The organism is Mesorhizobium sp. C395A (assembly GCF_030323205.1).
Lineage (GTDB): Bacteria > Pseudomonadota > Alphaproteobacteria > Rhizobiales > Rhizobiaceae > Mesorhizobium.
In genome coordinates, this window is record NZ_CP100473.1 from 792163 (window position 1) to 905693 (window position 113531).

Below are 113531 nucleotides of genomic sequence, written 5' to 3' on the forward strand. Positions count from 1 at the left end.
GTTGGGACGATGACAATGAATATAGCAGCGGTCGCTTCAGCTAATCACGCATCGTGAATCCTTCAGGACTCGCACCAATTTCGCGGAGGGATTTTCCCAGGATGGTGTTGACTGTTTCCCTCGTGTCGGCGTCGAACAGGTTCAGGCCGCGCCGGATCGTCTCGCGCCAGTTTTCGCCCTTGTCCCACGCTTCCATGAAGGCGAAGGCAAGGTCGTCCTGGCGACGTGTGGCTTCGAGCGCTTGGGTCAGCAGGCGCGCTTGATGGAGATCCTTCTCCCGCTTGGCGCCAGCGCTCGGCCCGCGTCGCGAGGCGACGATCAGCTTGTGGATGGCGTAGCGCTGGGGCGAGGGGACCAGCACAGGCAAGCCCCAGCGATGCAGCAGCACAGTTCGGATGGGGTCGCGGATAAGGAAATCCAGAAACCGTAAGGGCTGCGCGGAGGCTCTGCCGTTTTCTTATAATTACGTTTATCAGCTTGAATTTCAACGCAGTTATAAGAAATTCGTGGAAATCTTATAACGCAACGAACTGACGAGTCGCTCTGAACGCCCGGGCGCCCGGCCCGTCTGGCCCAAAACACTTTGCCGCAGTGCCTTCAACAAACGGCTTCCCCACTGTCGCGAACAATGCTTTAACCCGCTCATCCACAGGGGTGCTCCGTATGGTCGGGGCTGAGATGAGGGCGGCAAGCCTTCGGACCCTAAAGCTGATCTGGATAATACCAGCGGAGCGAGGCGGGCGATGTTTTCAGGCGCACAGATTTCCCTTTATCCCATGACCGACGATTTCGTCGGCGTCATCCTCGGCGCGCTCGGCGCGCTCGATCCCTGGCGCGACCGGCTGCGGATCGAAACCGATGACATCTCGACCCTTATGGTCGGGCCGCCCGAGGTGCTGTTTCCCGCCATGCGCGACCTGTTCGTCGCGGCGGCCAAAAGCGGCAAGCACTGCGTGCTTTCGGCGGCGGTCTCGCGCGGCTGTCCGGGCGAGCCCGACGATCCGATCTGCCGCTCCGACGAGACCGGCGGCCCCGCCATTCCGCTGGACGAGCGCAAGATCGCCGCGATCCGCGCTGTCCAGGCCACGCCGTCGACCGGCCAGCCGGTGGCGGCGCAGTTCTCGCTCTACGTTATGGGCACGGGCGACCATATGGACGAGATCTACGGCTGCATCGATTTCCTGAAACAGTCCGGCGTCTTTGAGCGCCCAAAGAACTTCTGCACCAAATTGCGTGGCGATGCCGGTGCGGTGTTTGCCACGCTCAACGAGGCCTTCTGCCGCTTCGGCCCCGGCGCCGGCCACGTCACCCTCGACATCACGATCTCGGCGAACAGCCCGAGCGCCGTCTGAGCCGCGGCTCAAGCGTCGTTCCTCGAGGATATTGCCGTGGCTGGTTTATCTGACCCATTGCGTGGAGGAGATGCCTCTGACACCTCAGCACAAAGAGGAGGGGAGCCATTGGCGATTGGCGAAGACCGCGATGCCCACGAATCTCCCCCCTCGAGCAGGAGATGGCCGGCAGGCCAGAGGGGGTCCCAGCGCGTGGAGCGCCGACGTCCTTTTCGCATCGGCAAGGCGTGGGCGCTCCATGCGAGACGACCCCCTCTGTCGCCTTCGGCGACATCTCCCCCTCGAGGGGGGAGATTAGCCGCAGCCATCGCCAAGACCATCCCCGCCGCCTGCGCCTCCGCCCTGCTCCTCGCGGCGTGGGAGCTCTACGCCCGCTATGGTGGCGCTGCGCCCACCATGCTGCCGGCGCCGTCGCGCGTGCTGCAGCAGGCCTGGGAGCATCGCGCCGCCCTTGCCGACAACACGCTGCCCACCATCCGCGCCACATCAGCCGGCTTCGCCTGCTCGTTGGTCGCTGCCTTCGTGCTTTCGGCGCTGGTCGATTTCTTGGCCCCGCTGCGCCGCGCGCTGTTTCCGCTGCTGATCGTCAGCCAGACCTTGCCGCTGGTCGCGATCGCGCCGCTCATCGTGCTGTGGTTCGGCTTCGGGCTGATGCCAAAAATCCTGCTTGTGGCGCTCGTCACCTTCTTCCCGATGATGGTCGCGCTGGTCGAAGGTTTTGCTGCGACCAGCAAGGAGATTTCGCAGATGCTCGCCGCCATGGGGGCAGGGCGCTGGCGTATCTTCTGGCTGGCGCGCCTGCCTTCGGCGCTGCCCTATTTCTTCGCCGGGCTGCGCATCTCCATCACCTACGCCGTCGTCGGCGCGATCTTCGCCGAATATGCGGGGGCGGCGAAGGGGCTGGGCATCTACATGCTGAATGCCAAAAATAATTTCCGCCCCGATCTGGTGCTCGCCGCGGTCGCCGTCAGCGCCGCGCTCACGCTTGTCTTGTTCGCCATTTCGGTGCTCGTCCAGCGCTTCGCCATGCCTTGGGAGAATGCAGGGAGCGAAAGCCGCGACGGCAAGGTTGAAGCTGCAGAAGAGAACCGTCAATGACGCGGCTCGAACTCCGGGACATCAGGAAGAACTTCGGCGCGCTTGAGGTGCTCGCCGGCATTTCGCTTCATGTCGCGGCCGGCGAGTTCGTCTCCATCCTCGGCCCTTCCGGCGCCGGCAAGTCGACGCTGTTCCAGTTGCTGACCGGCGCGCTGAAAGGCGAGGGCGACATGCGCTTCGACGGCGCACCATTGCAGGGCAGCCCCTTCGCCTTCATGCCGCAGCGCGACGCGCTGATGCCGTGGCGACGCGTCATCGACAATGTGACGCTGGGGCTGGAAGTTCAGGGTCTTGGCCGCAAGGCGGCACGCGAGCACGTCGCGCCGCTGTTTGCCGAGTTCGGCCTTGCCGGCTTTGAGCGCGCCTGGCCGGCGGAGCTTTCCGGCGGCATGCGCCAGCGCGCCGCCCTTTTGCGCACCGTGGTGCAGCAGCGCGACATGCTGCTGCTCGACGAGCCCTTTGGCGCGCTGGATGCACTGACCCGCGCGGGTATGCAGCGCTGGCTGGAAGGCATGTGGCAGCGCCACCGCTGGACCGCGCTGCTGATCACCCATGACGTGCGCGAAGCCGTCTACCTCTCCGATCGAATCTATCTGATGTCGGCGCGGCCGGCCCGCATCATCGGCGAGATTGCCGTGCCGCTGCCGCGCCCGCGCACCACCGGCAGCGATGCCGCGCGCCAGGCCGCCGCGCTCGAAGCCGACATCCTCGACACGCTGCTCAATCCCGGGACTGACCGGGGCTTGTTTCCGCAGACCGCTCAAAGGAGTTTTTCATGACCGAATTCACACGCCGGCAGGCTTTGCTGCTGACGCTGGCCGCCGGATTGCCGCTGGCCTCGCGCGCTCATGCGGCTGCGCAAAAAATCACCGTCGCGCTCGACTGGACGGTCAACACCAACCATGTCGGCCTGTTCGTTGCCCGCGACAAAGGGTTCTACCACGAGGCTGGGCTCGATGTTGAGATCCTGCCCTATGGCGATACTGGCGCCGGCACGCTGGTCGCCAACCGCATCGCCGATTTCGGCATTGCCGGCGTCGGCCTGTTCACCCAGCGGGCTGCCGGCGCCGATCTCAAGGCGGTCTACGCCGTGGTCCAGCAGGAGACCGGCCGGTTGGTCTTCAACGCGGATCGCGGCGAGATCAAGAGTCCCAGGAATCTCGACGGTCTGACCTATGGCGGCTTCGGCAGCGCCTGGGAAAACACGCTGATCTCGACCATCATCCGCCACGATGGCGGCAAGGGCGTTTTCGAGACGGTGACATTAGGCACCTCGGCCTATGAGGCGCTGGCCAACGGCTCGGTCGACTTCACGCTCGAGGTCTCGACCTGGGAAGGCGTCGCTGCCGAGCTGAAAGGCGTCAGGCAGCGCGGCTTCCGCTACGCCGACTACGGCGTCCCCGACGAGCACACCACCTTGATCGCCTCCAGCAATGCATATCTCCAGGCAAACCCGAAGGCCGCATCGGCCTTCGTCGAGGCAACGCGGCGCGGCTACCAATTTGCCTGCGATCACCCGCAGGAAGCCGGCGATCTGCTGATGGCTTCCAACAGGGATGCGCTGACCGACCCGGCGCTGATCCACGCTTCGCTGAAAATGCTGGTCGACGGACACTTCTTGCGCAGCCAGGACGGCGTCATCGGCACCATCGACAGGGCCAAGATCGAGGCGATGGGAATCTATCTCTTCAACGCCGGCATATTGCTCGATGGCGATGGCAAGGTTCTGAAGGAGAAGCCGGATTTCGGGGGGTATTTTACGAACGAGTTTTTGGGCGCGTAATCTCCCCCCTCGAGGGGGAGATGTCGCCGAAGGCGACAGAGGGGGTCGGTACGTCCTGACGCGACTTCCTATCGCGGACAGAGGACGTCAGCGCCTTACGCGCGGCGACCCCCTCTGGCCTGCCGGCCATCTCCCCCTCGAGGCGGGAGATTGCGCCTCACCGCCTTCTCCCTCACATATCGATCATCGAGCGCTTCACCCGGCCGATGATGGTGATGGCGCCTTCGAGCGCCGGCGGCGGGATGTCCATGTAGGAGGCCGGCTGGAAGGGCGGGTTCTCGTTGGGGCGGTAACGCTTGTAGGTGGCGTGGCCGGATTCGTCCGAAATGACGTAGCAGCCATTGGTCACCAGCCGCTTGTCCCTGAGGTTGACGAAGATGATCGAATCCGGTGGCGAGATCTTGTTCATCGACGGGCCGTCGACGCGCAGAGCAATCCATTGGCCCTGCTCCAGATCGGTGGTGGGGATGGTCGGATAGTCGCTGAGATTGACCACCATGTCCTGGCTGCCGAGTTCGCCGGCGCTGATCCACGAGACGATGGGCACATCGACGGTGGCCAGCGACGGCATCGGGATCTGCCGGCCCGACTCGTCAAAGCCGAAATGGCCACCCGAAAGGCCGCCGCCATCGCCGTTGAACAAGAGCCAGCCGGGATCGACGCCGAACAGACGACCGTATTTCTCCGCCGCCTTGCGCGACAGCGGCCGGTTACCGTTCTCGTGACTGATCAGCGTGTTCTTGTTGATGTCGCGCAATGCCCGCGCCGCGTCGCTCGGCGAGGCATAACCCGCCTCCGCCCGTGCCTGCTGCAATCTATGCCTCGGTTCCTGCATCGTACAAACTGCCTGAAATTTATCGTCCAACACGTACGATTTCGCTTGCGTACGTTTCGTACATATCGTACGCTTAGCGCATGATCGAACAAACTGCAAGCGTTTCCGCAGACATCGTCAGCTTTCTCCCATCGTCCGGGCTGTCCTCCTCCCCGGTCCGGACGCAAACCGGGGCTCTTGCCCCGGATCCGGTCGAACCGTCGTTCCCCCGATCGACCGGAACGGCCGGAGCCGCTCCTCTCCCGGCTCCGGCCACCTCTTCGGCCCATGGCGCCGCCAGTGCGCCAAGGGCTGTTTCCGGCGGGCAGGGCATCTCCTGCATCCGCACGGAAGACGGCACCGTCATCCTGTTCGACCGGCTGACGGGCAGGGCGGTTTCCGCCCTCACCAAAGCGGCCGCCGAAGCCGCCTTGCGGCATCTCGCCAGCGCGCTGCCGGCCGCCAGTATCGGCTGACCGCACCGACCATCCGCTCTGATTTTTTCCCGTAGGCCCTCGGGCCGGCGCTCCGCCTTTGCGCGCGCAATCAATGGATACCGACATGACTGCCTATACCGAGACCGAATTGCAGGAGATCGCCGTCTGGCTGAGGGATGGCCTGTCGGCCACAGGGATCGCCGTCCGCTTCACGGCGCTGCGCGGCAGTCCGGTCTCGCGCAATGCCATCATCGGCATCGTCCACCGCAACAGCGCGTTGAAGACCATCGGCTTCGCCAACCCCAGAGGCGGCAGGTCCGGCGGCCGACCGAGGAAGAATGCGACGGCGCCGGCTGCAGCCAACGAGAACACGGCAGGGAAGATCCTGCCCGTTCAGCCGAGCAAGCCGGCAAGGCGGCCTGAAGTTTCGAAGCCGGCCGCACCGGCCACACCGGTCGCCAGGCAAGCCAGACACACGCCGGCCAGGCCATTGTTGCCAGCCCGTCCGGCGCCCTCGATCCCGGGCGAAGGACGGCTGGTGGTGGACGGCGAAGTCTATCGCTTCAATGTGCCGGCGCCGCGCCCTGCCTCGCTCGGGCGTCAGCCGCATGTCGCCGCCATGCGCTTCATCGACTGCCTGTTCGACCGCTGCCGCGCGCCGCTCGACCTGACGCTGGAGGAAGACCCCGACAACGATGCTCCCGGCAGTCGGCCGGGGCTCGAGATGCTGTGCTGCGGCCTGCGTACAAGGGCGCTGAAAAGCTACTGCGAATATCATCAGACGCGTTTCCACCGACCTGTGGCGGAGGTGGTGTGAGCGGCTGGGCTCCGTTCCTCGCCTCCGGACGACCCCACCAATGATCGAAAGCCGGCGGGACAGCGCCCCCATCTGTCCTGCCGGACGTTCGTCGCTCGGAAAGCCAAGCAATTGGCTTTCCGTCCGCTTCGCGGACCACTCCTCAACCCCCACGAGGGGGGCGATCGGATATCGCCGCCGATTTCGCCAATTGCCAACGTTGCAGAGGCGCAGCCGCCGAAACTGCCAATCTCCCCCAAGTGGGGGAGATGCCCGGCAGGGCAGAGGGGGGCGCGAAGGAACGCCAACCTTCCGGCTCAACAACCCAATCTCCACAAGGACCACGCCATGAGCAAAAAAACCGCGCAGAAAGCCAAACCGCCGAAGCTGCCGGCGGGCGAAGTCGAGCAGGTGCGCATCCGCCGCGAGATCGGCCATGATTTCGCGCTGAAGGACGATCGCTTCGGCCGCAAGCGGTTGAGCGTCGGCACCGAAGAGGCGCGGCGCGTCTACGAGGTCTCCAATGACGGCTACACCGCGACCGGCGGCATCGTGCGGGTGCGCAATGTCGATCCGCTGGTCGGCATCACCTCGCTGACCCGCCAGCAGCGCGAGGCCGGCCAGCGGTTTCGCGACGATTTCGAGCGCGCCTCGCGTGACGGGCTGCGGCCGATGCCGTGGGAAGAGCGCATCGACGGCGGCCGCATCAATGGCGGCATCCCCGACCGCGTGCTCAACGCCGGCCGCGCCCACACCCATGCCATCGCCGCCATGGCCCACTGGGAAGTGGCGGAGGTGGTTCGCAAAATCTGCCTCGAAGGCCAGTCGGTGAAGGCGCTCGCCGAACGCACCGGCGAGGGACGAGATGTGGTGGTGAAGCTGTTGAAGGTCGGGCTCGACCTTTTGGCCGTTGGTTACGGGATGATGATGATGCGGAAGCCGCGATAAGGCCGGCAGCCGCGTAGTGAAGCGGCCGGCCGGCAGATGCCGGCCGAACCGGTTTCACCCTATCGGATCACCGTTCGCAAACGCGAGTTTCCTCGACGATCCTGTGATGATGGCGCCAATGCTTGACCAACTCTATGCGGCAATGGCGATGATGCCTGTGATACCTGTGGTACCTGAAGCCGTTATCGTAGGCATCATACTGGTAGTAGGGGCGAGGAGCGTAGCGATCGTAATAGTCGCCATAGCTGTTATTGTAGTCATCGTCATAGTAGCCGTTGCCGATGCCGATCACGACGCGCCCGCCGGCATTCGCCGGGGCGATCATCGCCGCCGCCGCAGTGATAGCGATAGCCGAAGCAAGCAGGAGCTTTCTCATAGCTGCCTCCTATTCAAGGTTGCGCTAATATAACTCGCTGGGCACGACCTCGTTCCATAATTTTGCAAGATGCGAACGACCCCTGCGCTGTGCATTGCGAGGAAGGCCGGCGTCACCTCCTGTCAGCATCATCCCCCGATTTTTGAACCCTTCGCCGCCCCAGCCATTAATCCGGCATGAATCAGCAAGGGAAGGACGAGACCATGCATGTCATTCTTGGAGGTACCGGCCATGTCGGCTCGGCGGCGGCAATGGCGCTGTTGCGGCAGGGCAAGGATGTCACGGTGGTGACGCGCGACGAGTCGAAGGCCGCATGGTTGGTTGAACAGGGCGCGGAGGCCGCGGTTGCCGATGTGCTCGATGTCGAGGCGCTGCGTGAAGTCTTGCGGCGCGGCAAGCGGGCGTTTCTGCTCAACCCGCCGGCCGATCCATCGACCGACACCGACGCCGAGGAGCGCAAGACGGTTGGCGCCATTGCGGCGGCGCTGGAGGGCTCCGGCCTCGAAAAGCTGGTGGCGGAATCGACCTACGGCGCGCAGGCCGGCGAGGGTGTCGGCGATCTCACCGTCCTTTACGGCCTCGAGCAGAAGCTGAAGGCCCAGGCCATTCCGGCAAGCATCAACCGCGCCGCCTATTACATGAGCAACTGGGATCAGGCCCTGGAGACGGCGCGGCGCGACGGCGTCATCACCTCCTTCTTCCCGGCGGATTTCGAGCTGCCGATGGTGGCGCCGCAGGATCTCGGCGAGGCCGCGGCGAGACGTCTGCTGGAGCCGACGGACAAGTCCGGCACGCACTATATCGAGGGCCCTCGGCGCTACTCAGCCGCCGATGTCGCCGCAGCCTTCAGTGCGGCGTTGCGCAAAAACGTGCGCGTGGTCACGGTGCCGCGCGAGCGCTGGACAGAAACCTACGAAAAACTCGGCTTCTCCAAAGCGGCGGCCGAGTCCTACACCCGCATGACCGGGGCCACGCTGGACAAGCCGGCGGAGCCGGAAAACCCGGAGCGCGGCACGACCAGCCTGGAAAGCTATATTGCCGCGCTCGTCGAGGGCCGGCCGGAAGACCTGTTGAAGGGTGCCGCGTAAAGTGAAGGGTTGCTGTTGAGAAACAGGCGCTTCGACGACCTACGTGGCCCGCTATTCCTATTGCCTGACCGTTCGGCAGTTGCCCGCCGGCGGCGTGGTCTTGCAGATATCGATGGAGGTGCGCGTGTCGCCGTGACCGGTTTCGGTTATCAGATTCAGGTCCAAAAGTTCGTATGTCACGAGGTATCGTATGCTGTCGTCGGGTATTTTTTGCATGGCCGATACGATCCACGAACCTGCTTTCATCTCGGTGAAATAGCTGTCGACCTTGCGTTCATACCATTTGGGTATCGGAACGAGGACGATGGTCTTCTTGCCGTGGATTTTCTTGGCGGTCGGCAGCATGATCCGGTGAATGCCGACAAAGGCGCGGCTGTCTGCCAGGCGCCGTACGCCGCCCGCAAGAACCATCGTACAAGCTGACGAACAGACTGCGCCGACGGGGTTGGCGACGCCGAAGCGGAGGTCGCCCGGCCCGCAGGCTTTTGTGTCTGGCGCGCATTCGGAGAACTCCGTCTTGCCAACCATCGTGTCGAGCCCGCTGGCGCGGATCATATGGCCAAGCGCCATCGCCGCATCGGTCTCGCCGCCCGGGGAATTCAACGCCAAAGGCAATTTGCGGGGCCGAGTTTTTTCAGCAAAGCCTTCAGCAAAGCTGGCGTGCCGGCCACGATGTGACCTTCCGCCGAAATCCATTCCGGGCATGTCGGCTCGCATCCTGGCGTGCTGTTGCGTACAACGACGAAGTGCATCGGCGGTGTATATGCCAGTATGGCAGGCTCAGGCGTCGTTTGGGCGATCGCGCCGCCAATCGCCAGCAGCACGAAAACCAACGTCCATGCGAATGTCTTCATGCCGAGCCTCGCATCACTTGAGAAATGGGTCTTTGCAAGCATTATCAAAACAAGCCGAGCACGTGTTTCTATGGGCCGCGCACTATCTCTGCATGATGGACAGGCCGCTACTGGCGGCCCCTGTCTGAACCGTCGTCGCTTTCCGCCGCCCCCTCCCACCCGAACACACTGCGCCCTCCCAGCAGATGCGACTGGTCGAACTCGCCGGCGACGATCTCCTTAAGGCTCGGCCCGGTGACGTAGCGCTCCAGCCGGCGCGCCTCGCCATCCAGGCGCTTCAGCGCGCCAAGCTCTTCCTCGCGGCCGAGCTTGGCCTTGCCGACGGCCGATTTCAGCACCGCGATCGTCTCGTCATAGACTTTCAGCGGCACCGGGAAGGGGTGGCGGTCCTTGCCGCCATGGGCGAGCGAGAAGCGCGCCGGATCGGAGAAGCGGCAGGGCGCGCCGTGCACAACTTCCGCCACCATGGCCAGCGCTCGCACGGTGCGCGCGCCGACGCCGGGCACCAACAGCAGTTCGGGAAAATCGGCCGGCCCGCTTTCTATTGCCGCGGAAATGTTGCCGTGCAGCCGGTGCATGACGATGTCGCTCTCGCGCACGTCGTGATGCGCCGGCATCACCAGATTGGGCAGCATCGGCTGCGCCGCCGGTTTCGCAGGCGCTGCTTTCGGCGGCGGCTCCAGCACGGCAAGCTCGTCGAGGATCCGCTCCGGGCTCATGGTCTTCAACAGGTCGATCTGGCCGCTACGTGACGGCGCGGCGCGATGGTCGGTCAGGTTGACGATCTCGCCCTGCCGCTCACCCTCGATCGCCGCGTGCGGCTGGTCGACGAAGCTGGTCAGCCCTTCCGACAGCCAGTGATAACGGCGCGCCTGGCGGCTGTCGCCATTCATCCCTTGCTGCACCACCACCCAGCGGCTGTCATCGGTGACGATGAAGCCGTGCAGATAGAGGTCGAACCCGTCCTGCACGGCAGCACTGTCCACCTTGGCGACCAGGCGGCTGGCGGTGGCGAGCGCCGCGCCATCGATGCCGACGCGTTCGCCGATCGCGGTCAGCTCCTGCGGCGTCTTGCGCGAATGCGCGCCGCGCCCGCCGCAGACATGGATGCCGAGCTCGCGCGACATCGGGTTCAGCCCGCGCTTCAGCGCGCCGACGACCGAGGTGGTGATGCCCGAGGAGTGCCAGTCCATGCCCATGACGGCGCCGAAAGACTGGAACCAGAACGGATGCGCCAGCCGGCGCAACAGCTCGTCGCGGCCATAGTGATGGATGATCGCTTCGCACAGCACCGCGCCCAGCCGCGTCATGCGATCGCCCAGCCATTTCGGAACCCGCCCGCCATGCAGCGGCAAGTCCGCACTGCCGCTTCGCTGCGTCAGGTGAATGCTCCGTGGATGCCGCGCACCGGCGGTGCGCCTGTGATGTAGATGGCATTTGGGGGGCGATTTGCAAGCGGGGTGGGGGCGGCGACTATCGTCGCCCTACGCTCTTCTTGGTGTCTCGCCGAAAGATGCAGTTACGCCGCCTGTCGCACCTGGCAATAAGGTCGGCTCCCTGCTTGAAGGCGAGACAGGTCTCGAATAGAGCTTATCCAGCCGACGGCAACTATTAAAACCAAAACGATGTCGCAATTCTGGTGGGTAAATCACAGTCAGACCGCCCGCCAAGAGATCGACGGCAATATCTCTGGTCGCCCAAAACTCAGAAGAATGGGGCACGCAGCGAGTTCTACAAAAATATGCGTCGGGCGACACCTGGTGACCTCGTGTTGTCTTTTTTCGGTCAAGCCGTGCGCTATATTGGTCGGGTAGCGGAGTTTGCATTCACAGCACCGAAACCACCGGAGTTCAAGAACACTGGAGCCAATTGGAACGAGGAAGGTTGGCTTCTCCCGGTGTATTGGGCGCCGCTCCTGCCGACGGTGCGCCCGTCGGACATAATTGGCGAATTGGGTCCGCTTCTGCCTCCCCGATACTCGCCCATCGACCCAAACTCCGGATCAGGCCGTCAAAACGCCTATCTCGCGAGCGTATCGCAAGAGGTGTTTCACACCATTGTCGCGGGTACAGCTTTCGACCGCGAAGCTCTGAGGCGTGGTGGCGCAAACAGTCTCACTTTCGAAGTCGTCAATGAAATTTTAGAGGACGTCGTTGAGCGCCGTATCCGAGACGACCTCCAACTCGAGGACACTGTAAAGACGAGCGTCATTCAAGCTCGTCGCGGCCAAGGTAAATTTCGTTCCAATGTCGAAGCCATGGAGCGCTCGTGCCGACTCACAGGGGTCACCAATCCCTCGTTGCTGATTGCAAGCCACATCAAGCCTTGGCGCCTATGCGCTTCCGCGCAGGAGCGCTTGGACGGCATGAACGGGCTGCTCCTCACGCCTGATGCCGACCACCTCTTTGACCGTGGCTTCATCAGTTTTGAAGATAGCGGGCAGGTCCTCATATCCCAGCGCGTCGACAAGACTGATTTGCGGCGGCTCGGTTTCGAGCAACTGGTGATGCAGAGTTTCGGCTTTGCCGAAGCCCCCGCCGTCTGGCGCACTAGCACCTTCACCCCGCCGCAGCAGGCTTACCTCGCTCACCATCGAGAGGATGTGTTTGTGGCATAGCTCGCATCAACTGAGCGGTCAGCCGTCAGGTCCCCCTACCTCGCCGCCCCCTAAAACACCGCCTTCTCCAAGACCGGCTCCAGTGATTCAGCAAATGGCGTCGCCAGGTGGTGCCGGTCGCGGAAGGCGAGTTGGCCGTTGATGAACACGTGGCAGGTTTGGGCGTCGCAGAACTGGCTGGTCAGGTCGACATAGGTGGCGCCGGGCACGCTGCGCACGACGTCGCGCTCGGCCGCGGCGATGTCGTCGTTCGCCGCCGCGTCCCTCGGCGTGTCGCAGACTTCAGGCACCTGCCCGCGCCACAGCGCCCGCGCCACGCATTTGTCGGCATAGCTTCCATTGTAGGGAACGTCCCGGATTACCGCGACCTTGATCCCGGCCCGGCTGAATGCCGCCAGCGTCCAGCGCAGGCCGGCCTTCCACTCCTCGTTCCAATCGGCGTGCTTCAGTTCCTCGGGCGATTCCTTCATCACATTGCCGATCGAGAATTCCGAGATCACCACCATGTGCGGGTGCAACGCGATAATGTCCTTGACCGATTGCTCCCGCCACTGGTCGCATTCGGTGTAGTCGCGCTTCAGCCGCCAGTTCCAGGTCGTCACCCGCGAGGCACGGCAGGACGATTTGAGATAGGTGACGAGGCGATAATTGTTCTTGGCCGCCGCCTCGATCAGCGGCGTCGACCAGTGGTCGGCATGCGAATCGCCGAACAGCGCAATCGAGCGACCGGCGTCCTTGTTGCCGAACACGCAGGCCTTCGGCGTCATCGTCTCAAAGGAGAGAATACAGCCGGCCGCGCGCGCCGTGGACGGCTGCGCGGCGCTGGCGGCAATGCTGCGCTGCTCAGGGTCCAGATCGTGGACGGCAAGCCTGGCATTGGCGTAGGCGGCTGCGACGCCGGTGCCGGTCAGGAGGACGGCCGGCACCAGCGCCCGCGCCGCACTGGCCATCAGCCAGCCATTGCGGCGGATCGGGTTCTCGATGACATGGTAGGTGAAGACCGACAGCGCCAGCGTCAGCGCCAGGCAGGCCAGCCGTCCAAGCGGCGACAGCTCGGGCGTCAGCATCGTGGCATAGACGATCACCGGCCAGTGCCAGAGATAGAGCGAGTAGGAGAGCTTGCCGATCCATTGCAGGGGCGGCAGCGCCAGTGCCTCGATCGGGCTTTTCTTAGCGCTCTCCTGCTGCGCGTGCGCCGCTCCTGCCAGCAGCAACAGCACGGTGCCGGCCACCGGCACTAGGGCGAGGAAACCCGGGAAGGGCGTTTCGTCGCTGAAGGAAAGATAGGCGCTGGCAATCAGCGCCAGGCCGAGCCACGCCAGCGTCGTGGCGAGCCGCGGGCGGTTTTGCCAGACTTGCTGCGGCACCATGCTGGCCAGCCCGCCGGCGGCGAACTCCCAGGCGCGTAGCGGCGAGAAATAGAAGGCCCAGGGCTGCGAGACCGTGGTGAGCCACGCGCAGACGGCGAACGAGACGAGGCCGGCAATGCCGATCACCAGGATCGCGCCGCGCTTGCCGGGGCGCAGCCATGCCGCCAGCCCAAGCAGCGCCGGCCAGGCGACATAGAACTGCTCCTCCACCGACAGCGACCAGAAATGGACAAACGGGTTGCTGGCCGCATCGGCGGCGAAATAATCGAACGACCAGCGGATCAGCCACAGATTGATCATGTAGGCCGAGGCGAACATGGCGCCTTTGGAATAGAGCGATTGTTCCTCCGGCGACAGGATGAAGGCGCCGGCCACCAGTGTGGCGAGGATGACGAACAGCGACGCCGGCAACAGCCGCCGAGCGCGCCTGGCATAGAAGCGCCACAGGTTGAGCTGCCCGGTCTCGGTGATTTCGGCAAGCAGGTGTTTTGTGATCAGATAGCCCGAGATGACGAAGAAGATGTCGACGCCGGTGAAGCCGCCGGGCAGGCCGGTGAAGCCGAAATGAAAGGCGATGACGCCTGCTACCGCCAAGGCGCGCAGTCCTTCGATATCGGGCCGGAACGATGCTGACACGATTTGCCACCTCGTGCTGGTGCATGATCCCGCCTCGGCGAGTAACGATCGCGCCGGGATCATACGTGCGGCAGCTTTGCGCGCCCAACGGGACACGGGCGCTGCAGCCGTTGACAGTCCGCCCGACCCAAGATTCCGCCCTATGGTCGATATCGCAATGCAACAAATCTAACGCAGTGCAACATTGGGGGAGATGAACTGCCAATCTCCCCCCTTGAGGGGGAGATGGCCGCGAAGCGGCCAGAGGGGGTCGTCTCGCGTGAAGCGCCAACTTCCGTCTGGTGCAGGGCGCCGCGTCCAGTCGAACCGACCCCCTCTGTCGCCTTCGGCGACATCTCCCCCTCGAGGGGGGAGATTAGCGCGCGCGTTCGCCAATCTCCGACGCCACACGTCGGCCCTTGCGTTGCCCCTGTCGCACGCATCGGCTATCCAACCGGCAGCCATGCAATTCGAACGGAGCCTCCCATGACCAACACCACCATTTTCAAATTCGGCGCTGTCGAGCATGCCGAGGGCGGCGACTTACCGGGCTGGATCGTTGTCGCGGGCCGGCCGACCATGCAGACCGCCGTGCAGCACACCACCGCCGATGGCAAGGTGCTGTCGGGCACCTGGCGGGCCTCGCCAGGCACTTATCACGCCACCTACACCGACTATGAGTTCGTGCACATGATCGCCGGCCGCATCATCATCACGCCCGATGGCGGCACGCCGGTCGAGGTCGGTCCGGGCGGTGCGTTCGTGGTCGAAGCCGATTTCAAGGGCACCTGGCAGATCATCGAGCCGGTAACCAAGCAGTTCGTCGTCAAGCTTGCTTGATCGACGTCGTCAAGCTTGCCTGATCGACGTCGCCAGGGTCGCCTGATCGGCTCGTCGTCAGGCTTGCTTGATCGCGTCGTCGGCAGTTCCTGATCGGTGCCGATACACCTCGGCCGGCGCGGTTCATCGCCAGCGTCCCCCTCGCCCAGCAGGGGGAGGGGGACGTAGCGAAGCGAATGTCGGTTAAGAGGGCGTCACCTCGTTCGCTTCGAACCGATGCGGAAAGCTGAGACGATGGCGTTCTGCGGAGCCTGGTCGAGAGAACGCAGGCCAGGACTGCTGCCGGGTCGCCGGCGCGTCAGCCAAGAGCGAGCGGCGCACTTCGAGAGTGCATGCCGCCCGTCCGGCGCCGGGCCGTCAATGCTGTTGTTACGAAACCCCCCAGCCCCGTCTCAACCGCCACGGCCATGGCGTGACCCATGGCTTGCTATACGCATGCAGCACCGCGGTCTGTCAACGCCGCCCGCGATGGCCGCGGGAGGTCTCTTTTGCGCCTCCCGGCCAGCTTTCCAGCCGGCCTCACGCAAGCCATTCGCCGCTGCAAAATGCGCTTGAAATGGCGGTTTTCCGGGTGTTCCGGCCGCTGCGGAGCGGACCTTTGGCGCGACAGAGGTCGCGATCTAGGCGATTGAATGAATTTGTCTTTCCCGGCTGAAACGTTTCAGGAGCCCGGTTGTAGACCTGACTTTTTTTGGGTGTATTTCCCTGACGTCAGTTTTGCAGCCCAGCCGGCCCGATCGACCTGCCGGAGGGCAAGCCTCAGGGGCCGGCGTCGGCGCTCTGAGTCTCTCGGACCGACGGGCGCCGGACCATGCCGCTGACGACATAGGCCGCCGCGCCCAGCGCCGTGATCCAGAAGCTCGTCGGCCAGTCGGTCAGAAAGGCTAGCGTCAGGCTGATCCAGGCGATGATCACGGCAAGCGCGATGGACGCCAGCACGCCGGCTCCGACGCCGCTGGTAAGCCTGAGCGCGGTGGCTGCAGGCGCCACCATCAGCGCGAAGACGAGCAGCACGCCGACGATCTGCACCGCCTCGGACGTGGCGACGGCGACCAGCACCATGAACAGGGTCGAGACAAGAGTGAGCGGCACGCCGCGCGCTTCGGCGAGTTCCGGCTGCAGGCTGGCGAACAGCAGCGGCCGCGCGATCAGCAAAAGCGCGACAAGGATCGCCACCGCCAGCACCGCAAGCACGATAACGGTGCGCAGGCTGATGCCCAGCACATTGCCGAACAGCACGTTGGTCGCCTGCGAGGCGAAGGCGGTGTAGAAATGCAGAAACAGCAAGCCCAGGCCGAGCGACAGCGTCAAGACGATGCCGATGGCGACGTCGCGATGCGCGCGCTCGCCAAGCAGGCCGATGCCGATGCCGGCGGCGACGGTAAACACCGTGAGGCCGAGAAACGGCGACAGCCCGATTAGGCCGGCGCCCGTGGCGCCGGGAAAGCCGACATGGGAGAGCGCATGACCGGCGAAGGTCTGGCCCCGGAGCACGAGGAAATAGCCGACGGCGCCCGAAACGATGCCGACGATGGTGCAGGCATAGAAGGCGTTGCGCATGAATTCATAGTCAAAGATCGTGGACATGCGCCCCGCTCTCCAGTTCGACATCGTCGGCCATGACGAAGATGCGGCCGGCGACGCGTATGACATTGATGTGCGTGCCATAGAGTTTCGACAGCACCGGCCCGCTGATGACCTCGTCGACGGAGCCGAGCGCGGCCTTGCGGTTGCCGAGATAGAGCACGCGGTCGACGGCGCGCAGCAGCGGGTTGATCTCGTGCGAGCAGAACAGCACGGCAATGCCGAGCCGCTCGCCGATCTGATGCACCAGGTCGATGATCGCGCGCTGATGGCCTGCATCGAGGCTGATCAGCGGCTCGTCTAGCAGCAGCAGTTGCGGATTGCCGATCAAGGATTGCGCGATCAGGATGCGCTGGCGCTCGCCACCGGAAAGCTCGCCCAGCGGCCGCCGCGCAAGGTCGCCGGCGCCCACCTCTTCAAGAGCCTTCCACGCCGCCTCCTTCTCGGCAGCCGATGCGACGGGCCAGCCCCAGCGATGCCCGCCGGCGGCACTCAGCACGAAGTCGAGGCCGCTGACGCCGACATCGCCAAGCGCGCGCCGCGCCTGCGGCATATAGCCGATGTCGGCGTTGCCGCGCGTCGGCGATTTGCCAAGCACCGAAATGGCGCCGCCGGCCGGCTTGATCAGGCCGAGAATGGCGCGCAGCATCGTCGTCTTGCCGGCGCCATTGGCGCCGAGCAGGCCGACAAAGGCGCCTTGCGGTAGAGAAAAGGAGACGTCGGATAAAACCCGGCGTCCCCCATAGGTCAGCGTGACCTTGTCGAATTCGATTGCGTTCATTTAGTCACGTTCATTGGTGGTTCATTGTGTGCGGGCGGCAAGCGCCTTCTGGACCGCGTCGATCTGGCCGCCGAACCAGGTCTGGATAGTCTGGCCCGCCGGTTCCGTCTCGGTGACGCCGATGACAGTGACCTTATTCTGCCTGGCGATGTCGAGCAGCCTTGTCGTTGCCTCGTCGGTCACCTGCGAATTGTAGAACAGGATCTTGGCCGAGCCGTCCTTCAGGCTGTTTTCGAACGCCGCCACCTGCGTGGCGCTCGGCTCCGCATCGTTCATCAAAGCCACCTGGAAATCGTAGTTCAGCATTTTCAGACCGAGCGCTTCCGCCATGTAGCCGAAGACCGGCTCGGTAGCCGTCACCTCGGTGCCGGCATAGGTGTTCTTGACGTCGGCGATTTCCTTGTCAATGGCCTCGAGCGAGGTCTGGAATGCCTTGAGATTGGCCTCGTAATGCGCTGCATTGGCCGGATCGCGTTTGGCAAGATCGGCGCTCAGCGCCTTGGCGATGGCCGGCAGCGTCGCCGGGTCGTACCACAGATGCGGATTGTCGCCGGATTTCTTGCCGATCAGGTCGGCGGCGACGATGGTCGTGCGATCCTTGGCTGTCGAGGCGGACAGCAGCTTGTCCATCCACGGATCGTAGTCGGCGCCGTTATAGATGACGATCTTGGCATCGGCGATGGTGCGCGCCGTCGACGGGCTGGTCTCGAACAGATGCGGATCGTCATCGGGATTGGCCAGGATGCTGGTGACGGTGACGTTGCTGCCGCCGATCTGGCGGGCAAGGTCGCCATAGAAATTCTCGGCCGCCACGATGGTCAGCTTGTCTTCGGCGCGGGCAGCCGTGCCGGTCAAAAGCGGCACCGCGACGAGCAGCGCGGCGAGAAAGGGAATGCGACGCATCCGTGGTCTCCTTGCAGTCTGAAATGTATGTCGCCGGAGAGGCGGGCTGTGTAACTCTATAACAGTAACAATATAACGTTTGCGTCGAAAATACGGCTGATGTCAATGGGCTTTTCGAGCCGCGCAGTTTTTCACGCGCACAAACCGTGAGCGGCCTGCGCCGATCAGGCGGAGCCACTCATGCCTGTCGGCTATATGCGAAAGGGCAGGCGATCGCCGGCACCGCGAGGCCGCCGCGAGCACACCGGTCGTGGCGGTATCCTGATGAATTCGCGGCGGGTAAGTTCCTTGCTTGTTGCCGTCAGTTTTGCGGACGCCTTCCCTCCCACGCGTGCTGCAACAGGGCGCGGATTGCGGCGCGGTCGAAAGGCCGCGGATTCCAGTATGGGTTCCTGGTCGCAATCTCGGCGGCGCGGTCGAGATCGGCCTGCTTGAGGCCGAGTTCTTTCAATGTAAGGGGCGCGCCGACCGCCTTGGCGAAATCGTGGAGACCGCTACCGGCGCTGCCGCCAAACAAGTCGGCGACCGGCTTCAACAAGTCGGGCACCGCGACGGCGTTGAAGCCGATCGTGTGCGGCAACATCACCGCATGGGTCTCGGCATGCGGCACGTCGAAAGAGCCGCCCAGCGTGTGACAGATCTTGTGATGCAGCGCCATGCCGACGGCGCCGAGCACCGTACCGCACAGCCAGGCGCCGTAAAGCGCATCGCCGCGTGCATCGATATTTCCAGGCTCCTTGGTCAACACCGGCAGCGCCGCCTTCATGGCGCGCAATCCTTCTTTCGCCATCAGGGTGGAAATCGGATGGCGATCCTGCGCGTAAAGCGCTTCGGCCGCGTGCGCCATGGCGTTGAGTCCTGACGCGACGCTCATCGCTATCGGCAGGCCGACGGTCAGCTCTGGATCGTAGATCACCACTTCCGGCAGGATCCTTGCGTCACGCATTGTGGTTTTTTCGCCGTTCTCGGTCTGACCGAGGATCGGCGTCACCTCCGAGCCGGCATAGGTGGTCGGGATGACGATCTGCGGCAGGTCGGTGCGCCAGGCGATCGCCTTGCCGAGACCGGTGGTCGAGCCGCCGCCAAGCGCGACAACGCAGTCAGCGTTGACCTCGGTCGCCTTGGCCATTGCCGTTTGGGTTACCTCGACCGGCGTGTGCATGGCGGCGCCCGAAAAGGTGCCGGCCGCCAACGCGCCGAGGGACTTAGCAAGCGCCTCGCCGTCGGCAGCCCGATGCGGCGTCGACAGCACCAGCGCGCGATTGCAGCCGAGTTTTTCGATCCAGGTGCCCACCTCGGACGACGCGCCATTGCCGAAGACAATTTGCGCAGGGCTGCCGGAGTAGGTGAACGTCCTTGTCATGCCGATCCGCTCCCTTTGCATACTATCACCGTGACGGACCCGAAATCGAGCGACCTCTCGCTGCCGGCGACACGTTTGCGTCGTCATCGTCTCGCAAGCGGGGCCTGATCTCTCCCGCGTACTCGCAAACGTATCGCGTTGACCATAAAAACGTCAAAAAAGTATCAGTGAGGTGGACACACCGTGGTGGCGGCTGCATGAATTGCCGCCTAAGCTTCGATCACTGCAGAGAGCGGCAAACGCGGCCTGCGGGAGATGGCACTGCAACTGGTCGCATGACCGGACCGGCGCCGGGAGGAACTGACATGAATCCGGACTTGGAAGTCGTCCAGATCAGACGCGGCGAGTCGTTCAAGGCCTGGGCCCACGGCTACCCCTTCCACACGGTGCGCTGGCACTTCCATCCCGAATACGAAATACATCACGTCGTCGCCACCACGGGCCATTATTTCGTCGGTGACTTCATCGGCGAGTTCGAGCCCGGCAATCTCGTGCTCACCGGACCCAATCTGCCGCACAACTGGGTCAGCGACGTGCCGGCAGGCGCCAGCGTGCCGCTGCGCGGCCGCGTCGTGCAGTTCTCGCAAGAGTTCATTGCCGACGCCACCGCCGCGTTGCCGGAACTTGCCGGTTGTGAAAACATTCTCGAGCTCAGCCGCCGCGGCGCGCTATTCTCCACCGCTACCGCCAAGCTCGCCGCACCTGTGCTGGCCGAACTGGTCGAAGCGCAAGGCGTTCGCCGCATCGCTTTGTTCATGGAGCTGATCGATATTCTGAGCCGCGCCGCCGATGTGCGGACGCTCACCAGCGCCAGCTATCTGCCAGATCCCTCAGGCTTCATGTCGGCCGGCGTCAACAAGGCGCTTGCCTATATCAACGCCAACCTGACCGAGCCGTTCAGCGAAAGCGATCTGGCGGCGATTGCCGGCCGCAGCCCGAGCGCGTTTTCGCGCAGCTTCCGCCGCCATACCGGCATGGCCCTGGTGCAGTATGTCAACCGGCTGCGCATCAACCTTGCCTGCCAGCTGCTGATGAGTGAGGCCGACATGCCGATCACCGAGATCTGCTATGCCGCCGGCTACAACAACATCTCGAATTTCAACCGCCAGTTCCTGACCCAGAAAGGCATGTCGCCTTCGCGCTTCAGGGCCCTGCTGGCGGAAAACATCAGCGCGGAGATTGCCGCCTAACAGGGAGGACCGGGAGGAGCCTAGACATTTACTGAGGTAAGAACGCGGGGTGCGTTGGAGGCGCCCCGTGCTGGAGATCGCTTGTCCCGAAATCCAGAGATATCAAGAGGATGCGCAGCACGGATCAAGTGCTCCGTTGTTCCTCGCAACAGCCCGACTGCAGTCAAGGCCCGGCGCCATGTGGTGTCCAGGGCTTCATGAAACCATTCCTTGAAACGGAGCTATCAAAATGACCAGATTTGCCTGGAAATCGACGGGAGCCATCGCGCTCACTCTGTCTCTTCTTGGCGGCACCGCTGCCTTTGCCGCCCCGGTTACCGACGCCACGGTCGCCTTCTTGATGCCCGACCAGGCCTCGACGCGCTACGAGCAGCACGACTATCCCGGCTTCGTCGCCGAGATGAAAAAACTCTGCCCCGGCTGCAAGGTGATCTACCAGAACGCCGATGCCGACGCCTCGCGCCAGCAGCAGCAGTTCAACTCGGTAATCTCGCAGGGCGCCAAGGCGATCGTGCTTGACCCTGTCGACTCGACCGCCGCCGCCTCGCTGGTCAAGCTGGCGCAGAGCCAGGGCGTCAAGGTCATCGCCTATGATCGCCCGATCCCGACTGCACCTGCCGACTTCTACGTCTCGTTCAACAATGAAGGCATCGGCAAGGCCATTGCCGACTCGCTCGTCGAACACCTCAAGGCGCTGAAGGTCGACCCGGCCAGCGGCGGCCTGCTGCAGATCAACGGATCGCCGACCGACGCGGCCGCCGGGCTGATCAAGAAGGGCATCCATTCCAGCCTCGACAACAGCGGCTACAAGATCCTTGCCGAATACGACACGCCGGAATGGGCGCCGCCGAAGGCGCAGCAATGGGCAAGCGGCCAGATCACCCGCTTCTCCACGCAGATCGTCGGCGTCGTTGCGGCCAATGACGGCACCGGTGGTGGCGCCATCGCCGCTTTCAAGGCCGCCGGTGTCGATCCGGTGCCGCCGGTGACGGGCAATGACGCGACCATCGCCGCCCTGCAGCTGATCATCGCCGGCGACCAGTACAACACCATCTCCAAGCCGAGCGAGATCGTTGCGGCGGCTGCCGCCAACGTCGCCGTCCAGCTTCTGTCGGGCGAGACGCCGAAGGCCGAAATGACCCTCTACGACACTCCTTCGCAGCTGTTCACGCCGGCGGTGGTGACGCAGGAAAACCTAAAGGCCGAGATCATCGACAAGAAGATCAACACCGCCGAAGAGCTTTGCGTCGACCGCTACGCCGAAGGTTGCAAGAAGCTCGGCATTACAAAGTGACAATGCAGGTCGCCCAAAAGTGCGCAGCGGTTTTGGGATAACGACATGCATAAAAGGATGACCTAGAATCCTGATCCTGCTTTCCGGCCGCCCTTGCGGTGGCCGGAAGTTCGCAGTCAATCTTGTTCGCAGTCACTCTTGACCGCCCATCCGGAAAGGTTTGCCACCATGTCTGACATCTCTGACGGACCGGTTTCGGCAGGCGAGCTGGTGCTCAGCCTGCGCGGCATCTCGAAGAATTTCGGCGCCGTTTCGGCGCTCACCGATATCGATCTCGATGTCCATGCCGGCGAGGTGGTGGCGCTGGTCGGCGACAATGGCGCCGGCAAGTCGACGCTGGTCAAGATCCTGGCCGGCGTCCACCAGCCGAGCTCGGGGACCATCAATTTCCGCGGCAGGCAGGTGACCATGCCTGACCCGAGTGCCGCGCTGACGCTCGGCATCGCCACCGTTTTCCAGGATCTGGCGTTGTGCGAAAACCTCGACGTCGTCGCCAACATCTTTCTCGGCAAGGAGATCAACCCGCTGCGGCTGGACGAGGTGGCGATGGAAATTCGCGCCTGGACGCTGCTCAACGAATTGTCGGCGCGTATTCCAAGCGTCCGCGAGGCGGTCGCCTCGCTGTCCGGCGGCCAGCGCCAGACGGTGGCGATCGCCCGCTCGCTGCTGCTCGACCCCAAGGTCATCCTCCTCGACGAGCCGACCGCCGCTCTTGGCGTCGCCCAGACGGCGGAAGTGCTGAACCTCATCGACCGGGTGCGCGAGCGTGGGCTCGGCGTGCTGATGATCAGTCACAATATGGAGGACGTGCGCGCCGTCGCCGACCGCATCGTGGTGCTCAGGCTCGGCCGCAACAACGGCGTCTTCGAACCCGACGCCTCGAACCAGGAACTGGTCAGCGCCATCACCGGCGCCGCCAACAATGCAGTGTCGCGCCGCGCCGAACGGCGCAAGGCCGCCGAACAAGCGCACAACCAGGAGCAGCGGCCATGAGCGCGGAGCCCAAGCAGGACACCTCTTCGTCGACGGCGCTCGACCGCAGCGACGTCCGCGTCAAGCACCAGGCCGGCGTCGGTGGCGCCATCAGCGCCTTCTTCGACCGCGTCCGCTCCGGCGACCTCGGCTCGTTGCCGGTCATCGTCGGCCTGGTCATCATCTGGAGCGTGTTCACCGCGCTCAACCCGGTGTTCGTTTCGTCAAGCAATCTGGTCAATCTCCTGTTCGACTGCTCGACCGTCGGCGTCATCGCGCTCGGCATCGTCTGCGTGCTGATGGTCGGCGAGATCGACCTGTCGGTCGGCTCGATCAGCGGCTTTGCCTCGGCCATGGTGGGCACGCTGTGGGTCAACCAGGGCTGGCCGGTGGCGCTCGCCATCCTCGCCGCGGTTGCCGTCGGCGGTTTCATCGGCGCGCTCTATGCCTTGCTGTTCAACCGGCTCGGCATGCCAAGCTTCGTCTCGACGCTCGCCGGCCTGCTCGCCGTGCTCGGCCTGCAGCTGTATATTCTGGGCTCCACCGGCTCGATCAATCTGCCCTATGGCTCGAACCTGGTGAATTTCGGCCAGTTGCTGGTCATGCCGGACTGGCTGTCCTATGCACTGGCGGCATTGCCCGGCATCATCATGCTGATCAGCGGCCTGCGCACCGTCAGCCGCCGCCGGGCCGTCAATTTGTCGGCGCCGTCTGTCGGCGGCCTCATCGTGCGCGTCGCCGCCCTGACCATCCTGCTCGAACTGATCGTCGGTTATCTCAACCAGGCGCGCGGCATACCGTGGATGTTCGGCCTGTTCGTCGGCCTGGTGGTGGCGATGAACTATGCGCTGACCCGCACCCAATGGGGCCGCTCGATGACCGCCGTCGGCGGCAACCGCGAAGCGGCGCGCCGGGCCGGCATCAAGGTGCGCTCGATCTACCTCAGCGCCTTCGTCATGTGCTCGATGTTTGCCGCCCTCGGCGGCGTCCTGTCGGCGGCGCGGCTGGCCTCCGCCAGCCAGCAGGCCGGCACCGGCGACGTCAACCTCAACGCCATTGCGGCGGCGGTCATAGGCGGCACCAGCCTGTTTGGCGGCCGTGGCAGCGCCTATTCCGCGCTGCTCGGCATCATCGTCATCCAGTCGATCGCCAGCGGGCTGACCTTGCTCGATCTGTCATCGTCGCTTCGCTACATGATCACCGGCGCCGTTCTGGCAATTGCGGTCATCGTCGACTCCCTGGCACGCCGCTCGCGGGTTTCCCACGGCCGAGCCTGAACCAACAGAGAATACGAGGATAGAAGAATGGCTCAGGATTTGAGTGGAAAAGTCGCGGCGATCACCGGCGCCGCGTCGGGCATAGGCCTGGAATGCGCGAGAGCGCTGATTGCCGCCGGCGTTCGCGTTGTGCTCGTCGATCGCGCCGAAGACGCGCTGAAAAGCGTCTGCACCGAACTCGGTCCCAACGCGATCCCGCTGGTGATCGATCTGATGAAGCCGGCCAGCGTCGCGACGATGATGCCGCAAATCCTGGACAAGGCCGGCCAGCTCGATATCTTCCACGCCAATGCCGGCGCCTATGTCGGAGGCCCGGTGCTCGAAGGCGACCCCGATGTGTGGGACCGCATGCTGAACCTCAACATCAACGCGGTGTTCCGTTCCATACACGCCGTGCTTCCGCATATGGTCGAACGAAAGACCGGCGACATCATCGTGACGTCCTCGATCGCCGGACTGGTGCCGGTGGTCTGGGAGCCGATCTACACCGCCTCCAAGCATGCCGTGCAGGCCTTCGTCCACACGGTGCGCCGGCAGGTCGCCCCGCACGGCCTGCGCCTCGGCGCGGTGCAGCCGGGGCCGGTGGTGACAGCGCTGATCAGCGACTGGCCGAAGGACAAGCTTGAGGATGAACTGGCCAAGGGCGGCCTGATTCAACCGGTCGAGGTCGCCGAAGCCGTGCTGTTCATGCTGACTAGGCCGAGAAATGTCACTATCCGGGATCTGGTGATCCTGCCGCAGAGCAATGATTTGTGAGGCAGTAGGCATTAGGCAGTAGGGAATGGGGAGAGGCTCTTGCAACTGGCCGTTCACTGCTGACCATCTCGCCTACTGCCTACTGCCTAACTTCTGAGGTTCCCATGTCCCACTTCCTCGGCATCGATGTCGGCACTGGCAGTGCCAGGGCGGGGGTATTCGACAGCAAGGGCACCATGCTTGCCTCGGCGAAGCGCGACATCGCTCTGTTCATCGAGCCCGGCGAAATCGCCGAACAGTCGAGCGAGGACATCTGGCGTGCGGTTTGCGCCAGCGTGCGCGAGGCGGTGACCAAGTCGGGGCTCGCTGGGCGCGACATTGCTGGCATCGGCTTCGACGCCACCTGTTCGCTGGTCGTGGTCGGCAAGGACGGCGCGCCGTTGCAGGTCGGCAGTTCCGGCGACAGTCAGCGCAACATCATCGTCTGGATGGATCACCGCGCGCTCGACCAGGCGCAGCGCATCAATGCCGGCAAGCACGCCGTGCTCGACTATGTCGGCGGCACCATCTCGCCGGAAATGGAAACGCCGAAGCTGCTGTGGCTGCGCGAGAACCTGCCCGCCACCTTCGATGCGGCCGAGCATTTCTTCGACCTGACGGACTATCTGACCTGGCGCTCAACCGGCAGCCTGGCGCGCTCGATCTGCACGCTGACCTGCAAATGGACCTATCTCGGTCATGAGCGGCGCTGGGACGATGCCTATTTCCGTGCCATCGGCCTCGGCGCGCTCGCCGATGAAGGCTTTGCCCGCATCGGCACCGAAATCGTCGAAGGCGGCACGGCACTTGCCCAAGGCCTGACTGAGGCCGCCGCGGCCGATCTCGGCCTGCTGCCGGGAACGCCGGTTGCGGCCGGCCTGATCGATGCCCATGCCGGCGGCGTCGGCACGGTTGGCGGGCAGGGCTCGGTCGGCACCTTGCAGTCGCGCATGGCCTATGTGTTCGGCACTTCGGCCTGCACCATGGCCAGCACCAGCGAGCCGGCCTTCGTGCCCGGCGTCTGGGGCCCGTATTTTTCCTCGATGGTGCCGGGGCTTTGGCTCAATGAAGGCGGGCAATCGGCGGCGGGTGCTGCAATCGACCACCTCGTCGCTTTCCATCCGGCCACGGCTGAGGCATCCGCAAAAGCCAAGGCGGAAGGTCTCGGCCTGACCGCTTGGCTTGGTCAGCAGGCGGCGAAGCAGTCCGCCGACCTGTCCGCAGTAGCGCACCTAGCCGATGGACTGCATGTCGTGCCGGAATTCCTCGGCAACCGCTCGCCCTTCGCCGATCCTGAGTCCAAGGCCCTGATCGCCGGGCTTGGCATGGACACGTCCCTCGACAGTCTGGTCGCGCTCTATGTCGCCGGCCTGCTGGGCATCGGCTACGGCGTTCGCCAGATCCTGGCGGCGATGGCCAAAAAAGGCATTGCCATCGACACTATCGTCGTCAGCGGCGGTGCGGCGCAAAGCGAGCTGGTACGTCAGCTTTTGGCCGACACCACAGGCCTGACCGTCGCCGGTTCGACCTCGCCCGAACCGGTGCTGCTCGGCTCAGCCATATTGGCTGCGGTGGCGGCGCAAAAATTTCCCGATGTGATCGCGGCGATGACCGGCATGTCGCGCATCGGCGACATCTATCGCCCGGCCGGTGGCGACCTCGTGCCCTGGCACGACAAGCGCTTCGCCGCCTTCGAATTGCTGCAGCAGGCAGGCCGGGCCATCCGCGATTGAACGGCTTCGCTCACGTCCAGAAATAGCGGACGATGTGGAAGAACACCGGTGCGGCGAAGACCAGGCTGTCGGCGCGGTCCATCATGCCGCCGTGACCCTCGATCAGGTGACCCCAGTCCTTGACGCCCTGGTCGCGCTTGATCGCCGACGCCACCAACCCGCCGAGGAACCCCATCAGGCAGGCGATGAAGGCGACGCCTGCCGCCGCCAGCGGCGAGAACGGCGTCAGGAACGACAGCAGCGCGCCGAGAAGGCTCGATGCCACCAGCCCGCCGCCCAGCCCTTCCCAGGTCTTCGAGGGCGAGACGGAGGGCGACAGAAGATGCCTGCCGAACAGCTTGCCGAAAATGTATTGCAGCACGTCGCTGCCTTGCACGGTGATGATCAGGAAGGCGATGAGCAGGAGGTTGCGGCCCTCGAAACCGGGCACGTTGAGGGTCAGCAGCGCCGGCACATGGCTGACGCAGTAGACCGAGATCATGACCGCCCATTGCTGCGCGGACACGCGCTCGAGGAAGCGCTCGGTGTCGCCGTTGAGCGCGGTGACCGCCGGCATCAAGAGGAAGCAGTAGACGGGGATGAAAATGGTGAAGAGCCCGTACCAGGCGGTCCACACCAGCCAGTACTGGAAGGGAATGATGATGCCGAACATGCCGAGCAGCACCCAGTGGTCGCTGCGCCGGCTGTGCGTCAGCGTCACGAACTCGCGCAGCGCGGCAAACGAGATCAGCGCAAACAGGATGGTCATGCCGGTGCGGCCGAAGAAGAAGGCGACGGTGATCGCCAGCACCATCACCCACCAGGCGTTGATGCGCTGGTTCAAGTTGACGAGCGTCGAGGGCAGCGGCTTCGGCGCCCGCCATGAGAGGATACCGGCAACGATGCTCGCCATGGTCAGCACGCAGATCAGGCCGGCCAGCAGGATGACGGTTTCATGCATTGGCGGCAGTGTCATACGAAGTCTCTTTGCCTGGTCATGCTAGTGGTCCCGATCGGGACGCGGGTTGAGCGACAGCAGCGTCTGGCGCGCGCGCTCGAGGAAGGTGCGGCGTTCTTCGCCGGGCGCGATCGCCACCGGCGGACCGAAGACGACGCGGCACAGAAGCGGCACCGGCAGGAACTGGCCCTTGGGCAGCACGCGCGACATGTTCTCGATCCAGCACGGGATGAGTTCGACATCGGGCCGCGCCATCGACAGATTGTAGAGGCCGGAGCGGAACGGCAGCAGATCCGCCTCCGTCGTGTTGCGAGTGCCTTCGGGAAACAGGATCAGCGAGTGGCCGTCGTCGAGCACCGACAGCATGATCGAGATCGGGTGTTGCGTTTCGTCGGTCCACTGCCGGTGGATGAGCACGGACGACAGCATGTCCTGCGCGATGAAGCGGCGCAGCCGCGACTTGCCCCAATATTCGGCCGCCGCGATCGCATGGGTCCGGGCGCGCACCTTCTCACTCAGACAGGCCGACAGCAGGATGAAATCACCATGGCTGGCATGGTTGGCGAAGTAGATGCGCTGCCGCTCCGACGGCTGGCTGCCGTTCCAGATTGGTCTGACGCCGGTTACCACCCAGGCCGCCGCCGACAGGCCGACCGACGTCACCGTCTGCAGCAAGGTGAAGGTGTTGGCGCGCAGGTGAAGTTTTGTCATGGCTCAAACAAATGCTGCGAAAAGGGATGCCGCAGCAAACATGGCGAGCGCCATGCGCTGCCTTGTCAGCAGGCGGCGCGTGCCTGCCATGCGATGGTCGAGCGAGCGGCCGCCGGCAGTGGTGGATTTCAGGCGCATGCGCGCCAGCACATCGTCGACCGCGGCACCCCCGGCGGCCTCGCTGGCGTGGCTTGCCATCAGCCGGAACAGCAGCGCATCGAACAAAAGCAAGGCCGAAAGAGCCAGCGTGGCCACGGCGCTCGCCGCCGCGACCAGCCAGGCCGCCGCGGACAGCGCTGTCGTCTGCGGTCCGGCCACCAGGCCGATGACCGGCGCTGCCATCACAGCCGCGACCACCAGCAGGATCGGCCACACCGCCTGCACCATCAGCCCGGCGGCGAATATTTCGGCCTTCTCGGGAAAATTGTCGCCACTCATGCCGGCCAACTCATGTCGGTTCTTCCAGCCCCGGTTCTTCCAGCCCCGGTTCATCCAGCCCGATCTGAAGGTGCACGGGCCTGCCCGACGCGGCGAGTTTCTTGCGCGCCTGTGCAGCTGTGTACGAGCGCCCCGTCACCACCAGCCAGTCGGCGACGATGGCCGCACTGCGCTGGAAGCCGAGCGCGCAGCAGACCAGGACGGTGCCGCGCCGGCGCGCCAGCTCGATCGCCGCCACCGCTCGCTCCAGCCTGTCGTGAGGCGGCGCCACGAGGTCGAGCATCGCGTAGCTGATCCAGCGGCAGGTCACGCCGCGCGGCCGTTCCATCTCGCCGGCAAGGTCGATCACTGTGCCGAAGCGGTTGGCCTCGTCGGCACTCGGAAACCGGCCGAGGAAAACACCGTCGGTGATCTCCACTTGCGGCGCCAGTTGGCGGGTCCATACCCACACATTGATCCGGGCGCCAAGCCGGTAGGGCAGGAGCAGGATACGGCTGGCCAGTGAGACGCTACCATCGGCTGCCTTCTGGAACACTTTGGCGCCGGCCCCAGCATAGCCGAAGGTGACGATGGCCAGCGCCAATGCCGGCCACAACAGGATGAGAAAATCGGCGGAGACCAACGCGCCCTCGGCAGCGCCGGCCAGGGCAAGGGCCGCCCCCAGCCCGTAATAACCCGCCAGCCGCCGCGCCCTTGGGTCGGCGGTCAACCGAAAACCCCAGAATGGCAATTCGCCCTTGAACGGAAACAGCCATAGCGCAAACAGGCCGAGCAGCGCGCCGGTCGGAATGTCGATGAAATGATGCTGCCACGTCGTCAGCACCGAGGCGCCGATGAGAAAACACCAGACGTGCCAGACGGGGCGGAGAATGCCGCCGAGACGGTGGCGTGCCAGAACGTGACGCCAATGGTCCCAGATGATCACCAGCAGCGCGATGTGCAGGGATGGCGCCTGGTTGAACGGCTTGTCGAAACCACCGAGCACCGCAAACAGAAAACCCGGCAGGCCGGTGGTTTCCGGCCGCACGAAGGTCGCCGTCAGCGGGAACGCGATGAAGCAGGCGACGGCAATGATCTGCGCCGAGAGATAGCGGCCGGCGAGCCGGTCGACGCCGCGCCTGGTCGTGTTGAGCAGCAGCGATAGGCCGTAGAACAGATTGATCGACCAATAGGGCACGATCGTCCAGGCGACGAACGGGATGGCGTATTCCCAGGCAAACACGATGCTGCCGACATGGTCGCGCCGCGACGCCAGCCAGTTGGCAAAGCCATAGGTCGAATAGAAGAATGGCGCCAGCAGCGCCAGCCAAAGGGCTGCCCTCAGCACGATGCCCAAATAGGGTTCCCGCGCCGGGGCAGGGTCAGTGACAGGCAGGGCCATGGTCTCAGACGCGCCGTGCGACCGAGACGGTGAAGATGCCCCATTGGTCGATGCGCTGGTCGATCTTTGCGAAACCGGCAGCCGTCACCAACTGGTCCATCTCGCCCTGCGTGCGCCGCCGCATCACCCAGGCCTGTCCGCCGCGATGCGAGGTCAGGCTGCGCGCGATCATCTCCAGCTGCGGATGCCATGGCTGATTGGTGTAGACGAGCAGGCTGCCGGACTGCATGGCGCTCGCCAGCCCGCCGAGCGAGCGGGAAATCATCGTATTGTCGGCGAACAATTCGTAAAGTCCGGAGACGATGGCGAGGTCCGGCGCCGGCTTTTGCCCGGCCAGCATGTCGGCATCGAAGGCGTCGGCCTGATGAAAGGTGACGCTGGTCGGCAGCTGCCGCTCGGCTATCAGCTTCGAACCCAGTCCGACATTGAGCTCGGAATAATCCTGCAGCCGCACGCTTGCTGGTGGTTCAGTGCATTTGGCGACGGCATCGAGTACATAGCGGCCGTGGCCGGCGGCGATGTCGAGCATGTTGACGGGACGGCCAGCTGCCTTCAGGCTGGCGGCGGCGTTGCCGATCAGCTCTTCCAGATGCAGCTTGCGCTGGCGGATGCCGCGCCAGCCGATGGCGTCGAGGAAGGTGCGGTCGATCATGCGGCCGATGAAGCCGGTGCCGCGCGCATCGTTCTCGTAGACATAGTCGAGCGTCGAGCCGGAATCGAAGCCGGTGGCCATGCCGATCTTCATGCCCGAAGACAGCCAGGCGCCCATGCGGATCGAGGCGCGACTCATCGCCCAGAAAATACCCTTGGGCGACAGCAGCGTCAGCGGCGAGGCGAGCCTCTCGGCCTCGTCGCGGGTGTAGCCGGCGCGGTCGGCCTGAAGCAAGTCGATGGTTTTCTCCGGCGTGGCAAATTGCTTTTCGAGGAATGGCCGGATCAGGTCCAGCGCCTGCTGGCGATCGCGCTCGCCCAGCGTGTCGTGGAAGAAGCCGGGCAGCATATGCCGCTCCTTGGCGCTGCTGCCGAGATTGACGAAGAATTCGTGCTGCGGTCCATGCCGCACCACCCAATCGCTGCCGGAGATCAAGAGCTGCGTCGGCACGGTGATGGCGCGCGCGTCCGAGACGATGCGGGCAGCGTGGTCGTAAAGCTCGACCAGGATGTTGGAGGCGATCGGTCGCGTGATCAGCGGATCGCCGTCGAAGGAAGCGATGCGCTCGGCATCATGCGTCAGGAACTTCGCCTTGACGTAGGAATTGACGAAGAAGCGGCCCTTGAGCTTCTGCCACAGCGCAATGCCCTCCTTGGCGAAGGGCACGTAGAGCTTGACCGAAAAGGCCGGTGAAGCCACCACCAGCGCGCGGATGTCGGGCGCATAGTCATGCACCCAGGCAGCAGCCAGCACGGCGCCGAAGGACTGCGCGATCAGCGCGATGTCGCGCTGGCCAAAACCATCCCGGCCGATCTCGCGCACCAGGCAGTCGATATCACGCACCAGGGCGGCAAAGGACGGCGCATAGCCGCGCTCGCCGGCCGATCGGCCATTGCCGCGGGCGTCCCAGGCGTAGAAGGCATGGTCGGGCATGGCGAGCTCGTCGACCAGATGCGCCATGCGGCCGCCATGCTCGTGGCCGCGATGGAACAGCAGGATCGCACCCTTTGGCGCCGACCCGGCGGCCGGCCAGTAGCGGTAGAAGATCTCGGTGCCGTCATGGCTCTTGAACGTGCGCTCCTGCGCGATGCGCTCGAGGCTTGCCGGTGCTAGGGCGGCGATGGTCTGGTGGATCATGGTTTCCCTCTGGCGGTCGGGTGCCTGACGCTTTGGCATCAGGTGCCGCCCGCTCTAAGGCCGCTGCGTATCCGGTTGATGGCGGTTATCCCCGACAGTGTAGCCATGATCGGAAACACAAATGGCGCGATCCCCGCCACCCACAGGCCGCAAGCGAGGAGAAAGCCGATGACGCCGAGCACCAGGGCTCGGTCGCTCTTGCCGAACGGCCCGGCATAGTTGCGCCCGCTGCCTGCGGCAACGCCAAGCACGCCGGCGAACTCGACAAGCATGGCGGTAATAGCGAAGGCGACGACACCCCAGGCCGGGAACAAGGTGGCAAAGGCCAGGATCAGCGCCAGGTCCGAGACGACGTCGCAGAGTTCGTTGAGAAACATGCCGAGTTTTGATGCTTGCCCATGTTCCCTGGCCAGCATCCCGTCAATGGCGTTGAGCGCCATGCGCACGAACAGCACCACCGGCATCAACAGGAAAACCAGGGGATGGTAGGCAAAGGCCGCGACCACCAGGCCGGTGGCGATGGAGAGCGCCGCGGCGAGAAGCGTGATCTGGTTGGCGGTGACGCCGGCATCGGCCAGCCGGTCGGCCAGCGGCCGCAGCCTGGCCTGAAAGGCCGGTTTCAGTTGATAAAGCGTTGGCATGTGCGATCCCCCAACCGCGGCTCATGACAGTGTCGGCGAGATTGGTCAATCGGCAGGCAGGGCGCAAGGGCTTGCACCAGCATCCGCACCGTTGCGGGACTCGAAACTCCCGGCATGGATGCAGAGGCGCAGCCGAAGATCTCGGCCAAGCAGGATGTTGCGCGCTACAAACCGCCTCGCAAATGAGAACTTTACAAATATTCGTATTTATATGAAGTAAATCACTGAAAGGTCCATCATGACAAACAGTCGCTTCGCCACCCGCCTGAATTCCTTCGCCTCGCGGCCGCAAGCCGAATGGCCTGATCTTACCGGCAAGCCGTCCATGCTGCAGATGGCAGCCCGCGCGGCCAAGGTCGACGGGCTGACCGACCTTGATCTTAATTTCCCCGACCATGTCAGTGAAAAGCCGGCTGAAATCGCCCGAAAGCTCGGTGATTTCGGGCTTTCCATCAATGGCTTTGCCATGCGTTACTACTCCAATCCGGCCTTCAAGCTCGGCGCCTTCACCAATCCGGACCCGGCGGTGCGCCGCGAAGCCATCGACTTGACCAAGGCCGGTATCGATGCGGTGCGCGCGGCCGGCGCCAGTCTGATGACGCTGTGGCTGGGCCAGGATGGCTTCGACTATGCATTTCAAACTGACTATGCGACGCTCTGGCAGCACGAAATCGAGGGGATTCGTGAAGTTGCCGCGCATGATCCCGGCTGCCAGATCAGCCTGGAGTACAAGCCTAACGAACCGCGCTCCTACTCGCTGATGCCGGATGCGGCGACCACCTTGCTGGCGATCCGCGAGGTCGGCCTACCCACTCTCGGCGTCACGCTCGATTTCGCCCATGTGCTCTATGCCGACGAACAGCCGGCCTTCGCCGCGGCGCTGATCGCTCGCCACAGCAAGCTGCTCGGCGTCCATCTCAACGATGGCTATGCCAAGCGCGACGACGGCCTGATGGTCGGCGCGGTGCACACGCTGCAGACCATCGAACTGCTGCGCCAGATCCGCCGCGACGGCTACGCCGGCGCCATCTACTTCGACACCTTCCCCGACATGACCGGGCTCGATCCGGTGCGCGAATGCGAAGTCAACATCGCCACCGTCAAGCGCCTGCTGCGCGTTGTCGACCGGCTGGAGAAGGATAACCGCCTGTCCGCCGCCATGGACAGCCAGGACGCCGTGACGTCGCAGGCTATCGTCCAGGAAGCCATGCTCGGGTCGTGACGAGGGGACGTGGATGACGTTGAGCAATCTCGATCTGAAAGCCGTGGGGCCGCGCATCCGCATGATGATGCCGCATCTCACCCCGCTTGAGGCCAAGGTGGTGGAAACCGTCTTCGGCCGGCGCGGTTTCGACGAGACCATTCCGCTCAAGCAGATCGCCGAGGAGGCCGGCGTGTCGGAGGCGATGGTGGTCAAGATCGCCAAGAAACTCGGCTTCTCCGGCTACCGCGACTTCCGCACCGCCGTCTATGAATACAGCCGCCTCCCGACCGCCGAGATGCACCAGGAACTGTCGGTCGACGACAGCTTGGCCGAGATCGTGCAGAAAGTGTTCCGCACCTCGATCCAGGCGCTGGAGGAGACGCTCGCGATCCTCGACATGGACGATTTCGACCGTGCCGCCGATCTGCTCTACCGCGCCAGGAACCGCGATTTTTATGGCGTCGGCGGCTCCGCCCAGATCGCCCGCGACGTCTCGCACAAATTCCTGCGCATCGGCATCCGCGCGTCTGTCTATGACGACTCGCACATGATGCTGATGTCGGCCTCGCTCCTCGGCGCCGACGACATCGCCGTCGGCTTCTCGCATTCCGGCAACACGTCGGCCGTCATCGACGCCATCCATCTTGCCCGCAAGAGCGGCGCCCGCACGCTGGCCATCACCAACTACGACAACTCGCCGCTGGCCCGGATTGCCGACATCGTGCTGTGCTCGACGGCGCAGGGATCGCCGCTGATGGGCGAGAACGCGGCGGCCCGCATCGCGCAGCTCAACATCCTCGACGCGCTGTTCGTGGCGGTGGCGCAGCGCGACTACCAGGCGGCGGAGCGCAATCTCGGCCGCACCATGTCGGCGGTCACCTCGAAGCGAAAAGACCGCGGCACATGACGGTTCCGCTGGTCACCGTCTTCGGCAGCCTGCACTACGACATTATGGTCGACGCGCCCGACCGTCCGCGCAAGGGCGAGACTGTGACCGGCCATGCCTGGCAGCCGAAATGCGGCGGCAAGGGCGGCAACCAGGCGGTCTCGGCGGCACGCGCCGGCGTGCGCGCGGCGATGATCGGCGCCGTCGGCGACGACGATTTCGGCACGGCGCTGCTGGCCAATCTCGATCGCGCCGGCGTCGATCGCCGCTTCGTGCGCGTGGCGGCAGGCGCAGGCTCCGGCATGAGCGTGGCGATCTTCGACAGCGATGGCGACTATGGTGCGGTGATCGTCTCCGGCAGCAATCTCATCCTGGGCGGTGATGACATCGCGGCTGCGGGCGAGGTGGTGGTACAGACGGCAGTGCTGTTGCTGCAGAACGAAGTGCCCGATGCCGCCAACATCGCTGCCGCGCGCGCGGTGAAGGCATCCGGCGGCCGCGTCGTGCTCAACGCCGCACCGGCGCGAACACTGTCGGCCGAATTGACCGCGCTGACAGACATCGTCATCGTCAACGCCATCGAAGCGGAATTTCTCGCCGGTGTTCCGGTCGTCGATACGCTCGCCGGCGCAGCCGAAGCCGCGCGGCGGCTGATCGATACCTACCCCTCGGCGATCGTCACCGCCGGCGGCGAAGGCGTCGCCTATTGCGACCGGACCGGCGCGGCCTTCGCGCTGGCGGCCGTCCCGGTCAAGGTCGTCAGCACCCATGGCGCCGGCGACGAATTCGTCGGCGCCTTCGCGGCAGGCCTCGCGCGTGGCCATCCGATGGAAGCGGCGATTGCCACCGCCAATGCCGCCGCCGCCTCGCTGGTGGCGACACCGGAGGGAGAGCGCAGCTCGCGTTGAAAACTCAGGCCGCATGTTGCGCCTCCAAAACCCGTGCCCCCGTCGATGAGCGAAACGGCAAACCGGGCGCGGCGAGAACCTGCTTGGCTTTGCCCTGACGGAGGCGCGGGACCAAGCTGCGTGGTCGAAAGTCGGGAGCCCTCAGTCCGCTTCGCCAGATGACCCTTTGCCGCACTGCGTCAGCACCTTGCCGATGGCCGCGCTCGAGCCGGTCAGCGGAAAGCTGTTCTCGCCATATTTGTCGGCCGTAACCGTGAGGTCGCCCTTGCCGCGCAACAGGCCGAGCAGTGGATCGTCTTTGCTCAGCTCAGCCGTGAAGTAATTATACATGGCCTCGAGGTCGAGCTTTTTGGTCACGCTCTTGTCACCGCCCTTGAAGGTGAAGGAAGCGCTGATGCCGGGCTCCAGCTGCTGGCCGGCCGCGCCCAGATCGTAGCTCAGCAGCGGCTTGTCGAAACAGACCAGCATCAGATGCGCATCGGCCTTCGGTCCGCCGCACACCGAAGCCGTCAGCACGCTGCCGCCTTCGTCTTCTTCCATCTTGGCGCTCCAGTTGCAGGACGCGGCAAAAGCCGGCTGCGCGGCTTGCAGCGCGGCCAGAACGGAACTTGCCATGATGAACTTCGCCAATGCACTTTGCATGATCCCCTCCCAACCTTCCTTCAACGAGATCATACAGGACAAAAGGCCTGTTGACAGCGGCATATGCCGTCTTAGCCCCCGGCGCGCCCCATTGATCAAGCCTTTGAGACCGGCCTCGACGTCCAGGGCGGCTCCGGCGCGAAGCGCTTGCCGATCCAGTCGGCGAAGGCGCGTGTCTTGGCGGCTTGTCCCTTGGCCGAGGGCATGACGACATAGACCGCGCCTTCGTCGGCCAGCGTCCAGTCCGCCAGCACCGGCACCAGCCGTCCGTCGGCGAGTTCGCGTCCGACCAGCCAGTCGGTGCTCATCATCAGGCCGAGGCCCTGCACCGCGGCTTCGACCAGCACCTCGGCGTCGTCGCAAACCATCGGCCCCGAGACTTCGACGTTGACGCGGCGTCCCGAACTGTCGGTCATCTCCCAGGTTGGAAAGGTCTGGAAGCCGGAGAAGCCGAGGCAGGCGTGTTCTGTGAGCGCTTCCGGCGCTTCCGGCGTGCCCCGGCGGGCGAGGTAGGAGGGAGCAGCGCACAGCAACCGCCGCCGTGTCGCGATCTTGCGCGCCACCAGGCGCGAGTCCTCCAGCGCGCCGAGACGGACGGCGACATCGAAGTTCTCTGCAACGAGATCGACGAACCGGTTGGAGAACTCGGCCTCGATGCGGACATCCGGGAACGTCGCTAGAAATTGCGGCAGCAGCGGCCCGATCCACATACGGCCAAAGGTTCCCGGCATCGCCAGCCGCAGCAAGCCCCGCGGAGCCCCGCTGGCATGCGCGGAAGCAGCAGCCTCAGCTTCGTCTACCGAGGCCAGGATGGCGCGGACACGCACCAGGAACTCCGCTCCGGCCTCCGTCAACGACACGCTTCGGGTGGTCCGGTGCAGCAGCCGCACGCCGAGCCGCTCCTCCAGCGATTGCAGGCGGCGTGACAGAACCGTCGAGTCGCGCCCGACGCGCAACGCTGCCTTGGTGAAGGAGCGCGCTTCCGTGATGGCCGCAAAGGCGGCCATTTCGGCAAGGCTGGCGGGGTCGTGTGATTGCTGCATAAAGCACAGGATTCAAATGTAAAAATTCCAGATTATCTGCTTGTAGCGCAGCAGATAGCTTCACTCAATCCTGACGATTGACCCCTTAAACAGGAATGCGTGAGCCATGAAAGCCATCGAACTGACCGCCGCCAAGCTGGACGCCTTTCGCGCCACCACCATTGCCACGCCTGAACCGCAGCGCGGCGAAGTGCTGATCCGCCAGCGCGCCGCGAGCCTGAATTTCGTCGATGTGGCGGTGGCCAGCGGCAATTATCACGTGCCCGGCTTTCCGCTCATTCCCGTCGCCGACGGCGCCGGCGAGATCGTCGCGCTGGGGGAGGGCGTTACGGATTTCGCCGTCGGCGATCACGTCATTGCCCATGCCAAGCCGCGCTGGATCGGCGGTCCGCCCCGGCCTAACGAGATGACACAGATGCGCGGAATTTCGCTGCCGGGGTCGCTCGCCGAATATGTCGCGCTGCCGGCCAACTCGCTAGTGCCGGTACCGGCTCGTCTCTCCTTCGAGGCGGCGTCGACACTGCCGATCGCCGCGACCACCGCCTGGAACGCGGTCTGCGCCGCCGATGTCGGGCCGGGCTCGGTCGTCGTGCTGCTCGGCACCGGCGGCGTCTCCATCTTCACCCTGCAGCTGGCGAAAGCCGCCGGCGCCACCGTCATCATCACTTCTTCGTCGGACGAGAAGCTGGGGCGGGCGAAGGCGCTCGGCGCCGATCATCTCATCAACTACCGCGCGACGCCCGACTGGGACGGCAAGGTGCTGGAACTGACCGGCGGCCTCGGCGCCGACCTCGTCGTCGAGACCGCCGGCACCGCCACCTTCGCCCGCGCCGTCAACGCCACCGCGCCTGGCGGCACGCTGTTCACCATCGGTTTCGTCACCGGCGCCGAGGCCACGGTCGACCTGCTGCCGATCATCATCAAGGCGCTGAAGGTGGTCGGCAACAACACCGGGTCGGTATCTGACCTTCGCGCCGCCGTCCGCGCCATCGCCGCCGCCCGCATCGACCCGGTCGTCGACAAGGTGTTTAGCCAGGAGCAGGCGGCCGAAGCCTACGCGCACATGGCGGCGGGCGGGCAGCATTTCGGCAAGCTTGCGTTCAAGCTCGACTGGTAGCCGAGGCGCGCGAGCTGCCAATCTCCCCCCTTGAGGGGGAGATGCCCGGCAGGGCAGAGGGGGTCGGTCCGACCGGGCTCGACCTACTGCGGCGGAAGGAGGTTGGCGCTCTACGAGAGGCGACCCCCTCTGTCGCCTTCGGCGACATCTCCCCCTCGAGGGGGAGATTACGCACGCCGCTTCCTAGATCAACTTCTCCAGCGTGATCGGCAAGTCCCGCACTCTTTTTCCCGTCGCATGGAACACCGCATTGGCGATCGCCGGCGCTACGCCGACGATGGCCAGTTCGCCGACACCCTTGCCGCCGAGCACCGAAGAGTGCAGGTCGGGAACGCCGACCGAGATGACCTCGATATCGGGGATGTCGGCATTGGTCGGCACCAGATAGTCGCCGAGATTGTTGTTGACGATGCGGCCATGCCTGCGGTCGACAATGCCTTCTTCAAGCAGCGCCTGGCCGATGCCCATGATGATGCCGCCCTTCCACTGGCTCTCCGCGAGTTTCGGGTTGTAGAGCCGGCCGGAATCCAGCGCCGACACCACGCGGGACACGCGCACGGTGCCGAAATCCTCGTCGACGCGCACCTCGATGAAATGCGCGCACCAGGAGTGGCGCGAATAGTCGCCCTCGGTGTGCGGCAGCGCCGCCGCGATGGTGGTGTAGTTCTTGTAGCGATCCTCGGAGGTCGAGTTCGCCGGCATGGTGTCGCCGGTGGCTTCGATGCGGTCGCGGCCGACGCTGGCCAGCAGCTCGGCAATCGAGACATCGGGACCATCGCCGCGCGGCGACCTGATGCGGCCGTTGGCGACGATCAGCGTGTTGGCCTGGAGCGCGTGGAAGGGCGAGCGCGGATCGCTGATCGCCAGACCAACCAGCTGGTCGAGTGCCGATGTCGCTGCCTTGTAGACCGCGCCCGTCATCACGCCGGCCAGCCGCGACCCGCCGGCCACGCCGGCGCGGGGATACCGGGAATCACCGAGCTTCACCACGACATGGTCGGCCGCCACGCCTACCGTTTCGGCCGCTGTCTGCGCCAGGATCGTGTAGGTGCCCTGGCCCATGTCGATCGAGGAGCTTTCGACCTCGACCGAGCCGTTGGCAAGGATACGCACGATGGCCTCGCCGTAAGCGCGCCGCACGGGATAGGTGCCGGCGGCGACGCCCCAGCCGATCAGCTGGTTGCCGTCGCGCATCGAACGCGGTTTGGGCGTGCGCTGGGCCCAGCCGAAGCGTTCGGCGCCAGCCGCGAAAGCCTCGCGCAACTGCCGCGTCGACCAGGCCTTTTTTGCGTGCGGATCCTGCTCGGCGTAATTCCTCAGCCGGATCTCCAGCGGATCGATGCCGACCTCGTAGGCGAGCTCGTCAATGGCGCTTTCGATGCCGAAGGCGCTAGGGTTTTCGCCCGGCGCGCGCATGGCGCCAGGCACCACCGAATTCACCCGCACGACATTCTGCTTCGAGGAGAAGTTGGGCGTCGCATACATGATCGAGGTGACCACGCCCAAAGGCTCGACCCACATTCCGTCTATGGATGTTTCGTTGACGCCGCGATGCACGATCGACTGGATCTTTCCGTCACGGTCGGCGCCGATCGTCACCGTCTGGCGCGTCGCGGCGCGGCCGCCATAGCCGGTAAAAGTCTGCGGCCGCGTCATGACCACCCTCACGGGCCGTCCCAGCATCTTGGCTGCGGCAGCCGCTACCGCGCCGTGGCCGAGCGCCAGCGCCTTGGAGCCGAAGCCGCCACCGATATAGGGCGAGACCAGCCGTACATTTTCGAACGGCACGCCGAACCATTCGGCATAGGTGCGGGCCATACCGTCGAGCCACTGGCTCGGTTCCCACACGGTCAGCCGGTCGCCCTCCCAGCGCGCGATGAGGCCATGCGGCTCCATCGGCGCCTGGTATTCGCGCGGCGTGTTATAGGCGCCGCAGACGCGCACCGGGGCAGCGGCGAAAGCGGCCTGCGCATCGCCCCATTCCTTGGTCATAGCGGCGATCGGAATGCCGTCACCGGCCTTGGCGTCGCTGATGTCTACGATGGCCGGCGTCTCGTCATAGCTGACCTTGACCATCGCCGCTGCCGCGACGGCCTGCTCGAAAGTCTCCGCGATGACCGCGGCGACATGCTGGCCCGAAAAGGTGATGTCGCGCGCCAGCGGGCAGTAGGGTTTGTCCGGCGGCGGCGTGCCGAACCAGTCTGATGCGGTCCGCAGGCTCATGATGGTATCGGGCGTCAGCACCTTGAGCACGCCAGGGGCCGCCTCGGCAGCTGACGTGTCGATCGAACGTACCTTGCCGGCGGCGACAGTGCTTTCCACCAGCACGCCATAGGCAAGCCCGTCGAGCTGCTGTTCGACGGCGTATTTTGCCGCGCCGGTGATCTTGGCCGGGCCGTCGACGCGCGACAGCCGCCCGCCGACCTGATCGGCAGTGCCGTCCGAAGCGTCGCCGTGCCGTGTTCTTGGGTCGTGAATGGTCATGCCATGGCTCCCGTCTTGAGGATGGCGCGGGCGACGACGCGCGGCGCCAGTTCGATCTTGTAGTGGTTGGCGCCATGGTCGACGGCGCCTTCCACGGCGAGCAAGCTGGCGGCCCGCACCCTGTCTTCGCTGAGCACCTTGCCCTTCAGTGCCGCTTCCACGGCATGCGAACGCCATGGCTTTGTCGCGACGCCGCCCAGCGCGACGCGCAGGTCGCGAATGGTGCGGCCATCGGCTTCGAAGTCGATGCCGACCGCGGCGCTTGCAGCGGCGAACTCATAGGACTGCCGGTCGCGAACCTTGAGATAGGTCGACCGCCGGGCGGCGGCTGAAGCCGGGATGCTGATGGCCGTGATCATCTCGCCCGCTTCGATGGCGTGTTCCCTCTCAGGCGTGGCGCCGGGCAGGAGAAAGAAGTCGTCGACGGCAACCTGGCGTTCGCCAAGATGAACCACGGCGTCGAAGGCGACCAGCGCGGTGGCGAGATCGCCGGGATACATGGCGATGCAGGCGTCGCTGGTGCCGAGCACGGCATGGCCGCGGGTGACGCCACCGATTGCCGAGCAGCCGGTGCCGGGCGAGCGCTTGTTGCAAGCGGGAAAATTCGCGGGATCGCGGAAATAGGGGCAGCGCGTGCGCTGCATGAGATTGCCGCCGATGGTCGCCATGTTGCGGAGTTGCGCGGAGGCCGCCTGCCACAGCGCTTCCGAGACCGCGGGGAAGCGGCTCTTGATCTCGGCATGGTCGGCGACGTGGCTCATCTTGGCCAGCGCGCCGATCATGGCACTGTCAGCGTCGACCTTGATGGCGTCGAGCCCTTTGAGATGGGTGACGTCGACAAGGCTGTCGGGTTCGGCAACGCCGCATTTGGCGAGATCGACCAGCGTCGTGCCGCCGGCAAGCAGCATGGCGCCGGGCAGGGCGGCGGCTTGGCATGCGGCATCGAGTGTATCGGCGCGAATGTACGAAAAATCCCTCATGACGCGACCTCCAGTGCCGCCTGGCGCACGGCGGCAACGATGTGCGGATAGGCGCCGCAGCGGCAGAGATTGCCTGCCATGTATTCGCGGATTTCGTCATCCGAGCCGGCATGGCCCTCGCGGATGCAGGCCACCGCCGACATGATCTGTCCGGGCGTGCAGTAACCGCACTGGAAAGCATCCTGGTCGAGGAAAGCAGCCTGAACCGCGTTAAGCGTGCCGTCGTCGCCGGCCAATCCTTCGATGGTGGTGATCTCGCGGCCTTCGGCTTGTGCTGCAAGCGTCAGGCAGGCCAGCACGCGCTGTCCCTCGACATGCACCGTGCAGGCGCCGCACTGGCCCTGGTCGCAACCCTTCTTGGTGCCGGTCAGGTCGAGGCGATCACGCAAGGCGTCAAGCAGCGTGACGCGCGGCTCGACCTGCAGTTCATGGTCGTGCCCGTTGATGGTGAGGTGGATGGTCTGGCTGGTCATGGGCGTCTGGCTCCAGTTGCTTGACGCCAGGGGATTGAAATGGCGTCCGAGTGGGAGAGGAAAAGGGAAGAGGCGACGGTGCGCCTAATCTCGCCCCTTGTGGGGGAGATGCCCAGCAGGGCAGAGGGAGGCGCGAAGGAATGCGACGTTCCCGATTTACATCCATCGAAATAGACCTTTTCCAAGCGGGTGTTGGTCAGGCCTCGATAGGCTGGCGGGACAGGGCCCCCCTCTGTCCTGCCGGACATCTCCCCCACGAGGGGGGAGATTGACAGCTCGGCCGCCCTGACTTTCCAGCGGGCAGGGGATGCTTCAGTCTTCACAATCTCAACACGTGACATACCGGCTCCCCTGATTATATGATGAGGCTGCTCCACTAAAACGGAGGCGCCTCCGTTTATTCAGTTGGGGCTTACCCCTTTGGGTTCAAGCCCCCATATTTCGACAGTGGAGAAAAAATTGACCGAGCAGTCGCAAGCAATTGCCGGCGAGAGGCGCGAAGCCGCAGCGCCAAGGCCGCTGCGCGCCGATGCGCAACGCAACCGCGACCGGCTGGTCGAGGTTGCGGCAGCGGCCTTTGCCGAGCACGGCGTCGATGCCTCGCTGGAGGAGATCGCGCGCCAGGCGGGCGTCGGCATCGGCACGCTCTACCGGCATTTTCCAACCCGCGAGCATCTGGTCGAGGTGGTCTATCGGCGTGAAGTCGAGGCGCTCTGCGCGGCGGCCGATGATCTCGCCAGCCACCATTCGGCCGATGTGGCGCTGGAACAGTGGATGCAGCGCTTCGTCGACTACATCGCCACCAAGCGCGGCCTGGCGGCCAGCCTGCGCATCCTGTTCAACACCAATTCCGCCGTGTTTTCCGACATGTCGGGCCGGGTGTCGCTGGCCTTGCGCCAGCTGGTCGAGGCGGCGGGCGCCGAAGGCTCGATCCGCAACGACGTCGACGCCTCCGATGTGCTGCATGCGCTGGGCGGCATCTATTCGGCGCCCGACACCAAGGACTGGCGCGACCGCTCGCGCCGGCTCGTCAAGCTGCTGATGGACGGGTTGAGGTTCGGGGCAGGGAAGGCGAAGTGAGGGGTAGTCACCTCATTTCAGGAAACCAGCTTTTCGCTCCGGCCCCATACTCATCCGCTCCAACCGCCGCCGCCGCTGCTTCCGCCGCTGCCTCCGCCGCTACCGCCGAGAGAAGGAATCACGGGCGGTTTTTGCGGGCTCTCCTCAGCCGGCTTGATTACTTTGCCGGTGGCCGCCTTCTTGTATCTGACCACCTTTGGCTGCGGCGCTACGCGAACCACCTTGCGGTGTTTCACCGGCGGTGCCGGCTCGAACATCGGCGACACCGAGGTGCAGCCCATGAGCCCGGCCAGAACGCCGGATAAAATTGTCCCGATGAATGCCTGCCCGAATGTCTGCTTGAATGCCTTGCCCACCATGGCCTCCTTATTGTTCAGAACAAATCCCGACGCGGATTGGCTTCTTCCCAGACCCCCCGGGCCGCGTTGACCAGTTGCGTGTCCAGCGAACCGGACGGGGGGATCTTCGACTTGAGCTCTTGACGCAGCGCGTCCAACGCTGCCGTTTTCGGCTTGGCGCCGAACTGCGCCAGGCCCTTTTTGGCATCCGGCAGCTCCTTGCGGAAATCGAGCGCGACGGCGAATGCCAGGAAGCGCACGGCGACAGCCTGATCGGCCCTGTCGCCTTTCGCCATTTCGAGCGCCGCGCGATCATAGGCGCTCGACGGATCGCCGCGCGTGGTCGCCAGTTCGAACAGCCTTTGCGCTTCCGCCGGGTCCTGGCGCACACCGGCGCCATCCCTGTACATGCGGGCGAGGCTGCCCGGCGCGTAGGGCTGGCCAAGATCGGTGGCCTGCTGGAACAGCGCCTGCGCCGTCTTCGGATCCTTGTCGATGCCCTGGCCGGAGAGGTAATTGCGGCCGAGCAGGTTCATCGAATACATGTCCTGGCGCTGCACTCCCGCTTGCAGGAAGGCGACGGCACGGGCCGGATCGGCAGGCACGCCGTTGCGGCCCTCGGTGAAGATGGCGGCAAGATCGTTCATGGCATAGGTGTGCCCCATGGCCGCCGCCTTGAGCAGCAGGTCGAGGCCCTTGGTCGTATCGCGGTTGACGCCATAGCCATTGAACAGCGCGCGTCCCCACGAGGTCATACCGTAGGGATCGCCCTTGTCGGCGGCAGCCTTGTAGAGAGCGTTGGCCTGGGCGCGGTCGATGGCCGTTCCGGTTCCGGTTGCGTTGAGATAGCCGAGTTCGAAGACGGCGCGCACATGGCCTTTCTTGGCGGCGTCCTCGATGGCTGTCCTGGCCTCTCTAACCTGGCCTGCCGCAAGCAGGGCGCGGCCGAGCTCGTAGCGGAAGCGGGCGACATCGGGATAGGTTTTCACCGCGGCCTCGCAGGCCGCCACCGCACCGGCGCCGATCTCGTTCGGCAGCAGGCCGGGCACCACACCTTGCAGGTCGAGAGGCTCGCCGGCGGCGGTATCGCAGGCATCGACCGTCGGCGACAGTTTCATCGTCGCGGGCTTGGCCGAGCTGCTGTCGGCCCGGATTTCGAAGCCGACCTCGACCGGCGCGCCGGCGCCGATCTGCGGCTCGTAACGGAGATGGTCGACTTCACCGGCCAGAAGGCTGGATTGCGGCGACAAGGTTCGATCAGGCAATGACAGCGTTCCCGTTGCCGGATACCCCGAGACCTTCAGGCTGACTGCCGGATCGTCGGTGGGGAAATCCAGATTGAGCGCGACCGGGCCGACGCCGACGGGAATATCAAGCTTGCGGTTCTCGATCGCTTCGGCGGCGCCGGTGATGTGGATGCCGCGCTCCAGCACCTGCTGCTTCTGCTCGGCCTCGAGCGAAGCCATGATCTGCTGACCCGCCGCACCTTCGCCGCTCTTGACGCGGAACACGAGTATGCCCTGGCTCCCGCCGCCCCAATTGTCATGCGTGGCATAGGCGAGCATATCCACCTCGTCCTGCGTGGCGGCCCCTTTGGGGACATCCATTTGCAGGCGCGGCAGGTCCTTGCCGGCGATCGGTTCGCCCACCGCGACGTCTTTGCCGTCCAGCACCAGACGGCCCATTGCTGGCGGACGTTCGATGCTGACGCTGATAGCGCCGCCATCGACATCGACCGGCTCCGGCAGGCCGAGAGCGACAGGACCGACCCCCGACAGCACCACCTTCTCCAGCACTGGCGGCAGCGAAGGCCGGTTGTTGCGGCGCACCAGCACCACGTCATCGATCAGCGAGGAATTTTCCCATGGCACCTGCATGCCGTTGGTGGCCTGCACGACATCGCGGCGCACCGCCGACATGACCGTGCGGATCTCCTGGTTCGGCGCCAGCGCGCGCCGCGAAAAAGCCGATGAAAACGGGCTGAGGTCGCCGCTGCCGTCATAGGCGACCGCGCCTGGTTCGGTGGCGAAGGCAATCAGCGTGTTGAGCGAGCTTCGCACCTGCGCCAGCCCGGTATTGCCGGCGGTGACAAGCTGGTCGCGCAGCCAGTAATTGTTGCGCGGGAAGGGGTTGTTGCGGCAGGCATCGAGGATGATCACCTGGATCTTCGACTTCGAGCGCAACTGCTCCAGCACGTCGTTGAGCTTGATGGCCTGGACCTCGATGTCGGCCGCCTTCTTCAACGAGGCGTCGACCGGTATCAGGAAATTCTCGCCGCCGATCTGAAAGCCGTGCCCGGAATAGTAGACGACGGCGAGATCGGCGCCGTCGGCGGCGGCCAGATAGTCCCGGAACTGGCCTTCGAACTGCTGCTTGGTGAGATTCTCGGCGACGAAAACCTCGAAGCCCGCCAGCCGGAACGTGGCCGATACGTCCTGGGCATCCTTGGCCGGGTTCTTCAGCGCCGGGATGTCGCGATAATCGGAATTGCCGATGACGAGCGCGACCCTTCGATCGGCGCAGGCCTCAAAGCTTGTGAGGCCGGCAAGGATGAAGGCCGCGATGAATCCGCAAAGTCGGAGCATGACAAAACTCCTGGTCGCGGCCTGACGCCGACGAGAACACCGCTTGCGGCATCAAGGTCCGTTGAGAGTATGCAACCTGCCACAGCATAAAGTGAAAGGCCCGTCACCGCCAGACCATGGCAGGCGATTTCTTTCGGCGTCGACCGACCGCAGAGTGCAAGTAGCACGCGCTTCACGAGCAGGTATGTGACAAGTCTCACAGTTCGCTGTTTTGGGGGAATGCCTGGTGCCGGCGGCTGCGCGCCTATTCCTTGAAGAGCAATTCCTTGTCGTTCGAATATTTCACCAGCAGCGGAATGCTGGCGCCGCCGATAACGGGGCCGAGATGGCCAAACGTCCCCTCGATGACAGAGAACGGCTCGGGACGATCGACAAGGATACGTGCCAGTTTTCTGCGCATGGCCTTGGCGATCTCCTTGCGCACGCCATTGGGTATGGCGCCATCGATCACCACATTGTCGATGTCGAGCAAGGCAACGGCACTGCGGGCGGCATAGGCAAGCCCGTCCGAAACCTCATCGATCCACGCGGTGACCGGCTCTCCAAGGTCGCCCCAATCGTCGGGCGACGACCAGATGCGGCCGGCGTGCTTCTCCCCATTGTCCTGGTCGTTGAGCTTGCCGGCCAGCGAATGCAGCGAAGCGACGCGCAGCAGCGGCGTCATCCGGTCGCCCCTGCGCCCCGGCGCGGGCACCGGCATGTCGCCTAGCGCCCCGGCCAGCTTGTTGCGGCCGGGGAACAAGTGATGATCGAGCACCAGGCCGCCGCCGATGAAGTGCCCGACATAGGCATAGAGAAAGTCGGCGCGCGATCCGCCGGCGCCAAACATCAGTTCGGCCGCGGCCGACACCGTGGCGTCGTTGTAGAGGAACACCGGCCAGTCGAACGCCCGGTCCAGTTCGGCGCGAATGTCGATTTCCTTCCAGGCATCCAGCCTGCCCGCCGGCACCGCGCTCTCTTCGCTCAGGTTCCACTGATGGAATGGCGAGGCGATGCCAAGACCGGCGATGCGGTCTTTTTCTATCGATTTGTGCTTGCGGCACATGCGCGCGATGGCGCCCTTGGCGAATTTCATCACCTCGACGGGCGTCGGATAGTCGAACAGCGTGCGTTCGAACGCGATCACGTCGCCGACGAAATTGACCAGGGCGACATCGGCGCTGCGATGGTCGACCTTGAGGCCGAAGGCATAGGCGGCTTTCGGGTTCAACGCATAGGGAACCGAGGGTTGCCCCAGCCGTCCGCGCAGAGGCTCCAGGCGCAGCAGCAGCTTGTTGTCGGCGGCGCGGTTGACGATGGTGGTAATGGTTTGCGCGGCCAGCCCCGTCAGCCGCGTCAAATCGGTCTTGGCCAGCTGGCCGTGCCGGCGGATCAGCGAGACGATCAGGCGTTCGTTGTAGATGCGGCTCTCGGCCTGCGTGGTTCCGCCGCTGCGGCCCCCGGCGATCTTTTCGAGACTGAAGAAGCTGGTGCCGGTCACGCTTTCCCCTGCGCAAGGAGGTTGGCCGCAAGGCGAGCCGATCAAAGCGCTGACGTAGCAATGCGGGCACGGCAAGGCAACACTTAAATCCACCCGATGGAAAAATCTAGTTGACGCCGGCCGGCCTGCTGTCGTTCAAAGTATGCAAGCCTGGAGGAGCAATGCCGTGACGCAGACCCGGACAATCATGTGCTTTGGCGATTCCAATACCTATGGCGCCATTCCCACCCTGGCCCGCGTCGGACGGCGCCGCTTCACGCCCGACCGGCGCTGGCCGGGCATCATGCGCCGCCAGCTCGGCAGCGGATGGGATGTGATCGAAGAAGGGCAGGGCGGGCGCACCACCGTGCACGACGATCCGATCGAAGGTCTCCACAAGAACGGGCTCAAATCGCTCCCGGTGTGCCTGGAAACGCATATGCCGCTCGACCTCGTCATCCTGATGCTCGGCACCAACGATCTCAAGCATAGGTTCTCGGTAACGCCGAACGACGTCGCTGATTCCGTTGAGATTTTGGCCAGAATTGTCCTGCGCAGCGAAGCTGGCCCCGCAGGCGTGGCGCCCGCGGTCCTGATTGTGGCGCCGCCGCCGATGCTGGAGGTCGACTGGTTCGGCCAGATGTTCCTGGGCGGCGCCGCAAAGTCGATGCACTTTGCCGGCCTGTTCCGCGATGCGGCCCGGCGCGCCGGCGCCGCGTTCTTCAACGCCGGCGATGTCGTCGAGTCGAGCGCGGTAGACGGCATTCACCTCGACAGCGACGCGCATCGCGTGCTCGGCACGGAATTGGCCAAAGTCGTCCAGTCGCTGATCGGCAAGGCGTGATCGCGTGGGCGAGTCACCCGACTATCTCTGATTAATTAATTCCACTGGAAAAAGTTTTGACTTGCGAGCAGGAAGGTGGGTATCTGGGGAGACTGGGAAGAGTAGCGACCGCGAGGCTTGCGATGCGCGGCAACAATCAACGACAGGGAGGAAGTAAAAATGCGATCTGACAGGAATATGATGCTGGCGACGCTGCTCGGCGTTGCCGGTGTGCTCGCGGGCGGTACCATTCTGGCAAGCGCGCAGGACGGCCCGGCCGGGCTCACCAAGCCGGCGGTATTTGCGCCGTTCGATCCGAAGGCGCCGGCCTGCAGCCCACCGCCCGGCCTGAACAAGGTGCTGGCCTTTGCGCAGGATAACGAGCGTGAATTCATGCAGGGTGTCGACCGCGGCCTGGCCGCCGCCGCCAAGGATCGCGGGCTGGAATATCGCCGCGCGCTTGCCAACAATGACGCCGCCAAGGGCGTCGAGCAGGTGCAATTGTTTCTCGCCTCCAAGATCGGCGGTCTGGTGGCGGCGCCTGTGGACCCGGCCTCCATGAGCCGCAGCCTGCAGGAGCTTATCTGGTCGGGCGCCTATGTCGGCACCATCGTGCCGCCGCCGGCCACCTCGCTGCTCAACGCGCCGCAATATGAGACCGGCAAGGTGCTGGCCGAAGCGGCCGCGGCCTACATAAAGGACAAGCTCGGTGGCAAGGCCAATGTCGTCATCCTGTCGCATGACAGCATGGAATTCCTGGCGCCGCGCTTCGCCGCCATGCGCGACATCTTCAAGGCTATGCCAGGCGTCACCATCGTCGCCGACATCTCACCCAATCCCGTCAACAAGGAAGGCGGCTTTGCCACGATGAGCACCATTCTCCAGGCCCATCCCGACGTCGATGTCGTGCTCGGCGCCGACACGGTCGTGCTCGGCGCGCTGGCTGCCCTGGAAGCGGCGGGCAAGGCGCGGCCGGACCAGTTCCTTGGCGGCATCGACGGCGAACCGGAGGCAGTCGCCGCGATCAAGAAAGGCGGCGGTCCCTACAAGGCAAGCATCAGCCTGGCGTCGCCGGTCTTCGCTTATGCCATGGGCCAGCACGCGGCCGACTGGCTGGAGGGCAAGAGCATCCCGCAGGCGATGGATATCCTGCCAGTGGCGCTGACCAGCGACTACATGGCCCAGTACGAGGCCGACGTGGCCGATCCGGCCGCGGTCTACAAGGACCCGAAGCGCCGCGACATCTATCTCAGGATGTACGGCAACATCTGCTACGATACGCGCGACCAGTATGTGAATTTCCCCTGGTCGTCCGAGGCAAAGTAGCGCCCGTTTTTCCCGCGATACGGGCGGGTTCAGCCTGACCTGAAACCGCCCGCTTCAGCAGAGGCAAGCATGAGCACAGACAGCCTTCGAACGGGGACGACACCGCTGCAAACGGGCCGGTTTTCATCCTTGCTGCCGGGCGTCAAGGCACCGGGCGAAGCGTCTGGCCGCATCGGGCTGGCGCTGGTCGCGCTGGGCTTGATCGTCGCCTTCTCGCTGTTGAACAAATCGTTCTTCAGCCTCGACAATTTCGTCGTCATCGGCGTCAACTCGACCTCGATCCTGATCGCCGTGCTCGGCACCTCCGCGCTGCTGATCGCCGGCTATGTCGACCTCTCCATCGGCAGCATGGTCGCCTTGATCGGCATAATCACCGCCAAGGTTGCAGTGGCGACGCAGAGCGCGCTGCTGGCGATCTGCGTCGGCCTGGGTCTCGGCCTCTTGCTCGGTCTGCTCAACGGTCTGCTGGTGCGCAGGCTGAGCATCTCGCCGTTGATCGTCACGCTGGCGATGCTGGCGCTCTATGGCGGCCTTGCCTTCGTCGTCTCCAGCACCGCGGTCTATGGTTTTCCCGAGGCTCTGCTCGAATTGGGGCGGGGCAAGATCTTCGGCATCCAGTACACCGTGATCATCGCCGCGCTGGTCTTTGTGATCGGAGCCTTTGTTTTGACCAGCACGGTCACCGGCTTGAGGCTCTACGCCATAGGCGGCGACCCGCGCGCAGCCGAACTCTGCGGCATTCCGGTGGGGCGCACGGTGGTTGGCCTCTACGCCGCCAATGGCTTGCTGATCGGCCTGGTCTCGGTTCTGATCGCCGGTCGTCTCGGCAGCATCACGCCGACCATCGGCGTTCGCTTCGAGCTCGACGTGCTCACCGCCGCGATCCTCGGCGGCGTTGCGTTTTCCGGCGGCTCCGGCCGGCCGCTCGGCATCGCCATAGGCGTTGCCACCATCGGCATCCTCAATGCAGGACTGATCTTCGTCGGCCTGCAATCATGGTGGCAATCCATTTCGGTGGGAAGCATGCTGCTGCTGGCGTTGGTGGCCGACCAGGCTGCGATCGGTTTTCGCGGCCGGCGCGCTCGGGCCGCCGCGACCAACTTCGCGGTGGCGGACGATGGTGCCGTCGCCTCGGCCGGCTCTGCCGTGACGGCGGGCAATGGAGAAGCCCCGCAAGGTCCGGCATTCTCGATTGCCGGCGCCCGCAAATCCTACGGCGCGCTGACGGCATTGGAAGAGGCGAGTTTCACGGTCGGCAAAGGCGAGATCGTCTGTCTGCTCGGCGACAATGGCGCCGGCAAGTCGACGCTGGTGAAGATTATTTCGGGCGCCATCCAGCCCGATGCCGGCGCGATGACCCTCGAGGGCCAGCCGATTTCCTTCAGGAGCCCGCAGGATGCACGCGGCGCCGGCCTGGAGACGGTCTATCAGGATTTGGCGCTCTGCCCAAACCTCAGCGTCGCCCACAACATGATCCTCGGGCGTGAGGAAACGCGGCGTTGGCTCGGTGTCTTCCCGGTTCGCGACGACCGAAAGGCCGCCGAGCAGTGTCGTGCCCGGCTTGCCGCGCTGGGCGTCACGCTTCGCGACGAAAACGTTCTGGTGCGCTCGCTGTCGGGCGGCCAGCGGCAGTCCATCGCCATTGCCCGCGCGCTTGCCGATCACGTCAAGCTGATCTGCCTCGACGAGCCTACCGCCGCGCTCGGCGTCAAGCAGACCGCGCAGGTCGTCAAGCTGATCCGTTCGATCGCCGTCAGCGGCACCGGCGTCATCCTGGTCACGCACGACCTGTCCACAGTGCGGGCGCTGGCCGACAGGATCGTGGTGCTCAGCCTCGGCCGGGTGGCCTACGACGGCTCGGCCAGACAGCTGACGGCCGATCAGCTGTGGGGCCTGATGGCAAGCGGGACGCTCGCGCCGGCCGCTGGGTAGGAATGCCGATCGCAGGGTCTAAAGCTCGAGGCAGATCTTGCCGAAATGCTTTTGCGCTTCGTAATGCCTGAAGGCGGCGGCGATGTCCTGCAGTGGAAAGCTGCTGTCGATGACGGGCTTCAGGCGGTTGACCTCTATGGCACGGATCATGTCCTGCTGGTCGGCTTTGCTGCCGATGGAAATTCCGGTGATGCGGATCTGGTTCGAAAACAGCGCCGGGATCGAAACTTCTGCTGCAAAGCCGGTCAGGACGCCGATGAGTGCGATATGCCCGCCTGTCCGGCAGGCCGTTATCGACTGCGCCAGCGTCGCCGGTCCGCCGACCTCGATCACATGATCGACGCCGCGTCCCTCCGTCAGTTCCCTGGCCCTGCCGCCCCACTCCGGCACCGCCTTGTAGTTGATGACGCTGTCGGCCCCGAGTCGTCTGAGCTTCTCCAGCTTCTCTTCATCGGACGACGTGGCGATGACCCTTGCGCCGGCGGCCTTGGCAAATTGCAGCGCAAACAATGACACGCTGCCGGTGCCAAGGATCAGCACCGTGTCGCCGGGCTTTACCTTGCCGCATGTCACCAGGCCGCGCCAGGCGGTGACGCCCGTGCAGGTCAGCGTTGCCGCCTCGAGATGCGTATAGCCCGCCGGCGCCTTGGTGAAGGCCTGCGCCGGCATGCACACATACTCGCTGGCGAAGCCGTCGAAACTGTCTCCGGGAATGTCGCGGCTTGTATCGGATCTCATGTCGCCGGCCAGCCACCAGGGGTAGAAAACACTGACGACGCTGTCGCCCGGCTTGAACGTGTCGACGCCGTCACCGATCGCGATCACCTCGCCGGCGCCATCCGACAGCGGCACGCGGCCGTCGGCGAGCGGCACCTTGCCTTGTACGGCGAAATCGTCGCGCATGTTAAGCGCAACGGCGCGAATCCTGACCAGCATTTCTCCCGGCCCAGGCCGGGGCTGATCCTCCTCGACCAGGTCGAGCTTGTCCAACCCGCCCGGCGCTCTCAGCCTGACCAGCTTCATAGTCTCTCTCCGACGTAAAGAGCGTTAGCATGGCGGCGGCGGTCCAGCCTATCGCCGGACCGGCCGGCCGGAAATCACGCGCAGCCAAGGCGCCAGATGGACGGCGCTCATCAAGAGATACATCACCGGCATGCCGGTGAGCGGGGAGGCATCGGCCCCCAGGCACGACATGACGCCGTCGCCAGCGTGAATGCAGGTAAGCAGCGCCATCACGGCGAAAACAGGGGCGGCGGCGAGGCACAGCCAGTCGGCGGTGCGGAGAGAAACTGCATCGGAGCGTTGAGGGACCTCACTGCCGGTGCCTGTGCCGATATCGCTCATGGTCGTAATCCCTTGATGATCAATGCCCGGGTTTCCTGTCCCGTGAGGGACAGGAAACCAAGCTGGATGGGCGCCGCTCCAGGTCCTTACTTGCCGTCCTTGTTGCGGAACGCGGCTTCGCCGGCCGCCGACACTTCCTCCCACGTCTTGTCGGGTGCGGCGTCGTAATTGTCGTGCCAGTTCCACCAGCTGTAGAGCTCGGTCTGCGGATAGCCTTCGGGCGAATCCTCCCAGATTTCCTGGCGGCCGAGCGGCGTTGCGTCGAGGTAGCTCCAGACCGTGCCCATCTGCTCGTCGCCGCGGTTGTTGATGAAGTAGGTGCGATACACTTTCTTGCCATCCTGGATGAACACGTTGTGGCCGTGCCATTCGTCGACGCCGAAATCCTTGTCGAAACTGTCGGTGATTGTGTACCAGGGCATCTCCCAACCCATCCGCTGCTTCAAGCTGGCAATGTCGGCCTGCGGCGCGCGGGAGGCATAGGCAAGCGTGGTGTTACGGGCGTTCAGATGGGCGAGATGGCCGACCTGGTCGGCGCCGAGCGAACAGCCGCGGCAGGCATGTTCGGGCCAGCCGTGGACGCCGGGTTCGTAGAAGGCGCGGTAGACGATCAACTGCCGCCGGCCCTCGAACAAATCGAGCAGGCTCGCTTTGCCGTTGGGACCCTCAAACACATAGGCCTTGTCTACTTCCATCCATGGCATGCGCCGGCGCTCGGCCGACAGCGCGTCCCTGGCGCGCATCGTTGCCTTTTCCTTCACCAGCATCTTTTCGCGCTCGGCTTCCCATTCCTGCCTTGAAACGACCGGTGGGGTCTTCATTGCCACGTGCTTGGTCATTGCTTGTTTCCTTTGCCAGTTGTTGAGCCGTTGTGGCTTGTCGTTGCCTGTTGATCGTGAGGCAGGCTAGGGCCGCGAGGCGGCGAGGGCGGAGTTACAAATGTGACGGCATTTGCAGGCGGGCCACCGCAGCAGGGGTGGCGAGGCCGCACGGTGGGCTCGAAGTCCTCGGAAGCAGGCATGGTCGGTTTTTCCTTATTGAGAAGCTTAACACGACTGTCTGAGATGCTCAGGCTAGCGAATGCGAATATTGCCGTCAACGCAGGCCTGGGCGTCTTCAACCAGTCCAGATGGCTAGGTCGCCGTCCGCGGCTTGCTGCTTGGCGGTGGTGACTTAAGTTAGGGCCGATAAGGGGAGCGGTGGGAGTTACAAATGTGACGGGATTTGCATGGACTCGCTGATCACCGCGGCAGGGCTGGCGCTGGCGGCGGGCAATCCGCTGGCGGCACTCGACCGCGTCGCCTTGCGCGAGGATGCCCCGGCGCTGGCGTTGCGCGGCATTGCCATGGCGCAGCTCGGCGATTTCGATCGCGCCAAAGTACTGTTGCGTAGGGCCGGCCGTGCCTTCGGTCCAAAGGAGGCGGTGGCGCGCGCCAGGTGCGTTGTCGCCGAAGCCGAGATCGCACTTGTTTCGCGTGATCTCGGCTGGCCGTCCAAGGCGCTCGACGCGGCGCGGTCGACATTGGAAAAGCATGGCGACCGGCTGAACGCGGCGCATGCCGGGCATCTCAAAGTGCGCCGCCTGCTGCTGATCGGCCGCCTCGACGAGGCTGAAGACGTGCTGGCTGGGCTCGATCCGTCGCCGCTTCCGCCGGCCTCACGCGCCGCGCATGAACTCGCGGTTGCCGGCATCGCCATGCGGCGCCTGAAGACGAAGGCCGCGCGCGCAGCCCTTGAGTGGGCGCGCCATGCCGCCCGCCGGGCCGGCATTCCGGGTCTCATGGCGGAGGTCGACAGCGCCTTCCTGGCGCTGGAGACGCCGGCGGCGCGGCTGATCGCAGGCGGCGAGGAGCATCCGCTGTTGCTCGAAGAGGTCGAGGCGCTGCAGGCGTCGCGCGCGCTGGTCGTCGATACGTTCCGCTATATCGTGCACAAGCAGGAAACAACGATCTCGCTGGCAACGCGGCCGGTGCTGTTTGCGCTGGCGCGCGCGCTTGCCGAAGCCTGGCCGGCGGATGTGCCGAGGGCGACGCTGATTGCCCGCGCCTTTGGCGGCCGGCATGCCGATGAATCGCATCGCGCCAGGCTGCGGGTCGAGATCGGCCGGCTGCGCGCCGAATTGCGGCCGCTGGCGGGCATCGGCGCGACCAGCCAGGGCTTTGCGCTAAAGCCGCGCGAAGCAGGCTCCGTGGCGGTGCTGGCGCGGCCGATCGAGGAGCGGCACGCCGCGGTGCTGGCCTTCCTGGCCGATGGTGAATCCTGGGCCAGCTCGGCGTTGGCGCTGGCGCTGGGCGCCGGACAGCGCAGCGTACAGCGGGCGCTCGAGCAGTTGGCCGAGACCGGCAAAGTGCAGTCCTTCGGCCACGGCCGGGCGCGGCGCTGGATGACGCCCCCGGTCGCTGGTTTCACGACCACCTTGTTACTCCCGTCGCCGCTGCCGAACGGCTAGGAAAGGTGACCATGATCGAGGACCAGGACATGAAACATTCAGCAGCGGAAATCCTGCGCGAATACGGGCCCTTTCCTGATGTCGACACCGTGCACGGCGTGAGCTTCGACGGACAGAATGTCTGGTTTGCGACGGGCGAGCGGCTGACCGCCTTCGATCCGGCAAGCGGCGAGACGCTGCGCTCGATCGATGTCGCGGCACATGCCGGCACCGCCTATGACGGCCGGCATCTGTTCCAGCTCGCCGGGGACCGCATCCAGAAGATCGACCCCGATACCGGCAAGGTGCTCTCCACCATCCCGGCGCCCGGCGGCGGCCGCGATTCCGGCATGACCTGGGCCGAGGGCACGCTCTGGGTGGGGCAGAACCGGGAGCGCAAGATCCACCAGATCGATCCCGAGACCGGGAAAATCCTGCGCACCATCGACTCAAACCGCTTCGTCACCGGAGTCACCTGGGTCGATGGCGAGCTCTGGCACGGCACCTGGGAAGGCGACCAGAGCGATGTCCGGCGCGTCGATCCGCAAACTGGCAAGGTGCTGGAACGGCTCGACATGCCGGCGGGGGCGGGCGTTTCCGGGCTCGAATCCGACGGCGGCGACCGCTTCTTTTGCGGCAGCGGCCCCGGCGGCATGGTGCGATCGGTGCGTCGGCCGAAGTAAGGCCGTCAAGTATTGGGCCGGCAGCGTATTTCCTACGGTCATCCCGCCGAGATCATATCCCGGAGCCGTCGAGCAGCGGGACGTCTTCGCCTTGCCACGGACTTGGCATTGAAGCCCGGCTCAGATTGGCCGTCGGCAGCGGCATCCAGCATTTCAACTCCGGTTCGGGGTATTCGATCACCCGTCCTGGCGACGAATCGGAAGAGCGCCAGCCCTCCGTGCCGAACTGGTCGGCGCGCGACCAGTAAGCGAGGTCGACCTCGGCCGGCCCCTGCTCCGATGGCCTGACCGTGACCAGGATGCGGCTGCCGTCCTTGGGCGCGCTCGCCATGTGCCGCCAGCGATCGGGTTCGTCCATTCTCATGTCCTCCTGCACGTTGCAGGGATAGTCGCCGCGCTCTTGGCAGCGGTCAACCCGAACTTTGCCCAAGCACGAGATCTGTTTAGTACTCCCGCGCCGTCGGCCGAAACTGGATCTGGTTCATGTCGACCTCGTCGGGCTGGCTCACGGCGAACGCCCACATGGCGAAAGAATCCGGGTGCCGGGCCGCAACAAGAAAATCGAAGCCGGCATGTGAACGGGCTCACATGCCGCCACTGCAAGGAACGCTATGGGACGTCCGGCCATGACAGGGGTTTCGGATGACACTTGCTGATCTGTCTTTTTATCTCTTCACTATTTTCAATGGCTTGCGCGTGGTGTCCTACCTGCCGCAGATCGTGCGGGTGGCCCGGGACAGGCACGGGGCGTCGGCGATTTCCTACGCGACCTGGCTGTTGTGGACAGGCGCCAACGCCACGACGGGACTCTACGCCCACATCAATCTGAACGATCCCGCGCTGGCGGCGATCAACTGGCTGAACGCCGTATGCTGCGTGCTGGTCATCGCGCTCACCGCCTACAAGCGCCATCGCGCACGGCTTCCGGTTGAGGAAGCCGCAAGCCGGTCGGAAGCGACCGCTCTGATGGTCGACAATGTCTGCTGAAGATCACCGCGGCAGATTGCGCTTTTCGAGGCCGCTCTCAGACATGCACGGTGCCATGCGAAAGCTCGCCCTCGTCGCTTGAGATGAGGAAAGCGGCTGCGAGTAGGCCGACATAGAACAGCCCGACCATGCACACGACATAGATGCCTGGAACCGGGCCGAGCTGCGCCACGCGCGCGGCGTCGAGAAATGACGCGCCCAAGCCTATCGGCGACCCTTCGCGCTGCAGACTGGGCGTCGTGATCTTCAGCACCCACGCCAGCATCAGGATCGTGTACATGAAAATGTAGTTGCGGCGCAGCCGGCGCACCAACGCCGCGCGTTGCGAGATCAGGAAGCGCGGCGAACGCAGGCCTTCGCCGACGATGGCCAGCCAGTTGGAGGCGTAGTCGGGCTGCGGCGAGAAGATCTGCGCGAAATAATAGCGCTCGAACTGGCGCACCCTGGCCCGGTAGACATCGAAGAAACGATAGCGCCGCGCCTCGATCCATAGCAGCAGCGTGGTCAGCAGCATGGCAAAGAGCAGCACCCCGTGATGGGCGCTGGGCGTCGAGAGTGAGACTGAGAGCATGGCGGCGACGACAGTAATCGCCCAGTTGCTGGTACGGTCCAGCCGGTCGCGCCAGCCGGCCATGCGGGCGATTTCGGCGCGGTGGAAATGCGACATGGTGGCCACGAATTCCGATGAGGTGAGCTTCAGCGCGAACGCATCAGAGGCCCGCGGCGCTGCAGCCGCTTCGTCGGTTTTCACGGTCTTGACCTGGGACATCCCTTGCCACGCGCCTCCCAACGCCATGGCCGGCCGAAACGACGCCGGTCATCCCCATCTGCGCAACGCGCAATCGGTTGAAAATGTTCCGTCGCCGGCCCGGGTCTCGGCGGTTTATCCGCAGTCAGATAGGCCCGTTATGCGATTCAGGTAAGGAGGAACCTGCGGCGCGCCAAGGGAGCGTGGCGTGCAACCGATCTCGCCCGCAAACGTTATACCGGGCACAATGAGGGGGTGCATGTCCTTCGTGGTCAACCGGCGCCGGTCGGTCGCGCTTGCCGTGGCAGCTTTGGCATTCATGCCGGCCGCATCGTTGGCAGCCGAAAAGACCGGCATGTCCAGCGAGGGCATTTTCGTTCTCGAAATCCTCCTTCTGCTTCTCGTCGGCCGCGGCATCGGCGAGTTGCTGGAGCGTCTCGGCCAGCCGGCGGTGATGGGTCAGCTCATCGGCGGCATCCTGCTCGGGCCATCGCTGCTCGGCTGGCTATTGCCGGAAGCAGAACGCGTGATCTTTTCAGGCGACGCCACCCAAAAGAGCATGATCAGCGCCATCGCCCAGCTCGGCGTGTTGATGCTTCTGTTGCTCACCGGGATGGAGACGGATCTGCGGCTGGTGCGCAGGGTCGGCCGTGCGTGCTTTTCCATCTCCGCCGCGGGCGTCGCCGTGCCTTTCGCGCTCGGCTTCACCGCCGCGCAGTTCATGCCGGCCTCGCTGCTGGCCGACGGAACCGAGCGCATTGTCGCCGGTCTCTTCCTCGGCACGGCGCTGTCGATCTCCTCGGTCAAGATCGTCGCCATGGTGGTGCGCGAGATGAACTTCATGCGCCGCGATCTCGGTCAGACCATCGTCTCGTCGGCCATCATCGAGGACACGATCGGCTGGGTGATCATCGCCATCACCATCGGCATCGCCACCAAGGGGCGCATCGAGCTCGGCAGCCTTGCCTTCACCATTGTCGGCGTCGCCGCCTTCATGGGGTTTTCCTTCACGATTGGCCGCCGCATCGTCTTCGACGCCATCCGCTGGACCAACGATACGTTCCGCAGCGAATACGCCGTCGTCACCGTCATTCTCGCCATCATGGGCGCAATGGCGCTGATCACCGATCTGATCGGCGTCCACACCGTGCTCGGCGCCTTCGTCGCCGGCATACTGGTTGGGGAATCGCCGATCCTGTCGCGTCATATCGAAGGGCAATTGCGCGGCGTCATCATGGCGCTGTTCATGCCGGTTTTCTTCGGCGTCGCCGGCCTTTCGGCGGATCTCACAGTGCTTGTCGACCACGAGCTTGCGCTACTCACGGCCGCTTTGGTGCTGATCGCCAGCTTCGGCAAATTCGCCGGCGCCTTCATCGGCGCCGAGCTTGCCGGCATGAGCCGCAAGGAAGGCATCGCCGTCGGTTGCGGCATGAACGCGCGCGGCTCGACCGAAGTCATCGTCGCCTCTATTGGCCTGTCGATCGGCGTTCTGTCGCACAATCTTTTCACCATGATCGTGACCATGGCCGTCATCACCACGCTCGCCATGCCGCCGACCTTGCGTTGGGCACTCGGCCGCTTGCCGATGGGCGAGAACGAGAAGAAGCGTCTGGAGCGCGAGGAGATCGACCAACGCGGCTTCATCGCCAATCTGGAACGACTGCTGGTGGTGACCGATGAGGGCGTTGTCGGCCGCTTTGCTGCTTACCTCGCAGGAGTCGTGGGCGCCGGCAGGCCGACGACGGTGCTGCATGCCCGAGGCGAGGGGGAGGAGGCCGAGCCCGGCACGGATGCGAAGCTCGAGCCGATCGAAAAGGGTGCCGAGGACAGCCGCGAGGCCGCCAGGAGTTCGGACGAGGAGCTGGCCCGCGCGGCGCCTGTCACGCGGCGCCACGAGGCCGAGCTTTCGGCCGAAACGGTTGCCAAGGAGGCGCGCAAAGGCTATGGGCTGCTGCTGATCGGGCTCGGCCGCGCGGTCACGTCGAAAGGTGGGTTTGCCCGCCGCATCAACGAGATCGCCGGCGCCTTCGAGGGCCCGCTATGCCTGGTGCTGAAGGCGACCGGCGCCGGCCGCCAGATGCCAAGGCTAGGACCTGAAGGCGGGAAGATTCTGGTTCCGGTCAACGGCACCGCGATCGCCCGCCGGGGTGCCGAAATGGCGCTGGCGATTGCAGCGGTCACGGGTGCGCGGGTCAAGATACTTTATGTCGCGCGCGTCGGCCGCGACGAACCGCGCGACACTGTCTCGCATCGCCGCAGGGAGGCGGTGCTGAAGGATACCGTCGCACTAGCCGACCGCTATGGCGTCGAGATCGAGACGGCCATCCGCAGCCGGGCCGCCGCCGCCGATGCCATTGCCCGCCAGGCCGGCAGGGGGGCGGCGCTGATCGTCATGGGCGTGGCGCGGCGCCCTGGCGAGGAACTCTTCTTCGGCGAGACGACCACCGGCGTGCTGCAGCGCTGCCAATGCCCGGTGGTGCTGATCTCGGACGCCAGGCTCAGCCGCGACGACGAGGGCAGGGAAGAGCTGCGCTCGGGAACGGGGACAGGGTGATGAGTATTTCCCCTCGAGGGGAAATTTCGCTCATGCCGCCTGCAGCCTCTCTCGGCCGGGCTGCGGCGGGAAGGCGATGGCGATGCCGGCAGCACCGAGGCCGATCAGCGCCGAGCCGATGAACAGCCAGGAATAGCTGGCATAGGCGTCGAAGATCATGCCGCCGGCGAGCGGGCCGAACGACATGCCGAGGCTGGACAACAGGGTCGCGGCGCCAAGTATCGTGCCGATGATGCGTGGCCCGAAATAGTCGCGCGCCAGAACCGCATAGAGCGGCATGACGCCGCCATATGTGGCGCCGAAGATGATCGCCAGGAGATAGAACTGCTCGAGATTGCCGACGGCGAGATAGGCGGCGATCACCACCGCCTGGATGGCGAGGCCCACGATCAGCACCGGCTTGGCGCCCAACCTGTCGCCGAGCACGCCGTAGAGCACGCGCCCGCCAAGGCCGGCAAGGCCCTCGACGCTGTAGATCGACACGGCTGCCATCGGCGCCACGCCGCACGACATGGCATAGCTCACCATGTGGAAGATCGGCCCCGAATGCGCCGCGCAACAGGCGAAGAAGGTCATGCCCAGCACCAGGAATTGCGGCGAGCGCAGCGCCTGGCCGACTGACATGCCGGGGGCCGCGGCAGGCGCGGGCGCGCTGCCATCCGCTGCCGCGACCGCCGCCGACGGCTGGCGCACCAGGAAGACGGCCGGCAGCAACAGCACCCAGGCCATGATCCCGATGTCGAACATGGCGGTACGCCAGTCATAGGCCGTGATCAGCCAGCGCGCGAAGGGCGAAATGGTCATCGGCGCCACGCCCATGCCGGCCGAGACCAGCGACACGGCCAGGCTGCGATGGGTCTCGAACCAGGCGGTGGTCAGCGCGATCATCGGCGCGAAGAAGGCGCTGGCCGCCAGCCCGACGATGACGCCATAGCTCAGCTGGAAGACCAGCAGCGATTGGGCTCGGCTCGCCACCACCAGCGACAGGCCGAGCAGCACCGCGCCGGCAAAAACCACCGGGCGGGCGCCGACACGGTCATAGATGGCGCCCCAGGCGAAACCGCCTGCACCCATCACCAAGAAATTCAGCGTCATGGCGCTGGAAATGCCGGTTCGCGACCAGTTGGTGTCGAGCGCCATCGGCTCGAGAAAGATCGCCAGCGAAAACATCGCGCCGAGCGCCACACAGGTCATCAGCGCGCCGCACGCGACGATCACCCAACGGTAGGAACTGTTCATGCTCTTCTCCCGAGATCGGTTTCGATGCGGCGCCACTCGCTCCAGCTCCGTTGCGCCGCTTGCGTCCGAAGGACGTTGGCGGGATTTCGAATCCGACAATCCGGTTGCATTTTTTATCCGGTCTGCGTGGAAGTCCATCCGGATATGACAAAAGCAGGGGTGTAAGGCTGCCAAGCGCGCCGACAAGATAGACTGCCGAATTGACGAGCCGCTCCGCGGCACTAGCTTTGTGGTCTCGCGACGGGAGATATCGCTCATGGAACTGCATCGCGGCCGCCTCATCGACCACGTCCAGCTGGTGGTCAGGGACCTCAAGGCGAGCCGGCGCTTCTATGAAGCCGTCTTCAAGGTGCTCGGCATTCCGATCGGCGGCGAGGCCGAGGACTATTTCTGGGCCGACGAGCTGTTCATCTCAAGCCTCGACAGCCGGGCGGCGAGGGGACAGCTGACCGGGCGCCATCATCTGGCCCTCCAGGCCAGGGACAAGGCCATGGTCGATGCGTTCTACAAGGCCGGCCTCGATGCCGGCGGCGCCGACAATGGCGCGCCGGGTGAGCGGCCCTACCACCCCGGCTACTACGCCGCCTTCCTGCTCGACCCCGACGGCAACAACATCGAGGCGGTGTTTCACGGGCCGGCAAAGCGAAGTGCCGCTTCGGTCGAGATCAATTTCTAGCGCAGGTTCACGAGGAGCGGGTTGCGGTGATCCGTCCGGAGTTCTCGTAAAAACAAAGAGTTGAAGCGGTCCACGGATTCAATCGCTGAACTACTTCACATTGCCGGCGCGTAGCGGTTCACCACCATTCCGCAGGCATAGGCTTTAGAGCCGAGCAGGCGCAATTTCAGGAAGCCGCCACAGTCGAAAATCCGCTCGCCGTCGCCCAGCGCGGCCGGATTGATGAACAGCTGGAACTCATCGACCAGTCCCGCTGCAATCAGGGCCGAGGCAAAGCCGGCGCCGCCGAATACCGCCATGTCGCCTTCACCTTCAGCTTTCAGCGCCTTGACCTCGCGCGGCAGGTCGCCGCTGGCAAGCGTCGTGCGCTCCCACCGCGATGCCGCGAGCTTGTCGCTCAGCACCACCTTGCGCGCCTCGACGATGCGCTGCGCAAAGGCGTAGAAGGGATCGCGCGGATAGTTTTTTGCCGCATTGCCCCAATGGGTTAGATAGCCTTCTTCGGCCATCTTGCGGCTGAGCAGAATGGTATCGATGCCGGCGAACACCGCGTTGAAATCCTGCTTCAAGTCGTCGTCCCACGGGCAGTTGGCGCCCCATTCCCAGAGCTGCCAGTGCTCATCGCCGGCCGCGCCGACAAAACCGTCGACCGACATCTGCATCTGCAGGATCAGTTTTCTCATCGTCGTTCTCCTGATTGAGCTCTGGTGTCACCAGCGCCAGGTCAGGCGGCGTTGGTGATCGCTTTACTTTCGGAACCATTGACATGAGAGAAAAATGATGTCAATAGTAAAGTGATTTAGAAATGGAAGCATTGAGAATGTCGACCAGGGAAAGATCCGGCTGCCCCATCAGCCTGTCGCTCGAATTGCTCGGTGACCGCTGGACGCTGCTGATCATCCGCGACATGATTTTCGCGGGAAAAAGGCACTTCCGGGAGTTTCTGCTATCAGGCGAAGGCATCTCGTCGCGCACGCTGGCCGAGCGGCTGCAGACCTTGCAGGATGAGGGCATTGTCACCAGAAGCGACGACCCCACGCACAAGCTCAAGGCGATCTATAAGCTGACCGAGGCGGGCATCGACCTGTTGCCGGTGCTGGCGACGCTCGGCGCCTGGGGCAGCAAATACCGCACCGCCGATGACAAGCTGGCAAGGATCGCCGATGAATTGGCGACGGGCGGCGAGGCAGGCCTGGAGCAGATAAAGAAGAAGCTGCGCGCCGAGCATATCGGCTAGGGAGCAACGCCAGCCCTCCCTTCGGGCCGATGGCGGGCTACATCGACACGACGTCGCGCAGCCTCACCCTTCCCATCCCGCAAATCGCTGTGGCCGGAGCCATGTCTGCTTCGGATTGCCATCGCCCGAACCACGGCCTCTTCCAGCCAGCGCGCGATGGCGGGGGCGGCATGCATGCCGATTGGCCCATGCCGCCATGCACGTAGAGCTCTTCGACCGCGGTGCGGCCGGCGACAGGCAGCCCGTCCGACAGCATGGGCGATTGCCGGGATAGACATTCGTCACCGGGGGTGAGCCGAGACCGGACAGGATGCGCAGCGTGCGCGCCGCGATGCGAAGGCGTCTCGGCGCTAGCGCGCCGATCCACCTTCTCCAACAAGGGGAGAAGGTGAGGCGCGCCTTGTCCCGCCTGCGCTTCTACGCGTAGCCTAAGGAGCTAGCGGGAGGAGAATCGCTTGGACACCACTGTCGTTATTGTCGGCGCCGGGCCCGCCGGCCTTGCGGTCGGTGCCTGCCTGAAGCGGGCAGGAGTGGATTTCATCCTGCTCGAAAAATCGCAGGAGATCGCGCCCGCCTGGCGGCGGCACTATCGGCGGCTGCATCTGCATACGGTCAAGTCGTTCTCGTCGCTGCCGTTCCTGCCCTTTCCCAAAAATTATCCGCGCTACGTGCCGCGCGAAATGGTGGTCCGCTATCTCGACGACTACGCGGAAAAATTCGATCTGCGCCCGCGCTTCGGCGTGACGGTGAAAGCCATTCGCCTCGGGGACGGCGGTTTTCTGGTCGAGACAGGATCGGACAACATCAAGGCGCGCCATGTCGTCATCGCCAGCGGTAACAATGCCGAGCCGATCGTCCCCCGGCTCCCTGCTATCGAGGCTTTCAAGGGCGAGGTGCTGCACAGCGCCGACTATACGCAAGCGGCGCCCTTTGCCGGCCGCTCCGTGCTGATCGTCGGCATGGGCAACACCGGCGCCGAGATCGCGCTCGACTTGGCGGAAAGTGGCGCGCGTCCGACCATTTCGGTGCGCAAGGGCGTCCACATCGTGCCGCGCCAGCTGTTCGGCGTGCCGATCCAGATGGTCGGCATCGCCAGCCGGCCGATGCCGCAGGCGCTGAACGACTGGATGTTCCCGATCATCCTCGATTTCGCGCTGGGCAAGCTCGAGAAATACGGCATCGTCAGGCCGAAGCAGGGCATCCTGCAGCAGATCGACGAAGTCGGCCGCATCCCGGTCATCGACGTCGGCACGGTCGACGCCATCACCAAAGGCGCCATCAAGATCGCACCCGACATAGCGGGCTTCACCGAGCGCGGCGCTGCGTTCACCGACGGCAGGCAGGAAAATTTCGACGCCGTCATCCTCGCCACCGGCTATCGCCCGGGCTACGAAAAGTTTCTGCCCGTGGAATTGCAGCCGGAGCGCAGTGGCGTCAACGCCCGCGCCTCTCAACTCGGCCTCTACCTCGTCGGCTTCTACAATCCGGTCACCGGTCTGCTACGAGAAATCGGCAGGGAGGCGAAGGCGGTGGCGGCCGACATTGCGCGGCGGCGGTAAAAGGGGAGATCGGCTATCCATCACAGCCGCGCCGCATCGCCCTCATCCAGCAGCCATCGCCGCACGGCTTGCGTCGGTTCTGGGTGCCGTTGCTTGCGCGGCATCACGACATAGAAATCGTGCGTCCCACGCATCTCCGCGTTGATCGGCTGCACCAGCCGGCCGGCGGCAATGTCGGCGGATACGAGAAACCGGCTGGCCAGCGCGATGCCCTGGCCGGCAATGGCGGCGTCGATCGCGAGGCCTGTCTGGTTGAAGCGCATGCGTTTGGCCTCGGTGGCCATCCTCAGGCCGAGTACTCTCTCCATGAATTCCGGCCACAGATTGTGCGCGTCGTGCAGCAGGACGTGATGCTGGATATCGGCCGCCGCGATCTCGTTCGCGCCGGTCGGCAGCAGGGCAGGGCTGCAGATGGCGATGATCTGCTGTGGAAACAAAAGATCCACCATCAGGCCGGCGCCGGAGGGCAGGCGGCCTTGCCTGACCGCAATGTCGACGCCATCGGCCTGAAAACTCGACAGGCTTTCGCTGGCCAGGATTCGCAAATCGACCAGCGGGTTGTGCGCGACGAACTCCGGCAGTTTGGGGATCAGCCATTTGGTGGCAAAGCTCGGCGTGACGCTGATCGTCAGCCGCGCCGGTTCGGGCCGCAGCAGCAAGGTGGCCTCCGAGATCAGCTCGAAGGCGCGGCGGATGTTGGGCATATAGGCGCGGCCCTCATCGGTCAGCGCCAGGCCGCGCGGCAGCCGGTCGAAGAGTTTTGTGCCGAGATCGGCCTCCAGCCCGCGTATATGCTGCGCCACCGCCCCTTGCGTCACGTTCAGCTCTTCGGCGGCGATGCGGAAGTTGAGATGACGCGCGGCGGCTTCGAAGGCACGCAGCGCATTCAATGGTGGCAGGCTCAGGAAGGCTTCAGGCATGCAGGAGTTTTTCTACAGCTTGATTTCAGGCTTTCTGGTTCGAACCAGATGGCAAAACCGTTTATAGCATTGCTCGAAGGTCGGAAACATGTGCTTCAGAGTCCCGCCAGCCCGTGCGAAGGAAAATCGAGATGAGTGTAGAAAAAGTAGCAGTCGTCGTCGCGGGTGGCAGCGGTATGGGCGCGGCGGCGGCCAAGCGGCTGGCGGCGGACGGGTTCAAGGTCGCGATCCTGTCGTCCTCCGGTAAGGGCGAGGCTCTGGCCAAGGAGCTTGGCGGCCTCGGCGTCACCGGCTCCAACCAGTCGAATGACGATCTGCAGCGGCTCGCCGATCTGACGCTCGAGCGCTTCGGCCGCATCGACGTGCTGGTCAACAGCGGCGGCCACGGGCCACGCGCGCCGATCCTCGAAATCACCGACGAGCAGTGGCACACCGGTCTCGACGTCTATCTGATGAACGTCATCCGGCCGGTGCGCATCGTGGCGCCGCAGATGGTCAAGCAGAGGGCTGGCGCCATCATCAACATCTCGACCGCCTGGGTGGTCGAGCCGAGCCCGATGTTCCCGACATCCGCCGTGTTCCGCGCCGGGCTTGCCGCCTACACCAAGATCTTCGCCAACACCTACGCCGCCGACAATGTGCGCATGAACAATGTGCTGCCCGGCTGGATCGACAGCCTGCCGGCCACCGAGGAGCGCCGCGACAGCGTGCCGATGCAGCGCTACGGCACGTCGGAGGAGATCGCCGCGACCATCGCCTTCCTCGCTTCCGAAGGTGCGGGCTACATCACCGGCCAGAACATCCGCGTCGACGGCGGCATCATCGGCGCGATCTGACCGCGCCGGTCGCCTTGCGTGAGCCGGCGCGTCACTCCTTCACCGCGCCGGTCATCGACGAGACATAGTGCTCGACGAAGAACGAATAGAGCACCACCACCGGAAGCGAGCCGATCAGCGCTCCCGCCATCAGCGCCCCCCATTCGTAGACGTCGGAGCGCACCAACTCGGTCAGCACACCCACCGGCACGGTCTTGTTTTCCGAGGACTGGATGAATGTCAGCGCGTAGATGAACTCGTTCCATGACAGGGTGAAGGCGAATATGCCGGCGGAGATCAGGCCCGGCACCGAGAGCGGCAGCACGATTTTGGTGAGGATCTGCCACCGGCTCGCTCCGTCTATCAGCGCGCATTCTTCCAGTTCGAACGGGATGGAGCGGAAGTAACCCATCAACAGCCACGTGCAGAACGGCACCAGGAAGGTTGGATAGGTAAGGATGAGCGCGAAGGGCGTGTCGTAGAGCCCGAGGTTGAACACCATTACCGACAGCGGAATGAACAGGATCGAGGGCGGCACCAGATAGGCGAGGAAGATGCCGAGGCCGACCTGCCGCGCCCCGGAAAACCGCAGCCGCTCGATCGCATAGGCGGCGAACACCGACGCCAGCAGCGACAGGAAAGTAGCGGCGGTCGAGATGATGATCGTGTTGAGCAGCCAGCCCGGATAGGAGGTCTCGAACAGGAGATAGCGGATATGCTCCAATGTCGGATGCACCACCCAGAACGGATTGAACTGCGCATAGTCGGTCATCTCGAGATTGGGCTTAACCGCCGTGATCGTCATCCAGTAAAACGGAAACAACAGCACGAAGACGAACACCAGCAGCGGCAGATAGACCGTCACCACGCGGCGCGGCAGGCTCTGCAGGTAGCCCATGCCGCCTTCGTCGATATCCCCACGTTTCGCCTTCCTTGTCGCGGCCGTCTTGACCATGTCAGTCTCCGCCGCCTTGTTGCCATTTGCGGCGTTGCAGGCCGAAATAGCTGAACAGGATCGCCGCGAGCAGGAACGGGATCATGGCCACCGCGATGGCCGCGCCCTCGCCAAGCTGGCCGCCGGAAATGCCGCGCTGGAAAGACAATGTCGCCATCAGATGCGTGGCATTCACCGGTCCGCCCCGGGTCAGCACGTAGATCAGCTGGAAATCGGTGAAAGTGAACAGCACCGAGAAGGTCATGGTGATGGCGATGATCGGCGTCAGCAGCGGCAGAGTCACATAACGAAACAACTGCCAGCGACTGGCGCCGTCGAGCGTGGCCGCCTCGTAGAGCGACTGCGGAATGGTCTGCAGGCCGGCGAGCAGCGTGATGGCGACGAAAGGAATGCCGCGCCAGACGTTGGCGGCGATAACCGAAGCGCGCGCATTCTCCGGATCGCCGAGGAAATTGATGCGGTGGTCGATCAGGCCCATTTGCTGCAGCGCCCAGGACAGGATGGAGAACTGCGAATCGTAGATCCACCAGAAGGCGATGGCTGACAGTACGGTGGGCACCACCCAGGGCAGCAGGACTATCGCGCGGAAGAACCATTTGAACGGCAGGTTTTCATTGAGGATGAGCGCCAGCCACAGGCCGAGCACGAACTTCAGGATCGAGGCGCTGACCGTGTAGAGCAGCGTGTTGAAGACGGAGAGCCAGAAGACGTTGTCATTCCAAAGGTACTGATAGTTCTCGACGCCGATGAATATGCCGGGGCGGCCGATCCGGGCATCGGTGAAACCGAGCCAGACGCCCAGCCCGAGCGGATAGGTCAGGAAGACCAGCAGCAGCGCCGCCGCCGGCAGCATGAAGCCGAAGCCCAGCGCGTTGCGGCTTTCGGGAATCCGCGAAAGCATCGACGGACGCGGCTGGGCGGCAACGGACGGCACGGCCATGGAGGGCTCCTCATCGGGGAATCAGGTCACGGCGTCAACGGCCGCCATGGGATTGTGCGACGGGCCGGGCAGCGCACTAGACGCTGCCCGGCGGTGCCGTGATCAAACGCGGTAGTAGCGGTTGGCGCGCTTCTCCGCCTCCTCCATCGCCTCCTGCGGCGTCGCCTGGCCGGTCACCGCCTTGGCAAACATGTCGACCAGGACATAGTCGGCCATGGTCGCCGCCGAGGCATAGCCGAGCGGCCCGGCATAGCCGTTGGGACGCAGCGTCGCCGAGGCCTTTGCGTAGGCGGCGTTGTTCGGGTCGGCCGTCCACACCGGATTGTTGTCGAAGGCCTTCAGCGTCTGGCAGCAATAGCCCGCCGAGGAGGTGATCCAGTCGGTCATTTGCGGATCCTCGAACATGAACTGCAGATAGGCCTTGGCCGCATTGGGGTAGGGCGTGTAGTTGAAGATGACGGCCGTGGTCACCTGGAACAGTTCGACCGATTTCCCGACGGGACCGATCGGCAGGTTGGTGGTGCGGATGTCCTTGGCGATCTCAGCCAGCTTCGGATCGTTGTCCTTGTTGATCTTGGCTGTGTTGTAGGCGGAAATGCCGTTGGCGATAACGCCGAGTTCGCCGGCCAGGAAGGCGCGGTTATTATTGACGTCCAGCCAGCTTTCGGTCCCGGGAATGAAGGTCTTGTAGAGTTCCTGCGCGTAACCGATCGCCTTTAGCGTCTCGGGGCTGTTGATCGCCACCTTGCCGCTCTCGTCGACCATCTGGCCGCCATGGCTCCACAGCAGCCAGTGCGCGTAGTTGTTGCCGTCCCCGACGCCATGGCCGTGCGTGAAGCCGGCCGGATGTCCCTTTGCCTGCAACGCCTTGCAGAGCTCGAGGAAGCCTGCCGTGTCCTTCGGAAATTCCGAGAAGCCGGCCTCCTTCACCCAGCTTTCGCGATAGACGATGGCATTGCCGATGGTGGCCAGCGGCAGGCCGACGAACTTGCCGTCCCGCGTCGCATATTGCTTTGGTCCGTCGTGCCAGCCGCCATATTTCGAGCCCAGATACTCGCCGAGCTCGGTCACGTCATGCAGCTTGTCGGGATATTGATGCGGGTCGTCGAACCAGACGAACATCAGGTCCGGGCCGGAACCGACATTGGCGGCGACCGCTGCCTTGGGGCGAATGTCCTCCCAGCTTTCCTTGTCGACACGAACCTCGACACCTGTCGCCTCGGTGAAGCGCTTGGTGTTGGCCAGCCATTGATCCTCATCGCCCTTGACGAAGGGCGACCAGCGCAGCAGCCGCAGCTTTGCGCCTTCCTCGGGCTTGTATTTCAAGCCCTCCTGGGCAAAAGCCGGCGAGCCGACGAACCGGCTTCCCAGAGCTCCCGCCGCGGCACCTGCGGTCGTGCGGATTACATCGCGTCTCGTGAATTTCATGGTCGTCTCCTCCGGTTTATCTTCCTTGCTATGCGGTCCTTACCATCCCTTACGCGTTTCAAATCGTGTTCCGGTCTTGCCGTCAAAGAGATGAATCAGGCCAGGCGCGGCAGAGAGCCGTATGGATTCGCCCGGTGTGAAGGCATGGCGTTCGCGGAAATTGGCGACGATCTCGTCGCCGCCGGCGGTGCGGCCGATGATCTGCACTTCCGACCCGGTCGGCTCGACCACCGCGACGGTGACTGGAATGCCTTGGTCTGACGATAGCCGCAAATGCTCGGGCCGTATTCCCAGCACCACCGGATGACCGTTGCCAACGGCCGGCGCGCCGGCCAGCGGCACGGAAATTCCCCCGGCGCCGCGAAAGGACGGAGATCCGTCGGTGACGATCTCGCCCTTGATCAGGTTCATGGCGGGCGAGCCGATGAAACTGGCGACGAAGAGATTGTTTGGCCTGTCGTAGAGCTCCAGCGGCGGTCCGATCTGTTCGACGATGCCGTCATGCATGACGACGATCTTGTCGGCCATGGTCATGGCCTCGATCTGGTCGTGGGTGACATAGACTGTGGTCGTCTTGAGCCGCTGGTGCAGTTCCTTGATCTCGGCGCGCATCTGCACCCTGAGCTTGGCGTCGAGATTGGAGAGCGGTTCGTCGAACAGGAAAACCTGTGGATCGCGCACTATCGCCCGGCCCATGGCGACGCGCTGGCGCTGGCCGCCGGAAAGCTGGCGCGGATATCGCGTCAGCAATGGCACCAGCCCGAGGATTTCGGCGGCGCGCTGAATGCTGGTAGCGCAATCGGCCTTCGAAACACCTTTGAGCATGAGCGAGAACGCCATGTTCTCGGCGACCGTCATGTGCGGGTAGAGCGCGTAGTTCTGGAACACCATGGCAACGTCGCGCTCTTTCGGCGCAACGTTGTTGACGACCCGATCCCCGATCGCGATCTCGCCCCGAGAAATTTTTTCCAGGCCGGCGATCATCCTGAGAAGGGTCGATTTTCCGCAACCCGACGGGCCGACCAGCGTGACGAATTCGCCGTCGTCGATATCCACACTGACGCCATGCAGGACCTCGACGGTCCCGAACGATTTGTAAACATCGCCGATCGCGACAGACGCCATCGATCTCCTCCCGAATGCTTCTTGCGACGCCCCGAAGGAAACCGCTCCTCTCCCGCCTCGCGACCGTCTCCCATTCCCCCAACAGGTCGCGTGACGATCAGACGGTAGCGCTACCAAGCCTGCCTGTAAAGCGGCCATGCGGCCGGTGCTCTTGTCGTTCGGAACACCGGCGCAATGACCGGTTCGCCGGCAAACTACCCCCCATTCACAAAAGCCAGCACCAGCTTCTGCAGGTTTCCGCCGGGGCCGAATTCGACCCGGTCGAAGTCGCGGCTCGCCTGCCGCTGAGCCAGCGAGATCTGGGCGAGTTGCCTCGTCAGCTCGGTTCTGATCTTGCTGCAGCCGGGGTCATCAGTAACGGTCAGGCCGACGCTCACCGCCTCGATCTTGCGCACCATCTCGGCGATGGCTGCGCCATGCACTCTCTCGTGGGCGGCGAGCCCGGCGATGAACACCGTCCAGTTCTTCTGGACGGAAGCCGGCAACGGTTCGGCCGGCTTCGGCAAGGTATAGGTGATGATCAGTTTCGGCCGCGCCGACACCAGCTCGCAGGCGTCGCCTTTCGGCCTGTAGTCCCTGGTCCAGGTCAGCTTGAAATTGGTGTGCGCGATGACCCGGCCCTTGCCGAGCAAGGGGCCGGCTTCACCGATCGCGGCATAGAGTTCCGGGCCGGTCCGCCCTGCGATGGCGTAGGTCTCGACCTTTTCGACCGGCTTCCAGTCGGCGCGTGCCGGCGACGCCAGCAGAGAGGCCGCGAACAGGAGAAAGAACATGGCTGGTTTCATGGAAACGTCAGAGACACTGGGCTGAGGCAAAGATCAACCCGGCGCAAATGCACTCAGGTCCCACGGCAGGCCGCGTCATAGTCGGCCAGCACCTGATCGACAGCTTCGAGAAGGATAGCCTCGGGATTGCCCGCCGACCCGAGTTCGGCCGGCAGCGCCGGCAGGAATTGCCGCATCAGCGTTTCGGGAATGGCGACCCCGTCCAGCGCCTTGCGCAGGCGCTCGACGGCCGCGACAGCGGTGGGGTTGCTCCAATAATAGCGGATGCGGTCGCTGTAGCTGTAATGCCGCTGCACATAGAGCTCTGCTTCGTTGCCGTGATAGTGGCTGTGCCAATGGCCGGGTGCTGCCAGCATCGCGCCTTCCATGGTCCGGGCGAGCGACCGGTCGCCATAATCCGTGATCATTTCGGATGCTATCAGGTCGAGCCCGTAAAGCGCCTCGCGCAAGGCGAAGGTCAGGCCGGGGCCGACCTTGAGGATGGGAAAGCCGTTTGCGACCAGCGCGGTCAAAGCCGCACGGCTCTGGTAGTCGGTCGAATGCGCCTCGTAGACGAGCGACGGCTGCTCATCGAGCAAGCCGGTCAGGCCCTTGGATTTCTCGGGCGCGTAGGCGACGACGTTCTGGCTGCCGAATTCCACGCCCGGCTGCACCACCACGGCGATGACGCGGCCGAAGGCCTCCGTCAGCCCCTCACGGGCAAAGATCTCCCGGTGAACCTCGATCGTGCGCCGCGCCGCCTCCGCCTCGGTCGGCTTCAACTCGCTGATCGCGTGGTGGACGCCGCCGGGGGCGGGGACTTCGGTGCCGATGATGTAGACCGGCAAGGTGCTGCCTGCGGCGTGCGCGGCCGTTTCGGCCGCCTTTGCCAGTCGCGCCGCCCGGGTGGCGATGGTCTCGTCGTCAAGCGCCGCCGGCTCGCCGGCGCAGCCCATCGATGCGTCGAGATGAATCTTGGTGAAGCCGGCCGCGATATAGGCGCCGACCATGGCCTCGGCCTTGTCCATCGCCTGCGCCGCCGGCTCTGCGCGCCACGGGTTCGGTCCCAGATGGTCGCCGCCGAAGATGATGCGCGAGGCTTCCAGCCCCTCGCGACAGGCGATCTCCAGCACGAAGGCGACGAACAGCGCCGGGGTCATTCCGGTATAGCCGCCGAACTGGTTGACCTGATTGCAGGTTGCCTCGATCAGCAGGCTTTTATCCCTGTCGGCAACGGCGCGCCGTATTGCTGTCTGGATCACCAGCGGATGAGCCGAGCAGATCGAGGTGATGCCGTAGGGCGGGCCGTTTTTGCGCGCGCTGGCGAGGCCTGCAAGCGGGTTGGCACTCATGTCCGTCTCGCTGTTCCCTTGATGAATTGGTCAAGCGCATCGAAGCCGGCGGTGCCCTCCATCGGGCCGCGCCGGGTGACGTTGCGGGCGCCGGCGGCATTGGCATAAAGCAGCGCCTTGCCGGGCTCCATCCCCTGGCGCCGGCAGGTCAGGTAAGTGGCGCCGAAACAATCGCCGGCGCCCGTCGGGTCGACTTCCTCGACCTGAAAACCGGCGCAGTCGATCCTGGCGCCGTCGGCGCCGAACCAGGAAGAGCCGTCAGCACCGCGCTTCAGCACGATCTCGCCGACGCCTCTGGCAAACAGCGCCGCCACCGCCTGATGCTCGTCATCGACGCCCGCCGTAGCGAGCAATTCGTCGCCGGACGGCAGCAGCAGGTCGGCATCGTCGATGAGTGCGGAAAACAGCGCACCGTCGGCGCCGATCAGCTCCTTGCGCACATTCGGGTCGAACGAGGTTGAGCCGCCGCGGGCACGCACCGCCCTCACTGCGTAGGTCACAATCTCCTTCAGCCCTGCCACCGACAGCGTCGATCCCATGATATGCAGATGGCCGGCTCTGTCCGCCAGCAGGCGCGCAGCAGTGGTCAGGTGGATCTGCCCGGCGGCGGATTCGGCGATGTTGTAGACGAAGTCCCTGATACCATTGGGCCGATAGCGCACGAAGGCGCATCCCGTCGGGAAGCGGTCGCTGATATCGACGGCGGAGACGTCCACACCGTCGCGCTTCAGCCTGTCCAGGTTGAGCGTGCCGAAATCGTCGCGGCCGACGCAGCCGATAATGCCGGCGCCGCCCCCCAGCCGCGCAACCTGATCGATGAAGATCGCCGGCGCACCGCTGGGGAATGGCCCGACGAGCGTTTGCGGCTCGAGGAAGCCGAAACCCCGTTCCGTCGCCATGATCTCGACCAGGATTTCGCCGGCGGCAATTGTTGGCCCCACGGCCTCGGCGGCGATTTCGCTGCGGCGCGAAAGGCTCATGCTTGCGATTCCTCCTTGTCACAGACTGATTGCTTGCTCGCGCAGTTGTTCGGCACAAATGTTTATCGGGTAAATCGCACATAGGGCGAAGTCAATAAAACCTTACATGCGTATAGTTTATTTATTCTGCGCGTACACATTGCAGGATTCGGGTGGCTGGGATCGTGGCACCGTGCAAATCAGGCGTCGACCGCAGTGAAAGGACAGCCATGCTCACGCTTCATGATTATCTGCCGTCGCAAAACGGTTGGAAGGCGAGGGTCGTGCTCGGCCTGCTCAACATCCCCTATGAAAGCCGCCTGGTGTCGATTTTCGAGGGCGAGAGCCACACCGACGCTTTCCTGAAGCTCAACCCGGCCGGCGCCGTTCCTGTGCTCGAACTCGAGGATGGCCGTGCGATCGCCGAATCGAATACGATCCTCATTTATCTCGCCGAAGGCACGCCCTTGCTGCCGGCGGATCGCTATGTCAACGCGAAAATTATGCAATGGCTGTTCTTCGAACAGTACCATGTCGAGCCGGTCATCGGCTCCCTGCGCTTCTGGACGCTGGCCGGAAGGCTGGAGCGCAACCAGGCGATGGTTCCGGCCAAGCGCGAAGCCGGCGCCCGCACGCTGGCAGCGCTGGAGCGCAGCCTGAACGATACGCCGTTCCTTGTCGGCGACACGCTCACCATCGCCGACATTGCTGTCTATGCCTACGGCCACCGTGCCGAAGATTGCGGCTTTGCGCTGGCGGCTTATCCGGCGGTCCTCGCCTGGACGGACCGGGTGCGCGACGCCATCGGTCCCGGCTATCCCGCGCATCTCTACAGCATCGATCCGCACTCGGCTGCTTGACGGCAAAAGGCGCGCGTTCACCTTGCTTAGTCGAAAAGAAGACCCAGATTCTGCTTTGTCGGCGGCTTTCGCTCGCAATCCGTTGACTGGATGGCCGGATCCCGGCGTCAACTCGACGACCTGCCGGCACTTAGCATGGAGGTGACCATGACACGCGACGACATCATTTCGGTGTTGGGGCCGGTAGACGAGGCGGTCATAGCCGACATCGCGCTGACCGGCGCCACCCTTCAAGAACTGCGCGAGGCGTTCGCCTGGCTCGGTGCCGACGAGGCGCTGGTCAACGAGGGTCGCCCCTTGCCGGGAACGAAGGTGGCGCGGCTGATCGAAATTCTCGATATGCCGGACGATGAGGACGGCCGGCAAGCGGTGGTGGCGCAGGGTTAGGGCAGTAGGGTCCGGACTACCGCGGTTTCCCCATTCACTTCATGCTCTCGACAGCAGCCGGCGCATGATCAGCGAGGCGTGGCCGCCAACGCCGTGCGCGGCCGTGTGGCGCTCGACCACTTCGAAACCGTGCTTGCGATAGAAGGCGATCGCCCGGTCGTTGCCCTCGATCACTTCCAGCGCAATGCTGGGGATGCCGGCATGCGCGACAAGCACCGCGTGCAGCAGGTCGGTGGCGAGCCCGCTGCCGAACTCTGTCTTGTCGATGTGCAGCCGGTCGAGCAGGACATCGCCACGATCGTCCATCGCCGCCATCGCGTAGCCGGCGATCGAACCGTCCGGCCGTTCGGCCACGAACGACATCTTGTTGTCGTCCGCAAGTTCCTCGGCCAGCCGCTCGGGCGCATGCTTGTCGTCCGAGAGCCGCGCGGTATTTTCAGGTCCCAGGATCGACGAATAGGTGCGCCGCCAAGACTCTCCCAGCAGCCGCGATACCGACGCTACATCGTTCTCTGCCATCGCCCTGATCTGAACCATGGCCGATCCCTTACCGCCTTACCCGCGACTTCAGCCAACGATCGAAGGCCACGGCCAGGATCAGGATCAGGCCGATGACGATGCTTTGTGTGTAGGACGAGACATTGTTGAACTGCAGCCCGTTCTGCAGCACGCCGATCAGCGCTGCGCCCACCACCGTGCCGCCGACCGAGCCGATGCCGCCGAATAGCGAGGTACCGCCGATGACCACGGCGGAAATCACCGTAAGTTCGTAGCCGATGCCGGCTACGGCTTCGGAGGAGTTGAGCCGTGCTGACAAAACGAAGGCCGCCAGCCCGGCGAAGAAGCCGACGATGACATAGACCGAGATCAGAATGCGGTCGACGCGCAGGCCCGAAAGGCGCGCGGCCTCGGCATTGCCGCCGACGGCATAGACGGCGCGGCCGTAGCGCGTATAGCGCAGCACGATGTGGCACAGGATGGCCGCCACCGCGAAGATGATCGCCGGCACCGGCACCGGTCCGATGAGCCCGGTGCCGAACCAGCGCATCGAGGCGTCGAAACCGGAGATCGGTCCACCATTGGAGATGGTCAGCGTCAGGCCGCGAAACACTGTGAGACCACCCAGCGTGACGACGAAGGGCGGCACTTTCAGCCTGGTGATGGCAAAGCCCTGGACGCCGCCGGCCAGCGCCCCGACGATGACGGCGGCAAGCAAGGCGGCGAACCAGCCATATCCTTGCGTGCCCGTGGTCGACAGCGACAGCGTGTTGGCGGTGCCGCCCTTGGCCACCACCGCCGCCACCATGCCGCAGAAGGCGAGCAGTGAGCCGACCGACAGGTCGATGCCGGCAGTGAGGATGACGAAAGTCATGCCGAGCGCGATCAGCCCGGTGATCGAGATCTGCCTCAAAATGTTGAACAGGTTGATTGGATCGATGAAGCTCGGCTTCAGCACGGTGAAGATGACGATCAACACCGCCAGGAACATCAGCGGCCCAAAACTCATCAGAAGCCGCGCGATGTTGATGCCGCTGCGCTGGGTCTGTTCGGTGGTGCTGGTCATTGCGTTGCGTCCTGCTTGCGGTCGAGCGCCATCAGTTCCATCAGTTTTTCCTCGGTCGCTTCGATGCCCGGCATTTCGCCGGTGATACGGCCGCGCCGCATCGTAACGATGCGATCCGACACTGCCAGCACCTCCGGCAGCTCCGACGAGATCATCATGATGGCGATGCCGCGCGCAGCCAACTGGACCAGGATCTGGTGCACTTCGGCCTTGGCGCCGACATCGACGCCGCGCGTCGGCTCGTCGACGATCAGTACTTTCGGGTCGCGCGCCAGCCAGCGGGCCAGGATGACTTTTTGCTGGTTGCCGCCGGACAGGCCCTCGATCGCCTGGTCGGGCGAGGCCATGCGGATCGACAGTGCCTTGCGATAGCCGGCCAGCGCCTCGCGCTCGCGCCGTTCGGCCATGAAGCCGGCCCCATTGCTGTAGCGGCCGAGCGAGGCGATCGAGAAATTGTTGAGAATGCCCAGTGCTGCAAAGATCGCCTGGTGCTTGCGGTCTTCCGGCACCAGCCCGATGCCGAGTTTGATGGCGTCGGCGGGGGAGGCCGGGGCGATCGGCTTGCCGTCCAGCGTGATGTTACCCGCCGCGATGCGGTCGGCGCCGAAAATGGCGCGGGCAAGCTCGGTGCGGCCGGAACCGACGAGACCGGCAACGCCGAGGATTTCGCCGGCCTTCACATCGAGGTCGACGCCTTCGAGCACGATGGCGTGCGGCGCCAGCGGATCGCGCACCGTTCGCAAGCCTCGCACCGAGAGCCGGACCTCGCCGGCGACGTCGCGCTGCGTCGGCCGCGCGTAGAGTTCGGAGGCGGCGCGGCCGACCATCTTCTCGATGATCTTCGGAATCTGGATGGGCCGGCCGTCGCGGTCGAGATGACCGGCCAGCCTGCCGTCCCGCAGCACGGTCATGCGGTCGCAAATGGCGGACGCTTCTTCCAGCCGGTGGGTGACGAACATGATGGCGACACCGTCCTTGCGCAGCCTGTCCATGATCGACATCAGTTTCTGCACCTCGGTCTCGGTCAGCGCCGAGGTCGGCTCGTCCATGATGATCAGGCGGCTTTCCAGCGACAGAGCGCGGGCGATTTCGACCAGCTGCTGTTCGGCTACCGACAGCGAGGACACCGGCGTCGCCGGATCGATGTCGAGACCGACGCGGGCGATGATCGCGCGCGAGGCGTCCTCCATCCTGCGCCAGCTGACCAGCCCGAGCGGCCCGAGCGGCGCGCGGCCGATGAAAATGTTTTCCGCAACCGTCAGCGTCGGGATCAGGCTCAGTTCCTGATAGATGGTGACGATGCCATGCCGCTTCGCATCCTGCGGACTGGACGGCGCGTAGTCGGCGCCGTCGAAGACGATGCGGCCGCTTGACGGCGGCATCACGCCGGACAGGATTTTCAACAGCGTCGACTTGCCGGCGCCGTTCTCGCCGAGCAGGCCAAGGATCTCACTGGGCCGCACCTCGAGCGAAACGTCGATGAGCGCGGTGACGCCGGAAAAATGCTTGGTCACGCCTTCGACGGAAAGGAGCGGGGGCGATGATGCGGTGGGTTCAACGGCGGACAAGCATTGCTCCCGGATTGCGATAGGCAGCGGGACGGCGCCCCCCTCTGTCCTGCCGGACATCTCCCCCACACGGGGGGAGATCAGCAGTTTTGCCGGCAGCACTATTTCTATAACGTTGGCGATTGGCGAAAGCAGACGTGACGGCCAATCTCCCCCCAAGTGAGGGCGATGTCCGGCAGGACAGAGGGGGGCGCGACAGAGCGCGACCTCCACCCGTCATGGGCCCTACTTTCACTTCGTCTCGTTCAACCTCTCCGCCTTGTCGAGATTGTCCTTGCCGATGACGATCGGCGTCAACAGCACCAGCTTCTCCTTCGGCTCGGTCTTGTCCCTGGCGAAGGCGACCGCGATCTGCACCGCCTTGCGCGACTGTTCGCCGGGGAACTGCTCGACCGTGCCGGCGAGCTTGCCGTCGCGCACGGCGACCAGCGCTTCCGGCAGCGCGTCGAAGCCGTAGATCTTGACGTCGGTGAAGTTGCGCGCGGCACAGGCTTCGAGCGCGCCGAGCGCCATGTCGTCATTGGCGCAGATGATGGCGTCCGGCTTGCCGTTGGCGGCAAGCCCGGCCTCGGTCACCGACAGCGCTTCGGCGCGGGCGAAATTAGCGGTCTGCTCGAAGATGATCTGGTACTTGTCCTTGAGCGGATCGAGCACATTGTGGACGCCTTTGTTGCGGTCGATCGCGGGCCCGGCACCCGGCTGGCCCTGCAAATGGAACAGCTTGGCGCCGTTCGGGAACGCCGCCACCATGGCCTGCGCCTCGGCTTCGCCACCCTTGACGTTGTCGGCGCCGACATGGGCGAGAATGCCCTCGACGCCGTCGACGCGGCGGTCGATCGTCACCACCGGAACGCCGGCCTTGACCGCTTCCTCGATCGCCGGCGCCAGCGCGTTGACGTCAAGCGGCGAAATCACGATGGCGTTGACCTTCTGCACAAGTGCGGCCTCGATGTCGGCGGTCTGCTTCGGCGCCGAGTTCTGGCCGTCGCTCTCGGTCAGATTGACGCCTTGCGCCTGCGCCTCCGCCTTGATCTCGTTCAGCATGTGCACAAAGAACGGAAAGCCGAGATTGGGCACCGAGCCCAATATGGTCAATTTGTCGGCGGCAAAGGCCATGGGCGCGGCCAGCGCCATGGCGCCGGTCGCCACGGTCGACAACAGGAATTCGCGTCTGTTCATCAGATATCCTCCACATGAACGCAGGAGCCCGAAACCGGGAGCGGCTCGGGACGGTCCTTGCGTCAATTCAAAAATGGAGTGTCCTGTGACCGCCCCGAGGGGACGCGAGGCGCTCCAGCCGGTCCGCCGCAACGTTCTCCTCCGCACGGCGCCGACCCGAGGATGCTAGCCAAGGAAAATCGATTACGCAAGGTGAGGCGAGGGGCTGAAACTGCTAATCTCCCCCCTTGTGGGGGAGATGTCCGGCAGGACAGAGGGGGGCGCTGTCCCGCCGACATTGGCCAATTTCACTTACATCTTTGAGCTAACCTCTACGCAGAATACTTGATGCGGGCGATCCTTCGCGCCCCCCTCTGCCTTGCCAGGCATCTCCCCCACGAGGGGGGAGATTGGCAGCTTAGACGCCTCTACCTGTCGATCGTTGTCATCACCCGCTCATTGTAGCGCGGCCCTGAGACCTTGCCCGGCGCAAGGGCTGCGTCGAGCGCAGCTATCTCGGCCGCGTCGAGCGTGATCGCGGCCGCAGCAACATTTTCTTCGAGATACTTGCGCCGCTTTGTCCCCGGGATCGGCACGATGTCAATGCCGAAACCGTCGCCCTTGCCGAGCACCCAGGCCAGCGCGATCTGTGCGGGCTTTGCCCCTTTGGCCGCGGCCACCTCCTGCACCGCAGCCGCAGCCGCGACATTGGCGTCGTAGTTGGCGCCCTGATAGCGGGGGTCGCCGCGGCGGAAATCGCCTTCCGGATAATCCTCGGCGCGCTTGACGTCGCCGGCGAGGAAACCGCGGCCGAGCGGCGCGAACGGCACCAGGCCGATGCCGAGCTTTTTGAGCAGCGGGATGATCTCCGGCTCCAGATTGCGCTCCCAAAGCGAATACTCGCTCTGCAGCGCCGAGACAGGGTGCACGGCATGCGCACGGCCGATATTCGCCGCGCCCGCTTCCGACAGGCCGAAGAAGCGCACCTTGCCATCGGCAACCAGCCGGCCGACCGTGCCGGCGACGTCTTCCATCGGCACCGCCGGATCGACGCGATGCTGGTAGTAAAGGTCGATATGGTCGGTGCCGAGCCGCTTCAGCGAGCCCTCCAGCGCCTCGCGGATATGGTCGGGCCGGCTGTCACGCTCCGTGCCGACCTGTCTGCCGTTTTCGATGCGGAAGCCGAATTTGGTGGCAAGGGTCACCTCATCGCGCCGGCCCTTCAGCGCCCGCCCGAGCAGTTCTTCATTGGCATAAGCGCCGTAGACTTCCGCCGTGTCGAGGAAGGTACAGCCGAGTTCGATGGCTCGGTGCAGGGTGGCGATCGATTCCGCCTCGTCGGCAGGGCCGTAGGACTGGCTCATGCCCATGCAGCCGAGGCCGATCACCGAGACCTGCAGCCCCTGGCTGCCGAGTTTGCGGGTGCTGAGGGTCATTGCCGTTCTCCTTGGGGCTGAGGAAAACTATAGCGGCCGCTCCTCCAGTTTCCATAGCTGTTCGGCGGAAGAACAGCGCTTCCCTTGACAAAACCCAGCCGCAAGCGCCTTTGCTGGCGGCCATTGGGGGCCATGGGGATACCAATGAAGTAGATCTACGAGAAGCCGACGCGGAACCGGCGTCAGCAGCTCTCGCGCGTCACCGCGCTCATAATTCCTTCGGACCACTAACCGAATATTGTCGTCGCCATTGCAAAGCCCACTGCCGAGGCGCAGCGGTTTTTTGCTGCCGCCGGATCGTAGCGCTGCCAGAAGCAGGCGGTCAAAATTGACAGAGCAGCCGATCTCCAGCATCCTTATGCCGCCGCCATGTCTTGCGGTCTTGTGTATGAGTGAGCCATGGCCAGTTCCGTCACCAGCCAGAATTCCAAGCGCGCCGCGGTGCGCAAGGCGCTCGACCGCCACAAGGTCTACGTCACCGCGCAAAGCTTTTCCGGCGGCGTCTACTCGGCCCGCGTGCTGGTCGACGGCGAGGCCTACTGGGTCGACGAGTTCCGGCTGAGCCAGCTCCAGCAAGGGCTGTCCCCGGCCGAGCTAGACCTGACGCCGGCCACCGACGATTGAGTGTGAACGCCGTTCCTTCGCACCGCGCTGGGAAATTTGAAATGTTGGCGGGACAGCACTGTGCAGGAACGCTGCGCAGGGAAGGTTCGTCCGCCGCCGCCGCTCCCGCCTGACCCATGCCAACCCCGCCAACACTCAAGGCCTATCGCGCCAAGCGCGAATTTACGAAGACGCCGGAACCGGCGGGCGGGGTCATTTCAGGCGACGGCAACCGCTTCGTCGTCCACAAGCATCACGCCACCGCCGACCATTACGATTTGCGCCTGCAGGTCGGCGGCGTGCTGAAAAGCTGGGCGGTGCCGCGCGGGCCCTCGCTCAACCCGGCCGACAAGCGGCTCGCAGTCGAGACCGAGGACCATCCGCTCGAATATATCGACTTCGAGGGCGTCATTCCCGAAGGCGAATATGGCGGCGGGCCGATGATCGTCTGGGACACCGGCACCTGGGCACCGATGGACGATGTCGACAAAGAGCCTGCGCACCGGCGCCTTCAAGTTCCGGCTGGCCGGCGACAAGTTGAATGGCGGCTGGATGCTGACCCGTCTGAAGCCCAAGCCCGGCGAAGACAGCGAGAAGAAAAACTGGCTGCTGTTCAAGGAGCGCGATCTCGCCGCCGATACCGGCCTCGACATCCTGGAAGCGCGGCCGGAAAGCGTGAAGTCCGGCAAGCGGATCGAGGAGCTGGTGGCGCCGCCGAGGAAGCCGGCCCGCCTGCCGCCCAAGCCCGGCGCGCTGAAACCCGGCGCGTTGTCCGGTGCGGTCAGGGGCGATCCGCCGTCGCGCATCGAGCCGCAGCTCGCCACGCAGGTGCCGAAACCGCCGGGCGGGCCGGTGGAAGACACAGGTGAACTCTGGCTGCATGAAATAAAATTCGACGGCTATCGTACCATGGCGCATGTCGGAGATGGCGAGGTCAGGTTGATCACCCGCGGCGGCATCGACTGGACGAAGCGTTACGGCGACCTGCCGCAAGCCTTTTCCCGGCTACCGCTCAGCCAGGCGATCATCGACGGCGAGATCATGGTGCTGGACGAGAAGGGCATCTCGCGTTTCGCGCTGCTGCAGGATGCGCTGTCGGCGGGTGCGGGCAGCAAGCTCCATTTCTATGCCTTCGACCTGCTGCATCTCGACGGCTGGGACCTCCGCAAGGCGCCGCTCGCAAGACGCAAGGCCTTGCTCGCCGAACTGCTAGCCGGGCAGGGCGCCAACTCCGCCATCCAGCTGAGCGACCATGTCGAAGGCGACGGGCAGGGGCTTTACGATCAGGCCTCGATCCTTGGGCTGGAAGGCGTCGTCTCCAAGCGCGCCAACGCCATCTACCAGAGCGGCCGCACCAAGACCTGGACCAAGGTCAAGGCGCTGGAGACCGGCGATTTCATCATCGCCGGCTACACCGTTTCCGACGCGGCCGAAGGACTGGCGGCAATCGGCATGGCTGAATTCGCGGATGGTGAACTGCACTATCGCGGCAAGGTTGGCACCGGCTTCGATGCCGCGACGGCGGGCGACTTGCTGGCCCGGCTGCAGCCGCTGCGCGACGGCGCGACAGCACCCGAGGGTGTGCCGCGCGAGATCATGCGCGAGATGAAATGGGTGCGGCCGATGCTGTCGGCCCGCATCCACTACGCCAACCGCACGGCGGACAATTCGCTGCGCCACGGTGTATTTCGCGGCCTCAGGGATGTCGGCCTGTCGACGCCGGTGTCGCCGAAGCGCAAGCGGCTGATCGCCGAAGCCGATCTCGCCACCATCTGGGTGACCAATCCGGAGCGGCGGCTGTTCGGCAAGACCGGACCGACCAAACTCGACATCGCCGTCTATTACGCGCTGGTCGGCGATTTCATGCTGCCGCATATCATGGGCCGCCCGGTGTCGCTGGTGCGCTGCCCGACGGGCCTGCCGAAGGACTGCTTCTTCCAGCGCCACGCCTTCACCGGCATGCCGCCGTCGGTGGTCACTTTTGATGCCACCAACTCCGAAGGTGAAACCAAATCCTATCTGTCGGTCGAGGGAGCAAAAGGTTATCTGGCACTGGCGCAGTTCGGCGTCGTCGAGTTCCACACCTGGGGCACGCATCGCTTGAGCCTCGACAAGCCCGACCAGATCGTTTTCGATCTCGATCCGGGTGAGGGCATCGCCTGGCGCGAAGTGGTCGAGGCCGCCGTCCACATAAAGGGCGAACTGGAACGGCTCGGCCTGGTGCCGTTCGCCAAGACATCCGGCGGCAGCGGCATCCACATAACCGTGCCGGTGACGCAAAAGCAGAACTGGAAGAAGCTGCACCAGGCGACCAGCGCCATCTCCACGCTTCTGGCGGCCACCGCGCCCGACACTTTCACCACCACAATGGGCAAGGAAAGCCGCAAGCGCCGCATCTTCATCGACTATCACCGCAACGCCCGCGGCCACACCTCCGCGGCGCCTTATTCGCTGCGCGCTCGCACCAACCTGCCGGCCTCGACGCCGGTGAGTTGGGCAGACCTTGAGACGATCGATGCGCCGCAGGATCTGAACTATTCGTCCTTGCCGGGGCTGTTGGCGACGTCGGGCGATCCCTGGGCGGACATGGAGGATTTCGCGAGAGATTTGCCGGTGTTTAAATAAGGTTCCTCGCCCCATTTCATGGGGGCGAGGAACCCAAGTCCATCGACGCTTCGGACAATTTGAATTATTCTCGACCTTGGACCTCCAAGGCGACTGGAAGATTTCGCTAGGGATTTGCCTGTATCGTGCGGGGTCGGTGTAGGATTTCCGCAGCACCATTCGTCCTTTGGACGAAGCGCTGCAGTAAGCATGATCCCGAACGTGGGAACCGGTTTTCGGATAAGATCATGCTCAGTCTGAAATGTCAGTGCGTGGCCGCGTAGGAGAGTATCATGGCGCCCAGGGCAAGTTGGAAAGGTTACCTCAAGCTCAGCCTCGTCAGCTGTCCGGTCCGGCTCTATCCGGCAACGACGACCAGCGAGCGCATATCGTTCAACCAATTGCACAAGAAGACCCACAACCGCATCAACATGAAGCCGGTCGACCCTGAACTCGGCCTCGTCGAGCGCGCGGACCTGGTCAAGGGTTACGAATACGAGGACAAGCAGTACATCATCATCGATGAGGCCGACCTCGAAGCAGTGCGCATCGAATCCAATCACACGATGAACATCGAGGCCTTCGTCGACGAAGACGAGGTCGACGTCATTTATCAGGATGCGCCGTACTACATGGCGCCGGATGGCGCCATGGCGGAGGAAACTTTTGCCGTGCTGCGCGAAGCCATGCGCAAATCCGGCAAGCTGGCCATTGCCCGCCTTGTCCTGTCCAGCCGCGAGCGCGTGGTGACGATCGGCGCGCGCGAGAACGGCATGTTCGTGTGTACGTTGAGGAACCCGAACGAAGTGCGCGGCACGGCTGAATATTTCGGCAACATCCCGGCTGGCAAGCCGGATCCCGAAATGCTGCAATTGGCCGAAGCGCTGATCAAGCAGAAGGAAACCACCTTCGATCCGAAGAATTATGAGGACCGCTACGAGATCGCGCTGATGACGATGATCCGCGAGAAACTGAAGGGCCATAAGCCGATCATTGCGGCGGCGCCCGAGCGTGGCAATGTCATCAACCTCATGGACGCGTTGAAGGCGAGCCTGTCGCAATCAGCCAAGCCGCCGGCCAAGTCGAAGAGCAAGGCCGACGACGCTGAAAAACCTGCCGCCAAGGGTAAGGCGGGTGCGGCCAAGGAAAACCCGTTGAAGGCCAATCTGCTCAAGGCCGTCGCCAAGAGCAAGGGGTGACGGCGCCGACCGGTATAATCCCGAGCGCCGTCTTCGGCGCCATCGGCGCGCTGGCGGCATTTCCGCTGCGGCTCGCGGCCCGTGAGGTGGAGCGTCAGCACGGCCAGTTGCGGCGCGGCGTCACCAGGCGCACCAGCCATGTTGTGTTCGGCCGAACGCTGATCGCCAAGGCCGGCACGGCGAAGGGCGGCGATGCCGAGATCGAGCGCCGGGTTGCAGCCGAGGGCTCCGCTGGCCGAACACTCCTTAGCGAAAATGGCTTCCTGCGCCTGCTTGGTCTGATGAAGGCGCCGGAGGCGTCTTCGCTGTCCAGGCAGTCTCTCGTCGACCAGTCCAGACTGTCCGGTGCCGACCTCGACCTGCTCAGCCTGTTCGACGCCTTCGAGCACGATTGTGAACCCTACTCGTTCCGCGATCTGATCCTTGCCCGCAAATATGCCGGGCTGGTCGCCGGCGGTGCATCCTGGGGCGCGATCGCGCGCTCCGTGCATCGCTCCGGTCCGGTCGCTTCGCTCACCGCCAAATCGCTCAATGTCGGCTCGCAGCATGGCCGGCCCGATCAGATCTATCTCGAGGATGGCCAGAGCGAACTCGACGGCCAGCTGCTGTTCGATCTCGGCAGCGCAAGCGCAGCCGGCGACGACACGCTGGAAGAATTGTTCGCCGAGGCTGAAAGCGCGGAAGAGGAGGGCCGGCACGACGATGCCGCGGCGCTCTACCAACGCTGCCTCAGCATCGATCCGAGCGACGCCATCGCCGCGTTCAACCGCGCCAACTGCTTGCGTGGCGCCGGCCGTATAGCTGACGCGGCGCATGACTATGCCCGCGCAATCAAGCTCGATCCCGGTTTCGTCGAGGCCTGGTTCAATCTCGCCGGCCTGATGAGTGAGCAGGGCAAGGTGCCTTCGGCGCGCCGCCATCTGCAAAAAGCGATCACGCTCGACAGGACTTATGCCGATCCGGTGTTCAACCTCGCCCGACTGGAATTCGACGCCGGGAATCTACTTGAGGCCCGGCGGAACTGGATGCGCTATCTCGAACTTGATGCTGAGTCCAAGTGGGCGCGGATGGCGCAAAAGGGGATACAGTTCGTGGATCTGCAGACGGCGCGGACGGCGGGGTGAGATGTTGGCGCGCGAGCACCCCCTCTGGCCTGCCGGCCATCTCCCCCTCAAGGGGGGAGATTGGGTGTCGCCATCGCTTTCGCCAATCACTATCGTCGCGAGGTCCGTGAGGCGCTGAAACTGCCAATCTCCCCCTTGAGGGGGAGATGTCCGGCAGGACAGAGGGGGGAGCGAAGGAACTCGGCCTTTACCGGCAGCGCACCCCATGACCACCTTCCTCTTCGACGGCTTTGACACAGCCCCCCTCACCATCCTGCTGGCCCACGGCGCCGGCGCGTCGATGGATTCCCCCTCGATGACCGACACCGCCAAGGCGCTCGCCACAGCCGGCTTCCAGGTTGCGCGCTTCGAATTCCACTATATGGCGGCGCGACGCTATGGCCAGCGCAAGCCGCCGCCGCGCGCCGAGACGGTCAACCCGGAATACATAAAGGCCATCGCCGATCTGAGGGCGAGGGGCGTCACCGGGCCGCTCATCATCGGCGGCAAGTCGATGGGCGGGCGCGTCGCCTCGATGGTCGCCGACGAGATGTTCGCCAAGGGCGAGATTTCGGGCCTCGTCTGCCTCGGCTATCCCTTTCATCCGCCGGCCAAGCCCGAGCAACTCAGGACAAAACATCTCGCCGACCTCAAGACGCCGACGCTGATCTTCCAGGGCACCCGCGACGAGTTCGGCACGAAAGAAGAGGTCGCGACCTACGGCCTTTCCAAAGCCATCGAGGTGATCTGGCTGGAGGATGGCGACCACGACCTGAAGCCGCGCAAGAGCGTGTCGGGGTTTTCGACCGCCGATCATTTGAAGACGCTGGCCGGGACGGTGAAGGCGTGGACAGGGCGGATCGTTTCCTGATCGCCAAATGAAAATCGCCACCTTCAATATCAACAACGTCAACAGCCGGCTGCAAAACCTGCTGGCGTGGCTGGCGGCAGCCAAGCCCGATGTCGTCTGCCTGCAGGAGCTGAAGGCGCGCGACCTGCAGTTTCCGCGCACGGCACTGGCCGACGCCGGCTATGGCGCGGTGTGGAAGGGCGAGCCGACCTGGAACGGCGTAGCCATACTGGCGCGAGGAGCCGAGCCGGTGCTGACCCGTGACGAACTGCCCGGCGATACCGCCGACAAGCAGAGCCGCTACATCGAGGCGGCGGTGTCGGGCGTCGTCATCGCCTGTCTCTACGCGCCCAACGGTAACCCGCAGCCGGGGCCGAAATTCCAGTACAAGCTGGCGTGGCACGCGCGGCTGGAGGCGCATGCCGCAGAACTGTTCGACACCAGCCTGCCGGTGGCGCTGGTCGGCGACTACAACATCGTGCCCGAGCCGCGCGACATCTACGCCACCCGCTCCTATGACGACAACGCGCTGGTGCAGCCAGAAAGCCGGGCGTCATTCCAGCGTCTGCTCGAGCAGGGCTGGACCGATGCGCTGCGCAAGAAGCATCCGAAGGAAACGCTCTACACATTCTGGGACTACCGCCGCAATCGCTGGCCGCGCGATGCCGGGCTGCGGCTCGACCACATCTTGCTGTCGAAGAAACTGGCGCGCCGCCTCACTGCTGCCGGCATCGACCGCGATGTCAGAGGTGAGGACGGCGCCAGCGACCACGCGCCGGTATGGGTCGAATTGAAGTGAATTTGGCTGCGTGATCGCGCCCACTTTCGTGGGCGCAGTTTTGCACTATTTGTTTCGCTGCGGCGGCCGCATGATGAGCAAGGTGCGGCACCGGAGGGGGAGTCCGATGGACAGGTTGGCCGAAAGGCTGTTTGCGCTTCCGCTGCTGGCGGCCGCTTTGGCTTGTCTGCTGCGGGCGTATCTGCTGCTCGGCGACAGAGATTTCAGCTGGAGCGGGATCGATCACATGCTGCACGGCCCAGCCACGCTGCGACCGGTGGTGTTCCTGACCGTCGGCGGGCTTTGCCTGCTTGGCGCCCTGTTGTTCTGGGCCGGACTGCTGCCGGGTCGGCGAAGCCAGCCTGCTGGAACGCCGCTTTTTGGCCGCGACGCCGAGATCGACCCAAAGGGCCGCCCCGGTCTGCGGCGCGCCTTCCTCATGTTGCCGGTGCTCGCCGTGTTGGCGCTGCTGGCCGACCACTTCCCTTGGGCGCGTGACGCCGGCCCGGGCGCTGAGGTGGCCGCCCCGAACGAACCCAAAGCCGAGCCGAAGGACCAGGGCATCGACGGTGTCCCGCCGGACCTGGCGACGCCACCGGCCCCGCCGAGTTCGCCGCAGGTCACCATGCCGCCCGAGCCAACCCCGCCTGAGCAGGCTGCCAAACCGCCGGAACCGGCGCAGCCTACGCCTCCGGCTGCTCCCCCGCGGCCGCCACAAGTCGCAGTCGCTCCGGCGACACCGCCACCGGAGACTGCTCCACCGCCGGCTCCGGCGACACCGCCACCGCAAACCGTCGCGCCGTTGCCGCCGCCTCCGCCGGCGCTGCCGACCGAGCCCGACGGCCATCGCGACGCCATCGTCTGGCTCGCCGTCTCGGCCGATGGCCGCGACATCATGAGCGCCAGCACCGACCATATGATCAAGCTCTGGGACATCGCCGGCAAGCGGCTGATCCGCAACCTTGGTGAACACAAGGACATGGCGCGCACGGCGCTGTTCATGCCCGACGGCGCAACCGCGCTGACCGCCGGCGACGATGGCGAGATCGTGCTGCGAAAGCTTGCCGATGGCGCGGTGCTGCATGTCTTCTCGTCGGGCGCGAATGGCGGCGTGCGTAAGCTGGCGATCAGCCCGGACGGCAAGCGCGCCGTCAGTGGCCACGACACCGGCAACGTCATCGTCTGGGATCTCGTCAACAAATCGGTGCTGCATGTGATGACCGGACATGACTGGCCGATCAGCACGGTCGCAATCTCGCCCGACGGCACGCGCGCGCTCAGCGGCTCCATCGACGGCACGCTTAAATTCTGGGACGTCGAAAGCGGCAAGCAATTGCGAAGCTGGCACGGCCACGAGCAGGGCACTTACGGCGCTGTCTTCACCGCCGACGGCCATCATGTCGTCACCGGCAGCGGCGACTACACGATCAAGCTCTGGGACCTCGACACGTTTAGGGAATTGCGCCGCTTCGAGGGTCACGAAGGCACCGTCTATACGCTGGCGCTGTCGGCCGACGGCAAGCGCTTGGCCTCCGGCTCGCTCGACGGCACGGCGCGGCTGTGGGATGTCGGCACCGGCGGCCAGACCGCCATGTTCGACAGCCGCACCGGCCCGATCTACGCCGTTGCCTTCGCCACCGACGGCACACTGGTCACCGGCGGCGACGATCGCACCATCAGGGATTGGCCGGCGGCTGGCGGCGATGGCGAAATCCTGTTCGCCGGCGCACCGCAGTAGCGACATCAAATGCTTTGGATATTCCAGAACAGCCTGGCTTGCGCTATGGATTACTGGTGGCTGCAAATGGATTGGGGACGGTGAGCAACAACGACTGGGCGCCCAAAGTGGATACACCTGTCTACAGCCCGCCCACGTCGCGTCGCCGAGGGGTCCTTACCGTCGTTCTGGTGTTGCTGGCGGCTTTTGTGCTGCTCGGTCCTGGCCGAAATTACTATGTGCAGTGGTCAGCGGCACAAAAGGGTGCAGCGGCTCTCCAGGCAAAGGATTATGCCGAGGTATTCCGTCAAATGAAGATCATGGCGGACGCCGGCAATGTTGACGCAAAAGGGCAGCTTGGTGCGCTGTACTGGCGCGGGGAGGGCGTGGCTCAGAACGACAGCCAGGCGGTGTATTGGTGGAAGAAATCCGCCGATGGCGGCAATGCGGAAGCCATAGCAGCACTGGGTCAGGCCTACCTTATGGGCAGGGGCGTTGAAAAGGACAGTCGGCTTGCCGAGAGTTTCTCACGAAAGGCCGCCGATAAAGACAACATGAATGGGCAGTACCAGCTCGGCATGAATGGGCAGTACCAGCTCGGCGTGTTGTACTGGCAGGGCCAAGGGGTCGCGCAAAATTATGAGCAGGCGCTCTATTGGTGGCGCAAGGCGGCCGATCAGGGGAGCGGCGAGGCTGAATATTCTCTCGGCCAAGTCTATTTAAATGGCCAAGGGGTCGAAAGAAACGATCAACTGGCGTTGAAGTTTTCCAGGCAGTCAGCCGACAAGGGCAATACGAACGCTCAGTACGCCCTCGGCGTCCTGTATGCGCAGGGTCGGGGTGTTGCGCAAAGCTTCGAGCAGGCTGCCTCATGGTGGCGCAAGGCGGCTGACCAAGGAAGCCTGGAGGCCGCTTTCTGTCTCGGACGCGCCTACTATCTTAACCAAGGCGTCAAGAAGGATGATCAAGCCGCCATAGTGTGGGTGAAAAAGGCAGCCGATCTGGGTGAGCCGAATGCCCAGGCTTTGCTGGGCACTTTGTACTCGCGGGGCCACGGCGTTGAGCAGGATGACCGCCTTGCGTTCGGGTGGTGGATGAAGGCCGCAACCACCGGTCTGACAGAAGCGCAATACGCGGTGGCGGCCGCTTATGGCCAGGGAAAAGGTACCCCTGGGACGACGGCCAGGCGTTTGCGTGGATGAGCAAAGCCGCCAATCAGGCCTTTGTGTTCGCCCAGTCGAATCTGGGCGGATACTATTCGATGGGCCAAGGCGTCGAGAAGAGCGCCGAGCAGGCGGTCTATTGGTGGCGCAAGGCCGCGGAAGCGGGGAATGCCGAAGCCGGTGCCAATCTGGCCCGGGCGTATTCGCTCGGCGAAGGCGTGGGACGGGACGATGCGTTGGCCGCGACTTGGGCGCAAAAGGCGTCCGACGGGCGAAACGCCGACGCTCAATATCTGCTTGGTATCCTCTACAGCCAGGGCCGCGGCGTTGCGCAAGACAATGATCTGGCCTTCCGATGGTGGATGAAGGCTGCTGTCCAAGGCCATGTGGTAGCGCAGTATAATGTCGGGGTCGTGTATCGGGACGGGCAGGGCGTCGGGAAGGATGAAAGGCAGGCGTTCGAGTGGCTGAGCAAGGCTGCCGACAAGGACAATGACCTTGCGCAGTTCGCTCTCGGTGGACTGTATTGGGATGGTCTAGGAGTAACGAAGGACCCCGTTCAGGCGGCAAGGCTCTGGCGCAAAGCCGCCGACCAGCGCAATGCATTCGCGCAGAAAGCGCTCGGCACGGCCTATTGCGAGGGTGTTGGCGTTGCGCAAAGCAGTGCGGATGCGGCGGGCTGGTGGCTCAAGGCGGCGCGGCAGGGAAATGTGGATGCCCAGCTCGCCTCAGCGTATGCCTCGGCCAACGGCGTGGGCATTGCCAGAGACGACAAGGCTGCCGAGTCCTGGTGGCTGGAAGCCGCAAAGGCCGGCAGCGTCGATGCCGAGTTCAGTCTGGGCTCGCTCTACTACCGCGGCGTCGATGGGAAACCAAACTACAAGGAAGCCGCCAAATGGTTCTTCAAGGCGGCAGGCCACGGCAGGTCCGGCGCCAAGACCTATCTCGACCTGATGAAGGAAAACGGCCAGCTCGACAGCAAGATGCTATGAGCCGAGTGCATAAGCGTCGCCGTCACGCCTTCCGTTTGAGGCGTGACACTCGCATCGCACGATGCGAAGATTCATTTGCCGCTGCATCTCGAGAATCCCATGCCCCTCCACATCGTCGAAGCCTCGATTGCCGACCTGCGCCGGGCGCTGGAGGCCGGCACCGTCACCAGCGTCGAGCTGGTGGGCGCTTATCTCAGGCGCATCGCGCACTACGACCGCCATGGCATCGCGCTCAATGCCGTGCCGGTGCTTAACCCGGCAATGTTCGAGGAGGCGGCGGCGTCCGACCTGCGGCGGCGCAATGGCGCCACCCTCGGGCCCCTCGACGGCATCCCCTACACCGCCAAGGACAGCTATAAGGTGAAGGGCCTGACGGTGGCTGCTGGCTCGCCCGCCTTCGAGCATCTCGTCGCCAATGAGGACGCTTTCACCATTGCCAGGCTGAGGGCCGGTGGTGCTGTGCTGATCGGGCTGACCAACATGCCGCCAATGGCGAATGGCGGCATGCAGCGCGGCGTCTATGGCCGCGCCGAGAGCCCCTGCAATGCCGACTATTTGACCGCGGCCTTCGCTTCCGGCTCGTCCAACGGCTCAGGCACGGCCACCGCCGCCAGCTTCGCCGCTTTCGGCCTCGGCGAGGAAACATGGTCTTCCGGCCGCGCGCCGGCGTCCAACAATGCAGTTGTCGCCTACACGCCGTCGCGCGGCGTCATTTCGGTCAGGGGCAACTGGCCGCTGGTGCCGACCATGGATGTGGTGGTGCCGCACACGCGCGGCATTGCCGACATGCTGGAGCTGCTCGATGTGATCGTCGCCGACGATGCCGAGACGCGCGGCGATTTCTGGCGCGCGCAGCCCTGGGTGTCGATCGCGAAAAGCGCTGATCTCAGGCCGCCAAGCTACACTACACTAGCCTTGGAGGGCTCGTTGAAAGGCAAACGCCTCGGCGTGCCGAAAATGTATATCGGCCGCGACGGCGGCGCGCCCAAACCCATCGAGACCCGCGCCTCGGTGCTCGACCTCTGGCGGCAGGCGGCGCGTGACCTGGAAAAGCTCGGCGCGGAGGTGGTCGAGGTCGATTTCCCCGTCGTCTCGAACTATGAGCGCGACCGTCCGGGCACAAAAACCATGGTCGAACGCGGGCTGGTGCCGGAAGCCTTTGCAGAGCGCGAAATCTGGGATCTCTGCATCTGGGGCTGGGACGATTTCCTGCGCGCAAATGCCGATCCGGCGATCCCCGATCTGGCTGCGGTCGACGGCCCAAAGATTTTCCCGCAGCCGCCGGGCGCGCTGCCGGACCGCTATGGCGACGACGGTTTCGATCTGGCCGACTACGTCACGAGCGCCAAGCAGGGCGTGATGCCATTGTTGGATATCCCAACGCTGGCGGAAGGTCTCAAGGGATTGGAGGCGACGCGGCGCATCGACTTCGAGGACTGGCTGGACGCGAACCGGCTCGACGCCGTCGTGCTGCCGGCGGTCGCCGATGTCGGCCCGGCCGATGCCGACGTCAACCAGACCTCTGCAGAAATCGCCTGGCGCAACGGCACCTGGGTCGCCAATGGCAATCTGGTGTGGCGTCATCTCGGCATTCCGACCGTCACCGTGCCTATGGGAACGATGGCCGATATCGGCATGCCGGTCGGGCTGACCTTTGCGGGCAAGGCCTATGATGATGCGGAGTTGCTGCGGCTCGCCGGCGATTACGAGCGCGCCACCCAACGCCGCACCAGCCCGCCGCGCACGCCGGAATTGCCGGACGATGTGTTTGCGGGGCGGCCTGGTGGATTGCGGGCCAGCGATGCGCCGACGCCGAGGCTTACGCTTGTTGCCGAGACGACGCGGCGAGGAGACCAGGCCGAGATCGCCGTGACGGTTGAACTCGATGCGGAGACCGCTGGCGTCAAGGTTCACGTCAATGGCGAACCGGTCGCTCTGCGGCGCAGCGGGACAAGCTTTCACGGTCGCATCCTGGTGCCCGCCGGCGAGCACGAAAGAATGCACAGTGTGTGGCGAGGCGCTTACGGCTCGATCGTTGCGGCCGTCATGCGGCTGGAGGATGGACGCACGGCTGGTGCTTACGTGGTGACCGGCGGAATCGGATGAGGGTACAGGTAATCTCCCCAAGGGGGAGATCAGCAGCTTCGCCGTCTTGACCCTCCCATCGCCCGCGTTATCTTCGCGCCATGCCAAACCTCGCTCCCCTCATCGTCATCGATCTCCAGACCAACATGTTCGACGGGCGCGTCGAGCCGCCGATCCATGATGCGCCGGGTATCGCCGAGCGTACCCGCTCGCTGATCGACTGGGCGCGGCGCGAGGGGCGCAAGGTTGCTTTCGTCAGGCATGACGGGCCGGCCGGCGATCCGCTGGCGCCCGGCGAGCCGGGTTGGCCGGTATGGCCGGAACTCGGCCAGGCCAAGGACGAGCCGACATTCTCCAAGACCGTCCGCAACGCCTTCTCGAATGCCGAGCTTGGCGCCTGGGTGGCCGGGCAGGGGGCCGGCGAAGTCGTGCTCGCCGGAGCGCAAACCGATTTCTGCATCGCCGGCACCGTCAAGGGCGCCCTGGCCGAGGGCCTCGGCGTTACCGTCGTTTCCGATGCCCATTCCACGCTGGACACTGAAGGCGAAACCGCGACCGAGATCATCGCCCGGTACAATGCTGATTTCACCGATGCCGGCGTCACGCTGGTGACGACGAAGGCGCTGACCGGCGACTGAAGCGCCGGCGCTTCGAATACTGGGAGACTGCCGTGCCAACCCTGAAATTGCCGGCCGAAGGCGGGTGCCGCTGCGGACGTGTGCGGCTCAAGATTTCCGCAAAACCGCTTTTGACCATGGCTTGCCATTGCATCGGCTGCCAGCGCATGTCGGCCAGCGCCTATTCGCTGAGCGCCGCCATTCCCTCGGACGGGTTCGAGATCATGCAAGGCGAGCCGGTGATCGGCGGACTGCACGGCGCCTCGCGTCATTACTTCTGCCCACATTGCATGAGCTGGATGTTCACGCGCCCCGAAGGGCTCGACTGGTTCGTCAATCTGCGTCCGACCATGCTCGACGAGCCTGGCTGGTTCACGCCGTTCATCGAGACATGGACCAGCGAGAAGCTGCCTTGGGCAACCACGCCTGCGGTGCACAGTTACGAGGCGCTGCCGGCCTTTGAGGAATATGAGGGGCTGGTGGCGGAGTTTGCTGAAACCGCGAGTCTCCCCACTTGAGGGGGAGATGGCGGCAGGCCAGAGGGGGTCGGTGCGACTGGGCTCGACGTCCTTGCTGCAGATGGAAGGTTGGCGCTTCACGCGCGGCGACCCCCTCTGTCGCCTTCGGCGACATCTCCCCCTCGAGGGGGAGATAAGCCCCGCTAAAAATTTGCATCGAATCGATTGCGCAAACGTTTCGATCACCCTAAGCTCCCCTGAAATCCGCCATCAGAGCGGACGGGAAACGCATAAGGGAGGAGCGCTTGCAGGCGCTGATATGTCTTGCCGACAATGGCTGAAGTGGCGCGGCGCGCCGGCGTGTCGGTGTCGACCGTCTCGCATGTCGTCAACAACACGCGCTTCGTTTCGCTGGAAAAGGCGAGGCTGATCAACGACGCCATTGCCGCCATGGGCTACCAGCCCAACGAGCTGGCGCGCTCGCTGAAGGCCTCGACCACCAACAGCGTCGGCCTGGCGATCTCGGCGATCTCCAACCCTTATTTCACCGACATCATCTGCGCGGTCGAGGCCGAATGCGCACGGCTTGGGCTGATGGTATTTCTGTCGGATACCCAGGAGGATCCCGACCGCGAACTGCAGGTGGTGCGCGCTTTTCATCAGCGCCGCGTCGACGGCGTCATCCTGGCCCCGTCGGGCTCGCCGCAGCGCGCCATCGATTACCTCGCCGACAAGAAGATGCCATGCGTTCTGATCGACCGTTTCGCCGACGAGCGCTTCGATCAGATCGGCGTCGAGAACGAAACGTCGATGCGCGCGCTGATCGACCATGTCGCCTCCTTCGGCCACAAGCGCATCGGCTATATCGCCGGACAGCCGGGCCTGACGACGACGCGCGAGCGCATCGAGGCGTTCCAGGCTTCGCTCGCCGCCAATGGACTTGAAAGCGTGCCGCGATATCTCTCGGCCGAGAATGTCGACACGGCGGCGGCGACCGCATCCACCCACGCCATCCTGTCGCTGCCGTCGCCACCAACCGCATTGGTCACCGGCAACAACATGACGACGATCGGAGCCGTCCGCGCCATCCGCGAAAAAGGCCTCACCATTCCGGGCGATCTGTCGCTGGCCGGCTTCGACGATTTCGAATGGGCCGATTGTTTCGAGCCGCGCCTGACGCTGGTCGCGCAGCCCTGCACCGAGATCGGCAGGCAGGCGGCGGCGCTGCTCAGCGCCCGCATCGCGGCGACCGCTTCAGCGCCGCGCTCGGTGCGGCTGCAGGCGACGCTGCGGGCGCGCGCCTCCTGCGGGAGGCCGACCCACACGAGGCTAACATGAGCGCGCCGCTGCTGGTAATGACCGGCGCCGTCAAACGCTTCGGCGGCGTGCAGGCGCTGCGCGGCGTCGACTTCGACCTCAAGGCCGGCGAAATCCATGCGCTGCTCGGCGAAAACGGCGCCGGCAAGTCGACGCTGATGAACCTTCTGTCGGGCGTCTACACGCCGGACGAAGGCACGATCGAGATCGACGGCAGACCCGTGCGCTTCAACAACCCGCGCGAGGCGCAAGCGGCGGGCATCGCCACCATCTTCCAGGAGCTCGACCTGGTGCCGTCGCTGGATGTCGCGGCCAATCTTTTCCTCGGCCGCGAACTGATGCGTCCGGGCGGCTTCCTCGACGTGCCGGCAATGCGCCGTGAGGCGAAGAAGCGCCTGGAGGCGATCGAGATCGCCATCGATCCGGCTGCCATGGTCGCCGACCTGTCGATCGGCCAGCGCCAGGTGGTCGCGATCGTCAAGGCGCTGTCTTACGCCTCGCGCGTGCTGATCATGGACGAGCCGACGGCCGCACTTACCGTGGGCGAAGTCGAGCGGCTGTTCGACATCATGAGAAAACTCGCAGCCACCGGCGTCGGCATCGTCTATATCTCGCATCGGCTGGAGGAAGTGCCAGGGATTGCCGACCGGGTGACGGTGATGCGCGACGGTCGCGTCGCCGGCATCACCGAGCCGCACGCGCCGCAGGCCGAGCTGGTGCGCCTGCTGGTCGGACGTCCGCTGGATGAGCTTTATCCGCAACGCGCCAAAGCGGCGGGCAAGCCGCTGCTCAGCCTGAGGAACGCCAGCTTCAAGCTCGCCCGCGATAGCGCCGGCTGGCAGGCGCCGCAAGGCGTTTCGCTCGATGTCCATGAAGGCGAGATCGTCGGCCTGGCCGGCATTATGGGGGCAGGGCGCACCGAACTGTTGTCCGCGCTCTACGGCACCGGCCTGTCCGGCCGCTGGGAGGGCGAGGTTGCCATTTCGGGCAAGCCGGTGAAACTGGATTCGATCAGCGCTGCCCGCCAGGCCGGCATCGCCTTCGTGACCGACGACCGCCGGGGCTCGGGCCTGATGCTGCGCATGGCCGTCGGCCTCAACCTGGTGATGTCGGTCATCTCCAGGATCTCGCCGAACTGGCTCGTCTCGCCGCGCCGCCAGGCCGAGGCGGTGAAAGAGTCCTTCGGCCAGTTCGACATCCGGCCGAAGAACCCCGATATCGTCGTCGGTGCGCTGTCGGGCGGCAACCAGCAGAAGGTGGTGCTGGCCAAGGAGATCCTCGGCAATCCGCGCCTGTTGCTGCTCGACGAGCCGACACGCGGCGTCGATGTCGGTGCCAAGGGCGAGATCTACCAGCGGCTCAGGGCACTCGCGGCGCAAGGGCTCGGCATTCTGGTGGCGTCCAGCGAGATGCCGGAGCTGATCGGTCTGTGCGACCGCATCGTGGTGCTGCGCCAGGGGCGCAATGTGGCGGAATTCATGGGCGGCGTCGACGAGCACACGGTGCTGGCCGCGGCTAACGGCAGGGAGGCCTGATGTCTCAGGACAACAACCCAGTGGCAGCGAGCCCGGTGATGGCGGCGCCTCAAAAGCATCGCGACCCGCTGGCGCTCATCGTGCGCTTCCAGAGCCTGATCGGCCTGGTGCTGGTGGCGATCGGCGGCATCATCTTCTCGCCGCGCCGCCACGGCGAGATCCTGTTCCTCAACCCCGACAACATCGCCAACATCGTGCGCGCCGTGTCGGAGACCGGCATCATCGCCATCGGCATGACCTTCGTCATCATCACCGCCGGCATCGACCTGTCGGTCGGCGCGGTGCTTGGCCTGTCCAGCGTCGTCACCGCCTCGATGATGATCTCCGGCGGCTTCGGTCTGATCCCCACCATCCTCGCCGTGCTCGCTTTGGGCATCGTCTTCGGCGCCATCCAGGGCACTATCTCGACGCGTTTCAGGCTGGAGCCGTTCATCGTCACGCTGGCCGGCCTGCAGGCCGCGCGCGGGCTGGCGCTGGTCGTCTCCGGCAACCAGTACATCAACATTTCCTACGGCGAAGGGCCGGGCCTGGCGCCGCCGGTGTTCGCCGTGCTGGGCGAGCGGCTGTTCAACAACACCGTGCCGGTGGCGACGCTTGTGTTCGTCGTCTTTGCCGCGATCGCCACCATCGTCCTCAACACCACGCGCTTCGGCCGCTATGTCTTTGCCGTCGGCGGCAATGAGCGCGCCGCGCGCATATCCGGCGTGCCGGTGTCGATGGTGAAGATCTCGGTCTACGCCATCACCGGCTTTGCCGCCGCCCTTGCCGGCATCGTCCATGCCGGCCAGTTCAATTTCGGCAGCGCCAATGACGGCATGGGCTATGAGCTGACGGCCATCGCCGCCGTGGTCATCGGCGGCACCAGCCTGTTCGGCGGCGCCGGCTCGATGGTCGGCACCGTTGCCGGCACCATCATGCTGGGCGCGCTCGCCAACATCCTGCAGCTCAACAACATTACGCCCGCCATGCAGCTGCTCGCGACCGCCGCGATCATCGTTTTGGCGGCAGTGCTTCAATCCCTCGTTCGCCGCCGCGAGGGGTTGGGTCGTTAGTGCATGTCGCGCAAAAGGTTTTGCGATGACGACATGCACAAACAAACAAGGAGGAGACGGCAACACGTGAACGTTAAACCAAGGTCTGGCCCCCCGGCCGGACGAGGAGGAGAGTGAGTTATGAAAACGACACTAAGAGGATCGACCCTCAAGGCCGTGCTGCTGGCAGGCGCCGGCCTGTGCATTGCAGGCACCGCTTACGCCGCCGAGCCGCTGGTGAAAGCCTGCGCCAAGGACGGCCAGTTCGTCATCGGTTTTTCGCAGGCCAACAATGCCGAGCCCTACCGCCAGCACGTCAATGACGAGCTGGAGGCGGCGGCCAAGGAAGTGCCCGGCTTCACGCTGCAGATCGCCGACGGCGCCGGCAACGTCAACACGCAGACCTCGCAGGTCGACAATTTCATCACCCAGAAGGTCGACATCCTCCTGATCTCGCCCTTCGAGGCCGCACCGCTGACGCCGGCGGTGAAGCGCGCCATGGATGCCGGCATCCCGGTCATCGAGCTCGACCGCAAGACGGTCGGCGACCCCGGCAAGGACTACACCGCCTTCATCGGCGGCGACAATTTCAAGATCGCCGAGGAAGCCGGCAAATACACCGCCAAGACGCTGCTGCCCGATGGCGGCGAGGCGGCGGTGCTGCAAGGCCTGCCGAGCTCGACGCCGGCCGTCGAGCGCCTCAACGGCTTCAAGGAAGGCGTGAAGGGCAACCCGAAGGTCCAGATCGTCGCCGAGCAGGCCGCCGACTGGGTGCCGGACAAAGCGCAGGTCGCCTTCGCCGCCATGCTGCAGGCGCACCCCGACATCAGGGTGCTCTACGCCTCCAACGACATGATGGCCGCCGGCGCGCTGCTCGCCGCCAAGGGTGCGGGCAAGGACGTCAAGATCATCGGCACCGACGGCCTGCCGGGCCCGGCCGGCGGCATCGAGGCCGTCGCCAAGGGCGACTGGGTCGCAACCTTCACCTACCCGACGGGCGCCAAGGAAGCGATCGAGATGTCGAAAAAGATCCTGCTCGACTGCGCGACCGAGGTGGACAAGACGGTGACGGTGGAGACCACCGCGATCACGGCCGAGAATGCCAAGCAGCTGATGGGGAAGTGAGGGGCGACGCTCAGCACTGAGGTTGAAAGCAAGGCCCCGGGAGGGGCCTTGTTGCGTTGCGGCGAGCTACGGGTGAATGGCCGCTGCCGGCCTTCAGATAATGCCATCGCTACCCGTAAGCGGACGTTGGTCTGCTTTAGACCGTAAGTTGCGGCTGCGCGGGGATCGTGATGTTGCCGAATCCGCGCTCGTCGAGATTGCCGGCAGAACGTGATGCGTCGTTAATCACTCAATGTCTGCTGCGATGAACCAATCGTTGATCTTCCGCAATTCCGCACGCGCCTCTTCGAATCTACCCTGTGACCGCAATAGCTTTGCCAGACTATTGGTCGCCTGCAACTCCCAACTCCTAGCGCGCTGCTGCCGCGCAAAGGCAATAGCCTCGCGGAAAGAAGCCTCTGCCGCTCTGTCTCCGACTCCATTTGCAAGTTCGATCTCGCCGCGAATGCGAAGCAAGGCAGCTGTAAAGTAATGCTCGCCAATCTTTTCGGCCTCGCGCAGACCTTTCTCGACGGTCTCTGCCGCTATATCGAATTGTCCAGAGTTAATGAAAGCTTTGGCCAGTAAGCCTAAATAACACGATTTGTCGACTTCCTGATCTTCAAGGTCACTCTCGGTCAATGCCATCATATGGCTTCCCACCAGACTGTCATCGAGGCTTGATGCAGCCAAGCCACCAAAAAAGCGCGCCACCCGTGTCCAGAGATTGAAACCGTTTTCCTGCGCTAATGGCAGAAGTTCATCCGCCAGCCGAGCGATATCCCTGCTCTCTTCGCGGAAGGCGAACAACACACACCCGTTTCCCAAGCAGGCGGCCAAGCGATAGGCGGATTGCTGCCGAACGGTCGCCTCCGCCTCGAGGTAGAGTTTCAGCGCTTGACGGCGATACCCCAGAATATGCAAGGTCCACGAAAGGTAGATCATGGCCATACTCGGAAAGTCGCTGCCGACCTCGTCTGCACTGCCCTTGTGGCTGAGAGCGCGCTCAAGATATTGCCGAGCCTCCGCCAACTCACCCTGACAGAACAGACTCATGCCCTTAAACTGCAGACCTATAACGAGCGCGTTTAGGTAGCCGCCCTCCTCGCCGACTCGAATTAATTCATCACTGGCCGCGAGGGCCTTACCAAACTGGCCCGAGTTGAAATGGGTACCGAAAAGCCCGTCGAGTGCCCTAATCGTCGCCTCCAGTTCGCCAAGCTTCCCGCTCAGCGCTATGGCCCGCTGATACGCGGCACTGCCTTCGCCCGTCACGTAGCCGAGCGCAGCGTACAGAACGTCGCCCAGTTCCAGTTCGAAGCGAAGCAACCTGCGGCTACGATCGTCGGAGTCAGGCAAGAGTTTCGCGGCTTCAAGCCCTTTCCTGAAGATACGCACTGCGTCAACTTTCGCCCAAGTCTTGGCGGCCTTCAGCCCTGCCTGCAGCCAGTAGTCAGCGGCGCGATCGAACAGACCGGCGTCGGCGAAATGCTCAGCGAGCACTTCGGGATAGGCAAAGCCCGCGTTGGGGTCGCGCAGCTCGATGCATTCGGCAATCGATTTGTGAATCTGTTGCGCACGTTCGTGCAGCATCGTGCCTCTAGCGGCCTGCTGGAGCAGCACGTGGGTGAACGAAAAGCCTGCTCCGGCCGTCCCTCGCTCGGCTACGATCAGCCCTGTGCGCATCAGCTCACCAACCGCAGCGCGCAACTCCGCTTCAGGCCAATCACAAATTTCGCGCAGCATGTCGAAATCGAATTCGCGGCCGATCGCCGCCGCGACCTGCGCGACTTCCTTGGCGGTCCCCAGCCTGTCGAGACGGGCAAGCAACGAGAACTGCAGAGAGTTTGGAATGTTGTTCGTGAGTGACAGACGCTTGGGCTGCGATACGTCTAGGCGCAACCCTGTTTCGACCACGCTTCGAGTAAGCTCTTCGATATAGAGCGGGACGCCTTCACCGCGATCGAGCACCGCTGCTACGTCAGCAGCGAGCGCATTCGGACTAATGTCATGGACAATCGCTTCAGCGTCCGCTCGGCTGAGCGCTTCAAGCCTGATATGGTGCCCGTCAGGGCCGTCGACCCATGGAACGCTTGCGTTGTTCCTGCTCGACACAAGCAAGAGGGCGGGTGTCGAAGCCAGGCTGGCGACGATTTTTTCGAGAAGGTCGCGCGAGGTCGCATCGGCCCATTGCTCATCCTCGAACAAGATCAGGATCGGGGTAGTTCGCGCCAAATAACTGACCAGATCGATGAATGCTTGCTCGGCAATGTTGCGCTGTCGTTCGGCACTTGTCCCTTCAAGCCTGTCCGGCATTGTCGTCGGCATCCCGAGCAGGCCTGAGAAGATCGCCAGCGCGATGTCGCTGGACACCGAGCCTATCGACAATCCGTTGCGGAGCTTTCGAAGCTTTTCTTCCGTTGAGTCACCGTCCTCGATCGTTGCAATCCTCTGCAACTCTGCGAGGAATGGATAAAGGGTGCTGTTCTCAAAGGTCGGAGAACATTGCATGGTCAGTTGCGGAAAGCTGCGCAGACGCTGCTGGATTTCGTTGAGCAACCGGGACTTGCCGATTCCCGACTCCCCCGAGACCAACACGGCATTGCCACGCCTGTCGCGCACGACAGTCTCCCAGTGCTCCATCAGCAGTCGCAATTCGGCGTTGCGGCCGCACAGCTTGGTCATACGCGCCCGCTTTGCAAAGCGGGTCGGCACCATGCGCGCCCTTTGCACCTGCCAAACCTGGACTGGCGCGGCGAATCCCTTCAGCTCATGTTTGCCGAACCCGGTGAAATCAACCGCGCCGCTTGCGGCCTCGAAGGTCGCCGCGTCGACAAGGATCGTATTCGGCTTGGCCAGTACCTGCAGCCGTGCCGCTAGATGCGCGACGTGACCGAAGGCGACGGTGGATACACCGCTCGGTGCGCCGACGAACTCACCCACCACGACTTGGCCGCTCGCGATACCCATCCTCACTTGCAACGGATATCCCAGATTTGCGGAGATGGTGGCCACCGCATCAACGATCTCGAGCGCGGCCAGCACCGCGAACTCGCTGTCGTCCTCACCAGCTGTTGGATAGCCGAAATAGGCCTGAATAGCATCGCCGATGTAACTAGCCGTCACGCCCTTGCGGCGCCGGACGACGCTGCTGCAGGTCTGTAGAAAGCTCTCAATCAGGTGTTGGAAATCCTCGGGATCCAGGCGGTCGGCATATTCGGTTGACCCCACCATGTCGCAGAACAGGATGGTGAGATAACGCCGTTCCGCAACAGGTTTCGCCGGATTGCCGGGCAAAATGGGGCTAGCCAATGGAACCGGCGTGGTCACGCTCCGGGACCCTCCTTAGTGCGGCGACCATGTAGCACCCAGTCATGTTATCGCAAATCCCGGTGCTCACCAGTCGCTTTCGATCGCGTCAGGTGGTTCATTGAGGCTCGCCACACTGAACATCGGCGTAGATCAAATGGTCTGCCTCGCTAAATGCCGCTTGGCTCTGGTCGAAGCAGAACCGTTTGGGCACCAAACGAACTAAGGTGCGTCGGTTGCATTCACCGGGCAGATCGATCTGGAAGGTGCGCGGCGACATCGACGGCGCTGGATCGCTCCATTTCTTGTGACCAGCAAACGAAACGTTCTCGATCCACAAGCTGGAGCCGGCTGAACCGACTGGACCGGAGATAGCCTCGACGCTGATGCCCTTTGCCTGCTCGATGCTTGGATATTCGCCACTTTGCGGCGGATCCCCGTTTGCCGGAATCGTGCCCGCGCTGACTGCCACATTGATCCTGATATCGTCGCGCTCGGGAACACCACCGTAGCTGTTGCGAAAGGTCCAGCTTAAGCGAAGGACACGCGTCCTGACGTCCTCTCCGGGCGGTGGAGGCAAAACCCGAATCTCGGCATCGGCAAGCGAAGAGCCTTCATCCTGCGCTTCTGGCGCCGGGCAGCGCGTGTAGAGTGGGCGGTAGCCACACTCAGGACCGCCGGCTCCCCACAGACAGTCGCTCAGCTTGCGCCAGTCTTCCAAGCTCAATCGAGGCGTTCCTGAGGACAGGTCATTGCCGGACCCCGGCACCATCCAGGGATGGATGCCGCTGCTGCCGATCGCCCAGTCCGTGCGATGTGCTTCTATGCCGGCGTAGACGGTCTGTTCCTCGTGCAGCTCGAGCAATTGGACCCAGGTTGGCGATGTGACCGCCGGTTCGTACCCGACTGCGTCCGCGGCAAAACGGCGGCCGGTGATTTGTGTGGTAAGCGTGTGGCAGCTTGTGCAGTTTCCGGTCGGATCTTCGACCGTCCTGGCTTGGCTAAGTTCATTGGGATAGGTGCCGGTGTAACCGGAGCCGACCACGCGGAACGGCGCGCCCGGCAACCGCGGTCGGCGCGGTAGAAAATCTCCCAGGCTGAAGGCGGTCGATTTGGAATCGCGGGCTGAACGGAAACCGACCCTGCTCTGTTCAATGTGCGGATCTATCACATAGGGGCTTTTGTTGTCATGGCATGCATGGCACGAGATCTGGAACGTCGGGTCATAGATTTTCTCCGCCGCAACCCTTCCGATGTCATCGGAATAGTTGCGCCCGCCTGGCGGAACGAAGGGCTTTGACCAATCGAACTCGCTCCGGTCCTTGCGGCCGTCGAAGAAGATGATTTCTCCGGATTTCCGATTGAACCCGATGGTGCCGAAGACGGAAAATCTCGGATCCGACCGTGTCCAGTAGGGATCGGTGCTGACCTCGTGGCTGATATTGGACTTTCTGCAGAGGAACAGCCATTCCACGTTGCCGCGCACGACCCTTACTGCACGTGAGTTCAGCCCACAGTAGGTTGAGCTGCCAGTTAGCGAAGGCTTGTCGCATCTGGGCAATGTCGCCGTCCATTTCACCACCTCTCCGTTCTCATTGCTGTGCTGGAACTCCAGCGGAGAGCCCGGTTTTGTCGGATTGGGCTTGAGGTCGACGACATTGCCATCAACTTCCAGTGGGATGACCTTCATCTGTGGGCTGCCGCAATCGCCCTCTGGAATAGGACCGAACACCGCCCGCGCTTCATCGCCAGACCTCGTTATGACGTCGGTGCTCTTTGAGGCTGGCGCCCAAAAGATGTCAGGGTTCCATCGCGTAACGGCTTCGGCGAACGCCTTCCCATCGAGTTCAGCGGGAGCGAAAGCGACGCTGCGAGGGCGCAGCGGCTCGAAAGCGGAACTGCGTGGCAATGGTGACGCCGCGCAGTTGCCCGCCTTGCTGCAAATCATGTCGGCCTGATTGGAGCCTTGCCTCTCGCCGGCTCGCGGCGTCGACACGAAAGCTTCATGTCCGATCGTCCCGGACAACAGGAGAAACGCAACGCCGAGGACAGCAGCGATCAGCGCAACAGCACGCATCTCAGCCCACTGGAGCGTGCCAGTGAACCCATGGCCGATCTCTGGGCGTCATCGCTTCTTCGCTGCGACAGAGCCAGCGTCATAGTCAGCGTGGACAGTAAGCGATTGAAATCGCCACATGCCGTCATCGCCCTTTACAACAGACGCGCGGGCATCCGCCGAATAGTCAAGACTCGGTGCCGAAGAATGGGAGTCCTGCATTGTCACAAGGACTATCGATTTGGTGTTCACCGTCTTGTCGTCAACCACGTCGAACAAGGTGTTGGTCACGAGATGCCGGGTCTGGAGTTTATCGGTTTCCAGTTTCTTAACTATTATTTTCATTTGCACGAGAAGATCATGTGCCGACTCTGGGCCAAGGTCGAGTGTCAGCTCGAGGACACTGCTGCCTGCATCGCAAATCTCATAGTAAGACGATTTAGGTTCCGCAAAGAGGGTGGCGAACGCGGCTGCATTTTTTTCGTCGATCGTCCAGGCGTAGCGGGACAAAAGATCTTGGATTGCCTGACGGTCTTCGGCCGGAGGATTATTATTGACGTTCCAGCCATGAGTAGCCTCTGTTCCACATGAATCAGCCAAAGCAGTGCCGCTGAAAGCAAAACAGAACCCATACGCCAGGGCAAAATACCTCAAAATCGCGCAGACTGTTATTAAGCCTTTCCAACGCTCGCTCATAATGGCCCCCTCGGATGGAGCTTGATGGGAAAGTAGCGGTTCATCTTATACCACGCCAAAAAAGGCGCCAGTGAAAATCGATGTCATTGGAGGCCGGGGATGTCGTATTCCTGAATTTGTGAATTTGTGGTAAGTTGTACTCCCCTGTCTGCAGCAATTTTATTCCTGATTGCCGGATCATCTGTGGGTGATCTGGCATGTGTTAGCAAAATAAAAGCTCACGTAGTCGAAACAATAGATTCTAATCGTGGTTACACAGGAGCAAAAAATGCCGAACATTGTTCGAAATATGGTGTTTCTAATTTCATCCTTTTTTAGTATAGTTCCTTTGGCGTTTGCGCAGCAGAATCAGGAAATTGAGATAGTTCTGCAATCGCGCCTGACTTCTTTTGGAAACGATACCCCACTAATTATTGACTTTACTCTCACGAACCGGTCACGCAGCCCGATCAGACTGCTCAGGTGGACCACGCCGATCGACGGCGTCTCGGGCGAAATTTTTTCAGTAGCGAGAGGGTCGCAGCCAATTCAGTATATTGGCCCTTTGGTGAAGCGAGCAGAACCGACCGAGGCTGACTTTATCAATATCGAACCCGGACAATCGATTTCGGTGCCCGTCGATCTGTCATTGTACTACGCCATCTATGAAGCAGGGATCTATGCGGTTACCTATGATACAGAGAGAGTGGGTCTGCTGGTTGGCCCTCAAGGTGCCCTGAGACGCGCCCAGGTTCTGAGCAACGCCGTCACGTTCAGGCTTCTATCCGGTCGAATTCCTCCGGAACGGATACCGCTCTCGGCACCCAAATTCGACCAGTGTGACAGCTCTCAACAGGACGATATTGGCGCTGCGCTGGAGGAAGCAAACAACATAGCCTCGGCTGCCCTGCAGGTTTTGCAGGGCACGCCTTCTGCCCAGCAACCGAATTCCCAACGATATCTGACATGGTTTGGGGCGCATACCGTAGGACTGTACGCGAAGGCCACTGGAAATTTCTCGAAGATTGCGGATGCTCTTGCAAACAAAGCAATATCGTTTGGATGTCACGGCAGCGTCTGCGGACCGGGAGTTTATGCGTATGTGTTCCGTGGTCAACCTTATAATATCTTTGTTTGTCAAAAGTTCTGGTCAGCCGCTCTGAAAGGAACGGATTCAAGATCTGGAACGATTGTACACGAAATTAGTCACTTTGAGGTCGTCGTCTTCACAGGCGACTATTCCTCTGGTGGTCAAAATACCGCCAAGCTACTCGCGGTTGAAAACCCCCCGCAAGCCACAGAAAATGCCGATAGTCATGAATACTTTGCGGAGAACAACCCGGATCTTCCGATGTGAGGGACACCCAGGCAACTGATCCAGCGTGGATACGGGTGCCGTATTGCCATCAGAAACGAGAAAAGATCACCGAGGGCCGGACACATTGCGATCGCATGGTGAATGTCCGCTATCGCTCCCGCACACCGAAAGCGGTCCGGTCGCTCTCGGCCAAAATGCGACTTTCAACTTTCGTCTCGTCCTGTCAGGATTTGGCAAGCCGCCCGCCGGCTGGCTCCGAAATGTAGGATCGAAGTCCTGGCGCGCATGCTAATGCGGACAACACGAACTGGACCGGTTTGGCAGTGATCCACTGCGCGCGCCAAACCCTGGCCGATTCACGGCGCAGCCGTAAACCCGCACTGCTTCTGTTCCATCTCGATCTGCTTCGTGATGCGGATGGCGTTCTGGGCGTAGGCTTCCGTTACCGAGCCGCTGTTGACGGTCTTGTCCTTCAGCGGGCTGACCGCTGCGCAGAGGTGGAAGACATGCTCGGTGTCGGACTTGGCGGCGCCGTTTTCCGGCGCGATCCAGTAGACGACATCCTGGCCATTGGGGTGCGCCGCGTCCTTCGTCGCCGCGGCCACCGTGGTGGAGTCGGTGGCGATCGCCTGCGCCTGGGCGGCGACTTCGGGCGAACAGGCCGTGGTCGGCTGCCCCGCCTTGATCTGTTCCGCGCAGGTGTTCATGTCCTGCGTGTACTGCTCGACCGATGGCGGCTGGTAGCTGACCCCGATCAGCGTCGCCAGCACGGCCAGCACGGCGCCGATACCGCCGGCCACCTTCTTGCTCTTCGGGTCCATGTTCTTGTCGTTGAGGATCAAGAGAACCAGCGGCAGGAAGGCAATCAGGGTGATGATCGCGCCGAGCTGGTTCTGGACGAAGAACCGGAACGTGTCGGATTCGCGGGCCGGGTCCTTCCGGTTGGCCGCCTTCCAGAGCAGGCTGCCGGCGATGGCGAATATCGCGATCCCGACCAGGATGCCGATCAGCAGCGGCAGGTTGCCCTGGTCGAACTTGTGCTTGTAGAGCAGTACGATCCCGGCGATCTCGCCGCCAATGGCGATGACCCACGACAGCACGGCGAACAGGCGCAGCCGCGTGGCCCCGGACTTCTGGCCCTGCGTTGCCTGCCAGTCCTTGGTAACGTCTACGGTCGGCTTGTTGTCGGTCATGACCAGATCCCCCGGTATCGACACTTTTGCTGGGCGGCGTCAAAGGCGCCCGGCGCAGCGTCATTGATCGAACGTCGCCTGCCTCGGCGCGAAAGCGCCACGGCAGACCCCATCCTTATTGCGCATGATGGGATTCGTCCATAGCCGAGGGGGCGGACGACGATGCCGGCGATGGCGCGGAGGAGGGCAGGGCAATCGCATAAGGCGGTAGGCGCCGATCGCCGCAAATCGCCTGGGTTCCACGCCAGAAAGGGTGGCTTGCGGCAGCGTTCCCTCCCCCTTGTGGGGAGGGTTAGGGTGGGGGTCCTCTTCGTAAGAACTCATATGTGATCGCCTTGCGCCGACGAAGGGAAGGTGGGTCGCCGAACCCGAGGGAGCGCCATATGCGATCGCCCTGCCATAGGTCGGATCACGCCACCGCGGGAACGCAACTAATTTGTATACAAATGTTTCTGGGCGGCATCGGTTTGTGAAGCGCTTCACCGTTGCCGCGCAATCGATCGGTTACAGAGGCGGCGCAAGAGCGGGCCTGAGGCAGCGCTCTGCTGCTGCATGGAGGTAACCGATGTTTGAAAGTCTCAGCAGAATTCGTGCTGCCCTGGCGCGCGCCAGCAAGCACAGGAAGACCGTGCGCGCACTGAACGCGCTGCCGACGGAGATCCAGAAGGACATTGGCTGGACGGAGTCGAGGTCGATCGATGAGATAAGGCTGCCGTTCTAGCGCCGCATCCAGCGTCGCTAATATATCGCTCGCCATCGATTGTTCGGAAGCGTACAGTATAGCATCGTCGGCCACATCAATGGGCGCTGACGCTTGGGAGCGACCATCGCACTCCTGCCCCGACAGGAGGCATTGGAGCCATGGCGGAGCAACCGAGACAGTCCGGTCTGAGCGCCGAGGCGCTCGCGGCCTTGGCGCGGGAAACCGGGGCCTCCGAGCAGCAGATACAAGAGATCGCATCGCTGATCGGCAACGATCGCTCGTCCATCGTGCGCGAAGCGCGCATGGTTGCGGCTGACCGCCCGAAGCGCTGATCCAGGAAAAGCTGCTGGATTGATCCATGGGGCGTCGCCCCTGATTTGTCGGTTTTGTACGAAGTACAATGGCTGAATCCGAGTCAGCTATCGTCCAATGACCGTTTGCATTTGGGCAGGGCGCCGACGGCTGGGAGATGACATGTGCTCTTGCCCTTGACGGGAGAGAGCGATGGACCAGTCGGTCAGCAAGGAGAAAAGCGGCCTCTTGCGCCGCATGAACCCGGCCGACTTCGCACTGCTTGCGCCGCATTTGCACCATCGTGTGCTCGATCTCAAAGCCCCGCTCGAAATGGCGGGCGAGCCGGTCGCCTCGGTCTGCTTCCTGGAAAGCGGCCTGGCCTCGGTGGTGGCGAGGAACCGGCCGGGGCTCGACACCGAGGTCGGCATCATCGGCCACGAAGGCATGTCGGGCTCCGCTTTGGTGATGGGCGCCGACTGGGCGCCCCATGATTGCTACATGCAGATGCCGGGCGAGGCGGTGTGCATCGATTCCGAGCCGTTCAAGGCAGCGTTGCAGAAAAGCCCGACGCTTCGCGCCTTCCTGCTGCGCTATGCCCACTACCTGCACGGCCAGACCAAATCCACGGCGCTGAGCAATGCCCGCGCCAAGCTCGAGGATCGGCTGGCCCGATGGCTCCTGATGTGTGACGACAGGGTGGTCGGCCACCAGATCCAGATCACGCATGAGTTCCTGTCCGTCATGCTCGGCGTCAGGCGTCCCGGCGTCACCATCGGCCTGCAGATCCTGGAAGGGCGCGGCCTGATCCGGTCGAGGCGCGGCGAGATCGTCATTCGCGACCGGGATGGCCTGATCGCCGTCGCCGACGGTTTCTACGGCCAGGCCGAGACCGAATACGAACGCCTGCTGGGCTGAGCCTGGCACGGGCTGGAAATGGCCGACGCGAATGCCGGTGAAAGCATGTTGCCAGAGCCGCGCCGGCCATTTGCGGCCATCTGGGGAGAGGCCGCCCGGCAAATCTAGCATCGGCGCAAAAGCGGGCAACGAACCGCAATCGCTTGGTAAAAACCGTACAATCGAATTGTGTTGAACCTTGGTTCGGCAAGAGTATGAATCTGCTGTCGTCGACCATGTATAGGGGGCGCTGGCGCCTGAGGCTTCGACAGGCTCGCGCGCCCGATGTGAACGGGGAAAACCGAAATGGCAGAACTGCTTTTCGATGTATCCGCCTTCGATTGCGCCATCCTGCGCGCCGCCTTCATCAAATCGGTGATGGAAGACAATGTCCCGGAAAAGCGCTGGCGCGCGCTCGCCGCTTCCCTGGTTCGCGACCTGACCGACCACGAAGACGTCGAGCCGGATCTGCTCGGCTGGATCACGCGCAAGTAGCAATATTCTGACGGTCCGGCGGCTACCCCAGCCACCACCACAGCGCCGCGATCGCCGCAAGCACCGCCGCCACCGACAGCCCCAGCATGATGTAGCTGCCCTTGATGATGTCGCGGATAATCTTCTTCACGCTTTCGCGGTCGTTGAGGTTGGGGAAGGGCTCGTTGGGCAGCGCCACGCCGAGGAAGCCGCAGAGCGGCGCCCAGCCATCGCTGACCTTGAACACCAGAAGCTTCTCCGGCGGCACGGCCGCTATCACCTCCTCGGTATAGGCGTTGTAGCGCGCCACCGCCTTGGCGCGGTCGTCCATCACGCCGGCAAGCGTGCGGCCCCAGATCAGTCTGTGCGACATGTCGCCGAATTTGCGGCCGAACGGCGTCAGCCGTTCCAGCACCTTGAACTGCCACAATGTCTCGGTGAAGTGGATGGTGTCGATGGTGCTGTCGTACCAGGCCTCGGCGCCGCGCGGATGCAGGGTGAGCAGCACCTTGGCGTCGGGATAGGCGGCCATCAATTCGCGCCACACGCAGCATCCCGGATTGTCGACCGTCGCCTTGTAATTGGCGAAGACTCTGGTCCAGTCGTGCTGGCTGCCGGGCGGGCTGTTGGCCACCTTGCGCCAGAAGTCGAGATGGCCTTTGTTGGCCTTGTTGAGGATGACTTCCTGCATGTGATAGCTGGGAAGGCCCAGCCTGTTCAGCGCGGCAAAGGTCGACCATGTGCCGGTGCGGCCGAATCCGGCCCCGATGAGCTCAAGCGTCATTTTAACCCCCCCTTGTTGAGACCGCTTTTCTTTTTATGCCGGTCCGCTCGGAATGAGGTTGCATCCGCGCCCCTCGGCGCGCAACAATTTTCCCTGTCCAGGGCAGAAATGTGTTTGCTTTTCGTCTGGGCCACGCGGAATGACGGTCTGGCTATTCCCGCGGGTGGGGGAGCCTGATAATAGGTCAGCCAGATTGACCTAAATTCGCATGGCCGGGACGGTCATGCTGGACCAGATGCCGTATCCCGGGAGGTGGGCTCGTGAGTTTGATGGACCTGTTGGCGTCGCGCGCCTCGCGCATGAAGGCGTCGGAAATCCGCGAGCTGCTCAAACTGCTCGACCAGCCCGATATCATCTCCTTTGCCGGCGGCATCCCCGATCCGGCCTTGTTTCCGGCGCAAGCCATCGCCGATGCCTATGCCTCGGTGCTGGGCGGCGCGGAGGCGAGCGCAGCACTTCAGTATCAGGTCTCCGAAGGCTATCTGCCGCTCAGAAAATGGCTGGCCGGCCAGATGGGCAAGCTTGGCATCGCCTGCGACGAGCACAACATCTTCATCACCTCCGGCTCGCAGCAGGCGCTGGATTATCTGGGCAAGCTGTTCCTGTCGCCCGGCGACACAGCGCTCGTGACATGGCCGACCTATCTCGGCGCGCTCCAGGCCTTCAACGCCTATGAGCCGCGCTACGACCGGCTGACGCCGGATGGCGGCAACATGACGCCCGCCGCCTACCAGGCGGCGGCTGCCGCTGCAGGCGGCAAGGTGAAATTCGCCTATCTGGTGCCCGATTTCGCCAACCCGACCGGCGAGACGCTGAACCGCCAGCAACGCGAGGCGGTGCTTGACCTCGCCGGCGAGCTCGACATTGCCGTCATCGAGGACGCCGCGTATCGCGCGCTGCGCTATGACGGCGAGGGCCAGCCGCCGATGCTGGCGCTCGACTGCGAACGCTCAGGCGGCATCGACAATGCCCGCACGCTCTATTGCGGCTCG

103 protein-coding genes, 2 pseudogenes and 1 riboswitch (1 of these 106 running past the window's edge) are annotated in these 113531 nt (G+C 64.0%); of the genes and pseudogenes, 56 read left to right on the top strand and 49 right to left on the bottom strand.

All coding sequences use genetic code 11. The annotated features are described in order from the left end of the window. Positions 1-40: 40 nt before the first annotated feature. Positions 41-439, bottom strand: a pseudogene (locus NLY37_RS03860) (GSU2403 family nucleotidyltransferase fold protein); the annotation flags it as partial. 201 nt (positions 440-640) lie between these two features. Next, positions 641-753, top strand: a riboswitch (TPP riboswitch). Between NLY37_RS03860 and NLY37_RS03865 the strand changes: the two are divergent. From NLY37_RS03865 to NLY37_RS03880, 4 genes are all read left to right on the top strand, one after another. Continuing rightward, a complete protein-coding gene (locus tag NLY37_RS03865) occupies positions 744-1352 on the top strand; it encodes a YkoF family thiamine/hydroxymethylpyrimidine-binding protein (RefSeq protein ID WP_023742377.1) in 609 nt (202 codons plus the stop codon). Its footprint overlaps the riboswitch before it by 10 nt. Before the next feature lie 255 nt (positions 1353-1607). Further along, positions 1608-2450: an ABC transporter permease gene (locus NLY37_RS03870; protein ID WP_023742378.1), complete on the top strand. Its 843-nt coding sequence runs from the start codon at positions 1608-1610 to the stop codon at positions 2448-2450. Further along, positions 2447-3229, top strand: a complete 783-nt coding sequence (locus tag NLY37_RS03875; protein WP_023742379.1) for an ABC transporter ATP-binding protein — start codon at positions 2447-2449, stop codon at positions 3227-3229. Before NLY37_RS03870 ends, NLY37_RS03875 begins: the two co-directional genes overlap by 4 nt. Next, complete coding sequence (locus NLY37_RS03880) at positions 3226-4233, top strand: ABC transporter substrate-binding protein (protein ID WP_023742380.1); 1008 nt, start codon at positions 3226-3228, stop codon at positions 4231-4233. The genes NLY37_RS03875 and NLY37_RS03880 overlap by 4 nt, the downstream gene beginning before the upstream one ends. Positions 4234-4405: 172 nt before the next feature. Here NLY37_RS03880 and NLY37_RS03885 read toward each other — a convergent pair whose 3' ends face one another. After that, the gene (locus tag NLY37_RS03885; protein WP_023742381.1) at positions 4406-5068 is read right to left on the bottom strand and encodes a LexA family transcriptional regulator; all 663 of its coding nucleotides are present in this window, start codon (positions 5066-5068) and stop codon (positions 4406-4408) included. Positions 5069-5148: 80 nt separating this feature from the next. On the opposite strand from NLY37_RS03885, the gene NLY37_RS03890 reads away from it, so the two are divergent. The 3 genes from NLY37_RS03890 to NLY37_RS03900 all read left to right on the top strand — a co-directional run bounded on the left by NLY37_RS03890 (position 5149) and on the right by NLY37_RS03900 (position 7228). Next, positions 5149-5523 carry a hypothetical protein gene (locus tag NLY37_RS03890; RefSeq protein WP_023742382.1) on the top strand — a complete coding sequence of 125 codons (375 nt, stop codon included), beginning with the start codon at positions 5149-5151 and terminating at the stop codon, positions 5521-5523. An 85-nt stretch (positions 5524-5608) separates the two neighbouring features. Continuing rightward, positions 5609-6301 (top strand): GcrA cell cycle regulator, encoded by a 693-nt coding sequence (locus tag NLY37_RS03895; protein WP_023742383.1) that lies wholly within the window; start codon positions 5609-5611, stop codon positions 6299-6301. Between the two features lie 327 nt (positions 6302-6628). Continuing rightward, positions 6629-7228 (top strand): DUF6456 domain-containing protein, encoded by a 600-nt coding sequence (locus tag NLY37_RS03900; protein ID WP_023742384.1) that lies wholly within the window; start codon positions 6629-6631, stop codon positions 7226-7228. 67 nt (positions 7229-7295) lie between these two features. Here the strand turns inward: NLY37_RS03900 and NLY37_RS03905 are convergent, their stop codons facing one another. After that, positions 7296-7604: a hypothetical protein gene (locus NLY37_RS03905; RefSeq protein ID WP_023742385.1), complete on the bottom strand. Its 309-nt coding sequence runs from the start codon at positions 7602-7604 to the stop codon at positions 7296-7298. 203 nt (positions 7605-7807) lie between these two features. Between NLY37_RS03905 and NLY37_RS03910 the strand changes: the two genes are divergently transcribed. Beyond that, entirely contained in the window at positions 7808-8692 is an 885-nt protein-coding gene (locus tag NLY37_RS03910) for an NmrA family NAD(P)-binding protein (protein WP_023742386.1), read from the top strand. A 57-nt stretch (positions 8693-8749) separates the two neighbouring features. Here NLY37_RS03910 and NLY37_RS03915 read toward each other — a convergent pair whose 3' ends face one another. Next, positions 8750-9397, bottom strand: a complete 648-nt coding sequence (locus tag NLY37_RS03915) for a hypothetical protein (RefSeq protein WP_156933960.1) — start codon at positions 9395-9397, stop codon at positions 8750-8752. Positions 9398-9653: 256 nt separating this feature from the next. Further along, a complete protein-coding gene (locus NLY37_RS03920; RefSeq protein ID WP_023742389.1) occupies positions 9654-10928 on the bottom strand; it encodes a DUF763 domain-containing protein in 1275 nt (424 codons plus the stop codon). A 389-nt stretch (positions 10929-11317) separates the two neighbouring features. Here NLY37_RS03920 and NLY37_RS03925 point away from each other — a divergent pair, with 389 nt between their 5' ends. Then, entirely contained in the window at positions 11318-12163 is an 846-nt protein-coding gene (locus NLY37_RS03925; RefSeq protein WP_198024955.1) for an HNH endonuclease, read from the top strand. Between the two features lie 50 nt (positions 12164-12213). Here NLY37_RS03925 and NLY37_RS03930 read toward each other — a convergent pair whose 3' ends face one another. Beyond that, positions 12214-14169 carry an acyltransferase family protein gene (locus NLY37_RS03930; protein ID WP_023742390.1) on the bottom strand — a complete coding sequence of 652 codons (1956 nt, stop codon included), beginning with the start codon at positions 14167-14169 and terminating at the stop codon, positions 12214-12216. Positions 14170-14634: 465 nt separating this feature from the next. On the opposite strand from NLY37_RS03930, the gene NLY37_RS03935 reads away from it, so the two are divergent. Next, positions 14635-14988, top strand: coding sequence for a cupin domain-containing protein (locus NLY37_RS03935; RefSeq protein ID WP_023742391.1), 354 nt, complete (start codon positions 14635-14637; stop codon positions 14986-14988). A 759-nt stretch (positions 14989-15747) separates the two neighbouring features. On the opposite strand, the gene NLY37_RS03940 is transcribed toward NLY37_RS03935, so the two are convergent. The 4 genes from NLY37_RS03940 to NLY37_RS03955 form a co-directional block, all read right to left on the bottom strand. Continuing rightward, the gene (locus NLY37_RS03940; RefSeq protein WP_196814115.1) at positions 15748-16575 is read right to left on the bottom strand and encodes a metal ABC transporter permease; all 828 of its coding nucleotides are present in this window, start codon (positions 16573-16575) and stop codon (positions 15748-15750) included. Continuing rightward, positions 16559-17353, bottom strand: a complete 795-nt coding sequence (locus NLY37_RS03945) for a metal ABC transporter ATP-binding protein (protein ID WP_023742392.1) — start codon at positions 17351-17353, stop codon at positions 16559-16561. Before NLY37_RS03945 ends, NLY37_RS03940 begins: the two co-directional genes overlap by 17 nt. 21 nt (positions 17354-17374) lie before the next feature. Beyond that, positions 17375-18256, bottom strand: coding sequence for a metal ABC transporter solute-binding protein, Zn/Mn family (locus NLY37_RS03950; RefSeq protein WP_023742393.1), 882 nt, complete (start codon positions 18254-18256; stop codon positions 17375-17377). A 301-nt stretch (positions 18257-18557) separates the two neighbouring features. Continuing rightward, positions 18558-19619, bottom strand: a complete 1062-nt coding sequence (locus NLY37_RS03955) for a maleylacetate reductase (protein ID WP_023742394.1) — start codon at positions 19617-19619, stop codon at positions 18558-18560. Between the two features lie 305 nt (positions 19620-19924). Between NLY37_RS03955 and NLY37_RS03960 the strand changes: the two genes are divergently transcribed. From NLY37_RS03960 to NLY37_RS03985, 6 genes are all read left to right on the top strand, one after another. Next, a complete protein-coding gene (locus NLY37_RS03960) occupies positions 19925-20809 on the top strand; it encodes an AraC family transcriptional regulator (protein WP_023672497.1) in 885 nt (294 codons plus the stop codon). Positions 20810-21038: 229 nt separating this feature from the next. Next, positions 21039-22103 (top strand): ABC transporter substrate-binding protein, encoded by a 1065-nt coding sequence (locus tag NLY37_RS03965; RefSeq protein ID WP_023672498.1) that lies wholly within the window; start codon positions 21039-21041, stop codon positions 22101-22103. Between the two features lie 168 nt (positions 22104-22271). Beyond that, a complete protein-coding gene (locus tag NLY37_RS03970; RefSeq protein ID WP_023688990.1) occupies positions 22272-23096 on the top strand; it encodes an ATP-binding cassette domain-containing protein in 825 nt (274 codons plus the stop codon). Then, positions 23093-24352, top strand: coding sequence for a sugar ABC transporter permease (locus NLY37_RS03975; RefSeq protein WP_023742395.1), 1260 nt, complete (start codon positions 23093-23095; stop codon positions 24350-24352). The genes NLY37_RS03970 and NLY37_RS03975 overlap by 4 nt, the downstream gene beginning before the upstream one ends. Positions 24353-24379: 27 nt before the next feature. Then, a complete protein-coding gene (locus NLY37_RS03980; protein ID WP_023742396.1) occupies positions 24380-25108 on the top strand; it encodes an SDR family oxidoreductase in 729 nt (242 codons plus the stop codon). Positions 25109-25212: 104 nt separating this feature from the next. Further along, positions 25213-26820 (top strand): FGGY-family carbohydrate kinase, encoded by a 1608-nt coding sequence (locus NLY37_RS03985; protein WP_023742397.1) that lies wholly within the window; start codon positions 25213-25215, stop codon positions 26818-26820. A gap of 10 nt (positions 26821-26830) precedes the next feature. On the opposite strand, the gene NLY37_RS03990 is transcribed toward NLY37_RS03985, so the two are convergent. Genes NLY37_RS03990 through NLY37_RS04015 form a run of 6 tightly spaced genes read right to left on the bottom strand, consistent with a single transcriptional unit; the run spans position 26831 to position 32717 of the window. Continuing rightward, positions 26831-27760 carry a phosphatidate cytidylyltransferase gene (locus tag NLY37_RS03990; protein ID WP_031193489.1) on the bottom strand — a complete coding sequence of 310 codons (930 nt, stop codon included), beginning with the start codon at positions 27758-27760 and terminating at the stop codon, positions 26831-26833. A 39-nt stretch (positions 27761-27799) separates the two neighbouring features. Further along, the gene (locus NLY37_RS03995) at positions 27800-28468 is read right to left on the bottom strand and encodes a lysophospholipid acyltransferase family protein (protein WP_023672504.1); all 669 of its coding nucleotides are present in this window, start codon (positions 28466-28468) and stop codon (positions 27800-27802) included. A gap of 3 nt (positions 28469-28471) precedes the next feature. Next, on the bottom strand, positions 28472-28906 hold the full coding sequence (locus tag NLY37_RS04000) for a hypothetical protein (protein WP_023693832.1): 435 nt from the start codon (positions 28904-28906) through the stop codon (positions 28472-28474). Positions 28907-28916: 10 nt separating this feature from the next. Then, positions 28917-30287 carry a phosphatase PAP2/dual specificity phosphatase family protein gene (locus NLY37_RS04005; RefSeq protein ID WP_023742398.1) on the bottom strand — a complete coding sequence of 457 codons (1371 nt, stop codon included), beginning with the start codon at positions 30285-30287 and terminating at the stop codon, positions 28917-28919. A 4-nt stretch (positions 30288-30291) separates the two neighbouring features. After that, positions 30292-32073, bottom strand: coding sequence for a bifunctional alpha/beta hydrolase/class I SAM-dependent methyltransferase (locus NLY37_RS04010; protein ID WP_031246357.1), 1782 nt, complete (start codon positions 32071-32073; stop codon positions 30292-30294). Positions 32074-32114: 41 nt separating this feature from the next. Further along, positions 32115-32717: a CDP-alcohol phosphatidyltransferase family protein gene (locus NLY37_RS04015; protein ID WP_023703071.1), complete on the bottom strand. Its 603-nt coding sequence runs from the start codon at positions 32715-32717 to the stop codon at positions 32115-32117. A gap of 238 nt (positions 32718-32955) precedes the next feature. Between NLY37_RS04015 and NLY37_RS04020 the strand changes: the two genes are divergently transcribed. From NLY37_RS04020 to NLY37_RS04030, 3 genes are read left to right on the top strand one after another with little or no spacing between them, the layout of a single operon-like run. Further along, entirely contained in the window at positions 32956-33939 is a 984-nt protein-coding gene (locus tag NLY37_RS04020) for a sugar phosphate isomerase/epimerase family protein (RefSeq protein ID WP_023695492.1), read from the top strand. A 13-nt stretch (positions 33940-33952) separates the two neighbouring features. Continuing rightward, a complete protein-coding gene (locus NLY37_RS04025; protein ID WP_023695491.1) occupies positions 33953-34828 on the top strand; it encodes a MurR/RpiR family transcriptional regulator in 876 nt (291 codons plus the stop codon). Beyond that, on the top strand, positions 34825-35715 hold the full coding sequence (locus tag NLY37_RS04030) for a ribokinase (protein ID WP_023742400.1): 891 nt from the start codon (positions 34825-34827) through the stop codon (positions 35713-35715). The genes NLY37_RS04025 and NLY37_RS04030 overlap by 4 nt, the downstream gene beginning before the upstream one ends. Before the next feature lie 141 nt (positions 35716-35856). Here the strand turns inward: NLY37_RS04030 and NLY37_RS04035 are convergent, their stop codons facing one another. Continuing rightward, on the bottom strand, positions 35857-36357 hold the full coding sequence (locus NLY37_RS04035) for a hypothetical protein (RefSeq protein WP_245270983.1): 501 nt from the start codon (positions 36355-36357) through the stop codon (positions 35857-35859). Positions 36358-36452: 95 nt separating this feature from the next. After that, positions 36453-37400 (bottom strand): LysR family transcriptional regulator, encoded by a 948-nt coding sequence (locus tag NLY37_RS04040; RefSeq protein WP_023742402.1) that lies wholly within the window; start codon positions 37398-37400, stop codon positions 36453-36455. Positions 37401-37506: 106 nt separating this feature from the next. Between NLY37_RS04040 and NLY37_RS04045 the strand changes: the two genes are divergently transcribed. Beyond that, complete coding sequence (locus NLY37_RS04045) at positions 37507-38517, top strand: zinc-dependent alcohol dehydrogenase family protein (RefSeq protein ID WP_023742403.1); 1011 nt, start codon at positions 37507-37509, stop codon at positions 38515-38517. 183 nt (positions 38518-38700) lie between these two features. Here NLY37_RS04045 and NLY37_RS04050 read toward each other — a convergent pair whose 3' ends face one another. The 3 genes from NLY37_RS04050 to NLY37_RS04060 are packed head-to-tail and all read right to left on the bottom strand — an operon-like array spanning position 38701 to position 42454. Beyond that, positions 38701-41001: a xanthine dehydrogenase family protein molybdopterin-binding subunit gene (locus tag NLY37_RS04050; protein WP_023742404.1), complete on the bottom strand. Its 2301-nt coding sequence runs from the start codon at positions 40999-41001 to the stop codon at positions 38701-38703. Beyond that, entirely contained in the window at positions 40998-41981 is a 984-nt protein-coding gene (locus NLY37_RS04055) for an FAD binding domain-containing protein (RefSeq protein WP_023742405.1), read from the bottom strand. Before NLY37_RS04055 ends, NLY37_RS04050 begins: the two co-directional genes overlap by 4 nt. Then, positions 41978-42454 (bottom strand): (2Fe-2S)-binding protein, encoded by a 477-nt coding sequence (locus tag NLY37_RS04060; protein WP_023742406.1) that lies wholly within the window; start codon positions 42452-42454, stop codon positions 41978-41980. The genes NLY37_RS04055 and NLY37_RS04060 overlap by 4 nt, the downstream gene beginning before the upstream one ends. Positions 42455-42913: 459 nt before the next feature. Here NLY37_RS04060 and NLY37_RS04065 point away from each other — a divergent pair, with 459 nt between their 5' ends. Continuing rightward, positions 42914-43534 (top strand): TetR/AcrR family transcriptional regulator, encoded by a 621-nt coding sequence (locus NLY37_RS04065; protein ID WP_084559000.1) that lies wholly within the window; start codon positions 42914-42916, stop codon positions 43532-43534. A gap of 50 nt (positions 43535-43584) precedes the next feature. Here NLY37_RS04065 and NLY37_RS04070 read toward each other — a convergent pair whose 3' ends face one another. From NLY37_RS04070 to NLY37_RS04080, 3 genes are all read right to left on the bottom strand, one after another. Next, positions 43585-43893 carry a hypothetical protein gene (locus NLY37_RS04070; RefSeq protein WP_023742409.1) on the bottom strand — a complete coding sequence of 103 codons (309 nt, stop codon included), beginning with the start codon at positions 43891-43893 and terminating at the stop codon, positions 43585-43587. Between the two features lie 14 nt (positions 43894-43907). Continuing rightward, positions 43908-46457: a caspase family protein gene (locus NLY37_RS04075; protein WP_023742410.1), complete on the bottom strand. Its 2550-nt coding sequence runs from the start codon at positions 46455-46457 to the stop codon at positions 43908-43910. 244 nt (positions 46458-46701) lie between these two features. Beyond that, positions 46702-47937, bottom strand: a complete 1236-nt coding sequence (locus NLY37_RS04080) for an ROK family protein (RefSeq protein ID WP_023742411.1) — start codon at positions 47935-47937, stop codon at positions 46702-46704. Between the two features lie 166 nt (positions 47938-48103). On the opposite strand from NLY37_RS04080, the gene NLY37_RS04085 reads away from it, so the two are divergent. From NLY37_RS04085 to NLY37_RS04095, 3 genes are all read left to right on the top strand, one after another. Next, positions 48104-48760, top strand: a complete 657-nt coding sequence (locus NLY37_RS04085; protein ID WP_023742412.1) for an SGNH/GDSL hydrolase family protein — start codon at positions 48104-48106, stop codon at positions 48758-48760. A gap of 159 nt (positions 48761-48919) precedes the next feature. After that, on the top strand, positions 48920-50065 hold the full coding sequence (locus NLY37_RS04090) for a sugar ABC transporter substrate-binding protein (protein WP_032923983.1): 1146 nt from the start codon (positions 48920-48922) through the stop codon (positions 50063-50065). 69 nt (positions 50066-50134) lie between these two features. Beyond that, a complete protein-coding gene (locus NLY37_RS04095; protein ID WP_084559001.1) occupies positions 50135-51997 on the top strand; it encodes an ATP-binding cassette domain-containing protein in 1863 nt (620 codons plus the stop codon). Positions 51998-52015: 18 nt separating this feature from the next. On the opposite strand, the gene NLY37_RS04100 is transcribed toward NLY37_RS04095, so the two are convergent. The 3 genes from NLY37_RS04100 to NLY37_RS04110 all read right to left on the bottom strand — a co-directional run bounded on the left by NLY37_RS04100 (position 52016) and on the right by NLY37_RS04110 (position 54180). After that, the gene (locus NLY37_RS04100; protein ID WP_023742414.1) at positions 52016-53020 is read right to left on the bottom strand and encodes a zinc-dependent alcohol dehydrogenase family protein; all 1005 of its coding nucleotides are present in this window, start codon (positions 53018-53020) and stop codon (positions 52016-52018) included. Positions 53021-53068: 48 nt separating this feature from the next. After that, positions 53069-53341: a hypothetical protein gene (locus NLY37_RS04105; protein WP_023742415.1), complete on the bottom strand. Its 273-nt coding sequence runs from the start codon at positions 53339-53341 to the stop codon at positions 53069-53071. Positions 53342-53427: 86 nt separating this feature from the next. Then, positions 53428-54180 carry a DUF899 domain-containing protein gene (locus NLY37_RS04110; RefSeq protein WP_023695474.1) on the bottom strand — a complete coding sequence of 251 codons (753 nt, stop codon included), beginning with the start codon at positions 54178-54180 and terminating at the stop codon, positions 53428-53430. Positions 54181-54569: 389 nt separating this feature from the next. On the opposite strand from NLY37_RS04110, the gene NLY37_RS04115 reads away from it, so the two are divergent. After that, complete coding sequence (locus tag NLY37_RS04115) at positions 54570-55790, top strand: hypothetical protein (protein ID WP_023685490.1); 1221 nt, start codon at positions 54570-54572, stop codon at positions 55788-55790. A 29-nt stretch (positions 55791-55819) separates the two neighbouring features. Continuing rightward, the gene (locus NLY37_RS04120) at positions 55820-56452 is read left to right on the top strand and encodes a Vgb family protein (protein ID WP_023742416.1); all 633 of its coding nucleotides are present in this window, start codon (positions 55820-55822) and stop codon (positions 56450-56452) included. Positions 56453-56504: 52 nt separating this feature from the next. Here the strand turns inward: NLY37_RS04120 and NLY37_RS04125 are convergent, their stop codons facing one another. After that, positions 56505-56810, bottom strand: a complete 306-nt coding sequence (locus NLY37_RS04125) for a hypothetical protein (protein WP_023689804.1) — start codon at positions 56808-56810, stop codon at positions 56505-56507. 284 nt (positions 56811-57094) lie between these two features. On the opposite strand from NLY37_RS04125, the gene NLY37_RS04135 reads away from it, so the two are divergent. After that, positions 57095-57439, top strand: coding sequence for a PQ-loop domain-containing transporter (locus NLY37_RS04135; RefSeq protein WP_023673886.1), 345 nt, complete (start codon positions 57095-57097; stop codon positions 57437-57439). A 37-nt stretch (positions 57440-57476) separates the two neighbouring features. On the opposite strand, the gene NLY37_RS04140 is transcribed toward NLY37_RS04135, so the two are convergent. Further along, the gene (locus NLY37_RS04140) at positions 57477-58208 is read right to left on the bottom strand and encodes a DUF2270 domain-containing protein (protein WP_023673885.1); all 732 of its coding nucleotides are present in this window, start codon (positions 58206-58208) and stop codon (positions 57477-57479) included. Between the two features lie 238 nt (positions 58209-58446). Here NLY37_RS04140 and NLY37_RS04145 point away from each other — a divergent pair, with 238 nt between their 5' ends. Further along, the gene (locus NLY37_RS04145; RefSeq protein ID WP_023742417.1) at positions 58447-60741 is read left to right on the top strand and encodes a cation:proton antiporter domain-containing protein; all 2295 of its coding nucleotides are present in this window, start codon (positions 58447-58449) and stop codon (positions 60739-60741) included. A 30-nt stretch (positions 60742-60771) separates the two neighbouring features. Here NLY37_RS04145 and NLY37_RS04150 read toward each other — a convergent pair whose 3' ends face one another. After that, a complete protein-coding gene (locus NLY37_RS04150; protein ID WP_023708705.1) occupies positions 60772-61980 on the bottom strand; it encodes an MFS transporter in 1209 nt (402 codons plus the stop codon). 247 nt (positions 61981-62227) lie between these two features. Here NLY37_RS04150 and NLY37_RS04155 point away from each other — a divergent pair, with 247 nt between their 5' ends. After that, entirely contained in the window at positions 62228-62656 is a 429-nt protein-coding gene (locus tag NLY37_RS04155) for a VOC family protein (RefSeq protein WP_155927330.1), read from the top strand. Positions 62657-62751: 95 nt separating this feature from the next. On the opposite strand, the gene NLY37_RS04160 is transcribed toward NLY37_RS04155, so the two are convergent. Beyond that, positions 62752-63339: a dihydrofolate reductase family protein gene (locus NLY37_RS04160; protein WP_023673464.1), complete on the bottom strand. Its 588-nt coding sequence runs from the start codon at positions 63337-63339 to the stop codon at positions 62752-62754. 137 nt (positions 63340-63476) lie between these two features. On the opposite strand from NLY37_RS04160, the gene NLY37_RS04165 reads away from it, so the two are divergent. Together NLY37_RS04165 and NLY37_RS04170 are read left to right on the top strand one after the other, a co-directional pair. After that, positions 63477-63893, top strand: coding sequence for a winged helix-turn-helix transcriptional regulator (locus NLY37_RS04165; protein WP_023708707.1), 417 nt, complete (start codon positions 63477-63479; stop codon positions 63891-63893). 455 nt (positions 63894-64348) lie between these two features. Further along, entirely contained in the window at positions 64349-65452 is a 1104-nt protein-coding gene (locus tag NLY37_RS04170) for a flavin-containing monooxygenase (RefSeq protein WP_023708708.1), read from the top strand. Between the two features lie 20 nt (positions 65453-65472). Here NLY37_RS04170 and gcvA read toward each other — a convergent pair whose 3' ends face one another. Then, positions 65473-66372, bottom strand: a complete 900-nt coding sequence (gcvA, locus tag NLY37_RS04175; RefSeq protein ID WP_023742418.1) for a transcriptional regulator GcvA — start codon at positions 66370-66372, stop codon at positions 65473-65475. Between the two features lie 131 nt (positions 66373-66503). Between gcvA and NLY37_RS04180 the strand changes: the two genes are divergently transcribed. Beyond that, entirely contained in the window at positions 66504-67208 is a 705-nt protein-coding gene (locus NLY37_RS04180; RefSeq protein ID WP_023673468.1) for an SDR family oxidoreductase, read from the top strand. Between the two features lie 31 nt (positions 67209-67239). Here NLY37_RS04180 and NLY37_RS04185 read toward each other — a convergent pair whose 3' ends face one another. The 7 genes from NLY37_RS04185 to NLY37_RS04215 all read right to left on the bottom strand — a co-directional run bounded on the left by NLY37_RS04185 (position 67240) and on the right by NLY37_RS04215 (position 74731). After that, positions 67240-68142 carry a carbohydrate ABC transporter permease gene (locus NLY37_RS04185; RefSeq protein WP_023673469.1) on the bottom strand — a complete coding sequence of 301 codons (903 nt, stop codon included), beginning with the start codon at positions 68140-68142 and terminating at the stop codon, positions 67240-67242. 1 nt (position 68143) lies between these two features. Next, positions 68144-69043 carry a carbohydrate ABC transporter permease gene (locus tag NLY37_RS04190; protein ID WP_488494731.1) on the bottom strand — a complete coding sequence of 300 codons (900 nt, stop codon included), beginning with the start codon at positions 69041-69043 and terminating at the stop codon, positions 68144-68146. Between the two features lie 141 nt (positions 69044-69184). Continuing rightward, on the bottom strand, positions 69185-70510 hold the full coding sequence (locus NLY37_RS04195; protein ID WP_023693796.1) for an ABC transporter substrate-binding protein: 1326 nt from the start codon (positions 70508-70510) through the stop codon (positions 69185-69187). Between the two features lie 39 nt (positions 70511-70549). After that, a complete protein-coding gene (locus NLY37_RS04200) occupies positions 70550-71635 on the bottom strand; it encodes an ABC transporter ATP-binding protein (protein ID WP_023742420.1) in 1086 nt (361 codons plus the stop codon). Positions 71636-71829: 194 nt separating this feature from the next. After that, positions 71830-72420 (bottom strand): DUF922 domain-containing Zn-dependent protease, encoded by a 591-nt coding sequence (locus tag NLY37_RS04205; RefSeq protein ID WP_023742421.1) that lies wholly within the window; start codon positions 72418-72420, stop codon positions 71830-71832. Positions 72421-72473: 53 nt separating this feature from the next. Continuing rightward, the gene (locus NLY37_RS04210; RefSeq protein WP_023742422.1) at positions 72474-73751 is read right to left on the bottom strand and encodes a D-tagatose-bisphosphate aldolase, class II, non-catalytic subunit; all 1278 of its coding nucleotides are present in this window, start codon (positions 73749-73751) and stop codon (positions 72474-72476) included. After that, positions 73748-74731, bottom strand: a complete 984-nt coding sequence (locus tag NLY37_RS04215; protein WP_031246361.1) for a tagatose kinase — start codon at positions 74729-74731, stop codon at positions 73748-73750. The genes NLY37_RS04210 and NLY37_RS04215 overlap by 4 nt, the downstream gene beginning before the upstream one ends. A 209-nt stretch (positions 74732-74940) precedes the next feature. Here NLY37_RS04215 and NLY37_RS04220 point away from each other — a divergent pair, with 209 nt between their 5' ends. Together NLY37_RS04220 and NLY37_RS04225 are read left to right on the top strand one after the other, a co-directional pair. Beyond that, positions 74941-75570: a glutathione S-transferase family protein gene (locus NLY37_RS04220; RefSeq protein WP_023742424.1), complete on the top strand. Its 630-nt coding sequence runs from the start codon at positions 74941-74943 to the stop codon at positions 75568-75570. 147 nt (positions 75571-75717) lie between these two features. Then, a complete protein-coding gene (locus NLY37_RS04225; protein WP_031253599.1) occupies positions 75718-75957 on the top strand; it encodes a hypothetical protein in 240 nt (79 codons plus the stop codon). Positions 75958-75996: 39 nt separating this feature from the next. Here the strand turns inward: NLY37_RS04225 and NLY37_RS04230 are convergent, their stop codons facing one another. The 5 genes from NLY37_RS04230 to NLY37_RS04250 form a co-directional block, all read right to left on the bottom strand. Next, entirely contained in the window at positions 75997-76494 is a 498-nt protein-coding gene (locus NLY37_RS04230) for a GNAT family N-acetyltransferase (protein ID WP_023699150.1), read from the bottom strand. A gap of 10 nt (positions 76495-76504) precedes the next feature. After that, positions 76505-77521, bottom strand: a complete 1017-nt coding sequence (locus NLY37_RS04235) for an ABC transporter permease (RefSeq protein WP_023673479.1) — start codon at positions 77519-77521, stop codon at positions 76505-76507. Further along, entirely contained in the window at positions 77518-79149 is a 1632-nt protein-coding gene (locus tag NLY37_RS04240) for a sugar ABC transporter ATP-binding protein (protein WP_502882092.1), read from the bottom strand. Before NLY37_RS04240 ends, NLY37_RS04235 begins: the two co-directional genes overlap by 4 nt. 171 nt (positions 79150-79320) lie before the next feature. Continuing rightward, entirely contained in the window at positions 79321-80268 is a 948-nt protein-coding gene (locus NLY37_RS04245; RefSeq protein ID WP_023673481.1) for a substrate-binding domain-containing protein, read from the bottom strand. Positions 80269-80675: 407 nt separating this feature from the next. Further along, positions 80676-81683: an aldo/keto reductase gene (locus NLY37_RS04250; RefSeq protein WP_023742427.1), complete on the bottom strand. Its 1008-nt coding sequence runs from the start codon at positions 81681-81683 to the stop codon at positions 80676-80678. A 399-nt stretch (positions 81684-82082) separates the two neighbouring features. Between NLY37_RS04250 and NLY37_RS04255 the strand changes: the two genes are divergently transcribed. From NLY37_RS04255 to NLY37_RS04330, 16 genes and pseudogenes are all read left to right on the top strand, one after another. Continuing rightward, entirely contained in the window at positions 82083-82307 is a 225-nt protein-coding gene (locus NLY37_RS04255) for a hypothetical protein (RefSeq protein ID WP_023699154.1), read from the top strand. 116 nt (positions 82308-82423) lie between these two features. Beyond that, positions 82424-84911: pseudogene (ligD, locus tag NLY37_RS04260) on the top strand (DNA ligase D). 272 nt (positions 84912-85183) lie between these two features. Then, complete coding sequence (gene ku / locus NLY37_RS04265; RefSeq protein ID WP_023742428.1) at positions 85184-86089, top strand: non-homologous end joining protein Ku; 906 nt, start codon at positions 85184-85186, stop codon at positions 86087-86089. Continuing rightward, positions 86086-87213 (top strand): tetratricopeptide repeat protein, encoded by a 1128-nt coding sequence (locus NLY37_RS04270; protein ID WP_023742429.1) that lies wholly within the window; start codon positions 86086-86088, stop codon positions 87211-87213. Before ku ends, NLY37_RS04270 begins: the two co-directional genes overlap by 4 nt. A 205-nt stretch (positions 87214-87418) precedes the next feature. Continuing rightward, positions 87419-88063, top strand: a complete 645-nt coding sequence (locus NLY37_RS04275) for an alpha/beta hydrolase family protein (protein WP_023742430.1) — start codon at positions 87419-87421, stop codon at positions 88061-88063. Positions 88064-88070: 7 nt separating this feature from the next. Further along, positions 88071-88841 carry an exodeoxyribonuclease III gene (locus tag NLY37_RS04280; protein ID WP_023735422.1) on the top strand — a complete coding sequence of 257 codons (771 nt, stop codon included), beginning with the start codon at positions 88071-88073 and terminating at the stop codon, positions 88839-88841. A 106-nt stretch (positions 88842-88947) separates the two neighbouring features. Then, positions 88948-90558: a WD40 repeat domain-containing protein gene (locus tag NLY37_RS04285; protein WP_023735421.1), complete on the top strand. Its 1611-nt coding sequence runs from the start codon at positions 88948-88950 to the stop codon at positions 90556-90558. An 80-nt stretch (positions 90559-90638) separates the two neighbouring features. Then, complete coding sequence (locus tag NLY37_RS04290; RefSeq protein ID WP_156933989.1) at positions 90639-91739, top strand: tetratricopeptide repeat protein; 1101 nt, start codon at positions 90639-90641, stop codon at positions 91737-91739. Continuing rightward, the gene (locus tag NLY37_RS04295; RefSeq protein ID WP_023708946.1) at positions 91736-92692 is read left to right on the top strand and encodes an SEL1-like repeat protein; all 957 of its coding nucleotides are present in this window, start codon (positions 91736-91738) and stop codon (positions 92690-92692) included. The genes NLY37_RS04290 and NLY37_RS04295 overlap by 4 nt, the downstream gene beginning before the upstream one ends. A gap of 99 nt (positions 92693-92791) precedes the next feature. Continuing rightward, complete coding sequence (locus tag NLY37_RS04300) at positions 92792-94798, top strand: amidase (RefSeq protein ID WP_031246630.1); 2007 nt, start codon at positions 92792-92794, stop codon at positions 94796-94798. Positions 94799-94878: 80 nt separating this feature from the next. After that, positions 94879-95415 (top strand): isochorismatase family protein, encoded by a 537-nt coding sequence (locus tag NLY37_RS04305; RefSeq protein ID WP_023708944.1) that lies wholly within the window; start codon positions 94879-94881, stop codon positions 95413-95415. Positions 95416-95447: 32 nt separating this feature from the next. Next, positions 95448-95912, top strand: coding sequence for a GFA family protein (locus NLY37_RS04310; protein ID WP_031246631.1), 465 nt, complete (start codon positions 95448-95450; stop codon positions 95910-95912). 264 nt (positions 95913-96176) lie between these two features. Next, a complete protein-coding gene (locus NLY37_RS04315) occupies positions 96177-97190 on the top strand; it encodes a LacI family DNA-binding transcriptional regulator (protein ID WP_031204512.1) in 1014 nt (337 codons plus the stop codon). Continuing rightward, positions 97187-98704: a sugar ABC transporter ATP-binding protein gene (locus tag NLY37_RS04320; protein ID WP_023743289.1), complete on the top strand. Its 1518-nt coding sequence runs from the start codon at positions 97187-97189 to the stop codon at positions 98702-98704. The genes NLY37_RS04315 and NLY37_RS04320 overlap by 4 nt, the downstream gene beginning before the upstream one ends. Continuing rightward, positions 98704-99756 carry an ABC transporter permease gene (locus NLY37_RS04325; protein WP_023705098.1) on the top strand — a complete coding sequence of 351 codons (1053 nt, stop codon included), beginning with the start codon at positions 98704-98706 and terminating at the stop codon, positions 99754-99756. The genes NLY37_RS04320 and NLY37_RS04325 overlap by 1 nt, the downstream gene beginning before the upstream one ends. 120 nt (positions 99757-99876) lie before the next feature. Next, positions 99877-100860 (top strand): substrate-binding domain-containing protein, encoded by a 984-nt coding sequence (locus NLY37_RS04330; protein WP_286441595.1) that lies wholly within the window; start codon positions 99877-99879, stop codon positions 100858-100860. Between the two features lie 225 nt (positions 100861-101085). Here NLY37_RS04330 and NLY37_RS04335 read toward each other — a convergent pair whose 3' ends face one another. The 3 genes from NLY37_RS04335 to NLY37_RS04345 form a co-directional block, all read right to left on the bottom strand. Beyond that, positions 101086-104169 carry an ATP-binding protein gene (locus NLY37_RS04335; RefSeq protein WP_156933990.1) on the bottom strand — a complete coding sequence of 1028 codons (3084 nt, stop codon included), beginning with the start codon at positions 104167-104169 and terminating at the stop codon, positions 101086-101088. A gap of 97 nt (positions 104170-104266) precedes the next feature. Further along, positions 104267-106225 carry a hypothetical protein gene (locus NLY37_RS04340; protein WP_023743294.1) on the bottom strand — a complete coding sequence of 653 codons (1959 nt, stop codon included), beginning with the start codon at positions 106223-106225 and terminating at the stop codon, positions 104267-104269. A 48-nt stretch (positions 106226-106273) separates the two neighbouring features. Beyond that, a complete protein-coding gene (locus NLY37_RS04345; protein ID WP_023697777.1) occupies positions 106274-106900 on the bottom strand; it encodes a nuclear transport factor 2 family protein in 627 nt (208 codons plus the stop codon). A 268-nt stretch (positions 106901-107168) separates the two neighbouring features. Between NLY37_RS04345 and NLY37_RS04350 the strand changes: the two genes are divergently transcribed. Further along, a complete protein-coding gene (locus NLY37_RS04350; protein ID WP_084559055.1) occupies positions 107169-108236 on the top strand; it encodes a M35 family metallo-endopeptidase in 1068 nt (355 codons plus the stop codon). 317 nt (positions 108237-108553) lie between these two features. Here the strand turns inward: NLY37_RS04350 and NLY37_RS04355 are convergent, their stop codons facing one another. Next, positions 108554-109390: an SLC5/6 family protein gene (locus NLY37_RS04355; RefSeq protein WP_023693768.1), complete on the bottom strand. Its 837-nt coding sequence runs from the start codon at positions 109388-109390 to the stop codon at positions 108554-108556. A gap of 565 nt (positions 109391-109955) precedes the next feature. Between NLY37_RS04355 and NLY37_RS04360 the strand changes: the two genes are divergently transcribed. From NLY37_RS04360 to NLY37_RS04375, 4 genes are all read left to right on the top strand, one after another. Further along, positions 109956-110111, top strand: coding sequence for a DUF1127 domain-containing protein (locus NLY37_RS04360; protein ID WP_023671409.1), 156 nt, complete (start codon positions 109956-109958; stop codon positions 110109-110111). Between the two features lie 140 nt (positions 110112-110251). Further along, positions 110252-110425, top strand: coding sequence for a hypothetical protein (locus tag NLY37_RS04365; RefSeq protein WP_023689840.1), 174 nt, complete (start codon positions 110252-110254; stop codon positions 110423-110425). Positions 110426-110597: 172 nt separating this feature from the next. Beyond that, positions 110598-111302 carry a Crp/Fnr family transcriptional regulator gene (locus tag NLY37_RS04370; protein WP_023743296.1) on the top strand — a complete coding sequence of 235 codons (705 nt, stop codon included), beginning with the start codon at positions 110598-110600 and terminating at the stop codon, positions 111300-111302. Positions 111303-111587: 285 nt separating this feature from the next. After that, positions 111588-111776 (top strand): hypothetical protein, encoded by a 189-nt coding sequence (locus NLY37_RS04375; RefSeq protein WP_023671412.1) that lies wholly within the window; start codon positions 111588-111590, stop codon positions 111774-111776. Positions 111777-111798: 22 nt separating this feature from the next. Here NLY37_RS04375 and NLY37_RS04380 read toward each other — a convergent pair whose 3' ends face one another. Next, a complete protein-coding gene (locus NLY37_RS04380; protein ID WP_023743297.1) occupies positions 111799-112539 on the bottom strand; it encodes a sulfotransferase family protein in 741 nt (246 codons plus the stop codon). A 269-nt stretch (positions 112540-112808) separates the two neighbouring features. On the opposite strand from NLY37_RS04380, the gene NLY37_RS04385 reads away from it, so the two are divergent. Continuing rightward, on the top strand, positions 112809-113531 hold the 5' portion of the coding sequence (locus tag NLY37_RS04385; RefSeq protein ID WP_023743298.1) for an aminotransferase-like domain-containing protein. It continues 474 nt past the right edge of the window; 723 of the gene's 1197 nt are visible here — the first part of the coding sequence; its start codon is at positions 112809-112811; the stop codon falls past the right edge of the window.

Coding starts and splice junctions, on each gene's coding strand:
- NLY37_RS03880 (WP_023742380.1), top strand. CDS start 3,226: ATGACCGAATTCACACGCCGGCAGGCTTTGCTGCTGACGCTGGCCGCC.
- NLY37_RS03970 (WP_023688990.1), top strand. CDS start 22,272: ATGTCTGACATCTCTGACGGACCGGTTTCGGCAGGCGAGCTGGTGCTC.
- NLY37_RS04345 (WP_023697777.1), bottom strand. CDS start 106,900: ATGAGCGAGCGTTGGAAAGGCTTAATAACAGTCTGCGCGATTTTGAGG.
- NLY37_RS04350 (WP_084559055.1), top strand. CDS start 107,169: ATGCCGAACATTGTTCGAAATATGGTGTTTCTAATTTCATCCTTTTTT.
- NLY37_RS04285 (WP_023735421.1), top strand. CDS start 88,948: ATGGACAGGTTGGCCGAAAGGCTGTTTGCGCTTCCGCTGCTGGCGGCC.
- NLY37_RS03900 (WP_023742384.1), top strand. CDS start 6,629: ATGAGCAAAAAAACCGCGCAGAAAGCCAAACCGCCGAAGCTGCCGGCG.
- NLY37_RS04060 (WP_023742406.1), bottom strand. CDS start 42,454: ATGACCAGCCAGACCATCCACCTCACCATCAACGGGCACGACCATGAA.
- NLY37_RS04070 (WP_023742409.1), bottom strand. CDS start 43,893: ATGGTGGGCAAGGCATTCAAGCAGACATTCGGGCAGGCATTCATCGGG.
- NLY37_RS04235 (WP_023673479.1), bottom strand. CDS start 77,521: ATGACCAGCACCACCGAACAGACCCAGCGCAGCGGCATCAACATCGCG.
- NLY37_RS04125 (WP_023689804.1), bottom strand. CDS start 56,810: ATGGACGAACCCGATCGCTGGCGGCACATGGCGAGCGCGCCCAAGGAC.
- NLY37_RS03945 (WP_023742392.1), bottom strand. CDS start 17,353: ATGAACGCAATCGAATTCGACAAGGTCACGCTGACCTATGGGGGACGC.
- NLY37_RS04215 (WP_031246361.1), bottom strand. CDS start 74,731: ATGAGCCTTTCGCGCCGCAGCGAAATCGCCGCCGAGGCCGTGGGGCCA.
- NLY37_RS04200 (WP_023742420.1), bottom strand. CDS start 71,635: ATGGCGTCTGTCGCGATCGGCGATGTTTACAAATCGTTCGGGACCGTC.
- NLY37_RS04000 (WP_023693832.1), bottom strand. CDS start 28,906: ATGAGTGGCGACAATTTTCCCGAGAAGGCCGAAATATTCGCCGCCGGG.
- NLY37_RS04360 (WP_023671409.1), top strand. CDS start 109,956: ATGTTTGAAAGTCTCAGCAGAATTCGTGCTGCCCTGGCGCGCGCCAGC.
- NLY37_RS03895 (WP_023742383.1), top strand. CDS start 5,609: ATGACTGCCTATACCGAGACCGAATTGCAGGAGATCGCCGTCTGGCTG.
- NLY37_RS03950 (WP_023742393.1), bottom strand. CDS start 18,256: ATGCGTCGCATTCCCTTTCTCGCCGCGCTGCTCGTCGCGGTGCCGCTT.
- NLY37_RS03885 (WP_023742381.1), bottom strand. CDS start 5,068: ATGCAGGAACCGAGGCATAGATTGCAGCAGGCACGGGCGGAGGCGGGT.
- NLY37_RS03995 (WP_023672504.1), bottom strand. CDS start 28,468: ATGACAAAACTTCACCTGCGCGCCAACACCTTCACCTTGCTGCAGACG.
- NLY37_RS03990 (WP_031193489.1), bottom strand. CDS start 27,760: ATGCATGAAACCGTCATCCTGCTGGCCGGCCTGATCTGCGTGCTGACC.
- NLY37_RS04030 (WP_023742400.1), top strand. CDS start 34,825: ATGACGGTTCCGCTGGTCACCGTCTTCGGCAGCCTGCACTACGACATT.
- gcvA (WP_023742418.1), bottom strand. CDS start 66,372: ATGCCTGAAGCCTTCCTGAGCCTGCCACCATTGAATGCGCTGCGTGCC.
- NLY37_RS04300 (WP_031246630.1), top strand. CDS start 92,792: ATGCCCCTCCACATCGTCGAAGCCTCGATTGCCGACCTGCGCCGGGCG.
- NLY37_RS04365 (WP_023689840.1), top strand. CDS start 110,252: ATGGCGGAGCAACCGAGACAGTCCGGTCTGAGCGCCGAGGCGCTCGCG.
- NLY37_RS04145 (WP_023742417.1), top strand. CDS start 58,447: ATGTCCTTCGTGGTCAACCGGCGCCGGTCGGTCGCGCTTGCCGTGGCA.
- NLY37_RS04325 (WP_023705098.1), top strand. CDS start 98,704: ATGTCTCAGGACAACAACCCAGTGGCAGCGAGCCCGGTGATGGCGGCG.
- NLY37_RS04045 (WP_023742403.1), top strand. CDS start 37,507: ATGAAAGCCATCGAACTGACCGCCGCCAAGCTGGACGCCTTTCGCGCC.
- NLY37_RS04205 (WP_023742421.1), bottom strand. CDS start 72,420: ATGAAACCAGCCATGTTCTTTCTCCTGTTCGCGGCCTCTCTGCTGGCG.
- NLY37_RS04195 (WP_023693796.1), bottom strand. CDS start 70,510: ATGAAATTCACGAGACGCGATGTAATCCGCACGACCGCAGGTGCCGCG.
- NLY37_RS04190 (WP_488494731.1), bottom strand. CDS start 69,043: ATGCTTTCGCGGATTCCCGAAAGCCGCAACGCGCTGGGCTTCGGCTTC.
- NLY37_RS04355 (WP_023693768.1), bottom strand. CDS start 109,390: ATGACCGACAACAAGCCGACCGTAGACGTTACCAAGGACTGGCAGGCA.
- NLY37_RS04220 (WP_023742424.1), top strand. CDS start 74,941: ATGCTCACGCTTCATGATTATCTGCCGTCGCAAAACGGTTGGAAGGCG.
- NLY37_RS04020 (WP_023695492.1), top strand. CDS start 32,956: ATGACAAACAGTCGCTTCGCCACCCGCCTGAATTCCTTCGCCTCGCGG.
- NLY37_RS03965 (WP_023672498.1), top strand. CDS start 21,039: ATGACCAGATTTGCCTGGAAATCGACGGGAGCCATCGCGCTCACTCTG.
- NLY37_RS04185 (WP_023673469.1), bottom strand. CDS start 68,142: ATGGTCAAGACGGCCGCGACAAGGAAGGCGAAACGTGGGGATATCGAC.
- NLY37_RS04050 (WP_023742404.1), bottom strand. CDS start 41,001: ATGACCATTCACGACCCAAGAACACGGCACGGCGACGCTTCGGACGGC.
- NLY37_RS04245 (WP_023673481.1), bottom strand. CDS start 80,268: ATGAACAGACGCGAATTCCTGTTGTCGACCGTGGCGACCGGCGCCATG.
- NLY37_RS04340 (WP_023743294.1), bottom strand. CDS start 106,225: ATGCGTGCTGTTGCGCTGATCGCTGCTGTCCTCGGCGTTGCGTTTCTC.
- NLY37_RS04280 (WP_023735422.1), top strand. CDS start 88,071: ATGAAAATCGCCACCTTCAATATCAACAACGTCAACAGCCGGCTGCAA.
- NLY37_RS04095 (WP_084559001.1), top strand. CDS start 50,135: ATGAGCACAGACAGCCTTCGAACGGGGACGACACCGCTGCAAACGGGC.
- NLY37_RS04135 (WP_023673886.1), top strand. CDS start 57,095: ATGACACTTGCTGATCTGTCTTTTTATCTCTTCACTATTTTCAATGGC.
- NLY37_RS03890 (WP_023742382.1), top strand. CDS start 5,149: ATGATCGAACAAACTGCAAGCGTTTCCGCAGACATCGTCAGCTTTCTC.
- NLY37_RS03865 (WP_023742377.1), top strand. CDS start 744: ATGTTTTCAGGCGCACAGATTTCCCTTTATCCCATGACCGACGATTTC.
- NLY37_RS04160 (WP_023673464.1), bottom strand. CDS start 63,339: ATGAGAAAACTGATCCTGCAGATGCAGATGTCGGTCGACGGTTTTGTC.
- NLY37_RS04105 (WP_023742415.1), bottom strand. CDS start 53,341: ATGAGCGATATCGGCACAGGCACCGGCAGTGAGGTCCCTCAACGCTCC.
- NLY37_RS04255 (WP_023699154.1), top strand. CDS start 82,083: ATGGCCAGTTCCGTCACCAGCCAGAATTCCAAGCGCGCCGCGGTGCGC.
- NLY37_RS04305 (WP_023708944.1), top strand. CDS start 94,879: ATGCCAAACCTCGCTCCCCTCATCGTCATCGATCTCCAGACCAACATG.
- NLY37_RS04240 (WP_502882092.1), bottom strand. CDS start 79,149: ATGTCCGGCAGGACAGAGGGGGGCGCCGTCCCGCTGCCTATCGCAATC.
- NLY37_RS04005 (WP_023742398.1), bottom strand. CDS start 30,287: ATGGCCCTGCCTGTCACTGACCCTGCCCCGGCGCGGGAACCCTATTTG.
- NLY37_RS04370 (WP_023743296.1), top strand. CDS start 110,598: ATGGACCAGTCGGTCAGCAAGGAGAAAAGCGGCCTCTTGCGCCGCATG.
- NLY37_RS04330 (WP_286441595.1), top strand. CDS start 99,877: ATGAAAACGACACTAAGAGGATCGACCCTCAAGGCCGTGCTGCTGGCA.
- NLY37_RS03940 (WP_196814115.1), bottom strand. CDS start 16,575: ATGTCCACGATCTTTGACTATGAATTCATGCGCAACGCCTTCTATGCC.
- NLY37_RS04165 (WP_023708707.1), top strand. CDS start 63,477: ATGTCGACCAGGGAAAGATCCGGCTGCCCCATCAGCCTGTCGCTCGAA.
- NLY37_RS03935 (WP_023742391.1), top strand. CDS start 14,635: ATGACCAACACCACCATTTTCAAATTCGGCGCTGTCGAGCATGCCGAG.
- NLY37_RS03985 (WP_023742397.1), top strand. CDS start 25,213: ATGTCCCACTTCCTCGGCATCGATGTCGGCACTGGCAGTGCCAGGGCG.
- NLY37_RS04100 (WP_023742414.1), bottom strand. CDS start 53,020: ATGAAGCTGGTCAGGCTGAGAGCGCCGGGCGGGTTGGACAAGCTCGAC.
- NLY37_RS04075 (WP_023742410.1), bottom strand. CDS start 46,457: ATGCTCCGACTTTGCGGATTCATCGCGGCCTTCATCCTTGCCGGCCTC.
- NLY37_RS04140 (WP_023673885.1), bottom strand. CDS start 58,208: ATGTCCCAGGTCAAGACCGTGAAAACCGACGAAGCGGCTGCAGCGCCG.
- NLY37_RS04180 (WP_023673468.1), top strand. CDS start 66,504: ATGAGTGTAGAAAAAGTAGCAGTCGTCGTCGCGGGTGGCAGCGGTATG.
- NLY37_RS03910 (WP_023742386.1), top strand. CDS start 7,808: ATGCATGTCATTCTTGGAGGTACCGGCCATGTCGGCTCGGCGGCGGCA.
- NLY37_RS04320 (WP_023743289.1), top strand. CDS start 97,187: ATGAGCGCGCCGCTGCTGGTAATGACCGGCGCCGTCAAACGCTTCGGC.
- NLY37_RS04055 (WP_023742405.1), bottom strand. CDS start 41,981: ATGAGGGATTTTTCGTACATTCGCGCCGATACACTCGATGCCGCATGC.
- NLY37_RS04115 (WP_023685490.1), top strand. CDS start 54,570: ATGGACTCGCTGATCACCGCGGCAGGGCTGGCGCTGGCGGCGGGCAAT.
- NLY37_RS03975 (WP_023742395.1), top strand. CDS start 23,093: ATGAGCGCGGAGCCCAAGCAGGACACCTCTTCGTCGACGGCGCTCGAC.
- NLY37_RS04110 (WP_023695474.1), bottom strand. CDS start 54,180: ATGACCAAGCACGTGGCAATGAAGACCCCACCGGTCGTTTCAAGGCAG.
- NLY37_RS04040 (WP_023742402.1), bottom strand. CDS start 37,400: ATGCAGCAATCACACGACCCCGCCAGCCTTGCCGAAATGGCCGCCTTT.
- NLY37_RS04150 (WP_023708705.1), bottom strand. CDS start 61,980: ATGAACAGTTCCTACCGTTGGGTGATCGTCGCGTGCGGCGCGCTGATG.
- NLY37_RS04275 (WP_023742430.1), top strand. CDS start 87,419: ATGACCACCTTCCTCTTCGACGGCTTTGACACAGCCCCCCTCACCATC.
- NLY37_RS04025 (WP_023695491.1), top strand. CDS start 33,953: ATGACGTTGAGCAATCTCGATCTGAAAGCCGTGGGGCCGCGCATCCGC.
- NLY37_RS04120 (WP_023742416.1), top strand. CDS start 55,820: ATGAAACATTCAGCAGCGGAAATCCTGCGCGAATACGGGCCCTTTCCT.
- NLY37_RS03915 (WP_156933960.1), bottom strand. CDS start 9,397: ATGCCCGGAATGGATTTCGGCGGAAGGTCACATCGTGGCCGGCACGCC.
- NLY37_RS04210 (WP_023742422.1), bottom strand. CDS start 73,751: ATGAGTGCCAACCCGCTTGCAGGCCTCGCCAGCGCGCGCAAAAACGGC.
- NLY37_RS04015 (WP_023703071.1), bottom strand. CDS start 32,717: ATGCCAACGCTTTATCAACTGAAACCGGCCTTTCAGGCCAGGCTGCGG.
- NLY37_RS04035 (WP_245270983.1), bottom strand. CDS start 36,357: ATGCAAAGTGCATTGGCGAAGTTCATCATGGCAAGTTCCGTTCTGGCC.
- NLY37_RS04230 (WP_023699150.1), bottom strand. CDS start 76,494: ATGGTTCAGATCAGGGCGATGGCAGAGAACGATGTAGCGTCGGTATCG.
- NLY37_RS04090 (WP_032923983.1), top strand. CDS start 48,920: ATGCGATCTGACAGGAATATGATGCTGGCGACGCTGCTCGGCGTTGCC.
- NLY37_RS04225 (WP_031253599.1), top strand. CDS start 75,718: ATGACACGCGACGACATCATTTCGGTGTTGGGGCCGGTAGACGAGGCG.
- NLY37_RS03980 (WP_023742396.1), top strand. CDS start 24,380: ATGGCTCAGGATTTGAGTGGAAAAGTCGCGGCGATCACCGGCGCCGCG.
- NLY37_RS04380 (WP_023743297.1), bottom strand. CDS start 112,539: ATGACGCTTGAGCTCATCGGGGCCGGATTCGGCCGCACCGGCACATGG.
- ku (WP_023742428.1), top strand. CDS start 85,184: ATGGCGCCCAGGGCAAGTTGGAAAGGTTACCTCAAGCTCAGCCTCGTC.
- NLY37_RS03960 (WP_023672497.1), top strand. CDS start 19,925: ATGAATCCGGACTTGGAAGTCGTCCAGATCAGACGCGGCGAGTCGTTC.
- NLY37_RS04375 (WP_023671412.1), top strand. CDS start 111,588: ATGGCAGAACTGCTTTTCGATGTATCCGCCTTCGATTGCGCCATCCTG.
- NLY37_RS03955 (WP_023742394.1), bottom strand. CDS start 19,619: ATGACAAGGACGTTCACCTACTCCGGCAGCCCTGCGCAAATTGTCTTC.
- NLY37_RS04295 (WP_023708946.1), top strand. CDS start 91,736: ATGAGCAAAGCCGCCAATCAGGCCTTTGTGTTCGCCCAGTCGAATCTG.
- NLY37_RS03875 (WP_023742379.1), top strand. CDS start 2,447: ATGACGCGGCTCGAACTCCGGGACATCAGGAAGAACTTCGGCGCGCTT.
- NLY37_RS03905 (WP_023742385.1), bottom strand. CDS start 7,604: ATGAGAAAGCTCCTGCTTGCTTCGGCTATCGCTATCACTGCGGCGGCG.
- NLY37_RS04250 (WP_023742427.1), bottom strand. CDS start 81,683: ATGACCCTCAGCACCCGCAAACTCGGCAGCCAGGGGCTGCAGGTCTCG.